Here is a 115343-nt window from a genome sequence, read left to right as displayed (position 1 = left end):
TGTCGATCGGTTTTGTACCTGTCATGCTCACGATGATGTATTCCGCGATTTTACGCAGTACTGGCCATGCCAAATGGCCGATGTATGTAAGTCTAATTGCAGTTGGCTTGAATATTATACTGAATTACGTACTTATTTACGGTCATTTCGGTGCTCCTGCGCTTGGTCTGAAGGGCGCTGCCATTGCTACTCTTATCTCTAGGGTCTTCGAATGCTTGTTGATCATTGGTGCCGTGTACCGGTATCGTTTACCGGGAGCTGTCGGGTTAAAGAACTTATTCAGCGTTCCTAAACCGCTCATTCGCAAGTTTTTTGGAACGACCTATCCGCTGCTACTGACTGAATTGATTTGGGTATTGGGTGAAACGGCATATGCGGTCATTTATAGCCGTATGGGGACGATGGAAATGACTGCAATGACCATTACCTTCCCACTTCAGGGTCTTTGCATTGGTTTATTATCGGGTCTGGCTAGTGCAGCAGGGGTAATGGTTGGCAACCGTTTGGGTGCGAATGAATCTGATATCGCACTCGATCATGCGAAAAGGTTCATTCGTCTAGGCATCATTATCTCTCTGATCGTCGGGGTTATCATTGCGGCAGGCTCGAAGCTGTATGTCTCTGCGTTCAATATCTCCGAGGACGCTAAACAAATGAGCATGTATATCGTTATCGTGTTTGCTGGATTTCTTTGGGTCAAAGTATCCAATATGATTATAGCCGGCGGTATTCTAAACAGCGGAGGAGACAGCAAGTTCGTATTCGGCATGGAGTCTACCGCAACGTGGCTGATAGGTGTCCCATCCGGGCTGTTGCTGTCATACATTTGGAAGCAACCTGTCTACCTTGTGTATCTCGTCATCTCGCTGGAGGAGGTTGTCCGCTTTGGCTTCGGCTACGCCCGGATTTACTCCCGTAAGTGGATGAGAAATTTAGTTAGTGATCTGGCTGAAAAAGCTATGTAATGTACGACCTGATTGGGTCGATGTGGAGTATTAACCCCCCTAAATTGGATATCTCTTCACTTAACAATGCAAAAGGTACTGCCTCAAGGTAGTGCCTTTTTCATTGATTTTTAAATATCCAGTTGGGTGGTTTACGATCCATATAGTATTATTTCAATTCAATCTGTCCTTGTTCGGTTCCCCAGAACCCAGTTTGGACATTTAAAAGAAAGCCAGTCATATCTTCTGGGATTTCAAATACTACATTGCCTGTTTGAGCCAATCCAGGATTGATTCCTTCATATAAAAAATAGTCTCCGGAAGTAGTAATCAACATGCCTTTGAGTAGTTTCTTGGTAAGTTTTTAATAGTATTAGTGCAGTGTTTGAATATTTCTCGGGAGCCGTAGATGAGAGGAAAATAAGCCGCACTCCATGAAAAGAGCGGCCTATTTCTTTTTACATTTACTTAGGTTGCTTACGTCTTCTGAGATAGGCCCAGATCACAAATACCGCTGCTAGAGCAATAATGGCGCTAATGGTGATAGACCTTGTTAGGTGATTATTATCGTCCGGATAATACGCGGAAGCAATGGTTTCATAAATCTAAAATAGTCTATGGACTGTTCAACAAATTTTGTGAGTGCTGCGGAGATGATTTTATAGGATCAGCTCCGCAAGACGATGAATGCCCTGCTCAATCGCTGCCTCATTTACTTTTGCAAACCCTAATACCCATCCTTTTCTTTTGCTATCCAAACAATAGGGTCCAAGAGGGTACACACGTATTCCATATTGTAGGGCTAACTTTGTCACAGCTTCCTCGTCGAATGTTTCCTCAGCTTCTAATAACATATGTAATCCAGTTTCTACTCCACTGAGCGTGAAGCGCTCCCCTAAACCGCTAGCCATAATAGCTTTTGCCATGACCTCGTGTCTTCGCCGGTACACATTTCTGACTCTTCGCATATGGCGCATAAAATGACCATTTTTAATGAAGTGGGTTAGTGTTAGCTGATCCATAATCGGAAGATGACGGTAAGTCAGCTCCTGCACCTTCGCTAGCTGAGCAATTGCCTCGACTGATCCAACAATAGCCGAAATACGAATGCCTGGTGCAATCATTTTAGAGAAACTCATGAGATACAAAGTATTATTAGATGCCTGACTAAACAGCGTTGGCAACGGCTCCCCGCGATATCGAAATTCACTATCATAATCGTCTTCAATGATCCAAAATCGTTCTTGAACGGCCTTATGCAGCAATTGTTGCCGGCGGGGCTCCGACATAACGACCCCTACTGCGCACTGGTGGGAAGGGGTGGCAAAGACCAGTTTGGATTGCGGGTGAATATGCTCAACCACTAGACCATACTCATCAACAGGAACGGGTACCACATTCATACGGCGGTATTTCATTGCCATCCAAGCAGCTGGGAACCCTGGATCTTCTACTGAGACAGTGTCCCCATCAGCTAAAAGTGACTGTGCGATTAAGTCAATACTATGCTGAGCTCCTGAGGTCAACAGAATCTGATTGGTTTGGACATGTATGCCCCGTTCAAGTGATAAATAACGCTGTATTTGCTCACGTAATGGTGTGTACCCGTAGCAGTTACCGTAAGCCCAGCTTGATAAATCCATTTCAGCGGATGCCTGGAGCAGCGATTGCCGCCAGTTTTTTTGAAATTGTTCGTCCAAATAGGGTTCATGGGGACTGAAATCAATATCTACTTCTAGCGGTTCTTTACCTCTGAACCAGTCATGTAATTGATCAACAGCTGAGTCTAGCAAGGAGAGTGAAGGAGGTGTGGGGCCCTCTGTTTCTATTTCCTTCGTTGATATAGCGACTTGCTTCCATGTACTAACTCGCGTCCCTCCCCGGCGGGAGGTAACTGTATAACCCCGACTTAACAATTCCTCATAGACGATCTGTATAGTTGAGCGGGAGACACCTACGATGTGCGCAAGTTCGCGGGTAGGAATCAGTAGTTCTCCTGGTGCCCAGACTCCGCTAGTAATATTATGGATCGCTTGATCAAGCAATTGCTGCCAGATCGGTCTCTTATCATTACGAATTACTTTCATCATCGTACATACCTCCAAATAGAAACTCCAATCATAAAAAGCTGATTATGGATTGCTCTAAACAGCAAATTATGGATATTTTAATGCAATCCATTCATTGATATACTACCGTAACAACGCAGGTATCCGCAATTTAAATAAAAGGAGAGATTCGATATGAATTCGGTTCGTTACAAGACCAGGGAATGCCTAGATCAAGAGAAGATTGAAAGGTTCCTTCACCAAACGAGATTAGGTTATCTGGGGTTGGTTGATGGGAACCTCCCTTATGTTGTGCCACTTAATTATGTATGGACTGAAGGGAAACTGTATATTCATGGGGCTGGAGATGGAAGACGTAATCAGGTCATGCGTGATAATCCGGAGGTATGTTTTACGGTATGTGAGGAATACGGAACTATTACAGATCCGGTACCAGCCAAAACGGATACAGCTTATATGAGCGTAATGATTTTTGGACAAGCAGAACCAATTTCAGATTTGGATGAAGCCACACACGTACTTCAGGAATTGATCAATAAATACGTACCGGGTTATTATAATCGCCCCTTGTCCAAGCAGCATGTGGAAAAGTATAGATCGGCTGTATTTGGCGGTCCGGTTCAAGTTTATCGGGTAATTCCGTATCATATCACGGCAAAAGAAAGTCCTATTGAAGCAGAAAAAATGTATAAAAGGGGCATGGGTACTGGACGAGATGTTTAGCCGCAAGATACCATTACAAATGGTGTTATGCTAACGAGGTCTTTGGCAGCCTTTATGTCCTAATCATATGGGGAGAGGGAGGCTTTTTAGAGGTACTATCTATCAAAGTAGGCCGCAATCCAATGAAGGAGGGCGGCCTACTTATTTTTACATTTATTTAGGTTGTTTACGTCTTCTGAGATAGGCCCAGAACACAAATACCGCTACTAGAGCAATAATGGCGCTAATGGTGATAGACCTTGTTAGATGATTATTATCGTCCGCATAATATGCGGAAGCAATGGTTCCCGACCCATCCTGCTCGTCATCGGAAGAATCGTTCTGCATCGTTTGTAACACATCAATTAAATGCCCGGGTGCTTGAGGCTCTGAAATATTGCTTAGTCCTTTTGTTTCTGCTGATGAGGCTTGTTGTGGGGCGATGATTAGTTCCTGATTGTCTTTCTTGAAGGCAGCTATATATTCGTCCCGCTCACGGATAAGTGTAGGCTCACTCACTTCACCCTCAGCTTCTAGTGAATGAATAGCATAGGCCAAAGTATTAGGATTTCCTCCAAACTCAGTAACTTGATAGGACCCGTTTGAATCCTTTTGAATGATCATTTTAGATTTGGGTATTCCGCCCGATAAAATAAGAAACTCCCAGTTGTCTTGGGGTGTGACCGTTTCAATCAGACTATCGGAAGCCGCCCTAAGCTTAGCGCCATCAATAAAATGAATCTGCATTCCTTGACCTACGGTAATTTCACTAATCTCTGCTTCATTGTTGTAACCATACCCTTCAGGATCTTTAGATAGCCCTTCTTTAATCAATGTTAATCCTTCTGTATTTGCAAAAGAAACAACATCTTCAGTTACGGTCTGAGCCCATACAGGTGAGAAAAAAGTCAGAAATAAAACGAATGAAGTTACAGTTAACAGCAGCGTTTTCTTAATGGGAAGCCCTCCTTAAATATATTTGTTGAAGCCATGAAGTCCCCATCTCCAGGTTCTATCGTAGCTGGAGCCACCTTTAACGTTGGTGTATAACATGGAGGTTTTTGTGCCCCCACTCGGGTTCATGTGTTGAATCCAATCATTTCCACTATATGTGTCGTACCCATAGATAACTACTGCGTGCCCGCCACCGGTAGCACTATTCCATTTCCAGCTTACATATATAGGACTGCCAACATTATCAATCTGGTTTTTTACATCGCTGTAAGATAGTGCTCCTGTATGATTCCAACTGGAGACACCATAATCATGAATGCCTTCTTGAACAGTTCCATAAGATTCACTCTCGTCTGTTGTACAGCCGGAGGTTCCCTTCACATGATCATAAAAAGAACATTGGCTTACAGAGATTCCGTAATATTGAAGTATGGTAACGCTAGTCGCAGCCCAGCACCAATTATTCTTAGCTTGTGTAGCTGTAGGGTAGCCAATTAAATTAGTCGCATATGCTTGGGAAACAAAAGAAAAAAGAAAGACTGAAACAAAGGTTCCAACAAGCATCAATCTCTTTTTTAAAGATAATTTCATGAATGGAATCAGCTCCTTATTATGGATTAATATTCCTTTTAATAACACTATTAAAATACCATATATTAACTTATGTGTAAAGTTTACATATTTTTCCGTTTTTATAATAGAGTCTACACATTTGATATGGAGAGGGGGATACTGATATGGATAAGAAAATATTGATGCTCGTAGGAATACGTGCTCCAATGATCCAAAGCAAGCCATTCATAACAAAAGCCACTCCGCTAAGGAATGGCTTTTCTTCATTTACTCTGCAATTACTAGTTACAACTGAGGTTCTTCCTTGCTAACTAGGTTTGCTTTCTTTTCAATCATGAGCTTGTTTTTCGTGGGCATAAATAAGGTTATAACAAATGCGGCAATGGATAAAATCATCATGAAGTAGTAGGCGTCACTTGCCCCAAGAATTGATGTAAGGGATTTAAGAATCTCAGGAGTAGTGGAGGGATTGTTGAGCATCACTGTAGTTGCATGACTTGTTGCCTGCACTGTATAAATTGTAATTACGACAGCAGTACCAATGGCCCCGGCAATTTGGCGAACGGTATTGTTCACAGCTGTACCATGAGTGCCAAGTTGTTTGGGCAACGCATTTAGTCCGGCTGTATTGAGTGGCATAGTAATGAAGCTTAATCCAATTCGCAGGCCAATGGTACGAATCATTAGATACGTATACGTAGTTGATTCAGATAAATCTGTTACCGCCCACATAGATGGAATAATAAACAATAGACCAATGATGAACAGCGGCTTCGCACCGAAACGGTCGTATAGTTTACCGGTGACGGGTGACATGAACGCATTTACGAGTGCGCCCGGCAACAATAGTAGTCCTGCATCAAATGCTGTAAACCCGCGGCCATTCTGCAGATAAATAGGCAATAAGATCATATCTGCGTACATCATCATCGTGATTAATACGTTAATAAGAGACGTCATCGTAAACACTTTATTTTTGAAGACCGACAGGTTTAGCAGCGGATCATCCGATTTGATTTGTCGAAGACAGAATACGGCTGTTACCACGACCCCAATCCCTAAGGTCAGGATCACGATTACATCATCCCAGCCTTTACTGCCTGCACTACTGAAGCCGTATAAAATTAAGCCAAATCCGACGGTTGATAAAAGAACACTTATGACATCAAGCTTCGACTTAGACGTCTCAGATACATTCACTAAATACTTGAGTGCCAACGCTATAACAATGAGGACAAGTGGAATAAGCCCGATAAATAACCAGCGCCAAGAGTGGTATTCGACAACAAATCCCGCCAGTGTTGGCCCAATAGCCGGAGCGAATATCATCGCCAGTCCAAGCAGTCCCATAGCGCTGCCACGTTTTTCAACGGGGAAGATCGCCAGCACAACACTCATCATGAGCGGCATTATAATGCCAGCACCGGCAGCTTGGATCATTCGTCCGATTAAGAGTAGACTAAAGCTCGGCGCTGCTGCACAAATTATAGAACCGATTAATAAAAATGACATGGCACTTATAAATAATTGCCGTGTTGTAAAACGTTTCATTAAATAGGCCGTAATCGGAATCAAAATCCCGTTGATCAGCATAAATCCTGTTGAAATCCATTGTACGGTTGTTGCCGTGACATCAAATACATCCATCAGACTACTTAAGGCGACATTTAAAAGCGTCTGATTGAGTGTGGATAAGAAACAACCAAAGATTAAGATGGTTAGTAAGATCCCTTTATTTATTTTCTTAATGTCTTCTTGCATGTTGCAGTCCTCTCTTCATTGCTTTTTCGACATAGTGTCAATAAAATAAATCATATCAGGATTTAAATAGTATTCCTATTTGCAATTTTATTGAAAATGTCGACTAATCGACAGAATAGGCAAATTAGTTGATGAAAGGCCATTTAAACGATAATAGAGGGATGAAATGACTGAACATAAAAGAGTTGACCCACGAGCCATTCGCTCAAAAAAGATGCTGAAAAACGCTGTTTTTTCATTATTGGCCGACAATGTGGAGATTTCGCAATTGACCGTCCAAAAAATCGCCAACCGCGCGGAACTAAATCGTGCAACGTTTTATTTGCATTATGAGGATATTAACGATTTATTGCGCCAGATCGTACATGAAATCTTCGATGACCTGTCCATGAAGGTTGAACCGCTATTACAAATGAAGAGCAACAACGAACAGGAGCAGCTGGTCACCTTTTTAAATTATTTTTTTGAATACCGGAAAGTTTTTGCTGTATTGATTGAGCATAAAGGCTTCAAAAAACACTTGACCAACCTGTTAAAAAGTACTGTCGAAAAACGAAGAAACGCGAGGAACATTGACCTTACTAAGGAGGTAGTCTCCGTTGATATTATTGCAGCCTCACTACTGGGGATTATTATGTGGTGGATTAAGGATGGCAACCAATATAGCGCTGAATACATAGCGGGGCAAATTACCTTGATGTATAAAAGAAGGTATTTATAAGGGCTTTTATGATATATTCAAGTAAAGTTTGAGTCCCTAGCCAATAATCTAAAAAGGAAGTGCGAACAATGGATTTAGAAACGGTCATGCAAGAGCTTGAAGCTCTCGGCAAGGAACGCACCAAGAAAATATATCTATCCAATGGCGCGCACGAACCGCTTTTTGGTGTGGCCACAGGCCAGATGAAGCCCATCTTCAGAAAAATAAAACATAATCAACCCTTGGCCGAGCAGCTTTATGCTACGGGAAATTACGACGCTATGTATTTTGCCGGAGTGATCGCGGAGCCTAAAGCAATGACCGAGTCGGATTTTGAGCGGTGGATTGCTGGGGCTTATTTCTATATGCTATCGGACTTTGTGGTGGCAGTAACGTTGGCGGAGACGGATATTGCGCAAGAGGTTTCTGATAAATGGATTGCAAGTGAGATAGAGCTGAAAATGTCGGCGGGCTGGAACTGTTACTGCTGGCTGCTCGGAAATCGCCCGGACAGTGAATTTTCCGCAGAAAAATTGGCCGCTATGTTGGAGCTTGCAAAAAACACTATTCATGATGCTCCTGAGCGAACGAAATACGCAATGAACAATTTCATCTACACTGTGGGCGTATCCTATCTGCCGCTTCATGATAAAGCGGTTGAGATTGCAAAGGAAGTTGGCCCGGTGGAAATCCATACCGGTAGTGCAAAAAGCAAGATTTTGAATGCTTCAATTAATATTCAAAAGGCAGTTGATAAATCGCAGCTCGGCTTCAAACGAAAACATGTAAGGTGTTAGTCAATCATGGACATCAATGACCTTATTGCTGTATGGAATCACGCGAATTGCAAAGTAGTTGATATTCGTCGGATGACCCTTAGACCTGGCGAATCTATACCTTCCTATTACGTCCCCTCAAGGCTGTTTCTTATGTCGATTCACGGTAATGCTACAGTTAACCTGGGAAGCCAAGTTCACCGTTTACAGCGCTTTACAGTGCTTCATGTAGGCAAAGGAACTGTGCTCAACATTGACGCAGGCAGCGAGGGGCTGGATTACTATAGCATTTATTATAAAGTGAGTATGCATCCCTCACTACCCTTAGAGATTGCTACGCTATACGAGGGCGCTAAATCCTTTGATCATTCGTACAGCATGACGCCTGACAATTCGGTAGCGCTGTATCGCATAGTGAGCGAGATGTTTAAGGAGTGGGAGAAGCCGCAGCCGCTTGCGCGGTTGCATGTTCGAACTTTACTCCATCAGTTTGTGTATGAGCTATTTCATCAAATGTCGGTGCAAGGGGTTAATACGACTAAGCGTGATCTGGCCGCCCGGATCGCCGACATTATCCATGAACATTATACGGATAACATTACGCTGGAATCATTATCGGAAAGCCTGAACTATAGCGTCCCCCATTTATCTTCCTACTTCAAAATCCGTACTGGACTTAGCCCGATTGATTACTTAATTAAGGTGCGCATCGAAAAAGCGGTGGCACTGCTGCTGGAAACAGATGCTACGCTGAAGGAAATTGCAGTGGGTGTCGGTTATCAAGACCCTAGTTATTTGGGCAGGCTGTTCAAAAAGTATAAGGGTGTTTCCCCGATTAGCTATAGAGAATTGCATTCCAGAAAGAACAAACTAGAAGATAGTCCTGCCACAAACATAGAATCCTCCATTGTTGCCCTTGAATCATTTGACTATACTGATTATATTGATAACGATTATCAGTATCATTTTGATCAAGAGGGAGATTCATTCATGTTTAAACATTCAAGGCCTACGCTGGCATCGGTATTGCTGTTAAGCTTCATTTTGGTACTGAGCGCATGTGGTACAAACGGTGCTACGGAGAATGCTGCCTCACAGCAGCCGAAGACCAAAATCGTTAAAACGGTTAACGGTGAGGTGGAGATCCCCCTTCATCCCAAAAGAATTGTTGCAGGTGAATATCTCGGTAGCTTAATTGCGCTTGGCATTACACCCATCGGAACCTCCGAACATCATATTAAAAATCCATATTTTCAGGAGTATTTGAAAGACGTTGAGAATATAGGGGACGGAAATGGAAATGTAGAGAAAATTCTGTCGCTTAATCCCGATTTGATTATTATGGATGATTTCTATCCTGAGCTAAATGAGCAGATGTCAAAAATCGCACCTACGGTCGTTATTCCATACGCTTCCTTAAAAACGGTACATGAGGAAGTGGCTTATTTCGGTGAGCTGCTTAGTGAAGAAGATAAGGCCAAAACCTGGCTTGCAGACTATGACAGCCGTATGGCCAATGCCAAGGAGAGCGTATTGAAGGTTGTGCCAGCAGATAGCACATTTTCCATTATTGAATGGTCTGAAAACAGCTTGATGGCCGTTGGAACAGACTTCGGCAAAGGTGGACAACCAATCTATAATGGATTGGGATTTAAGCCTCCTGCGGATATCGCCGCCGAAATGGCCGACCCGGGCTGGGCTTCATTCTCTGCTGAGGTCTTACCAAAGTATGCCGGTGACTATATTATTCTTACCTCCGACTCGAAAAAGCTGGATGAACTTAAAGCCGACCCGATCTGGGGCGCACTGCCAGCAGTCAAAAATGATCACGTATTTCTTTGGACAAGCGATCGCTCCGGCTACTGGGACCCGATAGCTATTCTGAGTCAGACAGAAGAGTTGGCGGCTTGGCTGACAAGCCACTAATAGAGTGTGTTTCAAAACATAAAGGGGCTGTCTCAGGAGTAGAATTCTACAATGAGATAGCCCTTTTTTCATATTAACCATCAGCCAATCTTGATCTGTTGGTTGCGATGTTTCCGAAGCAATGCGTGATATTCGCGTATTTCGCAGTTGAAATAAAGCGGTAATTAATGTTATTGACAAAATATTTGACAATGATTAGTATTGAAAAATATTAAAAATGAAGTTAGCGGCATAACAATTAAATAATTCGCAAGCTATGATTGCTATGGATCACACTATAGCAGGAGCAGCTTCTGGAGAGACCGTGGGGGATTCCCCCGGCGCCGAAGGGTTCACAATCTCAGGCAAAAGGACAGAAGAGTACTAGATAATTCATTTGTTATTCTGATCATCGTCAGAATAAAGGAATGTATTTTATTTATTATTCTTAGACCTAAGAGATTGGAGCGTATCCAATCTCTTTTTTGTTATCATTTTTACTTGTACATTTTTTCACATAAGGGGGAGTTTGAAATGGCAGCACAAGAATTAAAGAGAGATTTAGAGAATCGGCATGTTCAGCTCATTGCGATTGGTGGAACCATCGGTACCGGATTATTTTTAGGATCAGGTAAAGCTATACAGCTGGCAGGACCATCGATCATTTTTGCTTATTTAATCGTGGGTATCGCTATTTTTTTTGTGATGAGGGCATTAGGAGAACTTCTGTTGTCTAAAGCAGGTTATCAATCTTTTACAGACATTGCCGAAGACTATCTTGGACCGCGGGCGGCGTTTGTAACCGGATGGACCTATTGGTTTTGTTGGATCATGACGGCTATGGCCGATATTATAGCTGTTGGGGTCTATGTACAATATTGGTTTGATATCCCGCAATGGATACCCGCAGTCATTTGTTTAATTATTTTATTAGGACTCAATTTATTAACGGTAAAAAGCTTTGGCGAATTGGAATTTTGGTTTGCTTTAATTAAGGTAATCACTATTCTCGCATTGATTGCTATCGGGGTAGTCTTACTGGTGATTGGATTCAAAACAACTACCGGAACCGTTGCGCTCAGTAATATTTGGGCACATGGGGGAGTATTTCCAAACGGCATTTCAGGGTTCCTACTTTCATTTCAAATGGTTGTGTTTGCTTTTGTGGGTGTGGAATTGGTTGGCGTATCGGCAGCAGAGACCTCCAATCCAGAAAAAACTATCCCATCGGCGATTAATAAAATACCTTTACGAATTCTATTTTTCTACGTGGGTGCTATTATTGCCTTATTATGCATCAATGCTTGGACAGAACTAAACCCGGCAGAAAGTCCTTTTGTTAAAACATTTAGTTTAGTGGGGATTCCGATTGCCGCGGGGGTTATTAACTTCGTTGTATTAACTTCAGCTGCGTCCGCTTGTAATAGCGGGATGTTCTCAACAAGCCGGATTCTATACAATCTAAGCAGAAATGACCAGGCTCCAGCCAACTTTGCAAAGCTTAATAAAAATCATGTACCAAGTAATGCTTTATTCATATCCACGCTTGTCTTATCTGTAGGCGCTTTGTTGAGTAAGCTGATTCCGGAGACGGCTTTTGGCATCGTGACAACAATTAGTGCCATTTGTTTCATCTGGGTTTGGGGCGTCGTTCTAATTTGCCATTTGCGATATAAAAAGACGAAGCCGGAATTGCAGGCCAAATCAAAATTCAAAGCACCGTTTACACCCTTTGTGAATTATGTTGTTCTAGCTTTGTTTGCAATCATACTCATAATTATGCTATTTGCTGATGAAACTCGTCCGGCCTTATTGTTGACGCCTTTATGGTTTATATTATTATTTGTTTTGTATTCGATAAATAGAAGAAAGAGGGAAAGAATAACGCCTGATCCAAGAGCACGTCTCGAAGGTATTCGGACTAACACGGAGATCCGGCATGATTAGTCGATGAGGGTGCTTGCTGATATTACAGTTGGATAGGCAGACATAGAAATCCACCACCGCATACGGTGGTGGATTTTCTCATTAATGTGGTCGATGCTCTAGAGCGTCTTTCCCAATGTACGCATAAAAGCTTCTATATTGTCGGTTAGAAATCCACTATTCTTAAATCCTGCTTGGGTAATCATATCCTTGATATCTCCCACAAACCCACTCAGGCTGGCAGTGGAAGCATTTTGGAATCTGTTCTCACTGGGGATATTGCCAATTTGTTTTGTTAAATCCTCTTTGTATTCCTGTATCCAATCCTTACGAGTTGCTGCATTTTTGGCGAAGCTTAGTAAGATGCTACTCCAGTCTTTCCCGTTCGCAACAGCTTCCTGTAGCTTTTCCAGCGTTTTTGGCTCAAATTTCTTCATCATATAGTTTAAATCCATATAATCATCTGGAGCTCCAACCGGTCTTTGCGGCGGTGTATCGTATTGGATTTGTTTCGTTTCAGGATCTATCGTTCTTGTCGTGGAGATTGCTCCGATCTGACGGATCGTATTCATAAATTCTGCCGCTTTATCATCCTTCATGTGATTGTCTGCGACATACTTCGCTTGAGTCAGTCCCAATTCTAATAACGCTGATCTTTCCTCTTCTCCGGTTACGTCTGTAATGAAGTTGGATTGAATGATGCCGTAGACAGCTTCCTTCACTTCTGAGGGTTGATCTGCCAGCAGGCGAGTTAGCGAATCGTTGATTTGGGCAGTTCCGAAATAGGTAGCCGAATGATTTACAATATCCGATGCTGCCAACTGTCTGGAAGCCGAACTGATTTCCACAGTGTCGGTCTCATGCGACAGTTCGGGTATTGTGCCATTGACTAAGGACGGTTTATCCGCGAGCTTTTTCGAACTTATGTATGCATTTAAATCAAGCTGGGTTGAGCTTTGAATCTTCATCATTAACGCACCCCTATCCGGTTTATTTATTCCATTTATTCTCTTCTATCCATAATATCGGGATATTCTTCCATGTTTTTTAATCAGTCTAAAATTATCCTCTATTTAAAATCAACTTTGATTTGTGCTATCTCACTATTCGTGCCAATTCGTAATGGCGGTCCCCAAGTCCCTGCACCAGATGTAACGATGACGTGAGGGCTGTTAGAATTCTTCTGATAGTGGCCATAATCTACTGTAAACATAGCATTGGTGATCAGATTTGCAGGGAATACTTGTCCTTGATGCGTATGTCCGCTAAGTATCAAATCAACGTCATCTGTGTATTCAATCCTATTGGTTGGTTGATGATCCATTACGATAACGGGCAAATTTGTATCAATGTCACTCATCACTTCTGAAGTAATTGCTCGGGGGTTCCCTTGATTACCAATCGGTGATGAATCCCTTCTGCCAACAACAACGAATTGATTATCAATAACGACATGCTCATCATTTAGAAGTTTGATATTACTCTTATCTATAAAGTTCACGATCTCATCGTATGAGCGTCCTGCATCATGGTTACCTAAACAAGCATAAACTCCATAGGTTGACTGAATAGTACTTAATAACTCTATTCCTTTGGAAGGGTTAGAGAGCGCATAGTAGTTACCATTAAATATATCTCCTGTCATCAACACTATATCCGGCTGTAGTCCATTAATACGATCAACAACGTCTTCAATAAACTTTACATCATTTACGTAGCCTAAATGTAAGTCGCTGATCAGGACGATATTTAACTGATCTAATGAAGTGTTTTTATGTATTTGGAGCGGATAGGTGGCTTCTTTTAAATGATTTGCATTATAAATCCCATAGGACACCAATCCTATGACTAGAATTAATACTATGGACCTTGTATGAAGAATAACACGTGCTGGTATAGGAGAAGGGAGGACCTTGATCCATTTACTAATTAGTAAGATTACATCTGAAAGGATCAAAAGCAAGAACAAATAGAAGTAGATACCCATCCAATAGTCCCCGAATTGACCAATAAAATTAACAATATTTGAATCGGTCGTCATAGCTGAAGAAGACAATAGTAAATTAATAATGATTGATAACGCACATAAGCTGTAGATGACTCCATATATGATCCCGTTTATATGTGAAAATATATGTTGTAACCATTTAAAAATCTTTCTCGCAATGTAATAGTTAGTTGCCGCGTACATAGCGAATATAAATAAAAATGCAAATACCATAGGGTACACCATCCTAATGCTTTAGATATCAGAACTAAAGTGAATACAATAATTATAGCAATAATTACTAGTTTCAGAAATTAAATGGGGTATTGAGTTTACTGGTTTTTTCAGTTATTGTTTATTACTATTTCAGCTGATATAATTCTTATTTCGACAATCAATTTAAAAGTGGTGAATTCATGAGAGAGTTCTACAGTCGGGTGAATCGAAAAACCTATTACATATTAATGTTAATGATCATCGTTCTTATGATGTCTGGATTAATACTATCTACTCTAGAGTTAGATGGAATTGATTTTGGTTATATCATTCATTTTTTATGTGTGGCGTTTCTAACGGTTTGTTTATGGATTTACCCTAAGCATGAGACACATACTTTTAGAAAGATTATCATTCTATTTGGATTTGCGTATTTCTATACGCTATTCTTTTTATACCCTCAAACTTGGACTACCTATATCCTCATTTGTCTTATTCCTGCACTCTCTATTCTATTTTTTGATTTAAAATTGTTCTATTTTTCCTTCATTATAAATGGAATACTGATGGTAATTACATTTGGCTATATCCTCTTGATTGATAGAGGGGATCTATATACATATTTACATTATGATATTCTAGGGAATTTCATTAATATAATAGCGGTTCAAGTGTTATTATTTTTCATTTTTCAAATATCATTTAAACGGATGAAAAAACAGCAGCTTTATTATGAACAATTACAGCAATCTGAGCGCTTAAAGATGGTTGGACAATTAACTGCTGCCGTTGCGCATGAAATTAGAAATCCAGTGACAGTGGTTAGAGGTTTTTTGCAGTTTTTTGATGAGGATCCTTCATTTGATGATCCTATGAAAAGAAAATTTAAATTAATGATTGATGAATTGAACACAGTAGAACAGATTATCTCGCAATTTCTAACCCTTTCAAAGCCAAATGGAGAACAAAAACTTGAAAAAGTAGATGTGAAGGATGTTATTGAGAGTGTCACAGGATTGCTACATTCCTATGCAATGTTATCTGATAATCAAATTGTTACCTATGTAGAAGAAGACTGCAAGATCTCTATTAATAAAATTGAATTTAAGCAGCTGCTTATTAATATAATAAAAAATGCTTTAGAGGCTTCGGATGTTGGTAAATCTGTCTCTATTATGGCGAATAGGAACAATAATTTTATTGAGATAACAATCATCGATGAAGGAAGCGGGATGTCGGAAGCTGAGGTTAAGTCGCTAGGGACTCCTTTTTATTCATTAAAAAGTAATGGAACAGGCTTAGGATTAATGATTTGCTTTAATATCGTAGAAAAGTACGGCGGGGAAATTTATTATAGTAGTTCTGTAGGTAAAGGGACAACAGCTACTATCCGCTTTTTAGCTATAAATGACCAGTAAAACGGAACATTCTTTCCATTGAAAGAAGGGGATTACCTCAAGCCTTCGGCCGGAGAGGTAATCCCCTTTCCTAGTAAATATGTTTATATTTGCTGCGCTAAAGGTTACTTCAGAGGGATTTTAATCTCCAATTGCTTGTTGTAATTTTTAACTACATTGCCTTTGGCATCTACTTTATAAGCCCCGGTGTTGCCTTTTTCAAATACGGCTTGATACGGTCTGATAATCAGATATTCTGCCGCTGAGCTAGGTGCTTCGAACAATAAATCTTCAGAAACCGTATTTTGAGTTGCTGCAACAGAATCCCTTGCAATAAATTCTAATTCATTTCCCAGATTATCATAAATGTCATATCCTAAAGCCTGTGCTTGGGTGGCAACCCCTTTAACCGCTAAAGCGATACGCACAGAAGTCTCTCCTGCAGCAACACGGGTGGTTTTGATTTCAAATTGGTTGTCTTTCTTTATAGCAGGCAGCTGAATGTTACGCACTAATCCTGCTTGCTTGAGAGAAAATTTAAGTACATACGGTTCATCGATTCCGTTAAGCTTCACATGGATACTCAATTCAGAGGAAGCCAGGTTTGCCTTTTGTTGCTCAGTTAACCATCCGGTCTGCAATACAACAACCGCCTTGTTGGCATCACCGTCACTGATCCAGCGTGGTGTTTTTAAATCAATGCCTCCTGGTTGAGTGAGCTTAGCGTCAATTCCCACAATAGTACCTTCTGCAAGATAGGGCTCACCTTTATCATTTAAAGTTACTCCTGCGAGCATTCCTGAAAATAGCGATCCCTCACGGCTCAGGTCGATCTTAATATAGTTACCATCAAACTGCGCACTGCCCTTTAAAGTAAGCTGATCGTGTGAATCGGCCACTTTTGTTGTATTCAGGGAAGCTTCAACAGCGGGTTGAGCACTGGATGCTTGGGTTAAAGCTGGCATTCCCAACGCTCCTAGGCATACAGCAGCACTTAAAATTACAGACATCTTCTTAGTCATTTTTTTCATGATATTATCAAGCTCCTTAATTTTTATTTAACTAGCACGTTTATCTCTAGACCGTCAATATAATGCTTCACTGGGTTTCCAGAACTGTCTGTTTTAAATGCTCCATTCTTACTTTGTGGGTTCTCAAACTCATAAAGATAGCCACGGATTGTGAGCATATTAGGGTGTTTCTCAAATGGCTCAGTAAGCAAATCGACATTAAGTGACCTATTGGAAGTCGAGAGGACTTTCTGTGAAATATCTTTCAGCACCTGTCCTTGTTGATCCTTTACTTCAAAGCCCACTAAACTCAATGCTGTATGATCTTCGTCTGTATCCTGTTCCAGCATGAGCGACAGGCGTGTCGTTAATGGACTATATTCCAGCTTTTTCAGGATCAAACTCCATCCTCCAACTTGTGCGCGTATGTCAGGTGTGGAAATTTTATTAATCGTAGCCTTCCGCGCAGGAATTTGGAGAACAAACGGTTCATCCATACCGTTTAAGCCAAGGGTTACAGTCAATACAAATCGATCAGGAAAAGGTTTGTTGGAGATTCCGGAATTCGAGGAATCCACTAGTCTAAAAATAGCTGTGTTGCTTTCCGCACCTTCTATCCAGCTTAGAAACGGCATAGCTTTCCAGAGACCATCAGAAAATTGCTCCAGGGAAGCGCCGTCGATCAATACTTCTGCAGAGGTTATTGCACCTTTCGCTAAAAAAGGCTTCCCATCCGCTCCAATCGTTACTCCGGCTAGCTTACCTTCCAGTTTTTCTCCCTCACGCTTCACCGAGAATGCCAACCGGCTGCCATCAAATACAGCCTCTTCGGCAGACAAGGTGATCCCTTCATGCGTATCACTACTGTTTAGACGGGAAGTCAGTCCCAGACGCTGGGCCGCTTGTAACCCTATATCATCTGCCCGTTCAAAAATACCGCCTATCAAGGGAAGCTGCTTGAGCGCATTGGCCAACGTAGGCGGATAGATAGCCGTTAGCATAACACTTAACAATATCGCCGCAGTCACAGCAGCTGTGATTTTTGGATATATCCGCTTTTTCTTTTCCTTTTCCACAGGATCCTGGACAATGGTGGCCAGCGATGCATAAATCGAATCCTGCCGTGATCGTAGTAAAGGAGGAAGCTCCTGTATATTAGCTTTCCCTAGCTCCCTGATCTGCTTTTCTAAATTGTTATTATTCATTAGCAAGACCCTCCTCCCGCACAGGATGTATCTGTTTGGACAACAATCTCCGTGCGCGATGAAGTCGTGCCCTGACCGCTCCCTCGGAGATGTCGAGCACATCTGCAATCTGCTTAATGGATAAATCGTCATAATAAAAAAGCACGATAGCAAGCCGCAGGGATTCGTCCAACTGATTAATGAAGCTTTGCAGGTCTACGTTGCCTGAATCTTCAAAATGCACATAGGAAACGACCGGTTCCTCGGGAATTTCCGCCACAGCTATAGTTCGTTCTCGCATACGAAGTAACTGATTGCATTCATTAATCAGGATGCGTATAACCCAGGTTTTAAAAAACTTAGGCTGTTTAAGGTTGGCCAACCCTTTATACACCTTCAGTGTTGTTTCCTGAAGAGCATCCGCGCAATCTTCATCTTTTAGCAGAATGGTTTTGGCTAATCTGTACAACTGGGATTCCAGTTGCCTGAAAAGACGGGTAAACGCCTCGTGGTCGCCTTTCTGCGCTTTTTTGATATCCAGTTCGTTTTCCAGCAAATGATTTTTCCTCCTTGAGGGCCCTCTGTATGATTAGATGGAGAAGACATCCAAAAAGTTATATTTAGGATAAAATTCATTCTCCTACACAAATCACTTACCTCGGTAGTAGTATAAAATCCATGCAATTCATTGTTTTTGGCAAAGATGGAGAGGTTAATAGAAAGGGGGGGACTTCAAGTGGATAAACTGAAATAAATTCAGGAATTACCACCTTATCAGAAGAGAAGTAGTGGGGTAATCCTGAATTAAAAAGTGTATACATATACCTTGGTACGCAGTGTGTCCGTGCATGTTATGGTACGGACAGGCTGCATGCCTGGAAGGGCAAAACAAATGCTAATGACCACCGCGCCCGGCAGGAGCTCACGCTTGAACTTGTCCCCCAGCCGTTTCATCGCTCCGGGAAATAAGTAACAAAGAACAATATCCGCATGCTCGTAAGAGCTGCTATAAATATCCCCACGTACATAACGAAGCCTTCCGCGGAGCAGATTCTGGCCTTCGTCTGCTCGCAGCATACGTGTGCCGAACCTAGCAAGCAGCTGGGATGTCCACAAGGGAATACTGGAATTTTCAATGCCTGTCAGCCTTTTGCCTGGACATTGGCGAATAACATCCATGCCAAGTGTTCCCCAACCCGATCCCGCCTCCACAATGCTGCTATATCCCGAAATCCGATTCACCTCAACGGCAACAGCCGAGCGTACAGATTTTGACGTAGGCATCGGCGATATCCCGTTCCTCCAGCTCACCAGCACAATCGACACCATGGATAACAAGGCTGCGAAGGCGATGAGCCAAGCGATGACTTGAATCACGATCAATACTATCATTCCTTCTTCATCTGCTAGAAGCAGGATTCAATTCTCTTACTTTCTCCCAGCATTTCGTTTATTAACTTCATATTGATAAAGATCCTGAATTTCCTTGCTTTCAATATCTTGACCTACATAAAAAATCAGAGTGGGATCATTTGCTGGATGGGCATAAGAAAGATAAGTGCGATGTATAAAATCAAAGTCCATCTTACCCAGCTGGAAATCGATTTGATATTTATCTTCTAAATAGACTTCAAATTGCTTTTTTAAAGCCAGAGACTTCCACGGAAGTCCAAAGAATAAAAAGTAGACTCCTATAAGAAATATCAAAAAAATTAAGAGGAAAAGCGACTTTTTACTGAGAATGGTATGTTTTATAATTCATAACCCTCCCTAGCGTTTATTCTACATGAACTTTGCTGGACATATCAAAATCAACCTCTTCAAGAAATTCGATAACTTCTCCATTGGGACTGTGAATGATCGCGTTTTTAATTAGAAGAGGCGGTTCGCCCAGAGACAGAGAATCCGGTGCTATAAAAGCCTTGGCCCCATGTGCAAGGGCTTTTTGATACATCTCCTCTACATTATCTACATAGAAGGCAAGATGTAATAACGCTCCGTGCGCTATATCTTCATCAGACAAGGCTTTTTTTCCTTGAGCGGCGATGACTGCATCATTATCAAAAATCTCAATGCAGGTTCTGCGGTCAGGTGAAATCAGCATGGAGGCTTCTTTGATCTGAAAGGATGGCAGACTCCAATGATGACCTAGCTTGAATCCTAAAACGTCAATATAGAATGAAATAGTTGCTTTATAGTCTTTGGCTTGAATTGCTACATGTGCAAGGCCTTTTACACTCATTTATAATCGCTCCCAACTTTAATATATACTTATTATAGTTGTATTAAAATATGAGATATATATATAAGATAAGTGTTTTGTAGTAATATGGTTATTAAATTTAAGGTATTATAGCGAAATAAGTTTATTTTATAAAATGGGTTTAGGAGGCGCTTGCTATGGAACAACTTGTGGATGACATTGATAAAAAGATTATGCAATTACTTCAGTACAATGCCCGAATGTCCATTTCACAAATCAGTAAAGAGGTTTCGATGTCACAACCCTCTGTTAAAGAACGAATGATCAAGCTGGAGGAAAGGAATATCATTTCTGGGTATCATACAGCTTTTAATCTACGAGATCTGGATCGGGGCACAACTACGTTTATTCTATTAAAAACAGAACATTGCCAAGAGATTACGGATTTTTGCAAATATGCTATGGAAGTTACCGATTTATATCGGATTAGCGGAGAATATAATTACCTCATAAAGGTGCAAACCGCGTCGATTGAGGAGTTAGCTGAATTCCAAGACAACCTTATAAAGTTTGGACCTTCAAAATCTCATATCAGTCTGAAAAATATATTGGAAAACAGGGTGTTGCTCTAAAGCCCATTTTCCAAACACAATATCTAGTAACCGCTTTCATTCCATTGTAGAATGGATGAAAACAACGTTAGCATTAACTCGGATACAAGGGAGCATGGGTATGGAGAGGTTTTTATTCAGTAAAAAGTATATTCCGTTCACCTATAAGATGATGATACCTTACCTCATTCTAGTATTGCTGACAGATGTATTGGTGGGTTATATAGCTTATACGATGCTCGTAGAGTCCAGAACGGAAATGGCGGAAACGAATGTCCGGACAGCTTTGAAGCAGACGAGGAACAATATCGAATATCAGACAGATGAAATCAAACGAATGACTAACTCGCTGTTTCTCAATACGAATTTTCAGAATGCTCTGCAGTTTAGGGGAGATGCATTGGAAAACATGCTCAAAATGAGGGATGATATCGTTCCTTATATGAAAGCCCCTCTGCAATTGTATGGGAACAATCTGAGACTTGTGCTCTATACCGCAAATGAGACGATGCTTGAAATCCCCGGTGATGATATGTCTGTACCTATCGGTAGAAGCGATTATTATATTCTTTCTGATCAGGTTATTGAAGATAAGGAATGGTTCAAGTCGATTGTTGCTAATAACAAAGACAGCTTGTGGCTTCAGGCGGACAGCGACAGTGAACTAAGCAATATTTCGTATTTCCGCAAGCTGGTTTCTTCTAAGGGAGGCCCATCGATTATTGGTTATATTCGCGTCACGGCGAGAATTGACGAGCTTTTTGGCAATTTCGATACCTTTCCGATTGAACAGGGTATAGACCTTCGTCTAGTGGATCGGGTTAGTGGATTAACGCTTTATGAACAAGGTATTGTCGATGAACATGCGAAGCAAGACGCTTATCTGATCATTAGTGAAGATATTCCGTTGTCTGACTATGCTATCGAGGTACGGGTGCCGCATGCCTATTTGAATAAAGATGCTAGCCGAATGCAGAAGGTGATCACCACGGTTTGTTTGATCAGCTTTTTAGTCATGGCGGTGATCGGCTTCCTCGTTGCCCGCATATCAGGCAAAAAAATTAAACGGATCGTATATTTGGTCCGGTCCTTTCAGGAAGGGAATTTTTATAAAAGAATCGGGTTTGCCGGGAATGATGAATTTGTCTACATTGCTAATAGTTTTAATCAGATGGCGACTAGTATCCAGGACCTGATCCAGAACGTCTATGAGCAAGGGATTCAGAAAAAGCAAGCAGAACTGGATGTGCTTCAAGCTCAGATCAGTCCGCATTTTTTATACAATACATTGTCGACCATTGGTAGCTTAGCCAATTTGGGCGAAGTTGAGAAGGTTACACAGATGGTACAAGGTCTTTCTAAATTCTATCGCCTCACCTTGAATGAAGGACATGTCTATATCTCTCTTGAAAAAGAGCTGGAGCAGGTAAGGATGTACCTTGAAATTCAGAGGGTAAAGTATGCCGATGCGTTTGAGGTTTATTATGATATTGATCCTGATATTTTACAGGTTCCCATCATTAAGCTGATTTTGCAGCCATTTGTAGAAAATATATTCAAGCATGCTTGGTTTGGGGAGACGATTGCGATCCGGATTACCGGAAAACGGCTGGGTGAACGCATCGAGCTCAAGGTCATCGATAACGGAATTGGTATGCGGGCGGAGACACTGCGAAATATGCGTTCAAGCTCATTCCATTCGAGCAGCTATGGACTGAGAAACGTGGAGGAACGAATCAAGCTGAGATACGGCCATGATTTCGGCATTCATATCGGCAGTTACTTTGGGGCAGGAACGACCGTTCAAATTATCTTACCGGTGGATAATGCGGAAATCCGGGAAGTTATGGGGGAGTAAATAGTATGGCGATGGAAATCAACGTTCTGTTGGTGGATGATGAAGTGATCGATTTGGAATGGCTGAGACGGCGGGTGGCGGGCAGTGATCATTTGCCTTTGCATAGCGTGAGAACGGCAACGAGCGGTTTCGCCGCTTTAAAAATGATGGAGCAGCACCGCATTGATATCATTCTCTCCGATATCCGCATGCCGATTATGTCGGGCGTGGAATTTGCCCGGAAAGCGAAGGAGATTAACCCTGAGGTCCATCTGCTTTTTATTAGCGGACATCAGGATTTCAACTATGCCAAAGAGGCCATTCAATTAAATGCCTCCGGTTATTTGCTTAAACCCGTTGATGATGACGAGTTAAATAAGACACTGACTGAACTCTGCGCCAAGATTGAGAAGGAGAGGAAGCAGCATATTTCCTTGTCGGAAACACTGACGCTTGTGAATCAGGAGCTGCTGCTGCGCTGGTTTAATGAGACTGCCCCGGGGCAGGTGGAGACGCATATTCACAACGTTCTTACGTCTTACTTACAAGGCGCGTCGGCGGTCGCCATCGTCGAGATTGACGATATGGCACGGAAAATCCAAACTTGGACGGAAGAAGAGCGGAGTTTATGGAGCAGTACAGCCAATCATTTTATCCGGAAGTTCGCGCAAGATCAAAATTTAGGCATGGTCATCACAACCTATGACTATCATTTTGTGATCCTTGCTGCGGTTCAGGAACAATATTTTACCGCTTTGATGGAAGAGCTCATTCGGTCATTCTATCAGGAATTTTCCTGTTCAATTACGATTGGAAGAGGGATGTACACAACAGAACTGGGTAAGCTGCATGATTCCTATCGGCAGGCTCAGGCTGCTTTAAGTATTAAATGGATTGTTGGGAAAAATAGAATCATCCAAGATGCCTCTGAATGGAGCCCGAAGGAAAAAATCGCCTCAGATTTAGAGGTTATTGTGGACCGGATGCTTAAAGCGATGCTCGATTACGACCTTACCACCATTGATGATTGTTTGCTGCAGCTGTTTGCCGGGGACAGTCCGCTCTCCCAGAAAAACGACATCTACGATATCATTATTCGAATTACCTCCAAGCTTCATGCCGATCTGCAGCAAATGAACGAGCATCTATACGAGATTTTGAATTGGGATTCACATCATCCCTTTGTGCTGTTTCAGTTTGAAACGGTGCATGATATTCTCTCTTGGCTGAGAAGAAGATTTTTTGAGTTGTCGGAGCTGCTTTATTTGAAACGGCAAAGACAAAAGCGGAAGTTAATTGATGAAATCACGGAATATGTGAAAGAAAGATTAGATCAAAAAATAACGCTGAACGAAGTGGCCGCCCATTTCGATTTTACGCCTAACTATCTCGGTCATTTATTTAAGGTTGAAACCAACAGTTTATTCAGCGATTTTTTAAGTGAATTACGGATGAAACGGGTATGCGAGCTGCTCGAAGATCCGACTAAGAAAGTGTATGAGATTGCGGAACAAGCCGGATATAAAAATATTATTTATTTCAACAGACAGTTCAAGCAATGCATGGGCATGTCGCCCGGAGAGTACCGGAAGAAAAATAAAATCTAACAAAAAAGCGGTGAAAATGAAAACCCGGCGATGATTTTTCGGTTATTGGAGAATCGCTGCCGGGTGTTTTTGGTCTGCCGGCTAACCTTTTTTTGTCGAATCGTTGAATTAGTATTATGTTTAGTTGTTTCGCTGAATTATCTAAGCGCCTTCGCCCTTTTATAATAAGAGATATAGAGAAGAGAGGGGTGCAAAGATGAAAGGGCATACATTTTGGAGCGATTTAAAGAATTATAGGGTTCTCTTGCTGATGCTGGCTCCGGCGGTTGCTTTTTTCCTTCTGTTTGCCTATGTCCCGATGGCGGGCATTATTATTGCCTTCAAGCATTATGATTATGCGGGCGGTATTTTTGGAAGTGCCTGGAACGGGCTCGACAACTTCCGCTTTTTCTTTGAATCAGGCGATGCTTGGCGGGTAACACGAAATACAGCACTATATAACATTGCGTTTATCGTCGTCAATAACAGTTTGCAAATTTTTGCAGCGATTATGTTGTTTGAGGTCGGTGGTAAATGGTTCCGCAAAATCACACAATCGGCGTTGTTCCTGCCTTACTTTATCTCATGGGTCGTTGTCGGAGCGATTGCTTATAACCTGCTCAATTATGATATTGGCACCGTGAATGCTTTGCTCAGAGGTATCGGACTCCAGCCTGTCGATATTTATAATACACCTTCCTATTGGCCGTATATTCTGGTTATAGTTTCTGCATGGAAAAGTCTCGGATACGGAACGGTGATGTACTTGGCCGCGATTACGGGGATAGATACAGAAATGTATGAAGCAGCCGAAATCGATGGGGCTAATATTTTTCAGCGAATTATGAAAGTAACCATTCCGAATTTGTATCCAACGATTATTATTCTGGTGCTGCTGGCAGTCGGGAACATTTTCCGTGGTGATTTCGGGATGTTCTATAACATGATCGGCAACAACGGCTTGTTGTTCTCCTCGACAGACGTTATCGACACTTTCGTATTTAGGTCACTGATTACTTCGAATGATATCGGCATGTCAGCTGCAGCTGGTGTTTTCCAGTCCGTTCTTGGCTTCGCGACGATCATGTCAGTGAACTATGCTGTCCGTAAATACGACAAAGACCGCGCTCTGTTCTAATCGTATCAGGAGTTAAGTCTTTCATAATGGAGGTAACGATATGAAGCAGCTTGATCGTAAAATATTTTCAGGTATTGGTTATGTATCCCTGATTTTTCTCTCAGTTTTATGTATTTTTCCTTTTATACTTGTCGTATCTTCATCCTTTACGGAAGAATCCAAAATCCTAACGGATGGTTATCAATTTATACCGACTGCCTTCTCAACTGAGGCCTACAGCATTTTGTTTAAGTATCCCGAACAGATGATTCAAGCCTATATAGTGACAATAGGAGTTACTATACTCGGCACGGTGCTTGGCTTGTTTCTGACTTCGATGACTGCTTATGCGCTATCCCGAAAAGATTTTAAGTGGCGCAATAAATTTTCGTTCTTCTTTTTCTTTACGACTTTGTTCAGCGGCGGTTTGGTTCCGTGGTATCTGCTTATGGTCAACTACCTTCATATGAAGGATACGCTGATGGCCTTAGTGGTTCCGATGATGCTCAATGTCTTTTATATCATTGTTATGAAGTCTTTTATGGGCAGCATTCCGGAAGCTATTGTAGAATCAGCAAAAATTGACGGCGCAGGCGACTTTAAGATCTATGCTCGTCTAATCCTGCCGCTGTCCAAGCCGGCGTTAGCTACCATTGGATTGTTTCTAGCGCTGGCCTACTGGAATGACTGGTACAATGCATTGCTGTTTGTATCGAATGAAAACTTGATGCCGCTCCAATATTATTTGTATAAAATGCTAGGCAATATGGATGGCATGCGCAAAGCGATGATGGGTGCAGGGGCAGTCGTAACGACATCGATCCCAACCGAGAGCTTGAAAATGGCGATGACAGTTGTGGCCACTGGCCCGATTTTGCTGGCTTATCCATTCGTGCAGAGGTATTTTGTCCAAGGTTTGACGATTGGTGCTGTGAAAGGATGAACCCGGGGAAACTCGGTTTATCAATATAATTAAACACAAGGGGGAAGGCTTGAGATGCTGAAGAGAAATAGATTGATGATGCTAGCGCTCGTTTTAACCTTCGTAATGATTCTAAGTGCATGTGGTGGTGGCAATAACAATGCTAATACGTCTGCACAGGCTACAAATAATGCGTCAGAGGGAGGAAGCGACACTACGAACAACTCAGAACCTGCAACTACCTCAGACACCCTTGATACCTCTAAAGAAGTGAAGCTGAAAATGATTTTTGTTGGCCCTAAACCGATAGACTATGATAGCGTTTTTGCTGAGATTAATAAAAAGCTGAAAGAAAAAATTAATGCTACTGTAGAGGGCGAGTTTCTGGATTGGTCGGACTGGGCACAAAAATATCCGCTGAAGCTGGCAGCTAATGAGGATTTTGACCTCATCTATTCGGCAAACTGGGCTGGTTACAATGACCAGGCGCTGAAAGGCGGATTCCTGGAATTGACCGATGAGCTGCTTACCAAATATATGCCGCAGACTTTAGCAGCTATGTCTGATGTGAGCTGGGATCAAGCTAAGGTAAACGGCAAACTGTATATGGTTCCGCAAAACAGAGGGGAATCCGTTGAAAAACTGATTTTGTACCGCGAGGATTTGCGTAAGAAATACAATCTTCCGGAGATCAACAGCCCAGAAGCGTATGCCACTTACTTGAAAACCATAGCACAAAACGAAAAAGGAATTACACCGTTCACCCCGGAAACAGGAGACTGGAAATATCATAATTTGGACCGTGTATTGCTGAAGCAACAAAACGAATGGAATATGTTTGATCTCGACCTTCCGTTTGCTTTCAAATTGACGGATGAAAAAGGGCAAGTATTTAACGTATATGAAACGCAAGAGTTTAAAGATCTACTCGTATATTACAAAGATCTCGCTGATAACAATGCATGGTCGAAAAACGTTCTAAACAGTAAAAATGATCATCAGGCCGATTTTAAAGCAGGCAAAACAGCATCGATTACGCACAACAACGGAACACTTGGAGCACTTATGGCTTTGATGCGCCAAGAGAATTCCCCTTATGAAGTAGCATTGGCTGACATCAACCAAGGCAAGAAGAAATCAGTGGCGATTTCCACCCAAAACGGTACTTCGATCCACGCTACTTCCAGAAATGTGGAACGTTCCTTGATGTTCCTCGATCTGATGCAAAATGATAAAGAACTGCACGACCTGATGATGTACGGCCTTAGCGGTGTACATTACGAAGCGGTTGGCGATGACAAATATAAAGCCCTTGAAAAGAATCCGAACTATACTGGCTTCTCTAACTGGAACTTCAACTCGCCACTTAACCGTGACAATGAAGCATTCCCGCAAGAAGCAAACGATCTGGCTAAAGGCTGGGAAGCAAATGTCTATCACTACGCGCTTGAAACCTTCGTATTCGATAACAGCAAAGTGAAAACGGAAATTGCCAACGTTGGTAACGTAATGCTCCGTTATGCGATTCCGCTCGAATACGGCGTAATCAAAGATATCGACAAAGGTCTTGAAGATCTGAACAAGCAACTGAAATCCGCGGGCATTGATAAAATCCAAACCGAACTGCAAACTCAAATCGATGCTTTCTTGGCAAACAAATAAGCTACAGAATAAGGGAGACCTAACAGTCATCAAATGGCTGTTAGGTCTCCCTGTTTAATTGGGCTCATCCGCGGGTGAAGCCGCTATCGGACACAGTTGACCCTAATAGCAGCATTATCGCACTTTTGGAATACTAACGGACCTCATAGTCGCTATTAGCCTAAAACACGCCTAGAATGAGGCTCAGGATAAAGAATAGCTGCACTGGAGTCCGAAAGTCTGCTTTAAAGGCTGAAAATCAGTAAATAAAGTCACCTCGGTCCGTTAGGCAGACCAGAAACAAAAGGCAGCAACCCTTTTGCTAGGGAAATGGATACTTAGGGAGAACGGCTACTCTTTGCAGAAAGGAATAAAAAAGAAGAACCGGCATGAGCTGCCGGTTCTTCTTAATATATAATTTGCGCGCAATGAAATAACGTGATATTATGAGAAGACCACTGTTAATCTGCGTATTTTAGACAGATTTATTACATCTTATTTATACATTAATAATACCACGCGGATTGGCAGTTTGTCAAATTTGTATTTTTGCTTCTTGATAACAACCTTGAAAAGGAGCGTGTTAGTAAAAATGTTAAACGAAAAAGATTGGCAGGGAGAACAGAAACGGCTAGATTCGGTCACGGAAGAATTGCAATCAAAGATTGGCGAGCTGGAACCGGAAGTGACAGGATTACGTGAACAGGTGACGGACATCCGCAAGCAGTTTTGGGAGGAAGTTACGGTCAATACGAGCACACATGAGGATTTCGAGGAGACCTTTTACAGTATAAAACAGCAAGAAGCGTTGTTGTCTGAACGGGAACGTAGCCACCGCCAACGGCTGCTGCGTTATAAAAACATGAAACGGCTGCTGCCGTCACCCTATTTTGGACGAATGGACTTTCAAGAAGATGGGTTGAACTCCAGTGAGCAAATCTATATCGGGGTGGCGTCTTTCATCGATGCAGAAGGTGTAAACTTTCTGGTATATGACTGGCGGACACCTATTGCAAGTATGTATTATGACCATTCGCCAGGCCCCGCCACTTACGATACACCGGGAGGACAAATCTCAGGAACGATGATGCTGAAGCGGCAATACCAGATCCGTCAGGGTCAGCTTCAGAACGTGTTCGATACGAGTTTAACGATCGGTGATGAATTACTTCAGCAGGTGCTTGGTAAGGGTGCGGATTCACAAATGAAGAGCATCGTGGCGACTATTCAGAAGGAACAGAACGCTATTATCCGCAACGATAGTAGCCGTATGCTCATTGTGCAGGGGGCGGCGGGCAGCGGAAAAACATCCGCAGCGCTGCAACGGGTAGCCTATTTGCTATATAAACACCGCGATAGGCTCAAAGCGGATCAGATTGTTCTTTTTTCGCCTAATCCGATGTTTAACAGTTATGTATCTACGGTGCTTCCCGAGCTTGGCGAGGAGAATATGCAGCAAACAACCTTTCAGGAGTATATTGATTATTGGCTTGGATCTACGCTTAGTCTAGAGGATCCGTTCGAGCAGATTGAATATGTACTGACGTCCAAAGCTTCTCCAGAGTATGAAGCACGGCTAACTGGAATGCAGTATAAAGCTTCAGAAGCTTTTCTGCATGCTTTGCAAAACTATGCGTTGTGGTTAGGGAAGGAAGGGATGTTGTTTCATAGTATCCGTTTTCGGGATCGCGAGTTGATTACTGCGGAGCAGATGAAATCGCAATTTTATAGCTATGATAGCTCCATTCGCTTGGCTAATCGCATCGTTTTATTGCGTGAATGGCTACTGCGTCAGTTGGCTTCGCTGGAGCGTCAGGAACAGGAGGCATTCTGGGTTCAAGATGAACTCGATTACCTCGATACCGATCAGTATGCCGAAGCCTACAGTGAGATACTTAAGAAATATCGGCGGGAGGAAGCCGTCTTTGATTTTACGACTCAGTATCTTGAGAACTATGGGGATTTTCCTAATCAGGATCAAGGGGAAGAGAATGTTTTTGACTTTGGTCTGCAGGAAGAAGAACTGCTGCGCCGCATGATTGTGAAGGAGCACTTTAAACCGCTGAGACGCGATGTCAAACGGTTCAAGTTCATAGATACGATTGGGTTATACGATCAGTTATTTAGTGCCGACGCCAGTTATCGGCAAATGACGAACGAGACTGAGGTGCCTGCTCAGTGGCAGGAAATTTGTAAGCAAACAAAGGAAAAGCTGAGCCGCGATGAACTCTTTTGCGAGGATGCCACTCCATTCCTGTATTTAAAAGAACTTGTCGAGGGCACTCGTGTGAACACTGAGGTGCGGCATCTGTTTATCGATGAAGGCCAGGATTATTCGCCGTTCCAATACGCGTTTCTCAAACAGCTGTTTCCCCGCGCGCGCATGACTGTGCTCGGCGATTTCGGCCAAGCGATTTTCCCTCAAGCAACGAATTTGCACGAGGTGGATTCACCTTTGATCCGGCTTTATGGTGAAGATGAAACGAGCCTGATCCGTCTAATTCGAAGTTATCGTTCAACTCGTCAGATTGTGGAGTTTACGAAGGCGTTGCTGCCTAATGAGGAGATCGTACCTTTTGAAAGAGAGGGTAAGAAGCCGTTCCTAGTGAACGCTAGTAGCGATGTAGAGCGGGCGAAAAGAATTAAAGAAGATCTCGCGGCGTTGATGGCTGAAGGGCTCGACTCTATTGCTGTGATTACCAAGACTGCAGCTGAAAGCCGTGCGGCCTATGAAGAATTAAAGTCACAAGGATGCGAAGCTCTGCGGCTCATTACGAAGGAGACGCTCACTTTTGAGAAGGGCATTTTAGTAATTCCCGCTTATCTCGCAAAAGGGGTTGAATTCGACGCCGTACTGATTTATGATGCTTCCACACAGACGTATGATCGGGAAAGCGAACGCAAGCTTTTTTATACAGCCTGTACGCGTGCGATGCATCGGCTTCTGCTGTACACAACAGGTGATTGGTCACACTTTATTCAGCCGTTAGAGGGATCTTTATATGAGGTCGTGCAATGAGATTGGAGAGATAAATGAAAAGCATATTGTATAAGTATATGAGTAAATTTACATCTCTTAACGAAGTGGAACAGCAGGATATTGTTGAAGGTATTCCTATTGAGGAATACAAGAAGGGAACGGTACTCCTTAGACAAGGAGACGTTCCCTCAAAATGTTTTTTTGTGTTAAAGGGATGTGTGAGGCAGTCCTCGGTAGATGAATCGGGCAAAGAAGTCACATCTAATTTTTATACGGAAGAGCAAGCGGTTTCGATTTTTAATCGGCATCAGGAGAGTAGACCCTCAGCGTACACCTTAACCTGCCTAGAAGACAGCATATTGGTGGTTGGTGATCTTAATGCGGAACAGGATATGCTCCATAAACACGCTCAGCTGGAAACCATGATACGCAAAATGGTAGAGGAGAACTTGGGTGAGGTTCAGGATGAGTTGACTTCCTTTATTGCTTCCAATCCTGAAGAACGTTACAAAGCCTTGTTACAAAAAAGACCTCATTTACTTACCCGTGTCCCCCAACATCAATTAGCCAGTTATTTGGGGATTACGCCAGAGTCATTAAGTAGAATTAAGAAGCGGGTTCATTCCGGTGATGAATAACAAAATCGTTATACACTTTTGGGGATTTTTCCACCTCTAAGCAGTAGCCATATCCCAAAGCCTAGTTCTCCTACAATCATAGGAATAGTAAAAACAAAATTAAGTGTTGTAATGACCGCCTCATATTGTGGGAGAAACATTTTGCTTAGATGAATGATAATATAGCCTATTGAAGCAAGCAGCAGCAAGATGCTGATTACTTTAGGAATGACATCGGATTTTAAAGCCACATAGCCCACTATTAACAGATGCCCGCCAAAAACGACCAGCCCTATAGACCAAATGAATTGAAATGCATCCAGTAATAACATCATAAATGCTTGAGTTTGTTCGATTGTTAATGAGGAAAAGCCATTTGTGTTTCCCGTGAGCAGCAGCACAAATATCAAGGTTAATATAGAGATTGCCAATATAGCGGAATAGGTTAGACGGAGCCATGCGCCGAGTAATGAAAGATTTTGGTTGACGGGTTCTAGAAACACATAAAACGCCCAGGCGACCAGAATGTCAGTAATCATAATGATGATCCAGCCCAAGATTTCCCCTTTGAAAAGGTTGTTGGAAGATACAATGTTAATAAATGTGGCACTGGCATCGCCTTGCACAACAAGAGTCCCATGGACAAAGCCATATGAAAAAAATGAGGCGAGGGTCATGATGATCAGTGATATTCCAGCTGTTAAAGCGGACTTACGCTGGTTCGATAGGTCTTTTTCTGAGATAGCCATAAGATAGCCTCCTAAAGGACTTTTATTTCATTGTAATTAGGAGTACTATGGCGGGCATTGACTTAAATCAAGACTCTGAATTTAATCAAGCGAAGTAAGTATCACTGTTATTGCGTTATCAACAAAGGATCGCTCCGGGCGGGATTTCAAGAGTACAGTAAGCCCTATTAGCGATACGATTAGTGCCTGTGCCAAGGCCTTCGCATTTACACCACCCTTAAGCTCACCTGATTGTATACCACGTTCAATAGTTTCTTGAAATATAACCGATAGATACATTTGGTGTTCTCTTGTAAGAATCTCGAACTTCTCATCATGAGGTGCCAGCTCGACCATTGTATTGATGCAAAAACATCCTCGGTTCACACTGCCTGCATACTCCTCCGCCACCACATCTTCAAAAAAACTACGAAAGGCTTTTTTTGCGGATGGATTGCTTTGAAGTTGGGCTCGGACACGGGAAGCATGGGACATCGTGTATTTACGTAGCGCAGCTTCGAATAATTCTTTTTTGTCTCCAAAAGCTGAGTATATACTGGGGCGTTGAATGCCCATTCTGGAAGTTAAATCGCTTAATGAAGTAGCCTCATATCCCTTCTCCCAAAATAGCTCCATAGCTGATTCTAATGCTTTTTCCTCGTCAAATTCGCGGGTCCGAGCCATTTTTAACACCCCTCGTTATATTTGATTTCAATAATTTATTACCGAACAGTATTTTATAATACTAGAACTAGTCGTCTATATTGTCAAATCAAAGTCGGTAGCATCAAATATTTATGTTGACACACACCATTTTGTAAGATAAATTTACTGAGCATAATAACATACTGATCAGTATGAAATATGTTTGCGATTTAAATTTAACAGAGAAAGGGTGTGTCCAAAATGCAGGGGACTAAAGAGAAGCTTTCGTCACAAGAGACGCATACGCCATCTGATTCTATTCATGCTTCCTCGATGCCTCGGTATATGACACTTTTGTTTGCCGTTGTCTGCGGGATGTCGGTTGCAAACATCTACTTTGCACAACCGTTGCTTGATCATTTGTCGAAAGAATTTGGTATTGATTATTCAACCATTGGTATTCTTATTACTATCACGCAGATTTTTTATGCAGTGGGGCTGTTACTACTCGTGCCACTAGGAGATTTACTGAATCAGCGCCGCCTGATTATCGGCCAGATGTTATTATCTGTGGTGGCTTTGATTATCGTGGGTACTGCCTCTTCCAGCACGGTACTATTCGTAGGTATGGCCTCAGTGGGACTACTCGCTGTTGTAACGCAGACGCTTGTTGCGTTCGCGGCGACAATGGCTGCCCCTGCCGAACGCGGGCGAGTCGTAGGCATGGTCACAAGTGGAATTGTGATTGGAATACTTCTTGCGCGATCCATTTCAGGAATACTTACAGATCTTGCAGGTTGGCGTTCCGTATACCTTTTTTCTGCTGCTTTAATGCTTTGTATGGTGTGTACATTATTTAGGGTGTTGCCAAATGTGAAACGTGAGGTAAAAACACTGTCATACGCTCAGCTGCTTAGCTCAGTGTTTATGTTGTTTGTACAAGAGAGAGTATTGCGTATCCGCGCTATTCTGGCTTTGCTGATTTTTACTGCTTTCAGTATTCTGTGGACTTCTGTGGTCTTGCCTCTTAGTGCTCCGCCGTTATCACTTTCACATACTGCAATTGGGGCATTTGGTCTGGCGGGAATTGTGGGAGCATTAGCTGCTGCGCGGGCGGGAAAGCTAGCTGATCAGGGTCATGGACAGAGAACGACAGGCATAGCTTTACTTCTATTGTTGATTTCATGGTGGTTTATCAGTTTTACCGAGCAGTCGCTGTTGGCATTGGTCATTGGTATTGTTCTGCTTGATTTGGCTGTGCAGGCGGTGCATGTCACCAATCAAAGTATAATACTTACCTTGCGCATGGAGGCACGTAGTCGGCTCACCGCAGGGTATATGGTTTTTTACTCCATTGGAAGTGCTACCGGATCGATTGCTTCCACTCAAATCTATTCTCACTATGGCTGGAACGGGGTATGTTGGCTTGGGGCTTCTGTTAGTGCTGTGGCTTTTTTATTTTGGGCTTTAACCTTGCGTGCTACGAATGCCGCGTTGCAACGGCGCCCTGCTTGGAAATAATCGGGGCAAGTCAATAAGGGTGGAGGTTCCGCTTTCCGGGCATGTTATTTAAAACAGGTTTGGGAGGGGATAAGGATGTCTAGAAGGAACAGGAAATATGCAGTGCCGGGAGCCAGCCGCGGAATGCAAATTTTTAAAGCGGAAGTGATGCGGCGCGAGGGGTATGATGTAGATCCAGAGCGGCCTGATGATGTGAAATACGAAGTTGCAAAAGAACTGGGTGTCCCTTTGGAGCGCGGTCAAAATGGTCATTTGAGCACAGAATCGGTGGGCCAGATCGGCGGTAAAATTGGTGGATCGATGGTCCGCGAAATGATTCGTCTCGCACAGCAGCAATTGGTGGATCAGGAAAGGCAGTAGCATTTTTCTCATATATGTTGCAGAGATCGCGGGAGGCGGTTTTCGTCCTATATTGTATGGGACTGAGACCGTTCTTTCGGTGTTTGCGTTATTTTATATTTGTATAGTAAAAAAATTCCTGGAATTCCCTAAAACAACCTGATTCATGGTAGAATTTTACCGATGTTCCACGGTATAGTGGAGAAGGATATATCATCATTCAAGTCTGTAGTGGGAGAGGAATTATCAGATGAATCAGAGATATCGCAAACGCAACACGGCTGCTTTTACGGGGGCATCGTATTTTGCATTGGGGGCAGGACTTTTTCTATTCTGTTTGGGAGTGTACAACGACACTTGGGAGCTAAACGTAAAAGGGTATTATTTGCTCTGTATGGTGTTAATTGCGATTTCCTGTATCGTTGTGCAAAAGGTGGTCAGGGACAATACAGAGGATAAAGAATTTCGTTTGGATAACCCTAAACACAGGATGAGAAATACAGGGGCCTTCACAATTATGGCTTTTGTGGGTTTGATTATCGGGTATGCGATGTTTTTTATAGGCCTTTACAATGCTCCATTTGAATTAAATGTAAAGGGGTATTACATAGCTGTTATTCTCTTGATTTCTTATAGCGCTATTGGCGTTCAGAAAGTGACACGGGATAACGCGGAAGATAACGAGATTCTTGCCGAGCAAGAGGCGAGACGGGACATCCAAGGATAAAGAGGGATATATCCAGCTTTCTCGCTGGCAACAGCAGGCTGCTTCAACTTTACTTACCATCATAAATTGTAAACAGGAGCTTCGTGAATTCACGGAGCTTCTTTTTATTTTTTGAAATAGCAGCAATAATCTCGCCGATCTGAACATTATGAGGACTATTTGTTAGAACAACATCCTTAGTTTGGATTGTTTTTTACTATACGGTTCTCTATACTCTTCATAATACTTGAAGTAGGAGTGGATAATGGATGATCCGTCTGAAGGATATAGGGAAGTTCGAGGAACTGCCGCAAATGGCCATGCATATTTACAAAGGAAATATTCCGGAATTAGAGGCTGCCATTAGAGCAGGCTGGGATATTGAAGAGGGCATCGTACTTAGCAAATATACCACGTTAACCCCGTTAGATTTGGCGCTTATATCAGAGAGAATGGATGTCATAAAGCTGCTGGTACAACACGGGGTAAATCTGAATGTGAAGAATAATCCGGCTTTTTTGCTCGCGATTCGCTATTGCAAAGAAGATATCGTCCGCTATATTGCAGCACAAGGGGCCAAACTGGACAAGCTTAATCAGGTCAAGTCAGGTGCATATTCGCAGGCCTACTATGGCAACAAAAACAATATCCCGCTCATACATGAGCTAGGATTAGATATTAAGCAGCATGGTGGGGCTGTATTACGCAAAGCGGTGTCAGATCACGACCTTAAGACCGTTGCTTATTTACTGGATCATGGGGTGGACATTAATTACAACAATTCTGATATGGTCTATCCTTATCAAGCCACTCCGTTAACAGTTGCCACAAGAATGGGTAATCAAGCGATGGTACAATATTTGATTGAACGTGGCGCAGACGTTACCCTGGCGGAAAAAGATGGCGATCGCCCTTACACCATTGCTGTGAGCAATAAGAATACAGCTTTGGCTGACTTTTTGAAATCGTTAGAGCCGGCTGAATTTCATGATATCGAGAATAAGAAGTTTGAGCTGAGAAAATATAAATTGTCTGATGAATTGGTTAGCTTTCTTACTGGAACAAAACTGCGTCTTGAGCTAACACAAAATGAATATGAAATTAGATATATCGACTTTTTCACATTAACTGATACCATTGAAATAAAAATCGGCCGGCAAAAGCTGCTCCGTCTGTCAGCCGATATAGATAATTACTCTGATCTGCTGCTTATGTGGAATCCGAAGAAAAAAGGCCTGATAGGCTGTTACGACGTGGAACATCAGACGTACGCGGATTTATGTAGTTTTGCAGATTTTCTCACGCAACCGGAGATATACCTCATTAATTTTCTTGAAGGAACATAGTTGTTAATATCTCATGATCTGTCTATTTCTTTTGCAGGAATCATTCTATTCGTCGTTGAATATATCCCGGTAACCGTATTACGTATTCAAAATACGTAGCCACAGGAGGAGAACAACATTGAAATCGATTACCGTTCAAAGCCTTACGGAAACGTTTAAGCTGGAAGTGCTTGCGGGTGCTAGCTGCATGGACCGCGAGATCACTCGCTCTAAGACACATAGACCTGGCCTGGAGTTCGTGGGTTACTTCGACTTTTTCCCCATGAAGCGAGTACAAGTGTTGGGTCGTAAAGAAATCAATTATCTGCTAAAGCTAAGCGTTGAGCAACGCAAGTTACATATTGGCAATATCGTTAAGTATCATCCCCCATGCTTTATTGTGACGACGGGTCAGCAGGAGATTCCCTATTTGACCTTATTCTGCGACCAAGAAGGTATACCACTACTTCGGACGGAAGAGACGACGTCAGAGTTCATCGCAAAGATTGATACTTATCTGGTGAAGGCGCTGGCGCCAGAACTTTCAATTCATGGAGTGTGTGTGAACGTGTCTGGCATAGGTGTCCTATTGAGAGGCAAGTCCGGGATCGGAAAAAGCGAAACCGCTCACACGCTCATTAGAAGAGGCCATCGGTTTGTGGCCGATGATGTAGTTGTGCTTAAGAAGCTGGGACCGGCGACGCTTCTCGGCACGCATAATGAAACGACCCGTGAATTCCTAGCACTGCGCAGTATTGGTCTGATCAATGTTGTACGGCAGTACGGGCGTAGAGCTTTTCAGGAAGAGACACGAATTGTACTCGACATCGAGTTGTCACCATGGCGGGAGAATTCCTTGAATAATGAGCTCGAAATCGAACCCCAGTTCACAGACTATCTTGGCGTGCAAATTCCGCATATTGAAGTTCAGCTTCAGCCTGGCCGCGACGTGGCTGGCCTGATCGAAGCGGCTGCGAACAATTGGTACCTTAAGCAGCTTGGCTATAGTGCCGCTGAAGAGTTCCTGCAGAGGATCGAAAACGGGATGCAGTCGTAAAGGCAGGATAGAAAGCAGCAATTATAGTTACCATAATTAAAATGGTTTTCTGTATACGAAAAACAGACCGCAGATAAATGCTGCGGTCTGTTTTTCACAGCAAAAAGGGAAGTTGCTTTTTGATTGATAGGGCTAGGACATGTGTTATTGGCTGGGCATAGGTTAGAAATGGTATAATTTCTAATAGGTATTTTGAGTGATCGTTAATAGGAGGTATTAATGATGAGTGATGAGTTATTGGCAAAATTGGATGAATGGCATGAGGAAGATGAATTTCAAGAAATCGTGGATGCAATCACGGAAATTCCTGAAGAGGAAAGAGATTATGTTCTAACTAGTCATTTGGGCAGGGCGCTTAATAATCTCGGGCAATATGAAGAGGCTTTAGAGCAGTATTTGAGCATTGAAGATGAGGGTGAAGGTGACCCGCTCTGGCATTACCGTATCGGGGTTTCTTATTATTATCTGAAAAGATATGACGAAGCTTTAAAAGCGTTTACGATTGCCGATCAGCTGGAACCTGATGATGAAGACACATTGGAGTTTCTGGGCTGGATCAAACGTAAATTGGCTAAAAAAGCTGCGAAAAAGCCTGTAAACAAACCTGCTAAGAAGCCTGTAATAGCGTTGGATACCACTAATTTCTGGGATGACAGCGAGTATGCGTTCTCAGAATATATTTCTGACCCGCCTTCAGATGCATTGATTACTTCTGTACAAGAAGAGCTGGTCTTCAAGCTGCCTGCTTCCTATGTGGATATGATGAAGTTACATAATGGGGGAATTCCTCATAACAATCGTTATCCGATTCCGGGAACAGGAGAATTTATTACGATTTCTGGTATCCTCGGAATTGGACGAGATAAGAATAAGTCGCTGTGTGGGGCTTCAGGCAGCCGGACTGTGATTGAAAATGGACGTTATCCTGAAGTTGGTGTGGTGATTTGTGATTGTCCTTCTGAGAATGAAGTGGTGATGCTGGATTACCGTGAATTCGGGAATGATGGCGAACCTGAGGTTATTCATGTAGATCGGGATAACAAATACAAAATCACACGTTTGGCTGACAATTTTGAGACCTTTATCAGCGGACTGGTGAAATAGTCTATTTCGCTGGCTAAGAATACTTATAATCCAATCAAGGCATTCCTTAAGAGGAGTGCCTATTTCTATTAGGTGATTATTAGGGAAGCGTCTTTCGGACTCAGCTGACCTTAAATGCAGCTTTTTCGCATATTTGGAATGCCAACGGACCGCATAGCAGCTATTGGCATAAAAAACACCCAATATGAACCCGATTCATAGGAATAGCGTCGCTGGAGTCCGAAACTACGCACAAAAGGCTAAAAACATGCCAATAACGTCATCTGGGTCCGAAAGCCTCAGTGGACGAATACGATTCGGCGATTTAGCTGAAGGTGAGGCTGATTCGATTTCGTTAGGTTTTAACTAGCCAATAATCGGTCTTGAGTCAGCTAACCAACGACCCAAAACACAGAGCAGCGGTGCTCCCATTAATGGGGGAACCGCTGCTGCTCTGCTGTCTTTTTCTCGGATCATTGCTGGGTATTAAACACCTTAGATTGCAGGATATCGAGGGCATGGTTAATCTCGGCTAATTCCTCTGGGGGAACCTCTTTAATCCGGTTCAGAAAACGTTCACCGATCCGTTCAAAAGCCTCGTTCATCATCGCTTGTCCAGCATCAGACAACCGAATCATTTGCTTACGCCGGTCCTCGGCGACATCAAGCTTCTCACACAGGTTTTTTTCTGTTAATTTCTTGAGCTCACGGCTGGTATTCGGCATAGAGATATTCTTACAATCGCTGATTTGGCTGAGGGTAACAGGCTGGCTAACCGCAATATATTCCAGAATACTATATTGAACGGGCGTAATGCCTTCCGGTCTAACATCTTTGGTAAAGTCAAATGTTACTTCATGGACTGCTGTCGTAAAGGTAACAATTTTCTGAAAAAACGCTTGTTTGTCCATAAGGATCACCTCTTATTGTAAACCTTAACAAAATAATTATCATAATACAATTATCATTTGACAACTAAATAACGGTTGTGATACCATTTTGTTATCAAATGATAATTAAAGAGGTGGAGCAATGAACGTTTTAGTCATCTATACACATCCGAATCATAAAAGTTTAAGTTATGCTTTTTTCAATAAAGTCATTCAGGGAAGTAATGAGAATCAAAAGATCACGAAGATAGAGGTCCTTGATCTTTACGAAGAGCAATTTGATCCTGTGCTGGTATTTAATGAAAATAAACGTAGAAGAGACATGCATATCGATCCCAAGCTCGAGAAGTATCGGGAGCAGATTCGTCAGGCCGATAAAATTGTGTTTGTGTATCCAATCTGGTGGGGACGTCCTCCCGCGATGTTGCTCGGTTATATTGACCAAATGTTTGCTTCTAATTTCGCTTACAGAGAAAAGGGTGGTCTCATCCCCGAAGGACTGCTGAAAGGAAAGTCTGTGGTTTGCATTTCCAGCATGAAGGGGCCGACACTTTATCCTTTATATTGGCTGAATAATTCCCATAAAGTGCTGATGAGAAAAGCACTATTTCAATATTGTGGCATCAAGAAAGTGAAGTTTTTCGAATTTGGGAATATGGAGAGTCCAAAAGGGAAACATGATAAGAAGTTAAATCAGGTGTACCAATATTTTAAAGCTGTGGCTAATTAATACCTCGAAAATATCTGCTCTATGATTATTCGAGATAACCCCGGAAATGGATGTCTCAAGCGATCCCATAGTTGGATGGTCCAAAACAACGGTGGGATCCTTATCTTTTTGACTAGCCAGAACGATTTTATTTTTGCTGGCTAGCTCATGATAGAGGACAGCCATTTCTTCAATATCTTTTGCGGCTAATAAGGGCACTAGTTGTGCTGCTGATGTTATAGCTTCGTTCCTCGTTCGTCCTGAAATCAAATCAAACCAAATGTTCTCCACGATATAAATACGCGCATACATTGTAGTCATACATTTCTTCCACCGGATGCTTTTTCATTTTTTTATAATACCTAGATTATTCTAAAGCAGCTTGTGAGCTCAGATGAAGATGGGGAAATAGCTCTCACACCGGTGTAAGGTATGGTGTTGCTGGCTAATTTTTTTTGTTGGCTTTTGAAATAAGGGCTGTTATATTTGAAAATACTATGTAACTTAAGGTTCAGCAACTGGGTATCGACACAATGGAGAGGCGGATTTACATGCAACAAATGTTAGACAGTATGATTAGTACAACAAATGACTTTCTTTGGTCGAAAATTTTGGTGGTTCTGCTTATTGTTTGTGGAATTTATTTCACCATTCGATCGAAGTTTGTTCAGTTTGGCATGTTTAAAGAAATGTTTAGGGTCCTTAAAGAGTCCAATGAAAGGTCAAAAGATTCCATTTCGTCGTTTCAGGCTTTCTGTATCAGTATGGCAGCAAGGGTTGGGACAGGGAATATTACAGGGATCGCAATTGCTATCGCAATAGGTGGACCAGGGGCTGTTTTTTGGATGTGGGTCATAGCTATTATTGGATCAGCGTCCGGATTTATTGAAAGTACTCTGGCACAGGTGTATAAAGTGAAGGACAAGACTGGATTTCGTGGGGGTCCCGCCTATTATATGGAGCAAGGCCTGAAAAAACGCTGGATGGGCGCGGTATTTGCGGTTTTGATCACGTTATCCTTTGGTCTTGTATTTAATGCAGTTCAATCCAATACGATTACAGTGGCCTTTGAGAATTCATTTGGCACTAATCGGGTGATTCTTGGACTTCTAGTCGCTGCTGCTTTTGCGGCTGTTATCTTTGGTGGGGTTAAACGTATTGCTAGAATGTCCGAGTATATTGTAGTGGTTATGGCAGGGATCTATATTGGGGCTGCTGTTATTATTATGTTAATTAATATTACGGAAATACCAGCGATTCTGGCGCTTATTGTGAAAAGTGCTTTCGGATTTGAACAAATCGCGGGGGGATCTTTTGGGGCAGTTATTCTGCAAGGGGTGAAACGGGGACTATTCTCCAATGAAGCGGGAATGGGTAGTGCTCCGAATGCTGCGGCAACTGCAACAACTAGTCATCCGGTGAAACAAGGGCTGATGCAAGCGCTGGGTGTACTTACAGACACGTTACTTATTTGTTCGAGTACTGCTTTTATTATCTTGTTATCCGATGCGTATAAACAGCCAGGGCTGGATGGAATTAAGCTGACACAAGCGGCATTAAGCGAACATATTGGTTCGTGGGCTTCTGGATCCCTAGCGATCATGATTTTGTTGTTTGCTTTCAGTACGTTAATCGGAAATTATTATTATGGTGAGACCAATATAGAATTTTTGAACTCCAATAAAAAAGTATTACTATTCTATAGATACAGCGTCTTGGCGATGATTATTTTTGGCTCCGTAGCTAAGGTTCAATTGGTATGGGACTTGGCTGATTTATTTATGGGCTTCATGGTCATCGTGAATTTGATCGCTATCCTTTTGTTATCTAAAGTGGCCTTTGCCGCCCTGCAGGATTATAAGCGCCAGAAGCGCGCAGGGAAGGACCCTGTCTTTTATAAAGATAGCATAGAAGGTCTGGAAAACGTGGAGTGTTGGGACAATTCTTCAGACATAAAAACATAGTAGGGTAAGTATTTACGGGCTCAGGAAACTGAGCCCTTTTTGCTGTTATAGAGGGGGGTTAGAAAAACGAGCCTTTAGAATTTCTTCTTAGGCTCGTTTGGTGTACAGAATATTAAATTAGTCCCTCTTGATTTAGGGTTTAACCAGCAGCCCATACATCTAGCTCAATTTTTAATTCAGGTAACCCTAATCCTTTAATATAAGCAATTGTCATTGAAGGAGGTGTCATACCGAATACTTTATTCCAAATTTCATAGAAATGGTTCCAATCGATTTCTTCCGTAGCCCAAATGTTGATTTTGATTACATTATCAGGTGTTAGCCTTTGAGAAGCCAGGACTTCAACAATATTACTCATCGTATTTGTTACCTGTTGGTTAAAATCTGTAGGGATATGATTGTTTTGATCGATTCCAATTTGGCCAGAAAATACATACATCTCAGCATTTCTACTTATTTTTGTTACATGACTATAGTTACCAACCGGTTTAGAAATATTTTCTGGATTATATCTTGTAATAACATTATTATTTAAGTTCATTTTGTGAATTCTCCTTTAAATAGAAGATACATAACGATATCTAAGTTATATATCTCCGCTGTTTTTTAGTTTCTTTTAATTTTTGACAGACCTATCCTATCAATAATTAATTCTAGAAAAAAACAGCAGTAGAATACCCAATACCAAAAGATAAATATTTTAGCGATCTCTTTTTCACCGGGTATTCCTCCTTCATATTTAAAGTAAGATAAGTTTCCTCAGAATGATATCATTAATCCAAGTGATACTGCAACAATTCCACTTTCTACACAATTTTCTAAGTTTTTTTTGCTGTTATAAATGAAAATAATGAAATATTTTTTGAAAAAAAGCAAAAAAGACTTACATTAATGATTTTTATATTGTTATAATAACAAACAGACCGGTTGGTATGTTAGGGGGAGTACGTTATTGTGGATACAAAATCGCTAATGATTGAGACGGCGACACTTCTTTTTCAGCAAAAAGGATATAAAAATGTAGGCGTGAATGAAATTTTAAAAGCCTGTAATGTGACCAAAGGAGCGCTTTATCATCATTTTCCAAATGGAAAAGAAGAACTATTAATTGCTTGTTTAAAGGGCTTAAATGAAGCAATTACGATAGATATTGAGGATATTTTTAAAAAGCATCCATCGACGTTAGAAGCTATACAATCCATGATCGACAAGTTGATTCACAACTTAGAAACCGAGGGCACGATTACCGGATATACCTTTAGCAGTATTGTCAGTGAAATGGCTACGGTGAGTGAACCTGTTCGCCAGGCATGTAGCTTGCTCTATGAGAACATGGAACGAATTTACTGCGATAAGCTTGTAACTGAAGGTTATTCGCAGGAATCAGCCTCCGAGATGGCATTGTGGATGACGGCTTCGATCGAAGGCGCGATGATGTTGTGCCTAACGCAAAAATCCACAACTCCCTTAAAAACTATCGCCAAACTATTACCGACAATTTTGAAAGGAAGTACATCATGAATCAAGAAGCAAGATTACCAAGAAACGGCAAGGAGGGGGCATTATATGGTGCAATCATTTGTACACTGACGGTACTGTTTATGTCCTCAATAAATATCATTTTAGGGGTTGGAGAATTTAATGGTGAGGTTGCCTTAACGATTCTTAAGGTGTTTCCGATCATTTGGGTAATTGTCATGATTATTGAGCCTGTTGTTATTGGCCGTATTGCCGAAAAGCTGACAGCTACATTCACACAACCTACAGATAGCTTCAACGCCAAAATCCTATTCCGTATCTTATTCACCGTACTAGGAATGTCATTTTGTATGACGTTTATTGGAGACATTATCGGAAACGGGTTGAGTTCTCAAACGTTTAATCACTTCTTAGCCAATTGGCCAAGAAATTTCCTGATTGCACTGTTCGCTGAAAGTATATTGATACAGCCGTTTGCAAGATTTGTGATGGTAAAGCTACATGCTTCTCAGGACAAAAAGAAATCCAGCGCTGTTGGCGTAACTATACATGGATTATCAGAACAAAATTCCTAACCTAAATAAGCTCTCAGGCGAAGCGATTCGTTTGAGAGCTTTTCTATTACCGTGTATAATGATGTTTTGGCTGAATAATTGAAACTCAAATCTTTGCCCGATATCTTTCGGGTAAGCCCTCCTATAAAACCATGAAAGCATAATAATGAAAGGTGATTTTCTAACATGATGATCTATAGTCGTCTTGCCATAATGATGCCCCCATTTCCCTAGCTAGGCTCATATTCTTGTAGTTGTTCGAGGATATAAGCTTGTAGGAGGGCGAAAATAAGATGAAAAAATATGCAGCACCATCGTTACTTTTAATGATTGTTCTTGTGGCTTTTCCGCAAATTAGTGAGACGATTTACACTCCATCGTTACCGGATATCGCAGTAGCACTTGGAGCCACCAATAGTTCTGTACAGTTAACGTTAAGTATATATTTTATTGGATTTGCTTTAGGTGTTTTTAGCTGGGGTTGGTTGTCTGACTTCATCGGGCGGAGATCTTCCATGCTGGCTGGACTTCTTGTATACGGTATGGGAAGCTTGATGTGTTTTTACTCAGAATCCATTCATTTGCTGTTAGTCAGCCGGTTTATACAAGCGTTTGGAGCAGCAACAGGTTCGATTATTACCCAAACCATTCTTCGTGAGAGTGTCTCCGGGAATAAACGGCATGTTATGTTTGCCCAAATCTCGGCGGTCATTGCTTTTACTCCCGCAGTAGGTCCGTTAATTGGCGGATGGGTGGATCAAGCTTTTGGTTTTCGAGCGGTTTTCTTTACATTAGTAATGATGAGTGTGTTGTTATTTATGTATGCTTTTTGGAAGCTGCCAGAAACCACTGATGTTTCCATGAGAAAAAAGGTGGCTATTCTGCCTATAGTCAAAAAAATGCTCGCATTGCCACGTGTATTGGTGTTTGGATTACTAATTGGAGGCATTAACGGAATCTTGTTCAGCTATTATGCTGAAGCTCCTTTTATATTTATTGAACACTTTCAGATTTCGCCAGGAGTCTATGGTTTTCTCGGCATTATTGTGGCTTTGGCGTCGATTGTAGGCGCAATGATCTCCAAAAGATTATTAACCCTCTATGCCCCAGAAAAAATAATCCATATCGGCTGCCTTGTAATGGCGAGCGGAGCCTTGCTATTAACAATCGCAAGCAGTCTTGTCTTGTTGCCGGATATGATAGTGATCGTATGTATTCTAATAACGCTGTTTGTCCTATTAATGGGTGCAGGGATTGCTTTACCTAATTGTCTAAGTCTTGCTCTTGTTCAATTTCAGGATGTTGTAGGAACAGCAGGTGCGATATTCAGCTTGGGCTATTATTTGCTTGTTAGCTTGGCGACGTGGGGAATGAGCGCTCTCCATAATGGTTCATTACTGACGATGCCTATTTATTTCTTAGGGATTAGCGGCGGAATGTGGTTATTAGGCAAAAAATTTATTGTAGTGGAATAGAAATAACTTCTTAGTCATTTGATTAGTAAGATATGGATCGGGGCGTCCATAAATTAAGGGCAGTCTGGAACTTTTTGAGTTCCGGACTGCTTTTTGTTTGTTAGTCCACTTCTGGCACAATGACTTGGATATGACGAGGGAGAACACTTAGCGTAATAGGCAAAGTTGGACCTTCTTCGCCATCTACATTGGTTCTTACGGTTTCTGGAGAGCTTACACTTACATTGTGGGCTGTGAAATAGACAACGTCTTTATGATCCTTAAGGGTACCCAGCAGTAAAGATATACTGGCTGTAATGGTATTGAATATACTGAGGTCCAAAATAATAAAACAATGAAGCAGACCGTCGTCAACCGCAGCATCCGGTATTAGATTCTCGAACCCGCCGACTGAGTTGGTTAATACGGCGAGAAAGAGTAAGGAGTCTCCTTGCCATATTTGTTCATCATGGTGAATGACAAGGGGGTGGGCTGTAGGGCTTGTAAGTTGTTTAAGACCTTCTTTCAAGTATGCCAATGAGCCGAGTTTGGTTTTATCTTCGGAGGATACAGAGGATAATGCTCCGGCAATTGAACCTACAGCAACCACGTTGCCGAATAGGCGGTCATTTAAGCGACCGATATCTACTGTTTTTAAATTTGAGGAGGCAAGGGTTTGAATGGCTATTTCGGGATTCAGTGGAATTTGTAATGCACGGGCGAAATCATTAGCCGTTCCTAAAGGAACCACACCTAACTTTGGGTGGTGTTCCTGATCGATAAGACCATTAATGGTCTCGTGAAGCGTGCCATCCCCGCCGATGGAGATCACCAGATCATAACCTTCCTCACAAGCAGCGATGGAATAACGAGTGGCGTCTAGTTCTTTTGCCGTCTCCTTGATCGTAACGGAGTAGTCTTTATCACTTAGAACTCTTGTTGCATATCTGACATATTGGCTGGCTTCCTCTTTGCCGGATGAGGGGTTAATAATAATCATAGCTTGCCGCATAAGGATAATCCTCTCTATTGTGATCTAGTAGAAGTTTATTCTTACCATTACCCCAAAGTAGGCCAGTGGAACTCGTTCCCATAAAAAAAGGTGAGCAAGATTGACCTAAGTCATCCTGCCCACCTGTGTATTCAATTAATAGACTTTATCTCCATTAAAAATGGAGTTCTTAACGATAACGTAATCCACATTACGGATAGCCTCTAATTTATTGCCACCTGCATAAGAGATGGAGGATTGAAGATCCTGCTCCATTTCTCTTAGGGTTTCTGCTAAAGCCCCTTTATGCTCAACCGCAATTTTTTTACCTTCGACGTTCTTCTTTTCACCTTTTTGGTATTCTGAAGCGGAGCCAAAGTATTCTTTATAGAGCTTCCCAGCGATTTCAATGGTTTCACCCGGAGATTCTTCATGACCGGCAAATAGTGAACCAATCATGACCATAGAAGCGCCAAATCGTACGGATTTAGCAATATCACCGTGTGTGCGAATGCCACCATCGGCAATAATTGGCTTGCTTGCAGCCTTGGCACACAAGCGTAGTGCAGCTAACTGCCAGCCGCCTGTACCGAATCCAGTTTTGATCTTAGTGATACATACTTTCCCTGGTCCAATCCCAACTTTAGTAGCATCAGCTCCAGCGTTTTCTAATTCTCTAACGCCTTCAGGTGTTCCTACATTTCCTGCAATAACAAAACTAGCAGGCAGGTATTGTTTAATATGTTTGATCATCCGAATAACTGCTTCGGAATGGCCGTGTGCAATATCAATTGTAATGAATTCCGGAACCAGCTGTTCTTTGGATAATTGTTCGACGAAATCATACTCTTCTTCTTTAACTCCGACGCTGATGGATGCGATTAATTCACGGGAGTGCATGTCTTTGATGAAAGACGTACGTTTCTCCGGTTCAAAACGATGCATAATGTAGAAATAGCCATTTTGCGCCAAGGAGATAGCGATCTTCTCATCAATGATGGTTTGCATGTTGGCAGGTACCACCGGCAATCTAAATTTATGCCCACCGAGGGTGACTGATGTATCACACTCCGAACGGCTGTTTACGATACATTTTGCAGGAATTAATTGAATATCTTCATAATCGAATACTTCTTTCATAATTTACACCTCTAAATGCGAACATTATAGTATTTTGGTTTGTTAATTGTTCGTCCAAATTGTAATGTACCTCATTCTGCGCCGTAAGTCAAAATTCTAGTACATTATGGTGTAAATTGGACATAATTATACGGCAAATTGGTGTACAGCATTCTTTTTCCTCCACTTAAAAAAGCTTGAAGGCAATATAAGCAGCAACGATCCAAATAATGATCGCGGAGATCTTATTAATAATCCGCATGATTTTGCCACTTGAGTCGATTTGTCCTACGGTTTTTCCGGCTACAGCCAGCCCAAAGAACCAAATCCATGACACTAGGATAGTCGCGCCAGCAAATACAACTTTGTCTACGCCTGTGTAACTAAGCGAGCTAGTGCCAATAACGCCGATAGTATCCAAGATCGCATGAGGATTTAATAAAGAAACGGACAGCGCGAACAGGATTTGTTTTTTAGAGGATAGAGGGGTTGCGTCTTGCGCTGACGATGTAGGTGTACTTTTCCAGATAGACCATCCCATATACAAAAGAAATAAAAGTCCTACAGCAAATAAAGCGGTCTGCAGAACGGGGATGGCAAACACAAGGACTGAAACACCTAATACGGCTAATAGAATAAGCAGGGTATCGCATAAAGCGGCTGTAACAATAACGGGAATGGCTTTTTTAAAATGTGGCTGCGAGGCCCCTTGGTTAAATACAAAGACATTTTGTGCGCCAAGTGGAAGAATTAATCCAAAGGCCAGTGCAATGCCATGAAGTAGTGCGGCTAACATAGTTTATTATTCCTCCGATAGTGTTCATACTTTATAGAATTGGCTGTCCTATTGGTTCAATTGGTTTACTACAATTTTATGGACAAATAATATGTACTATCATACAGTCTGTGTCTTGATTTAAAAAGCTGCTTAATATAATCTTGTTGTCCCTTAGAAAAGGTAGTAAAGTAACAGAATACATACTATATATGGAAAGAAAGGTTGATATTTTTGAAAAAAGGAATATTTACAGGGTTGGTTGCTCTCTTGTTGATGACTACAAGTACGGTGACCTCTGGCACTGTAGAAGCTGCAGCAGCAGTAACCAAATTACCGAATGCCCAATGGAGTCAGCTGAATGTTGTGGGAGAGCTGGAGAGTGTGGAAGGCAATCCTATGGAGGTTACTAAATTAAACACAGTGTATCTACACACCAAAGAAGAGCATGCTACTCAAACTAAGATATGGTTAGTGGATACGCTGAAATCATATGACACACAGACTGGAAAGCTGAAGTGGTCGGTTAATTTTGCAGACCCTGGTACATCGATGTTTCGTGAATCCAAAGAATATTTAGTGTCACCAGATGGAACGGTATACATAACTTTTACAGATAATCTTTCTCCTGACGCAACTCAAATCTACGCGGTGGGAGCTGACGGGAAACGGAGATGGAAGGTGAATTTATCTCAAGCAGAGGGATACTTGTATAGACTTGATAACGGCAATTTAGTCTTTGCATCCCGAGGACAGTTTGATGGTTCCGGTAATTATTCTGGGTCCCTAACCTTAATTAATAAAAATGGAACTAAAATAAAAAACGTAACTTACAAAGGGACGGTAGCAGGGAAAGGGAATCGTATCCTCATTCAAACAAATTACGGAAGTGGGAAAGGCTCGCGAATCCAGGCTCTTGATTCTTCGCTAAATTCAGTATTTACATACCAGTTGCCTGCGGATTCGTATACAGAAGTCGATTACAACGAGGTGCTCACCGATGGAACCGTACTAATTCGGGCTAATCTTCCCAAAACAGGGAACCGACTATTTGGTTTTGACTCTAAAGGTAAATTGCTGTGGGGTAGAGATGTCGCAGGTAATGCTGTCATATCATCCCTGGGAGAGGTATATGGGATTTATGCCAATGGGAAGCTGTCCTTATATAATGTAAAAGGATTGGTTAAGTCAGTAGCCCTACAAGATGAGACGGAATTTTTTGTTTCGTTGTATCAATTACAGGATGGTAATATTGAGCTTAGCTTTCCTGGTTCTGCAACATATATTTTAAATCCTAAAACGCTCGCAGTAGATTATACTTTCAGGCTGAAGGATGATTTTAATTTCAATTATGTGGGGAATAGCGTGGGATATGTAAAGACAGACAAAGGATTTTCAAGAATTAAGTTTTAAGTCTTGGTATTAAAGAATATGATTGATCAAGGATGCCTCCCTAAATGGGTTGGCATCTTTTTTACGTTAATGCTAAGTATACAAGGGTACCTATTCACTAATTACACCATTAGTAAAAATGTCATCTCAACTCATGACTTTTTGTAACTAGTGAGCCCTTAAGGGGTTACACTATAATAAAGATTAAGTCAGCAGAGTATATAGGGGGAAATGCCTTGTTTAATCTGGTCAAACAGTGGTTCTGGTACGATTGGCTCGTCCTCCTGTTTCGGATTTGTTTTTCTACTTCTTTTTTGGTCACCATGTGTTATCTTTCGGAGGATTTTACGATTCCTTTCTGGATCGCGTTTGTTTGGGGCGTGGTCTCTTTTTCTGTGCCTTGGTTTTGTTTGCAGCTGCATTACAAGTATTATCTGATAGCGGAGATCCTTTTTTCGGGTGGGCTTTGTTTATATTTGGCTGCTTTGTTTCCTGAATCGTACGTAACTTTTCTGCCTATCGCTTTTATGATCGCCAGCAATAGTGCACAGAAGTCCTATCGTTGGACAGCTCTGATCACGGTCATTTTGATTCCAATTATGTTATCTAGATTGTCACAACAAATGGATGCTGTATCGATGATTGTTAACATGGGTTTGGTGTATACGCTTGGGTTCGCTTTTCATTTACTGGTGGTGAATCACAAGCAGGGCAGAATTATTAAGGAGCAAAATGCTGTTTTAGAGCAGTACATCTCGCAAGTTGAACGTATGACACTTCTGGAAGAACGAGATCGTTTATCCAAAGATCTGCATGATACGGTGGGGCATTCTTATACTTCAATTATTATGGGGCTAGAGACTTTACGTTCGGAGGTGAATACTTCTGAAGGGGAGCACAAAATAGATGCCTTGTTAAAGTTAACCCGCAATGGCTTGGATGATGTTCGGCGATATTTGCACCATGTGGGCGCTTCGGAGGATTCATTGACGCTAATGCAGTCCCTGCAGAAATTAGTGGATGATTTCCAGACCTTCTCCAAGGTTAAGATTCGCTTAAGAACATTCGGAGAGCCGTATACAGTATCTAAGCAGGCCCAAATGACATTATACAGATGTTTGCAGGAGTCGATAACCAACGCTGTACGTCATGGTCAAGCCAGTGAAATTGTCATCAGCTTACATTATGAAGAGAAGCTGATTCGGCTGGATGTGCAGGATAATGGATTAGGCACTGAAGATTTAAAAGCAGGATTTGGTGTGAATGCGATGAAGGAGCGTGCCTCCAACTTGCAAGGACAAGTGTATTTCTACTCTAAGCCAGGGGAAGGGACCTTAGTGACCTGCAGTTTACCAAGGCTTGAAGAGATACAGGAGGAAACGATTCGTTTATTGCTGGTAGATGATCAACCCTATATCCGGGATAGTCTGCGAATTATTCTAGAGCAGGAGCCGGATTTTGTGATCAATGGGTTAGCTGAGAATGGTGAACAAGCGATAAGCTTCTGCGAGCAGGAACAACCTCACGTGGTGCTGATGGACTTAAATATGCCGGGCATGGACGGTGCGGAAGCGACCAAGCTTATTAAGCAAAAGTGGCCAGGGGTACGAGTGTTGATCCTGACTACTTTTCAAGAAGCAGATATGGCAGTCGAAGCACTGCAAAACGGGGCAGATGGCTACTTGTTAAAGTCTACCGAGCCGCAGGAGCTGTTCGAAGGAATACGTCTCGTACATCGGGGCGTAAAGATGATTACACCCGATATTACGAATGTATTAATTGATCACTATGAGATGCATCCAGCTTCAGAGGCGCCACCGACAGAGAAGAGTAATGAATATGGACTGACTCCGCGTGAGCTGGAGATTCTAGAATGCCTCTCGAAGGGAATGCGTTATAAAACTATTGCCGCTAAACTATATCTGTCCGATGGAACGGTGAGGAATTACGCGTCCACCATCTATGCCAAGCTCGGGGTACGAAACCGTGAGGAGGCAGTCGAGAAGGCTTTTGGCATTTCGGATTAATCCTGACCGAAGTATTTGAAATTGATGAGCACCTTATTGTTTGCTTTCCCTTGTGGGAGTAGGCAGTAGGGTGTTTTTTTTGTCATATGACATTATGGCACTGGTCGATTTTACACCAAAAGCACTAGCATAGGAGTTACTTAGAAATGAACAATTTTTATTGCAGAGAGGGAGAGAAAAACATGAATCAAATAATCCGAAAACATGTGAGGAATTTTTGTTTCTTATTAATTACTTTTGCCACAGGGCTATTTTACTTTTGTTTTTATTTGGTGGGCATTACCTTTGGAGTTTCGATGTCCTTCACCTTAGTGGGGATCCCGATCCTTTATTATGTTTTGCGTTCTACCGAGACTTTTTTACAGCATGAGCGAATTCGAACTAAAGTCTATACGGATATCTCGGTTCGCACGCTTCCAACCCGATCTCAAGAAGAAGGCAGCTTGTGGGAAAGGGTTAAGGCAGAGTTTCTGGATGAACATAACTGGAGAGCGATTTTAGGGTTGATGTTGCAGTTTGGAATCGGCATGGTCAGTCTCATTTGTGCCACTCTTTTTTACTTGACCCCTATTATTCTCTTGTTGTCACCTGTCCTGTATTTATTAGATGTGTCCTCTATATCGCTATTTGGGATTGAAAATAAAACATTCAACATCTCACTTTTCTTCATGTTGTTAGGTGCAGTGTCTCTATGGATAGGTGCTTATCTCGGGAACAGTCTGGTAAAGATGATCGGCAGGTATACGCGGCGTTTAGTGAAGGATTTTGCTAGAAGATAAATTTAAACAGGAAAGAAGGAAAAATGATGGTAACCTCAGTTCCATTTATAAAATTATTCTCACAATCCCTTTGGATGATGTGGGAGAACATATTTGCTGTCATCACCAAATTTCGTAGTCAGTCCGTGCGTAGATATGGGATATGTAAGTTGGTAGTGTTGAAATATCACGGAGAAAGTTTGGTCTGCCAAGATGGGCAACGGATACTTCCGGGAGATTGGGTGGGTGAGCTTCATTTGGACAATCGCCAGATTGTGCAGCTGACACGTACGCTTGGCGCAGATCGGGCCGGAATTCGTACGGCACGCATGCTTCGCGAGGCTATGAAGGAGATCAGTCGTGATCTAGACAGCAATCCGGAACTAAGCAAAGTAAACGCGCTAACCGGGATTACACTGCTTCACCGGGGGATTATTCATGGAATAGGGTTTGAGCAGCGTCCTATCAAGTCCAAATGGCAGCGGCACTGGTTCGGGATATACCTTCGTTTTTTACTTCGCATGCTGCATCCGGAAGGGAAACATCGTGTAGAGGACAGCACAGAGAAGTTATCTCCCATGATGCTTGTGCTTAGCAAGCAGTCCTTGAAAGCGCGGTTTGCCCCGCGTAAGACAGAGGCGGCTTCCTAATGTGGGCCTTCATAATTTTAGCAGTGGATGTGATTGTTCTTTATATGATCGTTCCTTTTGCGCTTACCCGAATATTGGGATGGGGGGTTCACTCGGAGGTAGGTGCAGAGAAAGAAATTGCGTTTACGTTCGATGACGGTCCGGATCCTTGTTATACACCTGAACTTCTAGATCTATTAAAAGAGCATGGCATAAAGGCGACCTTCTTCGTATTGGGCAAAAAAGCGCAGAAATATCCGGAACTGATCGAGCGTATGCACAGAGAAGGGCACCAAATCGGCATTCATAATTATACTCATACACCCAACTGGATCCAGTTCCCCTGGACCAATAGACGGAAGCAAGTAGATCGCACAGCAGACATTGTTGAGCGAATTACAGGAGAGCGGCCTATCTTTTACCGCCCACCTTGGGGGCTTCTCAATCTAGGGGATTTCTTTTTGCTAAGAGAATCTTATCGAATCGTATTGTGGTCTGTTATGGTCGGAGATTGGAAAGCGTCACTGAGTGCAGAACAATTAAAGGATGCCTTAATAAAAAAAATAAAACCAGGCTCAATCATTGTTCTACACGACAGCGGAGATACACCGTGGGCAGATGAAGAAGCGCCCTTGAATATGATCACTGGATTAGAAGAAGTCTTAAAAGAAATGGATAAAAAGGGTCTGAAGTGTCTGCGGATGGATGAACTGCTGAACAAGGAAGTTAGTTATAGTAGAGAAGCTAGATCCAGAGTCAAACATAGGGGTCAGATTGATCTGTAGCTATTGAAATTTCTCAATCATTTTTTATATGGCAAGGGCTATGGTAACATTTAGAGTAAAGCGGTCCGTACCTATATAAATTGTTGAGAAAAGGATGGGGTAGCATGTTGAATGCTTCTTATTGGTTAACCAATATAAGATTAGAACAAGGTTATGTTATTAAGGATGGGCAAGTAGCGGGTACGAATACGAAGGTTTGTCATCTCCGCATTGACGGGGATAAGATTTCAGAAGTTGTTGGAGCAGACATCGAGCTTCAGAGCCAGCTCCCGAAATACGACTGTAAAGAGTTGTTGATGCTGCCTTCTTTCGAAGAAGCACATATCCATTTAGATAAAACATATTTCGATGGACCTTGGAGAGCGGTAAAGCCTGCGTCCAGTGTTTTCGAACGGATTGAGGAAGAGAAGGTATTATTGCCTAAGCTGCTGCCCATGGCGAGACAACAAGCAGAGAGCATCCTGACGCTTATTCAGGGGTTTGGTGCCACACATGTGCGCAGCCATTGCAATATTGAGCCTGTCAGCGGCTTGCAACGATTAGAAGCGACTGTACAAGCATTAAATGCATTCGCGGGTAAAATTTCATCTGAAATTGTGGCGTTTCCGCAACATGGCCTGCTGCGCTCGGATTCTGTACAGCTGGTAAAACAGTCTCTCGCAGAGGGAGCAACCTTTGTAGGCGGAGTAGATCCTTATACGGTGGATGGAGATATCGAGAAGTCACTTCAGACGATGGTGGAATTAGCAGTGATGAGTAATGCCGGCATTGATATTCATTTACATGATGGAAAAGAAGCGGGAAAGAAAACACTGACGCGGTTAGCTGATCTGACGGAAGAAGCTGGCTTGCAAGGAAAGGTCACGGTCAGTCATGCGTTCTGGTTCGCAGGAGCTCAGCAGCAAGAGGCAGAAGAGGTAGCTAAACGGATGGCATCACTGGGTATGACTATTGCATCCACAGTGCCTATTGGAAGAATGATGATGCCACTTCCGATGCTGCACAGCCAAGGGGTAAAAGTGAAGCTGGCAACAGATAGCCTTACCGATCACTGGTCCCCTTTTGGAAATGGAGATCAACTGGAGAAGGCAGGGCGTTACGCGGAGTTGTACGGCTGCAATGATGAATTGGCATTATCTCAATCTCTCAGATTTATAACAGGAGGATTAACACCCCTTGATCCAAAAGGCGAGCAGGTATGGCCAAAGGTTGGCGACACTGCTAGCTTTGTGCTGCTGCATGCCAGCTGTTCGGCTGAAGCAGTAGCCCGAAGAGCGCAGCGCCAAGCCGTCTGGTACGAAGGCCGACTGGTGAGTGGTTCGATAACAAATAGAGACCTGTGAGGCAGATGATATGCTCCTCTCTACCTATCTGCAACAGTATAAATCGGCGATCCTCTCACTCCCGAAGGGTACAGTGCTAACTAAACAGGATCTGCAGGTGGATAAGCTTCTAATGGAGCGTAATGGCAAGGTGGAAATGTATTATGCCCCCCATAATGAGTACATTAATCCTTCTGCTAAGGTGATCATTATAGGGTTAACGCCCGGGTTCACACAAATGGGCATAGCGATACAAGAAGCGATCATAGGTCTGGAGGCTGGTTTGTCAGATGAAGAGGTATGTAGGACAGCGAAGGAAGCGGCGAGATTCGCAGGCTCCATGCGGAACACGTTAATTCATATGTTAGATACACTTAAACTGCATCAACACTTGAACCTAACCTCTTGTGAAGAACTATTTCAGCAGCAGCAGACGATCCTGCACACCAGCTCTTTATTACATTTTCCCGTGTTCGTGGATAAGAAAAATTATAGTGGGGCCCAGCCCAAGCTACTTTCAAATTCATTCCTCAGGGCGCAGGCATTATCTTCCTTGCGTGAGGAGCTGAACATACTGAGCCGGGCCTTAATTATTCCCTTAGGAAAAACAGTGGAAAGTATACTTCAACTCCTTGTGTCCGCAGGTGAGCTTGATAAACAACGCTGCTTATGGGGATTTCCCCACCCCTCGGGCGCCAACGGACATCGATATAAGCAGTTCGCCAGCCAGCAAGAACAAATGGTGAAGATACTGCATAATCATTCATGGAGGGGCTGATTCAAGCTTCCCATCAGATGATCTACATGAAGTCGAAAAAATAACGAATGACATGAAAAAAGACCGGTGAAGTGTAGGTCAAGCTATCGATCCGGCTTAAATGGCTTTGCTTCAATGCCACGAATTTATCGCCATCGCCGATTAGCAGATCCCGCTTTAACACGGAAACCGTTAAACTGCCAAAGAAGCCGCTCAAGCTGATCAACATGCCTGACAGTAACCCGAAGATTGGGTTGAGCGGCGTCAGGTAGGGATAGATTAGATAGGAAACTCCTGTTGTGATGACAAATGCGAAAGCGAAACCCTCCCAAGTCAAATACGGATTGGCGGTGGGAACTATTTTCCGCTTCCCTACATAAAGTGATGCGAGATAGTGGACCACATCATTGAGCTGCGTTAGCACTACTAGAAAAAGCACAAGCCCCGCTCCATACTCCGGTGTAGCAAATTGAAAGTAGGCCAAGTGGCTAAGTCCGAATACCATCAGCATAAGCCCCCATTGGGTGGAGCTGACACTACGCATAAAACCAACCGTGCCCTTATTAATCATTCTGGGCAGCGGTAGGAGCAAGAATACATAAACCGGGATGAAGACAATAAACATTCCGTACCACTCGATATAAATCCAGTAGAACTGCAACGGGATGGATAAGTAAGCCCACAGAAATAGCCTGCGGTCCGATTTTCGTGATTTCATCATAGAGAAATACTCTTTCAGTGCAAAGAAGCAGAGCACCATGAGAGACAGCAGAGAGACGACGGGATTAAATAGGGTAGCTAGGCAAAAGATAAAAAGCATTCCCCACCACGTCTTGATACGAAAGCCAATGCCCGTATAATCCTTATTTGGCTGTAGCTTCCCTATAACTACATACATCAAGTGAATGGCCGATAAGGCCGCAAAGATAAGAATTATAGTTAATAAAGAGCGGTCGATAATTGATCACCAACTTGTCCTAGAGTAGATTCCATTAATGGGTTCATATGTTATTATGAAGGAAACGCTCAAACTTGATAAGGGGAAAATTGTAAATGGCAGCAGATCCATCGGTCTTTATATTACTGACGAATACCGGGACGCTTTTTACGAAGCTCATTCAAGGCTATACAAAAGCACCCTATAATCATGCCTCGATCTCCTTTAATCGGGAGCTTTCCGAGCTGTATAGCTTTGGCAGAAAGCATCCGAGCAACCCCCTGAATGGAGGGTTTGTGAAGGAGGATATTAAGACAGGTACGTTTAGCAAATATCCAAATACAACATGTGTCCTATATGAACTTCAAGTTACAGCCCGCGAAGTGGAGAAAATGGAGCGGGTCTTGCAAGTCTTTATCCGAAGCCGTCAAAAGTATCTCTATAATATTCTCGGCGTAATTGGCATTGCCCTGAAGGAGCCTGTCGAATTCAGCAACTCTTATTTTTGTTCGCAATTTGTAGCGGAAATTCTAGAGCGGTCGGGCATTAAGTTATGGAATAAGCTGCCCGCACTCGTTACTCCGGATGATTTTCGCCAAAGTGATCGGCTGCGATTGGTTTACCAAGGTAAATTAAGTGAATATGAACCTGAGCGCCTAGGAGGAGACGAAGGATGAATAGCAAAGAAATATTTTCTAATCGGGTGGATTCGTATGTAAAATATCGGCCGAGCTATCCTGGAGAAGCCATTGATTATTTGTACAATACTATTGGGCTCCAACCCAATTGTGATATTGCTGATATTGGTGCAGGAACAGGAATCTTCTCAGCATTACTTCTGGAGCGCGGGAGTCGTGTGACTGCCGTTGAACCCAATCCGGAAATGCGTAGAGCTGCGGAAGAGAATTTCGCAAAGGATAACCATTTCTCTGTATCGCCGGGGTCTGCTGAACATACAGAATTATCCGACCAGTCCATGAACTTTATCGTATGCGCCCAAGCGTTTCACTGGTTTGATAGGGACGCAACGCAATTGGAATTCAAGCGGATTCTAAAACCGGGTGGAAAAGTTATTCTGATATGGAATTCCCGGCTTACTTACGGTACCCCATTTCTGGAGGAATATGAGCAGCTGCTGCAGACCTTCGGGACGAACTACACTCAAGTTAATCATAAGAACATTACCCCTGAGATTCTTAGTTCCTTTTTCAAGAAAGGACAGATGCAAGTAGCGCATTTTAGCAATCAGCAGGTATTTGATTTGGAGGGCTTAAGCGGTCGTCTTCGATCGTCTTCCTACACTCCGGTCCCCGGAGATCTAAGCTATGAGAATATGATGGCTGAGCTGCGGAATATTTTCGAACGAAATAACCAGGGTGGGCAAGTATTTTTTGATTATAAGACCGAAATTTATTGGGGCGAAGTGTAAAGTAAATAAAAAGACTCAAACCTTAGAGATAACAGGGTTTGAGTCTTTTTTACTTGTAGTTATGAAAGATGTACGTAAAACGTGGTGGACTCGCCGACAAAACTTTTGGCATAAATTTTTCCCTTATGCTGTTCAATAATCGATTTGGCAATCGCCAGCCCTAGGCCATATCCCCCTTGTTTACGCGCCCGGGAAGCATTTGTACGGTAGAATCGGTCAAAGATGCTCGCTAAGTGCTCCGGCGCAATGCCCTCCCCCGTATTGGTGACCGCTAACACCATGTCATTATGTTGTTTTTTAAGGGATAAGGTGACTGAACCTTTAGGGTTCGAATATTTTACAGCATTGTCCAAGAGGATCATAATCACTTGTTTGATCTGTTCACTATTGCCTAGCACTGTCAGATCAGGCTCGATGTCATATTCAAGGAAGATATGCTTCTCAAAGATTACAGCTTCCATCGTTAAAATGATATTTTCAACCACGTCGCTCAGATTGAATTTCGAATAAATCATTCTCGATCTGGAATCGTCCATCTCGGTCAGGTACAGCAGATCATTGGTCAGGCTGGTCATTCTTTCTGTTTCCGACTTGATATAGTGCAGCCACTTGGACTGATTGTGAATGGTGTCATCACTGTTGGACAGGAGAACATCCGCATTGGTGTTAATAATGGTCAACGGCGTCTTTAACTCATGGGAAGCATCCGCAATAAATTGTTTCTGTTTCTCAAAAGCCTCCTTTACCGGCGCAATTGAACGATTAGCAAAAAAGCGGCTAGCGAAGTACAAGATAATCAGCATCACTGAGCCAACTACAGAGAAGGTATAGATTAGATTGGTGAGGATTTTTTGCTCTGCAGTGATGTCCAGAAATACAAGCATCGCCCCATCATTCGTATGCTGGATGTTGAAGATCCATTTGCTGCTATCCAAGGTGAACCTTCCGGTATCTTTACCGGCGCTTAGTGCTTCTTGCAGAGCCGTATTATAAAATTCATCGTCCATAGTAAATTTAGAATCTTTCCCCGTAAGGTTCGACGCTGTATCTATTTTTAGCATAAATGAGATTGAGCGTTCTGGAGGAGGTGTTCCGTTATCCGTACGTTTATTATCCACACGTGGTAACGTGGCTCCCCCTTTGGTATTGCCTAATCGTCCTGTGTCACCACCGGGAGACTTGTAGTTTTCCATGATTCTGTGAAGATCCATCTGAATATCGTTTTGGACATCTCGGTACGTAATTACATATATGGAGATGAAGGCCACAAGCATGATCACCGAGATGGTGACTAAGTTAACAATAAGAAACCGATTTCTGAGCTTTGTGAACATCAGGTCGTCACCTCTAATACATACCCTACGTTTCTGATCGTACTAATGCGTACGGTCGAATTTAAGAAGGTCAGTTTTTTTCTCAAAAAAGAAATATACACCTCTACATTATTGTGCTCAGCATCTGAATCAAAGCCCCACAGCTTCTCAATAATTTGTTCTTTGGAGGTTACAGCTTGTTTCCTCAAGATCAGAAGCTCCAATAGCTCGCATTCCTTTAGATTGAGCTTGATCTCTTTGCCACCCACGGTAAGTTTCAGATTGGATGTATTCAGTTCAATATCCCCGAACTTTAAAGCATCATCTGGTATCACCTCGCCTTTACGTCTTAGTACAGCCCTTATTCTTGCCAATAAGATCTCCGAGGAAAAAGGTTTGGCGATATAATCGTCAGCTCCATAGTCCAGCCCAGTGACCATATCTGTAATTTCACCCTTTGCGGTAAGCAGGATAACGGGAGTGGGTATCCCCTTTTTCCGCAGCGTCTTGAGGACGCTGACCCCATCCATCTCAGGCAGCATGATGTCGAGCAGCAGCAAATCATAGATTCCACTCAGTGCGTAATCCAGACCCGACCTGCCGTCATGGACTGCATCCACCGAATAATTATGTTTTTTTAATATTTGAGTTAAGGCTTCAGCGAGATGAAGCTCGTCTTCTACTATTAATATTCTCATGGTTTTGCCATCCCCTACATAGAACCAGTATTTGTTATTGAGGTCATTATATCAGGATTACCTTTATTGAACCTTAATGAAGGTTGAGATAGAAGTGACTGCGAACAGCAGTTTGAAATCAAGAAATCTGCAGACAACAGCGGCCGGAAGTCCAACATCACCGCAGTTACGATGTACACCTGTTAAAGTCGTCAGCGGTCTTCTCCAACTATTAAGGGAATGTAAAAGATAATCAATAATTTGTAAAACCATTTAAGATTCATTAAAGGTTTGGGATCTAAGATACATTCATAAGCACACGAGACAACGATAAACAGAAAGGATTGATCACATATGGCGATTGAGGTATTCAACCGTTATGAGAACAAATATTTGTTGGACAACGAAGCCTACTATAAATTTTATAACCAATTGCTTGAATACATGGAACTAGACGATTTCAACAAGCAACATGAGTTTTACTCCATAACCAACTTATATTATGACACGGAGCACAACACCCTGATTCGTAACAGTCTTGCGAAGCCCAAGTACAAAGAGAAGCTTCGTTTAAGAGCTTACGGTGTTCCAAATCAAGATACGAAGGTGTATCTGGAAATCAAGAAGAAGGTATTTGGTCTTGTTAATAAAAGAAGAACGTCGCTCAAATTAAACGAGGCTTATGATTTTGTGGCCACCGGTATGGAACCGGAATTCAAGGATTACATGAATAAACAGGTGATTGAAGAGATCAAATATTTTCTGACACGCTATGATTTGCAGCCCAAGGTGTATCTGTCTTATGACCGAAAAGCGTTGTTCTGTAAAAACAATCGCGATCTAAGAATAACATTCGATACAAATATTCGCAGCCGCCGGTACGATCTGAAGATGGAGCACGGTGTTCATGGCGAACCCTTGCTGGAGCCGGGGCAGTGGCTTATGGAAGTAAAGGCTGAGAACACGATTCCGGTCTGGCTGGCCAAAATGCTTTCAGAGCATCAAATGTACCGTACAAGCTTCTCCAAGTACGGCAACGAATATAAAAAAATGCTGAAGAACAGTAAAACAGAACGGGAGAGTGCCCTCTATGCTTGATTCATTATTTACCGTAGCAACTAGTACAGAGTTAACGTTTACCAACGCACTGCTAACTATTTTTATAGCTATTGCTCTTGGCGGGATCATTAGCTACACCTATATGAAGACCAATGCAAGCGGCTATTCGCAAAGCTTCACACTAACTATGGTACTGCTGCCCGTAATTGTGGCCATCATCATTTTGCTTATCGGAAGTAATGTTGCCAGAGCTTTCAGTCTTGCCGGGGCGTTCTCCATCATTCGCTTTAGAAGTGCGCCGGGCGATCCGAAGGATATCACATTTGTTCTGTTCACCATGGCTTCTGGACTTGCCTGTGGAGTGGGTTCCTTTGGATATGCAGTCTTGTTCACCCTTATCCTATGCGCCCTTATGTTTATCCTTAACCGGACTAACTTTGGTGTAAGAACAACGTCGCAAAAAACATTAAAGGTAACCATCCCGGAGAGTCTGGGATATGAGGAAGCCTTCGCTGAAGTATTCAATAAATATAACGTTGGGTATGAGCTTAAAAAGATTAGAACGACTGAGCTTGGCAGTTTATATGAACTGGTCTACGCTGTAACGCTGGGTGAGGCTGTGAACCAGAAGGAATTTTTGGATGCGATTCGTACCCGGAACGGTAATTTAGACCTGTCTCTGACCATGACTCCAACTGCTAATGACTATTAAGATAACGAAAGGATGGATGAAAAATGGATAAATATATAACCGGAAGTAAAGTAGGAATCTTGCTATTGTGTGCATTACTTATGTCGGCTTGCAGTACCAATGCCACAACAACACAGTCTGAAGCGGCGGCGGGTACAGTAGCAGCCTCGGGAACAACGATAACTCAGAACGGGGCTGCCACGGGAGTACAACTGGCAAGCGCCAAATTGTCCGATCTGGTGACGTTCGATGAAGAGGATTCTAATACAACTTGGACGGCTGACCAATCGACGGAAATTGCTTTGGCTGGAACAAGTGCGCTTGTTGACGGCACCGGGGCTGAGTCCAAGGATGGCTCAGTGACAATTACTGCAGCAGGAACTTATGTGCTGTCTGGTAAGTTGAGTGATGGACAGATTGTAGTTAATAATCAGGATGAAGGTACTGTGCACTTGGTACTGAACGGTGTGAACATCACGAACAGCGATAGTGCAGCAATTGATATTAAAGAAGCGGGGAAAGTGATCATTACCTTGGAAGACGGGACGGAGAACTCCGTATCTGATGGAGCAACTTACGTGTATGCCGATGAAACTACAGATGAACCGAGTGCGGCTATCTTCAGTAAAGCGGATTTAACGATTAATGGGACCGGGAAGCTGTCTGTTTCCGCTAACTATAATGACGGAATTACGAGCAAGGACGATCTGAAAATTATGGGTGGCACTATTGAAATTAAGGCTGCCGATGACGGGATTGTAGGTAAAGATCTTGTCGGTGTACAAGACGGAAATATCAGCATAACAGCAGAAGGCGATGGAATGAAATCAACCAACGATACTGAGACGGACAAAGGCTTCATAGCAATAGCAGCAGGAACATTTGATATTACGGCTGGTAATGATGGAATTCAAGCTGAGACTTCACTTGTAATAGATGGCGGAACATACACCTTAGTTACGGGTGGGGGCAACGAGAAGGGTGAAGTGAAAACAGGTGATCAAGGGCAAGGTATGGGCATGAGAGGTGGCCGAGGTCAGGGAACAGGGGATCAAGCACCAGGAACCACAGGAACAACAGGAACCTCAACATCTGAAACCAAACCAGAGACGATGCCAGAAACAAAACCGGAGATACCAACAACGGAAGCATCAACAACGACAACAACGGCAACAGCTACAGAATCGGAAACACCAAGTACTAAAGGCTTGAAGGCTGGAGGAGATATTAGCGTAAACAACGGAACCTTTACCATCGATTCTGCTGATGATGCAGTGCACAGCAACAGTAACATTGCTATAGCTGATGGAGAATTCAACATCAAAACTGGCGACGATGGAATTCATGCGGATGCCTTGGTGGCGATATCCGGTGGCAAAATTGATATTACGAAGAGCTACGAAGGGATTGAAGGAGCAAACATCGAGATTTCCGGTGGCGAAGCTCATGTGGTTGCTTCTGATGATGGAGTGAATGTAGCAGGAGGTAACGATGAGGCGACTGTAGGCGGCGGCCCTCAGGAGCAGGATCAATTCAGCGATTCTGCTAGCAATATGCTAACGATAAGTGGAGGAACACTAACGGTTGATGCTTCAGGTGACGGGCTGGATTCGAACGGCTCCATCACAATGTCGGGTGGCACGGTTATTGTTAATGGACCTACCAATAGCGGTAACGGTGCACTTGATTTCGACGGTAGCTTTGAACAGAGTGGAGGAACTTTGGTGGCTGCGGGAAGTTCGGGCATGGCACAAGCACCGTCTGACACCTCTAGCCAACATGCAGTCAGCATGACTTTCCCTCAGACCCAGGAGGCTGGAACATTGGTTCATCTAGAGGACAGCGAAGGTAACTCGATCCTGACCTTTGCTCCTTCGAAGAGCTATCAAACGGTGGTGATTAGTTCACCGGATCTGAAGGACGGCGGTTCTTACACCCTCTACTCGGGAGGTACCTCGACCGGTAGTGAAGCGAACGGACTGTATACGGATGGTGAATACACAGGAGGAACAAAAGTAGTAGCGTTCGAAATTACAAGCAGCGTAACTTGGCTAAATGAATCCGGAGTAACAACCGCAAACACTAATCAAGGTCCAGGTGGCGGTGGTGGTGGAAACAGAAGACCTTAGGTTATAAATTGCATTCAAAAGCCACTCCAGCATTTTGGAGTGGCTTTTTTTAGTTTGAGATAAATTAGTCGCCGTTAACAGGGATGGAATTCTGTTTAATCGGTTGATTTGAAGTGTTGATGATCACATTATGTGAATTAAAAGACAGAATTTCAATCAGCTGCTCTGCCATATGGTTAGCTGTATATTTAAATCCGCCTTTTACCCACTCTATGATTAATCCAAATAGAGCATAGGCGGTGTAACTGGAAAACAATTCGATATTTACATTGGTATTAGTGTTATTAACTGCGACTAAGTCCCGCTTGGTGAGCTCCTTTAAGAGGTCGCAAATTCTATTTTGGAACCCTGGCAGAACATTGGAATTTATAATGATGGTATAAAAATTAGAGTAAGAGACCACATGTTCAAAAATCTTGATGCTCGAGGTGGTCAGCTCACTAACTATAAATTTATCGGTATGAAGATAGGGTTCTTTATAAGCCTTAATTAAATCCTCCAACACATCATCAATTAGCTCATTTAGAAGTTCTTCTTTGGTTTGGTAATGTTTATAGAAGGTTCCGCGGTTTAAATCGGCAAGGGTAACGATATCGGTTATCGTAATGGTGCGGAAATTCTTTTTTTCCATGAGTAATATCAATGCGTTTTTAAGCTCTTTACGCGATTTGCTAGTTCTCCGATTATTTTTAAGCAACAGAAGACCACCTAACTGTCTATTTTCTAATCCTATTTGAACAGAATCCCACGTTATATATATTTATGAACATTTGGTGTCTCATTTGTATATTGATAGTTAAATTTTAGAGGATTAAACTTGAGTAGTATAAATTTTAAGCGTTAAAGAGATTTTATATATTGATATTTACATTATAGATAAACGTAAAGGAGACTTCCAACATGAAACTTCAAGACAGAGTTGCAGTGGTTACTGGGGCGGCATCGGGTATGGGGAAATCTATCGCAGAGTTGTACGCTAAAGAAGGGGCAAAAGTGATTGTAGCCGATCTGAACCTAGAAGGTGCTGAACAAGTAGCCGCAGGGATCAATAGTAACGGTGGAGTAGCTAAGGCACTGAAAGTAAATGTTGCCCTGGTTGGAGATATTGATAGCATGATTGATACCGCTGTAAAAGAATATGGCACGCTAGATATTTTAGTGAATAACGCAGGGATTATGGATGGCTTTGAGCCAGTTGGTGATATTACAGATGAACGATGGGATCTTATCTTTGATATCAATACCAAAAGTGTAATGCGGTCCACTCGTAAAGCACTGCCTATTTTTCTGGAAAAAGGAAAAGGGGTTATCGTTAATACCGCTTCTACAGGTGGCGTAAGTGGTGCCCATGCGGGAGCAACTTATACTGCCTCTAAACATGCTGTAGTAGGCTTGACGAAAAACACAGCTTTTATGTATGCCAACAAAGGGATTCGTTGTAATGCTATCGCACCAGGAGCTACTGCCACAAACATCAGTGCTTCAATGAAAAATATAAATGAATTCGGCGTGAGCCGTACGCAATTAACACAGGCTGTGATCCCTCGTGTAGGTACACCTGAAGAAATCGCACAAGTTGCGTTATTCCTGGCTTCGGATGATTCCAGTTTTGTAAACGGAGCTATCATCGCTGCTGATGCGGGTTGGACTTCTGCATTCTAAATGTTGGTTGTCTACCTCTGCCTCAACAGTTTATCCACGGAGTCTTACGGACCCAGATGATGTTATTCGCAAATTTTCAGCCTTTTGAGAAGGAATTCGGACTCCAGAGACGCTATTTCATATAAATCGGCCCATATTTTGTGCTTTCGCGCCAATAGCTGCAGTGGAGTCCGATAGCAATTCAAATGTGGAATAATGGCGCATTTAAGGTCTGCTCGGTCCGCTAACCAATTTTTTCGGACAAAATGTGATCGGATTAAACGCAGAGGTACGCCAGCACGCTACCATTTTGCCAAATGATGACCCAAACGGGAGGCTACATAAAACTCCGCTAGAGATTAATCTAGCGGAGTTTTTTCTACGCTTGATATTTCCAGGGGAACCCTGCAAAATAGAGAGAATGCTAACTATAGAGGAGTTATATGAAATGAACGATGTTATGGTGCGGAATCATGTAAAAGTCATTGGAGCAGGAGAAAAAACTATCCTTTTTGCGCATGGATTTGGGTGTGATCAAAGCATGTGGCAGTTTATCACGCCATCATTTGAGAAAAAGTATCGAATCGTTCTATTTGATTATGTAGGCTCAGGCCATTCAGATTTAAGCGCATATACATCGGATAAATATCATACTCTCCATGGTTATGTACAGGATGTACTAGATGTTATCGAAACATTTGAACTCAAGGATCTTATTTTTATAGGCCATTCTATTAGCTCTATGATCGGTTTGCTTGCTTCAATCGAGCGGCCGGATTATTTTAATAAAATGATTATGATCGGACCTTCCCCACGTTATTTAAATGAGGGAGATGCTTATTTCGGGGGCTTCGAAAAAAGTGATATTACTGAGCTTCTGGATATGATGGAGATGAATTTCGCGGGCTGGGCTAGCTTTATGGCTCCACTTGCGATGAATAATCCTGACCCAATGTTGACTAAACAGCTGGAACGAAGCTTTATTTCGGCCGACCCTATTATCGCTAGAGAATTTGCGGAAGTTACATTTTTTTCGGATCATCGAGAAGATCTGCCTAAAGCGACAGTGCCTACACTCATATTGCAATGCTCGGATGATAGTATCGTTCCTATAGAAGTAGGAGAATATTTACATAGACACATGAATAATAGTACGTTCCGGTTAATGGAGGCCAAGGGCCATTATCCACATATTAGCCATCCGCAGGAGACCATTACTTTGATTAATGAGTATCTTGGGTGAGATGGAGAAGATTATGGTGTTGAAAGGATATTTAGACAATGGATGACCGGCTAAAATATGCGCCATGCGGATATGTTTCCATTACCCATGAAGGAATGATCCTCGATGTGAATCAAACCTTTTTGGAGGGGATGGGATATCAACAGGTTGATTTGGTGAATAAACATTTTGAATCTATCATGTCTACGGCCAACAAGCTTATTTTTCATTCATACTTCTATCCTTTTATCAATCTGAATGGACATGTAGAAGAGCTATTTATCAATTTGAAGGACAGCAAGGGGCAAGCCGTGCCTTACTTGTTAAATGGCAGACGCCTTGAGTGTGAAGGTGTAGAGGTCATTGATTGTATTCTCGTACAGATGGGCAAACGTATTGATTATGAGCTAGAGTTACGATCTGCGAAGAAGCAAATAGAAGAGGCATATTGGGAAAAAGATCAGGCGCTGGCAAAGCTCAAACAAATCCACCTGGAAATCGAGCAAAAGCAAGCTGAATTACTGGAGATGAATGCCGTTTTAGTAGAGCTATCTACTACAGACAAGCTTACTGGATTAAAGAATAGAAGGTTCCTGCAAGAAAAGCTGGAAGAACAGATTGCAGCGTATCACCGTGATCAGGCGCCTTTTTCGTTATGTATTCTAGATATTGATCACTTTAAAAATGTGAATGACACCTACGGTCATCAGATGGGTGATTATGTCCTGGAGAAATTGGCGAGTATCCTGAAGTCCCAATCTCGTAAAGAAGATATCGTAGCTAGGTATGGTGGTGAGGAGTTTATCCTTCTGCTGCCTAATACAGATTCATCGGATGCCACGGCTATAGCTGAGAGTCTACGACAATTCATAGCCAGCTCCACTTGGGAGATTGGCAGCATTACGGTAAGCATTGGCATAGCTACCTTTGAAGCAACCGATACAGACATCACTCTTCTGGAAAAAGCTGATCAAGCGCTTTACGTTTCTAAAGAACAGGGGAGAAATCGCGTTACGCATATTATGGATTTGAGTGAAAAGCTTCTTTAATTGGAGGCTTTTTTTGTTATTTATAAACGATACATCCTCTTTGCTCTAATTGCTCTAAAATGTCTGTTCCCTTCAAGCTGTGATTCCATCTGAGATCCAGTTTCTCTAATCGTTCAAGCTGTAAAAGGGAATTCGGAATTTCATGAATGGATCTCCTTTGTAATTCGTATTGGCATCAAGCCTATGTGACAACGTTACGATAGAATATAACAGGATGATGATTTATTATCAGTATGTTGGCATACAAAACTATGGAATGTGGATCATACCTACATTATCTATTCGGGGATTATGGCGATCTGGAAGTGATCCATCCCTCCAATATAAGAGTGCTGTCTGCGGTGGCTATGAATGATACTGTATTATTTGAGATTAAACATGAGCCTTTTAAGCAGATGGTTGCCGATTACCCGTTGATTAAGGATCAATTGATGCTGCTGCAAATGGAGCGTTTATTTTTATCGAATCGGTTATTATATGAAATGAAATTTCATGATGCGAGAGCGCGTGATATGATCGGAACGTTAAGGGAGACGGCTACCCTTGTGCTTAAAGATCTGCAAGAACAAAAGATTATTGAGATTCAACATCAGCAGATCACCGTGTTAGACCCGGCGTATTTACTGGAGTATACGGATTTCGATTGAGAAGAGCCGTTCCAGGATCTTTTTCAGAGAATCGATTATTAAAGGGGTTATGAATGTGGCTTGTAATCATTGTGTAGTAAGAGAGCTGAATTTTCAAATCAAGGCTCATGGTGAGCTTAATCTTAGGGTTTTACCTGAGGTTATTCATCACTTGAGTAGAAGTAATACGATACATAAGGTGGAAGAAAATGTGATTACAATTAAGGAGGCTGGGGTGCGGGATTTTCTGGATTTCTGTAATGACCATATGGAGTCGGAGCAGGTTGAATTCCGTATAGATGACCAAACATGGAGACCTCTATCCGAATTACCCACTGTACTTGATATGGAGTGGATTGATGAGGTTATCACTAAGGGTCTTGTTACTTGCTACTTCCAACCGATTGTGAACGTAAGGGAAGAGATTTTTGCATACGAGCTCCTATCCAGATTTAAAAAAGAAGACGGATCTCTTATCTATCCTAATGAGATTTTTGCGGCGGCACGGAATCGTGGGCGTTTATATGCTTTAGACCGGTTATGTAGAATGACGGCTGTAAAATATGCTGCACCCTTAAATAAAAAAACGTTTATTAATTTTATCCCAACGTCGATCTACGCTCCAGAGTTCTGCTTAAGATCAACCGTTGAACTGGCCAATCAATTAGGCGTCGATCCTTCTCTTTTTGTCTTTGAAGTTGTTGAGACGGAGAAAGTGGATGATCTCGCTCATTTGAAAGCTATTTTGACATATTACAAGGATCGGGGATTTGAATACGCTTTAGATGATGTTGGTGAGGGCTTCAGCACGATCGAGATGTTATTGGAGCTTAAACCCCATTACATGAAGCTGGATATGAAATATGTTCAGGGTGTGTCCAGCGATCTGAACAAACAGAAAATAGCAAAGCAATTTTTAGAAAAAGCTTTAGAAATCCAATCCGTTCCTTTAGCAGAAGGTGTGGAGTTTAGAGAGGACTTTGAATGGCTTAAGCAGAGTGGTTATCAGTTGTTTCAGGGCTATTTATTTGGAAAGCCTGATCCTATTCCCAAACAGTAATCCTAATGAGTATATATCCGTCCAGAGGATGAGATGAATTTCAGGTCAGAGTCTGAGTACAGCCAACCCCCGGGGTTGTATAATTTAGGTAATTTGAAAAGGGGGACGGGATAGATATGAAATGGCATCAATTTGTAACGCGCTGGGCGGATTCTAGGGGCTTTGATGGACGAGAGATTGATTATCAATGGCCTTCTCCCTCATTTCCGGTCATCAGTATTCGCAGTAATCTAGGGCGATACTCAGGTCAAGCGTATGGCCGTGGAGGTAAACCCCGTGTGAAGACAGCCGTTGGATTAATCGCTATTGGAGATGTAGCTGTTGGCTTGATTTCCATAGGTGCGATAAGCGTGGGCGTATTATCCTTAGGAGCAATATCACTGGGAATGTGGTTAGCGATCGGAGCAATAGCACTTAGCTGGCTTGGCTTCGCAGTGGGAGCGATTGCGATTGCAGGCGTGGCTGTAGGAGCGATCGCAATCGCGGAAAAAGCGTTGGGGGCCATCGCCATAGGGGATACGGCGTTTGGTGCGATAGCGATAGGCAGGATCGCTGGGGGTGCCATAGCTATCGGACAATGGGCATATGGTGTAATCGTAGTTGGCGAACATGGTTTCGGATTAATTCCCGTCACGGGCGATGTGTGGAATTGGTTCCGGGGTTTGTTTGGATCGGAGAGTTAAGTAGACCTACAGTCCTAAAGGATGTCCTTCTCTTCCGGGATAGTCGATAAATAATATCTATCACATAAGAAAAACTAATTGCAATTACCTATACTCATTTCATACCAATTAATCATGCGATCAGATCTAGGCTTATGTTACTCTTTGAATGTATTCGAAACTTCATAGGCAAACCTATGGAAATGTAGGGACGCAAAGCTATAGGGACTAAGGTTATCATAACTATTGTCAGCCAGCTGCCAAAGAGTGCGTAACGCTTTTTGTTAAAATATAAGAAAGTATAAGTTATAAAACTATACTTAATATCTTATATTTCTCGCTTAAACGCTTACCGTCCTTATAAGGACGCCGAAGGCGTTTATGCTTGTTAAGGTTTAATAAAAATTAAGTCTTAATTTTTAGGCGACTTTATACGCAATCAAGCTACTCTTTTGGGGTAGTTTTTTTTGTGCCCATTTTTGGGCACTGGAGAGATTCATATGACATCTGGGGGTAAGAAGAGATGAAGAAAATGATTGCGATCGCTACATCGGCGGCCATGTTGGCCAGTTTTTCGAGTGAGGCAGGTTATGCTTTAGCAAGTGAGGCAAGCAAGGTAAATGTAACAAAAACAGTGGCGCAAAGTAAGGTTAACTTATTAAGCAACGCCTCGGTTATTCCGTTTGAGCTGTACGGCAAGGATGCTCTAAATGCCTATAATGAGGTTTTTAGAATGAATCCAGCAAATATTAAATCCATCACAAATAACGGTGGCAACTACTCAGGCTCGCCTATAGCTAAGGCTATGGATGGGGATATGAGCACGCATTGGGAGACTGGCAAACCGAATAGTTCAACGTTTACGAATGAGGTTGTGTTTGTTTTCAATGAGTCCACTGAATTAAATAGAATGGTATACGCGGCTAGGCAATCCGGTGCGAAAGGTAAAGGTTTTGCTCAAGAATTTGAGATCTATGGTTCCACTACCGATGGGGGTGATTTTACGCTCGTGTCTTCTGGAGAATATACAGGCTCAACCGGTGATGTAGTGGAGATTCAGTTTGCACCTACGGCTTTTAAGAGACTTAAATTTGTCTTCAAAAAAGCGAATCAAGATTGGGCGAGTGCGGCTGAGTTTTCTTTTTATAAAGAGGATAGTGTCTCTGCTAAAATGAAAAATTTATTTACAGATGATACCTTGAGCCAAGTTAGTGCTGCCTTTAATACGACAGAGAAATTAACAGCTTTAGAGAATGAAGTGCAGGCACATCCACTGTATGCGCAGTTTAAAGAAGAGATAGAGAATGCAAAGATCCTTTTGAAGAACCATCAGGTAGAGGCAACGGCAGCCAAGGTTTCGAAGCTAAAAGGGTATGGAACAGCCTATGAAAATGCCTATAGCCAAGCTTATAGAATGCCGAATGCAAACGTATCAAAAGTAACGGTGAACGGTGGAAGCTACCCAGGTACGAAGCCTGAATATATGCTGGATGACCAGCCCACTACGCATTGGGAAACGAACAAAAACAATGATGCAAGCTTCACGAATGAAGTCGTGTTTGAACTAGCGCAAGCGGAAGTGCTGGACAGAGTGGCTTTTTTGGCTAGAGATAACCGCAAAGGATTCCCAGAGGCTTTTGAAATCTATGCATCAGAGACGAGTAAAGGAGAGACCTTCCAACTTGTATCTAGCGGAACCGCGATTAGTACCAATGACTTTCTGGAATTTAAATTCGAACCGACGAAGTTTAAAAGATTAAAATTTAAGTTCACAAAAGCTAATATCAACAGACCTTTTGCGGCTGAATTTAGATTTTATACAGAAGATAAAGTAAGCGAAGCTGTAAATGGTATTTTCACAGATGGAACGATGAGTGCGGTTGTGCCTGCTTATAATAGCGTCGAAGCAATCAACGAATTAGAAGAAGCGGCAAAAGTACATCCGCTCTATCCAATCCTGAAAGATTCTTTGGATTTAGCTAAGAAGCTAGTGAATGGTGAAGTTCAAACCGAAGGCACCATCATTGAGGCGGAACAACGTGGAGATATGAAAAAGCATGCGCAGGAAAACCTGAGAATTGGTTTTGGTACGAACAACCAGCCTACAGGTCTCGTTGCAATGCCTGGAGATACGATCAACGTTTATGTGGACGCAGCTTCTAACGATAAGCTACCTTCTTTAGTCTTTTCTCAACAAGAGGCCGCTTGGAATGTTTGGGCTAGAGGTGTGCAATTGCGTCCAGGTAAGAACATTATAACCGTTCCTGAATTTGCTATGAATAGTTATTATGCACATGAAGTGACTAAGGGCGGCACCGTTTATATCGTAAATCCCTATACAGCAGAGGAACAAGGGAAAGCGCCATTGATCCGCTTCGAAGGTTTAGAAAAGATTCCTTTTATGACCAAGACCACGGATCCAGAACAATTCAAAACCTTCTTAATCACATACAAACAAAGACTAGACGAAGATAAAGCGGCTCATCCAAATGTTCAAGATCGTAAACTCATAGATGTGGTAGAACTGGCCAGCGATCATGTTATTTTCACAGGAACGGCGACGGAGGCGTACAACAAATATATTACGCAAGGAAATAACCCGCTGGACACCGTAACTGGGTATGACACCTGGATGAAGAGTATTTTTGCCTTCTATGGCCTGGATGGCAGTAGCGAGATTGATGATGCCAAGCTAATTCGTGAGAATATTCGCTTGATGCAGCCTTATGGTGCGATGTATGCAGCGGGAGATCATACAGGTATCCAACTTGGAACAGTAGGAACCATGTTAGGTGATTTTAACAAAGCTTATCCGGGCTGGGGACTGAATCACGAAATCGGGCATCGCTTGGCTATGGGTGAACGGGAATATGGCGAAGTAACTAATAATATGGTGTCTATGTTTATGTCTGTCGCGGCGAATTCGATAGATAATCGTATACCGTATGAATCAGATATCTATAAATATGTCCTCGAAGAAAACAAAGTGGTTATGAATCAGCAGGGCTTATTTGCACAACTCGGAGCCTATTGGCAGCTGGAGCTGGCACATCCGGGATACTGGACAGAGCTGACCAAGCTATATCGGGAGCGGAAGGTCATCCTTACCAACGGTGACAATTCTAAGCAGCAGTATTTGGTGGAGTTCTCCTCCGAAGTACTGGGATTAGATTTAAGCAGCTATTTTGCCAGACATGGCTTCACTGTGAATCCTGAGACAAAAGCGAAAGTAGCCAAGTATCCGGCACCGCAAAAGTTATGGTATTTAAATAACTCGGTGATTAATTATGAGGGAACTGGAATAGCGGATAAAAATCTGGCCATTAAGGTTAATATCACACCTAACACCACGGCTAGAACGAACACGTTAAGTTTCAGTATAGATAAAGAGCTTAAGCAAGACTTTTTAGGATATGAAGTGTATAGAAATGATGTGTTAGTTGGTTTTACAGGAACTGAGCAATTTGTGGATCAGAATGTAGATGCGAGTATCAACTATACGTACAAGATCGTCGGTTATGATAAAAAGCTGAACCCACTGAAGCCCGTACAGGTTAAAGCCTTTAAGCCAGCCTTGTCTGTTGAAGATCAGCTCACTTTAAAGCTTAATCAAACCTTTGATCCGATGAGCTATGTAAAAGCGGCTAACTATCTAGGAAACGATATTACTGCAGATGTCTCTCTGAAAGCCAATAACGTTGATGTAACGCAAAAAGGCAACTACGAAATTGTATATGAAGTGAAAAGCGAAGGGGTTACGGAAACGAAAACCACACAGGTTACGGTAACGAGCGACTACGCCTATATTTCCGATCTCAATGCCAAGTCAGTCGTTGTAGGCTGGGGTGAATTAAAGAAAGATAAAGCCGTTTCCGGGGGAATCATAACCCTTGTTCGCCAAGGATTGGCTGCGACGTACGCGAAAGGGATTGGTGTTCATGCCAACTCTGAGGTAGTTTACGATATTGAAGGTAAGGGTTACGACTTCTTTGAAAGCTACATTGGGATTGATCAAGCCATGAAAGGGAAACCTTCCTCGGCTACTTTTGCAGTGTATGTGGATGGAGAACAGAAATTTGAGAGTGATGTTTTCCGGGCAGGAACAGAACATCAATTTGTGAAAATCCCTGTGACTGGTGCAAGAGAGGTGAAGCTGGTTACAACAGATGCTAAGGATGGCAATGCTTCAGACCATACGGTATGGTCGGATGCGAAGTTCTCGAATAATTCAAGCAAACCTACCATTACAGTACCGGAAGAGACAACCTTCGTTAAGCTGAACAGCGAATTTGATGTGTTGAGCGATGTAACAGCTTTTGATACGGAAGATGGTAACTTAATTGGAGCCGTTGAAGTACATTCGAATGGATTCACATCAAGCAAAACAGGGACTTACAACGTCGAGTTTTCTGTTACAGACTCAGATGGGAACTCCGCTGTGCAAGCCAGAAAGATTGTTGTATACAGCGCTAGTAAATACCTGAGTGATATAGATTGGCAATCGGCAAAAACGGATTATAATGTGGTTCGAAAAGATAAGGCTAGCTCTAACAATCCGATTAAGCTGCTGGTAAATGGCGAGGTCAAAGAGTTCGCTAAGGGCTTAGGAACCCATGCCAGCTCTGAAATCATGTATAATCTGGCGGGTGCAAACTATGAATATTTTGAAACGTATGTAGGGGTTGATAGAAATATCCCTGAGCAAAGCAACTCCAGTGTAATTTTCAAAATCTTTGCCGATGGGGCAGAGGTTTATAACAGCGGACTGATGAAATTTGGTACAGAGGCCAAGCTTGCGCGGATACCTGTTAAGGATGTAAGTGAATTGAAGCTGGTGTTAGATAATGCAGGTAACGGAAATGCTTCAGATCACGGCGATTTTGCTGATGCGAAGTTTATGATCTTGAACAATACACCAGAGCTTACCATACCTAAATCTGTCTCAACCAAAGTGGGCCAAGCGATTGATATCAGTGAAAGCTATACGGCAATGGATTCGGAAGACGGTGACTTGACGGCTCAAGTGAAGGTCACAGGCCAAGAGCAAGTTAAATTCAACCGGGCCGGAAAGTATCCAATCACTTACACAGTAACAGATAGTGATGGAAATACGACCACGAAGATTAGAACTATAGCCGTAGTAGACATGACGGACTTTACGTATCTGACGGATTACGACTGGAATTCTACTCAGAACAGCTATACTGCACCTTTGAAGGATAAATCTATTAGTGCAAATACGCTGAGATTAACAGATGAGAACAATCAGGTAGTGTCCTATGAAAGAGGAATTGGAGCGCACTCTAACTCGACGATTGTATACAATCTAAGCGACAAAAACGCGGACTATTTCACTTCCTATGTAGGTGTAGATAGACAAATGTACGGTTCTGTTGGTTCGGTGAGCTTTGAGGTGTTTGTCGATGGAGAGAAGAAATTCGATAGTGGGGTCATGGGTTCGAGAGATCCGCAGAAATTCATCGAATTGGATATTAATGAAGCAAAAGAACTGAAATTAGTCGTCACAGACGGGGGAAATGGTAACGGATCTGACCATGCTACATGGGGTGGAGCTAAACTACATTTCGCGAATGGAGATCACTTATTCACTAGAGATCTCGAACAGGCGATTGCAGCGGCTAAAGCAATTTCTCTAGAAGGCTTCACACCTGAGAGCATCGCGGCATTTACGTCCAGCCTCTCGATAGCAGAGACAGTGTTGGCTAACTCTTCTGTTACGCAAAGTGAAGTAGACGAAGCTGTAGCAGCGTTGCAACAAGCAACCGAAGGTTTGGTCCAAATAGATCTTACGCAACTGATTACTGTGGCGGACCCGTATTTAAGTGCTTCGATCAAGACTACATTGGGCGTAACTGGAGAATTAACATTAGGTGATATGTATAACCTTACAACGTTAACTAGCGAAACCAGAAGAGCCAGATCCTTGGAAGGTTTGCAGTACGCGAAGAACCTAGAGACACTTGATATTACTGGAAATGAAATTACAGATTTCTCCCCATTACAAGGATTAACTAAACTAACGAGCTTATTGGCCGACCCACAAATGGTAGAGGTAGGAGAATTTAAGGGACCTGTAGTTGAAGTGGCTAATCTGGTGAAAGGGCTCGATGGCAGCAAAGTGATCCCTAATTCGGCTGGGGTAAGAAACACTAGAACATCTAAAGAAATTGTGTTTGATATGAAGGAATGGGCTGCTAATCCGGATGTGTTCACTATTGACCTATCAAACGAGGAGAAAGGAACTTACATGCTGGGGTTAACTTACCAAGTCGCAGGTAATCTCGTGCAAATCATTTCTTTTATTGATAATAATTAAATTCCCAAGAAAGCAGGCGGATTGTGGTCTCTATAACCATGGTTCGCCAGTTTTTAAATGAAGGCGTTTTATGTAAAAATATCCATTTTGTCATATGACAAAAGAAATGACAACGCTCACTATAAGCGGTGTAGTCTTTTAACTATACTTAATCAGAAATGCGCCAAATTTAAATGAATACTCCAATTGAAGCTTTTTATACAAAGAAGTAAATAATGTATGCGGTTTAGAGGGAGCTGTTTCTGTGAAAATCATCATTGTAGATGATCATCCTTTAGTTAGAAGAGGGCTGGCATCTGTCATTGCAATGCAATCGGATATGCAATTTGCCGGTGAAGCTACGAATGGTCCGGAAGCACTTGATGTGATTGAAGAGACAAAGCCAGACATTGTCCTCATTGATCTTAAACTTGCTGATGAATCAGGACTGGATGTCATTAAGATAGCACGTACCCGCGGCATTGTTAGTAAATTCATACTGTTGACTTCCTCTGCGAGCAGAGAGGATTTTTTGAGGGCTGAAGAAGTACTGGTAGACGGATATGTTCTGAAAGAGGCACTGCCGGAGGAATTACTGTTTGCTATCCAGTTGGTGTACAAAGGGAGAAAATACTATGATCCTGGTCTAATGGAAGAAAAGATGCGAATGAGCGCCAGCAGTCCAACAGATGAATTGACACCAAAAGAGAAGGAAGTCCTGATTCAGCTTGGACAAGGTGCTTGCAATAGAGTGATTGCCACACGTCTTTTTATCAGTGAATTTACGGTGAAGAAGCATGTCAGTCAGATTTTAGCGAAGCTGCAGGTTACTGACCGGACACAGGCGGCATTGTGCGCGAACGCGATAGGATTAACGAAATATGAAATGTCTTATGAGTAGAACGGCAAGATCAGATGTTATAATGGCTTTAACTACTTTGCGAGATTGAGTATTCTGTCTAATTGTAATTAGGGAGTGCTGTTGATGTTTGAATTGCCAGGATACCAAACCTTAGATCTGATAGATAATACCGCAGATATCAGGTTATACAGACTCCTACGTCAAGAGGACGGCCTAAGAGTTATCGCTAAGACAACAATAGGAGAATATCCGGGAGCTGCCATGGTCGATGCTTTTCGTCATGAGTATGACATGCTTAAGCGACTTTGCGGTCGTGGTGCAATAGAGCCGTACAGTTTGGAAATTATGGCGGACCGACCAGTCCTTCTCTTAAAAGATATAGAGGGGAGTACCCTTGGGCAGATCCTGCGTGTGCCTGTTAATTCACTGGGTCTTCCAGCGCTAATTCGAATCGCTACAGCTATTGCTGATTGTCTTATGCAAATTCATCGTGAAAAAATAACACTAAATGAACTAACCCCCGCTCATCTAATCGTCAATCCCATTACTTTTGAAGTGAAATTTATTGATATAAGAATCTGTTCTACCGAAAACACCACGAGTCCTTTGTCACCGTTAGGCGGCCGGCCCGATGTTCTGCTTCCTTATATAGCTCCAGAACAAACGGGACGAACCGGAGTCAAACCGGATTACCGTTCTGACTTTTATTCGCTGGGGATCATCCTGTATGAATGTCTCTCGGGCAGCCGCCCCTTTGAGCTGCATGATGTTGTTGATATTGTATATCGTCATCTTGCAGATACACCTGAGCCTCTGCACCGCAGGTTCCCCACTATCCCTCTATCGGTCTCTGATATTGTTGGTAAATGCATGGAGAAAATGCCTGAAGCGAGGTATGCCAGCGCGTTTGGCATTAAATCGGATCTTGAGGAATGTCTATCCCGTCTAGAAGAATCCGGACATATTGAGCCTTTTCCACTAGGAAGCTGGGATATCCCAGAGCGCTGGATGGTATCAGGACGCTTCTATGGAAGACATCTTGAGCAACAAAGCTTAAGAGAAGCACTGCAACGAGCATCACAAGGTGCCGTAGAGACGGTTTGGATTAGCGGGGAGAGTGGTATCGGCAAAACAACCTTTCTGAAGGAGACCCTTACAAATACAGTCTCTTTGGATGGTTTCTTCGCCAGAGGCAAATTCGAATCCCGACATACCTCACTCCCTTATGGCATCTGGCATCAAGTCATAGAAGAGTTGGTTAGTCAGCTGCTGATGGAAACAAAGTTGCAGGTGGAGGTTTGGAGGCTGCGTATTCTACAAGCAGTGGACAATTACGGTCAGTTGCTGATCGATTTTGTTCCTAAGCTTGAACTCTTGATTGGCCCTCAACCCTCCGTGCCTCCACTGCCACCGCTGGAAGCTCAGCATCGCTTTCAATTAATCATGAGCCGATTTATTCAACTCTTTCCTCATGAGGATCATCCTTTGATCTTGGTATTGGATAATTTGCAATGGGCTGATGATACGTCGCTGCAATATCTCACTTCGCTTATAGAGGATACAGCAACGACTCATCTGCTAATCGTGCTTTCCTATCGCAATCGGGAGATTACAAGGCTGCACCCGCTCAGTAGGCTGGAAAAACATCTGATTGACCGCAACGTAGCGATGAGCAGAATTTCTTTACAAGCGCTTGAACTCACCGATTTAAAACAACTGCTACTTGATGTTATGCGTTACGAGGCAGCTGACTTGGACGAGCTGGCGCGCGTGCTGCTTCATAAGACAGATGGAAACCCGTTATTTATTAAGCAATTCCTTCAAGATTTGATAGATGATCAGCGAGTGGAATTTGATGAGAATATTCGAAGCTGGAAATGGGATCTCCACCGTATTACTGAATTGAATGTACCCGATAACGTAGCTTCATACCTTTCAAGTAAATTGCAGCAATTTCCTGAACAGACGGTATATGCACTTAGCAGAGCCGCATTTATAGGCAGCCTATTTGATTTACGTACACTTGCTGATATTACGGAGACACCGATAGAGACATTGAATGATGCGTTGGCGGTTGCTGTACATGGGCGCTTGTTGCAGCCCGTTAACGGGGAGGAATATCCGCATTATAAGTTCCAGCACAACCGCATTCATCAGGCAGCATATACTTTTATTTCCGAAGAGGAGCGTTCCGAGCTGCATTGGAGGATTGGTCTTTTATTGCTAGGCCGCAGCCCGCTAAGTGAAGGAACGACCCTATTTGAAGCTGTCCATCATTTGAATCAGGCACTTACATGGTTAGACCGCCCTGAAGAGAGGCTTCAACTAGTAGAGCTGAACTTACAGGCAGGGATAAAAGCGAAGCAAACAACCGCACATGAGACAGCCTTGCAATATATGCTTCAGGCAACGTCATTATTAGAGGAGCAGAGCTGGGAGGCGCATTATGGGCTGACCTTCCGGGTATTCCGTGAGAGGGCGGAGCTCGAATATTTATGTTCCCATTTTGATACGGCTAATGAATTATTTCATCTGTTGATTGATAAAGCTACGACAAATATGGATAAGGCTTACGTCTACGTAATGAAGGTGCAGTTGGAAGCAAGTAATGATAACCATGAAGAGGTGATCTCCTTAGGCCAGCATACCTTATCGTTACTGAAAGTGAAGCATCAATTTGATCCTGGTTATGCTCAATTGACGCTTCAATGGTTACGATTGCGGCATAGACTCAAGAAGGTCTCACTCGAATCGCTTACTCTTTTACCTCCAATGACTGATGAAGCACGTAGAATCGCAATGTCTACTTTAGATCATTCAAGCAATGCTTGCTTCTACGTCAATCGAGAAGGGTGGCTTGCTTCTTCCTTCACCATGATTGAATTAACGCTTGATTATGGGATGACTCCGGAGGCTTCCATTGGATTCATAGGTTATGCAATGTTTCAATACTATTACTTCCGTAATGATGAAGAGACATTCAAATGGGCCATGCTGGCGTTCAGCTTATCCGAACCCTATCCGAAACAGCACATGACAACCTTAGCCGCGTTCGCCATGTGCTACGATAGCTGGCGGCATTATGATCCCGCTATGCTCCATACGTTTACCGAGAAAGCTGGTAAAGTAGGACTGGAATCAGGTGACTTATGGAAGGGCAACCAGAATGTGTTGATCAACTGTGCCTCCCTTTTGCAATTTGGTCATCCTCTCGGCGATATCTATGAGCGATTAATTACTCATTCCGGTGATTTGCTGCGCCATAACAACAGTCTTCATTGTAAGCAGGCTATTGTAGCAGCGGCCATTCTTGTTCGCTTGACAGGTTATCGCTCTATAGATGATCCCTTTCCCATTGTGGAGATTAGCGAGCCTGCTTTTGCACAGTCGGTTCATGGGGACACCTTTGATTTTATACAAGAAATGGTCTGGATCTATCAATATTTGACGGGCTATGTATTTGGGGAATACCGAGAAGCCAGTGAGGCATTAGCCAAATCAGCGGCCATTATAAAATCACGCGAAGATGGCCTAGACAGTCCCATGCAGATCATGTATGAATGTTTAGTCTGGGCTCAGTTGTATGAGGAATATAACGCTGAAGAGCAACGTACATATCGGGCAAAAATGCGTAAATGCTTGAAGAAAATGAAAAAGCTTGCCAGGCGTTGTCCGGGGAATTATCAGCATAAATATCTGTTAATGAAGGCTGAGTTAACTCGTCTATCGCGAGATCCCCGCCAAGCTGAAGCATTGTATGAGCAATCCATTGAGAACGCTCGGATCCACGGTCATATTCACGATTTAGCGATGGCAGCGGAATGTTATGGTAAATACGGGCTTCGTCATGGCAAAATGCATCTGGCAAGAATCTATATGACTGAGGCCTATGAGGCTTATCTGCAATGGGGCGCAAAGGCTAAAGCGGCTGACCTGGAGCAGCAGCATCGCCATTTGCTGCATATTAAACGAGAGCCCGGGCTCGATCGTGTGGATTCCCTTTCTGTGGTAATGTCTGCCCAAGCATTATCCGGCGAGATGGAGATGAGCCGATTATTGGCCACGCTGATGCGAATCATGCTCCACAATGCTGGGGCAGAATATGGGGCTGTTATTTTTGATCATGACGGCAAATGGATGGTGGAAGCTTATGGGACCTCAGAAGCCCAGCATATCGAATCTGTTCCACTTGGGGAAGAATCGGGGTTGGTCCCGGCAGCGATTATAGCTTACGCGGCAAGAACACAAGAACAGGTTGTATTACATGATGCACTCAGTGAAGGAATATTTACACGTAATACTTACGTTAGGAATAATAGACTGAAATCGGTTCTATGTCTCCCCATCATGAATCAGAATAAATTGGTTTGCCTGCTCTATTTGGAGAATAATCTATCACCGGGTGTATTTACTCCAAGCAGACTCGATGTGCTCAAGCTGCTTGGTTCACAATGTGCAATCTCAATCGCTAATGCCAAGCTATATTCGGGGATCCAATATCTCAAAAAAAATCTGGAGGATCAAGTGGTAGAAAGAACTCGCAGCCTGGAGCGTTCGATGCGGGAAACATCTGCAGCTTTGGCCGAAGCTACTGTTTTTGAGGAACGCAATCGTATTGCCCAAGAGATTCATGATATTGTCGGGCATACCCTTACATCGACGATTCTGCAGATTGAAGCTGGCAAGCGGCTGCTTCAGAAGAAGGAGATAGACAGCGGCTTTCAGCGTCTGGCAGAAGCCCAGGATCTTGTGCGGCATAGCTTGAATGAAATCCGCGGCTCTGTCCATATGCTGAAAGAGGACAGGTATTCTGATCTAACCGTGATGCTGAGGCAGTTGATTCGAGATACAGAACGCAATGCAGGCGTTGTTGTTCATGCAGTTATTTATGATCTGCCGGAAGCCATGTCAACAGCCTATAAAAAGGCAATCTATCATGCTTTGCAGGAGGGCTTAACTAATGGGATCAGACATGGGAAGAGTGCGGAGTTCCATTTTAGTCTGGAGTCTGTTGGAGCGAACTTGCAGTTTAGACTCAAGGATTGTGGGCTAGGGATGAGTCCAATCGTGATGGGATTTGGACTTAGGACGATGAAGGAACGGGTTGAGCAACTGGGAGGCAGCTTATCCATCGATGCAGAAATCGATGAAGGCTGTTTACTGGAAATTGATCTGCCTATGCGAAGGGTTGTGGATAGAACATGAGTAAAATAAAAATTGTAATTGCCGATGATCAATTGTTGACGCGGGAAGGACTTCGCACCATTTTGGATCTGGAAGATGATATGGAAGTGGTTGGTGCTGCCAAGAATGGAGAAGAAGCTTGCGAGATGGTTGAGGCACTCCAGCCTGATCTGGTGCTGCTTGATATTCAAATGCCAGTTATGGATGGCCTTAGCGCCTTGAAAAGAATAAAGCAGATTCGGCCGAACATCTTCATTCTGATCCTGACTACTTTTATAGAGACTGATTATATTGTAGAGGGGATGGCCTACGGGGCAAGCGGTTATATGCTGAAGGACATGGACGCAGATAAAATGATCGCTTCGATTCATGATACGTTATCCGGGCAATTTATTCTGCCAGCTCCGGTAGCAGCCAAACTGGCATCGAGGATGAACAGGTTAACAGAGGACTATGAACATTGGCAAAGATCGGGTCTGGATCGCATCAGTCTGACAGAACGGGAAGAGGAGCTGGCACAGCTCATTATCCGGGGACTGAATAACCGTGAAATCGCCGATACATTACATATTGCCGAAGGTACGGCGCGTAATTATATTAGCAATCTTTACAGCAAATTAGAAGTGGTTGATCGGGCCCAAGCGATTGTGCGACTGCAAGCTATTTTGTAATAGTTGTTGCTGTTAACGAATTACTGTCGGGGCCAAATATTCAAACAGCGGGAGATTCCTCAGTATTCCAAATGTAACGGTCAGAATCAACATTATAGCCATAATTGCCTGGCTAAGAGGCCGGATTTGCTTCTTATTATTAATCCAATACAACATATACAGAGGTGCTAAAACAAACAGCAACGGGTTAAATCTAAACGCTTGAATAACGTCGAACTTCAGCAAGGAAAGAATAACTCTTGTGACTCCACATCCGGGGCAATACAATCCAGTCCATTCATGAAATGGACAAGGGATACTAATATTGGTTAAGGGTATCCATGCTTTGAGATATACTACGCCGACGAGACTTAAGGACACACCCCAAAATAGTTTAGGATGTGTCCTTTTATAAATCGTAAACTTATACCAGTTTATTAACATCGGATTGTACCAAGGCATACGTGACAATACCCAGACCAAAGAGTGTCAGGATCACATAAAGCACTGAATTATCTGACGGGTATTGGCCGCGCTGTCTTTGAGCTTCAGCAATATGTTTACCTACCTGATAGGCCCAAATGAAGCTCCAGATCCCACACGTAACCAACGTTAAAAGAAAATGTTTTCCTCCTGTAAATGTATAGTCTCCACTCAGTTCGCCTACCTCATTGGTTAGAACAATAAACCAATATATTGTATAGAGCCCACATGTAATTAATGACAAAATAATGGCGAATGCAACACTTCTGCGACTTATCATTACTCACTCTCCTATGTATTTACATAAAAATTCGACATTTCCATCTTATTGAATTAGGGAAAAATATACAAGACAATATTTGAGAATTACTGTCCGCTGTCGAAATCTAGACAAACTTACTGCTGATATCTAGTGGAAACCTTACCAAATATGAAATATACTTTTGAGGCTATGCACTGGAACCACAACTAGATTTACATTAACGAATGGAGGACACTTTGATGTCAACTTTGCCAAATTGCCCGAAATGTAATTCAGAATACACTTATGAAGATGGTAGTTTGCTCGTCTGCCCGGAATGTGCGCATGAGTGGAGCCTCGACACAGAGGCTGAAAGCAGTGAAGAGAACAAGGTTGTCAGAGATGCCAACGGAAATATTTTAAATGATGGAGATGCTATAACTATTATTAAAGACCTTAAAGTAAAAGGAAGCTCATCCGTTCTGAAGATAGGAACAAAGGTGAAAAACATCCGTTTAGTGGACGGAGATCATGATATTGATTGCAAAATCGATGGTTTTGGAGCTATGAAATTAAAGTCCGAGTTTGTTAAAAAGATCTAAAAAATAAGAATCAGCTTAACTTCAACAGAAGTAGGCTGATTCTTTATTTTAAACGTTATCTATTAATCTCAACAATCTGATTTCGTCCGGCATTTTTTGCTTGATATAAGGCTTTGTCCACTGATTCGAATAAATCATTTAGTTGATTGGTCAGGCTTTCTGTATATTGTGCTGCAAAATTACTAATGGACAGCAGTCCCATACTAACAGTAATCGAGAGGGAATGAGCAACATCCTCTACATGTACTTTATTAGCTTCTATTATAGATTTGATATGTTTTGCTAAGTGGTTTGCTTGTGTTTGATCTGTATTTGGTAAGTAAATGATAAATTCTTCTCCGCCATAACGCGCCAGAACATCCGTCTCCCTCAACGTTTTCTTAATTACCTCTACCGTGCTGCAAATGACGACATCACCGATTAAATGGCCGTAATTATCATTCACTGTTTTGAAAAAGTCGATATCCAGAAGGATGATAGCAAAAGGCTGCTTGAGTTTCATATTTTCTATGATCTCATGCTCTAAGTGCAACGTTAAGTAATGACGATTATAACAACCGGTTAGGCTATCCGTTATGGCCATCTGCTTAAGTTTTTGGTTAGTCTGCGATAATTCATCCTGGATTTCAGTTAATGTAGCATTACGCTCTTGCAGGGTCTCGTTCTGGTGATTGGTCTCGGCTATGAGGCGATGCAGCTCGCTTCTGTCCTGAAAAGTGAGAATGCGTCCAACCCTGATTCCACCTACCACAATCGGCGCCGCAGTAATGTTAATGTATGCATCGAGTGAGGTGTAGAATAGTTCAACCTCAGTCCTCTCCATGGGCTGGTTCAAGTATGTATGAAGGAATAAATCGAAAGCTCCGGAAGTTTGCTCTATGGGTGCGATGGTCGACACGTCAAAGTGAGCACCGATTTGCAGATGGATTTTTGGAAAAAGCGAGCGATTGATTTCTACTACAGTCTCACTATCATCCAGTACAAGAATTCCTTCTGTAATGGTGTCAATGATATCCTGATGGGCGATGGTTACGAGATCAAATATTTTATCCCGATGGATAGCAATTACGAAAAAGATTGCCGAGATTAAGATCCCCAGAGAGGTCAGCCCTGGAATAACTGGATCAGATTTAAGCAATACCACATTAAGAAAAACATCCAATAAAATAAATACCGTTAGCACCAGCACCCCTTTGAGCACATGAGCAACCTGTTTTTTGATCCGCTGTGTAGTGTTTGAGACTAGCGCTGAATAGATGATATACAGAGAAATTATTACGCTGGTGGTTAAGAAGATAATAAGCAGCCAAAAAATCGGACCATAATATCTTTCGATATATCCGCCGTTCATAGGGAGAACAAAACTTCCGTTTGGATTGGCGATCACCCCTACTAAGATCAAAGCTGCGAGAATGTATAGGATCAATGTGTTCTTTTTTCGAAGAAGATGTGAATTCCCGGTGAGTAGTACCGTGAACAGAAGCCAGCCAATCGTTAACAGAACCGAGTCGATAAAAGCGAGCTTTACATAAAACAATTGAAACTTGGGATCGTCGGTCGTTTTGATAGCGAATTGGCAGAAGGGCCATAACATCATAGTAAAATGAAAAACTAAGTATGCTTTATGTAGGTTAGTGATAGTTACAGACGCAAATATGTAGATGAACAAAGCGAACAAAACAAAAAATAATAACAAATCAATCCATGTCATGATATTCATTTCAGTGACACCTTCTCCCACCCGGTTAACAGTTCTTTCATGTTACCTTGAATTTTATTCGTTGCCATATGATTATTTGTTCTACGACAACCGCTATTTGTTTAAGAGTCTTTCAACATATTCCTTCAAAATCCTCTATTTGTAAGCGTGGTTTTGCAAATTTTAAGGATGAGTTTCCCGGGAAACTAGGGTTGGACAGAATGACTAGCTTTTTTAACCTTAACTTGTGTTATAATCAAACAAACAATTTAAAGAGGAAATTATAGTTAAGGGGGATTTGTAAGTGGAAATAGGAATAAGCACGTTCGTAGAAACAACACCGGATGTTCAGACGGGTGAAGTGATAAGTCATGCGCAGCGATTGCGCGAGGTTGTAGAGGAGATTGTGCTTGCAGATCAGGTGGGTTTAGATATATTTGGCGTGGGCGAACATCATCGCAAAGATTATGCGGCGTCTTCTCCAGCAGTTTTACTGGCTGCGGCGGCCTCACAGACGACACGGATTCGGCTAACCAGTGCGGTTACAGTACTTTCCTCTGATGACCCCGTACGTGTGTTTCAGGATTTCGCTACCCTGGATGGAATCTCGAATGGACGCGCAGAGATCATGGCAGGCCGGGGTTCTTTTATTGAATCGTTCCCGCTGTTTGGGTATGATTTGAATCATTATGATGAGCTGTTCGATGAGAAGCTGGACTTGCTGCTCAAAATACGGGAATCCGAAAAAATAACCTGGAGCGGCGTGCACCGTCCTGCCATTAATAATCTGGGGATTTATCCGCGTCCCGTGCAGAATCCATTGCCAGTATGGATTGGTAGCGGAGGAAATACAGAATCCGTAATTCGTGCAGGTCTACTAGGATTACCGCTTGTGCTGGCTATCATTGGCGGCAGTCCGCTACAGTTTGCTCCGCTCGTGAAGCTCTATAAGAAGGCTGCAGCGCAAGCGGGACATGATGTATCGAAGCTGCCCGTTGCTTCGCACTCGCACGGCTTCATTGCAGAGGACAATCAGCAGGCTGCCGATATGTTCTTCCCTTCTACACAAGCTAGTATGAATGTTATTGGCCGGGAACGCGGATGGGGTCAATACACCCGTGCAAGCTATGATGCGGCACGTAGATTTGAAGGTGCCTTGTATGTAGGTGACCCAGAGACCGTTGCTGAGAAAATCATTCACCTGCGCAAGCAAGTAGGCATCACACGATTTATGCTGCATGTGCCGCTTGGCACAATGCCTCATAAGGATGTAATGAGAGCCATTGAGCTATTGGGTACCCAAGTAGCACCCATTGTTCGCGCTGAGATATCGAGATGGGAAGCAGAGGTTGAAGCTAAGTAGTAACTATGATCTTACTTAATTATTGAAGCTGTTGATAATGGAGGGGGAGATGGATATGACAGAGCACACTATAGCGAGCAGACTCGAAGCATTAGGAGTTGTTCTGCCTGAGGCTAGTGAACCGGCGGCAAAATACGCTAACTACGTAATTGTTAATGGTTTATGTTTTGTGTCGGGAAAAGGACCAGCGGGCCATCCCAAAGGGAAGCTGGGACAAGATTACACTACCAAGGAAGGCTACCATTTTGCACGTTTAACGGGTATAGAAATCCTTGCCGTCCTGAAGACAGCTTTAGGTTCTTTGGACAAAGTGAAAAGAGTAGTCAAAATTCAAGGCTTCGTTAATGCAGATCCCCTTTTTGAAGAACATCATAAAGTGCTTAATGGTTGTTCAGATTTAATGCTTGAGGTGTTCGGAGACAAGGGTGTTCATGCTCGTTCTGTATTGGGTGCTGTTTCTGTAAGGGATAATCTTCCGATCATTATTGATTCCATTTTTGAAGTTGAGGAACCTGTCTAGCCGGCTCCATGAGGCATATTTAAAAAGAGGACTATGATACCGAAAGGTGATCGTAGTCCTCTTTTTTTAGGTGCTTATGCCGTAGGTAGATGCTTACCCCAAAATTTGTAACAAAACTAATCACCCTTTTTTTAGTAACAATAGGTGTACATATCAATCAACGAGGTGATGACATCATGAAATTTCAAAAGAAAGCTATGTTACTTTTACTACTTACATCTATGCTCTATACTGCTCCGGCCTATGCGGCGACAACGCCTCAGACTCCGGTTACAGCCGTTTATCTGGATGATCAACAGCTACAATTGGGGGCTCAGCCCTTGTTAGTAAACGATACAGTACTAGTTCCTATGCGTAAGTTATTTGAAGCTCAGGGGGCAAAGATTACTTGGAATAATGATACCAAGACCGTTAAGGCAACCAAGGGCGACCTGGTGCTGACCTATCATATTGGTGATCAGGCAGCGAATAAAAATGGCCAGTCCTTAAGTGTAACGGTTCCCGGCCAGATTACCGGCGGTTATACGATGATGCCACTGCGTTTTGTCAGCGAAGCTTTGGGCAGCACTGTGAAGTGGGATACCACTACTCGTGCCGTTCGTATCTACTCGGCAGTGGATTACGATACGACAATTCTGTATGGGGTTAACCTGCGAACTTTGCCAGACTCGTCAGCCCAATCAACGGTGCAGCAAATGTTGTCAGCAGGAGATAAGGTACATGTGGTTAGAGAAGTAGATGCTTTATGGTTAGAAGTGCGAACACAGGATAACAAGAGTGGCTATATATCTGCTAAACCCAAATATAGCAATTATACTAGTACGGCTCTTGTAGAGCGGCAGGGAAGCGAGCTGCTTGCTTACGGAGAAAAATATCTGGGAACACCTTATGAATTTGGTGCTGCTACTGACCAGACGTCTACCTTTGACTGTTCTTCCTTTGTAGGACATGTATTTAAGGATGTGTTGGCAATTGACCTGCCACGTGTCTCTTACAATCAGGCCAAAGAGGGCAAAGAGGTTGGAATTAACGAGCTGCGCAAAGGGGATCTGTTATTCTTCAGTGCACGTGGACTTGATATTGGGCATGTGGCGATTTACGCGGGAAATAATCAGATCCTACATACGTACTCCAAGGAGCTTGGCGTTCATTATGAAGCCTTAAGTGACAAGTGGAAGAAACGTTTGGTCACGGCTCGCAGATTGTTTTAGCTAGGTAATAATTAGGCTATAATTATCACGGTGTAGAAAAGTTGAAATCCCCTCTCCATTAAAATTTATTTGCAGGCATAAAGACGGTTTTTGAGTCTCTTTTCCGTCTATGTTATGAGCTTGATGTTAAGGAGGAAAATAGTGACTTGTACGGACGCAGAACTGGTAGATAAGGTGTGTAAAGGTGACATGGATGCATTCAGTGTACTTATCGGCAAATATTCCAATGCAGTATACGGGGTTGCTTATGGTAAATTGGGTGATTTTCATACCGCACAAGACATTGCCCAAGAGGTTTTTGTTAAAACCTATCGCAAATTACCTAACTTAAAGGAGCCTGAGAAACTCGCCAGTTGGTTATATGCGGTTACTGCACGGGAATGCATGGATTGGTTTAGGTCAAATAAAAAGAAAACTGCTTACGAATTCATGCAAAAAATGGAGGTTCCGCAGCCAGAATCTACCGAAGATCAGCTGCTCAGAAAAGAACTCCAGCAAGATGTGTGGAAAGCCTTAAACACCCTATCAGAAGCTAATCGTATAGTCACAATTCTCTACTATATCGACAATTACAAGGTTAGGGAAATCGCCGATTTCCTTGATTTATCCAGCGAAGCTGTTGAGAGTAGACTCCGCAGATCAAGAGCGATCTTAAAAAGGGAGATGTTGAGTACAGTGAATAATAATCTTAGTGAAAACAAATTACAGGACGAATTTAAGAAGAGAGTCTTTCAGGATGAAAGAATGACTGAAACGAATTTTCGTCGTGTGGCTATGGGCCAGAGTGAATTTGATGATATTGATATGCATAAAACAAACTTCTCCAATGTAAATATGGAGGGCACCGGATTCGATAATATTAATATGAGCAGTACTACCTTTAATGACATCAATATGCATTCTGTTAAGTTTAATGAAGTGGGGCTGTGGGAAATAGAGGTTAGTAATAGTGAACTAGGGGAGGCTTATTTCCACGATATTCATTTGTACGGTAAAGGCAATAAGTTTGAGCGATGCCAGCTGAACGGGACATCCTTTGTAGATTGTGATCTTTCGAATGTGGATATAAGAGACTGCAATCTTTCAGGCGTCACAGTAAATGGGATTTCATTAGAGCTATTGTTAGACAGCTATAATAAAAGGAAATAAACTATATAAATCATAGATTTAATCGGAAACCACTTCTTTCTAGGAGTGGTTTTTGAGTTTAGGGTATAATGGATGAAGAGTGTACAGCACAACCTATAGGAGTGAAAAATAGATGAAGCGCATCACCATTTTAATTGCGGATGATGAGGCGGAAATTGCCGACTTGGTGGCCTTGCATTTGCAAAAAGAGGGGTATCATATCCTCAAAGTGTCCGATGGAAGGGCAGCGGTACAAGCCATTGAGTCGCAAACGATAGATTTGGCGATTCTGGATATAATGATGCCGGGGCTGGATGGTTACGAGGTCACCCGCCATATTCGGGAGCATCATCATCTGCCGATTATTTTTCTGAGTGCTAAAACTTCCGATCTTGATAAAATCACCGGACTGGTTATGGGTGCAGATGATTATATGACCAAACCGTTTAACCCAATGGAGCTGGTCGCCCGGGTCAATTCCCAGTTGCGGCGCTCCATACAATTCAGTCAGCCCGCAGCCATACCTAAATCGGTGCTAGAGGTTCGGGGATTGATGATTTCACCGGATGAGCATACGGTTACTCTTTATGGTGAGGTTATTGAGCTAACTCCAAAAGAGTTTGATATTTTGCACTTATTGGTCAGCCATCCTAAGCAGGTGTTTAGTGCGGAGAACATTTTTCAACAGGTGTGGGGCGATGCTTATTATGAGAGTGGGAACACGGTCATGGTGCATATCCGTACCTTGCGCAAAAAGCTCGGTGAAGACATCAATAAGAATAAATTCATTAAGACGATCTGGGGCGTTGGATATACTTTTAATGGGTAAAGCCCGTGAAATTTATTTATTTTAAGAAAAACTTTATATTTGTCCCGCCTTTTCTTTAAAGTGTCTTCGTTATTCTATTCCTATCAAGGAAATGGGAGGACATTGCTGATGAAGAAGTGGGGCTTTTTGGCGTTGGTTGTGTTGTTGCTTGGGTATGCAGCGGCTCGTTATTTACCGAATACGGGTAATTTAGGATACGATGATAAGATTCGCAAAGAATCTATTAGAAATAACAATAGCTTAGAGGTAGTAACACAAGATCAAGTGTATCAAGGGGATTTGTTGCTGGTGAACAAACAATACCCGGTACATGAGGATAGTGTGAAGTCTGATATCGTGACCTTATATGAGCAGGCGGATCTGGTGCAGGGTTATGGGCTGCTGGATACCTCGATTCGTTTGTCTGAAAGTGTAGCGCATAAATTCAATAAGATGGTCAAAGCTGCCGAAAAAGAGGGTGTGAATCATTTTTTAATTAGCAGCGGGTACAGGGACTTTGAAGAGCAAGAGAAATTATATCAGGAAAAAGGTTCGGACTATGCTTTACCGGCGCAATATAGTGAACATAATTTAGGATTATCTCTGGATATCGGGTCGTCCCAATCAGAAATGAGTAAAGCGCCTGAAGGAAAATGGCTGCAAAAAAATGCCTGGAAATACGGCTTTATTCTCCGCTATCCGAAAGACAAAACCGAGATTACGGGGATAAAATATGAACCCTGGCATTTCCGTTATGTAGGGTTGCCGCACAGCGCCATTATTCATGAGAAAGGGCTTGTGCTAGAACAATATTTGGATTTCTTGAAAGAGAACAAAGAGATTTCAACAACAGTAGACGGCAAAGCTTATACAGTAAGTTATTTTCCGGTATCCAAATACACTACGATCAAAATTCCACAGGAAGGGCAATATATGACGTCAGGCGATAACATGGATGGCATAATTGTTACTACATATTAATGACTAAAGAGCCGAAAAAAAAGTCTGCTATAAACCTTTTGCTGGCAGCGATATTTATCGTCTATATGTATTTTTTAATCCGAATTATTTTATTTAAAGGTGCACCGGTGAACTTATTATCGCTTTGGGAGCAAGCGGGACGTATGTTTGAACATCCAGACCGGATTTTTAATCGGCGAGGCAACTATATCCCTTTTAAGGAGATCTCCCGGGGGATGGACGATCTGTCGCTTTCAGATCCTTTTTCATCGATTAATTTAGTAGGGAATTTGTTGGCCTTTATTCCGTTTGGGATCTTGGTGCCCATGCTGTTATCGCAAAAAGTAAGGCTGTTTCGAAGAGTTTTCTTCCTCTCGCTGGCGCTGAGCTTCTGTTTTGAATTCACACAATTAGTATTGTATATCGGCACCTTTGATGTGGATGATCTTATTTTGAACACTGGCGGCGGGGTGGCTGGTTACTGTATCTATAGACTGTTGACTTCTTTCGGATGGATTGCATCTATATCAAAGCGGTGTTAGTATTTGTGGATATAGATCTAGGGTAGAAGGGGCATGGTATGAAAAAGCGTATTTCGGATATTGTTTCCATCATTGTAGGAGCTTTGTTATTCTCCTTGGCCGTTAATTTGTTTGTGATTCCGAACGAGTTCGGTGAAGGCGGGGTCACGGGACTGACTATGATTACTTACTATTTGTATCAGTGGTCACCCGGTATTGTTAGTTTGATTCTTAACGCTTTATTATTAATTGTGGGGTACAAATTTCTAGACAAAACTACGACGGTATACACGATTATTGCGGTGTTTTTCAATTCGTTATTCCTGATTCTTACGAAAAATTGGAATATTGGCAGCGATGAGTTGATAATTAATGCAATATTCGGGGGTATCTTCTCAGGTGTGGGTATCGGGCTAATTATACGAGTGGGTGGAACGACTGCAGGGTCAACCATCATCGCCAGAATCCTACATAAATATTTGGACTGGAATGTTAGTTACGCGCTACTGCTCGTCGATTTAATTGTGGTGTTCGCTTCGTATTTCATCATTGGAGTACAAAGTCTGATGTTTACGATCGTGATGCTCTATGTAGCCACTAAGATAATGGACTTTATTATTGAGGGAGTGAACCCTAAGAAGGCTGTTACGATTGTATCCCAAGAGCAGGACAAAATTGCTGAACAGGTTAATGGAATTATGGATAGAGGCGTCACAGTAATATATGGCCGTGGGTACTATACCAAGACACCTAAAGAGCTGCTGTATATTGTGATTAGCAAGCAGGAAGTGACTATGCTTAAGAAAATCGTCAAATCCATTGATAAAGAGGCGTTTATTACCATCCACGATGTAAGAGATGTATTCGGAGAAGGTTTTGTGGAGCTGTCAAAATAATAAGATAAAAAGCTATCCCGGAAGCTATAATGGCTGCTTGGATAGTTTTTTTGATTTCGGGTACGTTATTGTGATGGATATCATTGCAATTATTGAATCGTTCACATTTTTTCAATTTCCCGTGTGATTGAACGCACACTATGGGATGTTCAGCTTCTATATGCTTTTTATAGAGGAATTAATTTATTGCAGGAAAGAGGGTATTTAGATGTTAGATCAACAAACCATTGAAATCATAAAATCAACGGTGCCCGTATTGCAGGTTCATGGGAAGACCATCACAACTACTTTCTATGGCATGTTATTTGAAAATCATCCGGAGTTACTAAATATATTTAATCATGCCAACCAACGGGAAGGTAAACAGCAGACTGCACTTGCTAACGCCGTACTCGCGGCGGCAATGAATATTGATCAGCTGGGAAATATTTTGCCTGTGGTAAAACAGATTGCGGAGAAACATCGGGCATTGGGAGTATTACCTGAACATTATCCCATCGTAGGTGAGACTTTGTTAGCTGCTATTGGGCAAGTACTTGGCGATGCGGCGACGCCGGAAATTATTGATGCTTGGGCAAAGGCGTATGGCGTGATTGCAGATGCCTTTATTGGTGTCGAAGCAGAGAAGTATCGTGAAGCTGCCGAAATTCCCGGGGGTTGGAGTGGATTTAGAAACTTTGTGGTTACTAAGAAGGTTAAAGAAAGTGAACTTATTACTTCCTTCTACCTTTCTCCTGAGGATGGAGGGGCTATAGCTTCTTACTTGCCGGGTCAATACATCACGGTTCGTGTTCAGCCTGAGGGAGAGGAATACACCCATGTTCGCCACTATAGTTTGTCCAGTGCGCCGGGACAGTCGTATTACCGCATCACAGTTAAACGGGAAGGTGAAGGGCCGGATAAACCGGCTGGAGTCGTATCTACTTTCCTTCATGATGTCGTACAAGTGGGAGCTATATTGGAAGTAAGCTCGCCAGCAGGTGATTTCGTACTAAATAAAGATAGTGATCGTCCAGTGGTTCTTATCAGTGGTGGGGTTGGACTAACCCCTATGGTAAGTATGCTGGAGACATTAATTGCTACGCAGCCAGAACGAGAGGTAACGTACATTCATGCAGCCATCAATGGAAGCTTGCATGCTATGAAAGAAATGGTGGCGGATTTGGAGCAGTCCCATCCTACCCTACGATCCTATGTATGTTATGAAACTCCAAGTGAAGGAGATACGTTCCATAAAACAGGTTATATTGATCTAGCTTGGCTGCAAGAAGTAACAGACGTAAACTCTGAATTCTATTTCTGCGGACCGACTCCTTTTATGAAGGCGATATATAAGGCTCTTAAGGAATGGAAGGTGGCTGAAGACAGAATTCATTATGAATTCTTCGGCCCGGCGGGAAGTTTGGAAGCCTAAGCTGTAAAACCAAAAGAGCGTCCCAGTCCTAATGACTGGGACGCTCTTTTTTACAATAGAAGTTTATTTGAAGGCAGCGAATGGGTTAGTTCCCTTTGGTAATATTGAACTGAAATTAAAGGTGTACGTAGGAATTCCAGCCGCATAAGGGGCAATTTCATACTGTTGGTAGAAGATTGCAAGGCCACTCTCGGAAACGTAGAAGTTTGGTTTTTCTGTTAGTCCGCCAGGTGTATCTGGAAAAGCTAGCTCCTTGGTGCTTTCCTTCAACATTTTATCTAATTTTTGTTTGTAGTTTGGCTCTGCCTTCAGCAGGTCCTTAAGTTCAATTGGTTTGCCGTCTTTCAGCGAGAAGGTAAATCCTTCACGAAGGGCTCCACCATGAGCTCCACCAGTATAGCCATATTGATCAGTCACGATGCTCAGAACCCCTTCACGGTTAAAGGAGACGACAAAAGTTTGAGAGAAGTCATATTTATTCTCTATAGTACCATCTCTACGGCTAGCCTGTTCTTCACTCTCTGCGACGAATTGTTCAGCTTGTTTTTTGAAGATTGCATTAATCTTAGTCTGCACTTCATCCGTTAAGCCACTGATTTTGGGATATTGCACTTTGATACTGGCATTTTTATTGCTCTTATCTAAGGTTTCAGAGGTAATTTTGATGTTATTCATTACTTTTTTACTTAGATCAAGTGATTTCAATGAAGGATTATAAACGCCTTGCACTCCTAAATAGTCAGACAACAGTTTGAACGGAACATAAATCCGGTCGTTGATGACCTTCACATCATGACTGCCGGTCATGCTATAAATGTAATAGCCATTCAGGGTTGTAATAACACCGTAATCTGAGACCTCCATGTCCAGCTTCATGGAATCGCTGCCTACACTATAAGTTTTGGTGCTTGCATTATAGTTAATGGAGAGGCCAAAAGCATCCCGTAGTACAGTTAAAGGGATCATGGTGTTGCCGTTTACTATTTTCGCTTGCTGCGATAAGGTCTGGCCTTTATATTTAAGCACTACAGAGGGTTGCTGTGCGGCTTGTTTTACCGTATTTCCTCCGGTAGTTGCGGCTTGAACTGAAGTTCCTCCTACTAGTCCCGACCCTCCAAGCAATACTCCAGCAGCCAAGATGGCTGAGGTCCATTTCATACTTTTATTCATAACTTAATCTCTCCTTCCCAAGGATGGGCTTATGTAGTTGCAATATGATATTTTTTCCTCTATCACTCCTACAATTATACCTAGGTCCCAAATAGATTTGATTACAAAGGCGGTTACAGTGTTGTTGCATAGATATGCAAAAGGTATATACTTTTTAACCATTTTGTACGATTAAGACACTAGCATTAAGAATGTAAAGTAATTACGGTGAGCTCGGGACGACAATTAAAACGAACAGGCATACGAGTTACTCCTATCCCGCGAGTGGTATAGACCTGAAGTTGGCTGTTGGGCAGTTGATATAACCCACTTGAATATTTACTTCCGTGAGGCGGGGTATATAAAGCTCCGACAAATGGAAACCGCACTTGGCCTCCGTGGCTATGGCCAGACAATTGCAGATCTATAGGCAGCTTACAAAAGTCATCGGCGAAATCAGGTTCATGGGCCAGGAGAATTGTGCAAGCCTCTTCCGGGATATGAAGCAGCGCTTGGGCGATGTCTGCTTTTCCGACCCAAGGATCATCTATTCCGGCAATATAGAGCTTGTCCGTACCTTGGGTTAGGACGATATGTTCATTATGGAGCACGTGGAAGCCCGATTGTGTTAGCCCTTTCGTTACAACCTTTCTGGTCCCAAAAGCATCATGATTGCCTAATACTGCAAATTGTCCAAAAGGAGCCCGCAACTGAGAGCACAAGGCTACGGCTTCTGCAATATAATCGGCTGAATGATCTAATAAATCGCCGGTGAAGCAGATCAGATCTGGCTTTACATGTTGAATTTGCTGCGCTAGCTCCGTTAAAGCTTGCGGCTTGGAATATACCCCCTGATGTAAATCACTAAAATGAACGATACGAAATTTATCGAAGGCTGGAGAAAGTCTAGGGAGTGTAATATCTACGTATTTGATTTCCAGCCAGTAGGGTTCGATCCAATGTGAATAGATACCGGATGCACCAGCTGTTCCAAGAAGGCCTAGAGTTACTTGAGCGCTTTTCTGTAGAAATTGTCGTCTGCTAATAGTATTCATAAACAAATCATACGCGGGGATTGTTACTCTACTATGACAATATTCATTTAATAACCCATTGTGACGATAAAACTACATATACATTTTTTTTATATGGGAGATGAAGAGATGAGTATTATCGATGCCTTAGTCCTCGCAGCACCTTATTTCAAAAAGATTCACTCGCAGGATATTATGATTGGAATCACGGACAGGGAGATCTTCCATTATTACGCACCAAGTAAAGTTATTGATCTCGGATTGGTTAAGGGTAACCCTATCCCTCCTGAAGATCTGTCGCTTTCAAATGGACTGAAAGGTATAGCAAGCTCTAACCGAATCCCAGCAGAAATTTATGGAGCTCCTGTAATCTCAACATGTGTACCTATCTACGGAACGGATGATGATGTAATCGGGGTTTTTGCCATTGCCTATACACTAGAGAACGAGAATAAGCTTGAAGGATTCACAGATGAGATTAATGAGATAAGCAGTCATCTAATGGAGATGGTGCAGAGCGTAGCTGCCCAATCTCAGGAATTATCAGCAACCTCGCAGCAAATATTAGATAATACGCGTAGAGCAGTAACAGAATCACAAGAAGTGAATAAGGTTGCCGGCTTCATTCGTGAGATTTCTGAGCAGACGAACCTGCTTGGGCTGAATGCGGCAATCGAAGCCGCGCGTGTAGGAGAGCAAGGGGCAGGTTTTGGGGTGGTTGCTACGGAAGTACGCAAACTGTCCGTTAACACTAAAGAAGCAACCCATAATATTGAAAAATCACTGAGTGATGTTCAAAAGTCCATTAAGCAAATGGAGCAAGAAATTGAAGCGATCTCTGCTTCTTCACACTCACAAGCAGAATTGGTCACTGAATTCAGCGGTGTCATTGAGCGCCTGAATAAAGCGAGTAATGAAATGACGTCCTTTATGCAATCCATTATCCAGTAGATAGTGAATGCATAAGAAGACTTCACCCAAACCATGCTAGAAGAGAACAGGCGCATTTCAGAAGGGAGCGTATTTCATTTATGAAACAACCCGATTCCAGTCTGCAAGCGAATGACAATGTAACTCAAGCCAAAAATTCTTTGGGCAAGCTTCATTTCTCTGTCTCTCAGGCACTTAGTCATCCAACAGAACAGACTTTGGCACAGGCTGAGAACCGCCTGGCACATACTGAGCAGGCGATTCAGCAAGCTCAGGACTGGCTAGGTCCTCAAGGTGTGGAGTTGGCTGAAGAACTGTTGACCGAGGATAAGAGCAGACTTGCCTCATTGAATAAGCAAGGGAAACGTTCAGAGCGCTAAATGTTCCTGCCACAACCTGTGAAGCTCCAAGCTTCACGGGTTGTTCTTATGCGCTTTTCCCTGAAAGATGTGGCATAGGAAGAGGGATGTTATACTGGATTGAGAGTTTAAGCAAGGGTTTAGATGGGGGATAAGGGATATGAATGGCAAGCACATCGAAGAATTAACCCGGCAGGCGGAAGCTTTCATTCGACAATGTTACGCTGAACTAGATAAGTCTGAAGCCGAGACGGATCATCGCATTCTAGCCGTACATGAGGAAATTAACCAATCAGGCAGTTACACACATACAACGGAAGAATTAGCGCATGGTGCAAGAATGGCCTGGCGCCATAATAGCCGCTGCATTGGGCGTCTTTTTTGGCAATCCATTGAGCTAATCGATGAACGCCAAGCAGAGACTGAGGAACAAGTTGCTGAAGCGTTGCTGCGACATCTGGAAAAGGCGAACAACGGAGGACGTATTCGTTCACTCATCACGGTCTTCCGCAGCGGAGAAGATCCGAATCAGCGGATTCGGATCTGGAACCACCAATTGATTCGTTATGCCGGTTATCCTGGCGATGAAGAACACGGACGTGCAGGCGATCCGGCATCGGATGAATTCACAAAAATGTGCCAGCAACTAGGTTGGCAAGGAACGGGTGGCGATTATGATGTGTTGCCGTTAGTGATAAGTATTGGCAACGGGCATCCCTACGTTTTCCCTATTCCTGATCACTTCATTCAGGAGGTACCGTTAACACATCCTGAAATTGAACGTTTTGCTGAGCTTCAGCTTCGTTGGTATTCTGTACCCATCATCGCGGACATGCAGTTGGAAATTGGCGGTATTCTGTACACGGCTGCTCCTTTTAACGGTTGGTACATGGAGACTGAAATCGGCTCGCGTAACTTGGGGGATACCGGACGATACAACACTTTGCCAGCTATAGCTGATGTGATGGGACTGGATCGCTCCAGCAACACAACGCTTTGGAAGGATAGGGCGCTTCTTGAGCTGAATCGCGCAGTGCTGCATTCCTTCAAGCAAGCAGGTGTCAGCATCGTGGATCACCATACAGCAGCAGATCAATTTGTTCGATTCCAGCAACAGGAGAACGAGCAGGGGCGCCAAGTCTCAGGGCGCTGGTCCTGGTTGATTCCGCCTATGTCACCCTCGTCTACACCGATTTGGCATGATCGTACGTTAAAAGAATATGATTTCAGCCCTCGTTTTCTTTATCAACAATCACCCGTCGCAACCTGCCCGTTTCACTAGCTAACGAAGGCAGTATATAGGTCGCAACTTGAATCTGGATAGAGGCATTTTCCTCGGAAATGTCTCTTTTTGTTTGACTATAGAAAAAGCGCCAAGTTCCCCTTCTAAGGAAACTGGCGCTTTTTAGGCTTTTAAATGATCCAGAAAAATTTGTTTAAGCAGCTCAAGCTGATCGTCGGAGTCTAGATCCGATTCCAGCAGGAGAATGTTTTTTTTCATCGTTAGTTTTCTGGAAAAGAGGGCAAAGCTATTCATGAGCGTAATTAAGGTCTCTTTTACGGGGAGACCCGCACGAATAGAGCCGTCTTCTACCCCATTTTGAATGATCCTGGAGTATTCATGCCAAATTTTGCGATTGAGTGCATTGAAACTTAGAACATCCTCAACAGGTTCACTTGAGTGTGAGGCGTAGCTTTCGAAATTGACCATAAAAATAATACTTAGATGATTTTGATCCTGAATAAAAAAATCAAATAATTTCTCGATTTGTTCAAGACAAGTAAGGGGCAAGTCCGCTACGTATTTAAAATGATCGAGCATAGGCTCCAGCATTCGGGTGGCTACAGCCACTACGAGTTTTTCTTTTCTGGGAAAATAGCGAAATAACGTCGCAATCCCGATATTGGCTTCGCTTGCGACATCTTGCATCGTCGACTTTTCGATTCCTTTTTGTGATAATACTCGTTCTGCGGATTCGAGGATCGTAATTAATCGTTGCTGTTTACCATCGGATCTTTCTTTTTCGTATCGTGTTTTAGGATTCATGAGGGCTAGACCCTTCCATTTTTTGATTGGGATTTTCAATTATTAGTATTATATCCACCGTTTATTGGATTAAGCAAGGAGTGGTTGTAGTTCTTTTGCAAAAATGATATGATGTATATCACAGTGATAGTGTGACTATCATCACTCAAATATTATATCACAATACGATTATAGAGGAGACCTAATTATGAATCGTCTAACTAATAAAGTAGCAATTATTACAGGTGCAGGCAGCGGTATGGGCCGTGAAGAAGCCCTTTTATTGTCCAAAGAGGGTGCTACAGTTGTAGCCACTGATATTAACGAGGCTGCCGTACAAGCAGTTGTGAAGGAAATTGAAGCAAATGGTGGACAAGCAGCAGCTTATGCACATAATGTGGCTTCCGAAGAAGACTGGATCAAGGTTGTAGAAGATGTGATTAGCAAGTTCGGGAAAATCGACATTTTGGTAAACAATGCAGGGATCTCATTCCCGGTTCAATTGCTCGAATCCACTGTTGATCAATGGAACAAAGTAATGAACATCAACGTGAGCAGCGTATTCCTTGGCATGAAGCATGTTGTTCCTCAAATGAAGAACAATAAAGGTGGTTCCATCGTTAATATTTCATCCATCGCAGGTTTGACTGGCAGCAGCGGTGCTGGTGCTTATACAGCTTCTAAAGGTGCAGTTCGTATGCTAAGTAAAGCAGCAGCTGTAGACTTTGGTAAAGATAACATTCGTGTGAACTCTGTTCACCCAGGATTTATCGAAACCCCAATGAGTGCTGAATTTGTAAATAACGAAAAAATGCATAGCTTCTTTATGTCTCAGACTGCGCTGCCACGTGTTGGACGTGCTTCTGAAGTAGCTGAAGCTGTATTGTTCTTGGCTTCTGATGAAGCTTCTTACATTACAGGTGTTGAGCTGCCGGTTGATGGCGGAGTTGTAGCTAAATAATAATCTCTAATTAAGAAACATTAAGAAGCCGTCCCATACGTAGATTTTCTCTACGCACGGGACGGCTTCTTTTGCTGTTTTAGGCCCATTTCTACTGAACATTAGCCTACACCCCTGCATACCATATAGCACTCGGATAGTAGGAGAAGGGTGTGGTGCAGAGATGGGCATCCAGTTAACAGCGCTCCATTATGTATATCTGGCATTTATCGTATTTATAATGGCACTTCTGATCAAGAGACGGGACACAACGATGATCTGTATTGCGGGCATCTTTGTACTTGGGTGGTTAGCCACGGAAACCGTCAGTGGTTCAGTCACAGGTGTATTCAACTCTTTTGTATATGCAACCAAGGAGCTAATGGGTACAATCATGATTATTTCGATCATAGTAGCCATGAGCCGGGTATTAACACGCACGGGGATTAACGAGATCATGGTTGCTCCACTTACCCGCTTTTTGCGCACACCGTTCATAGCCTTTTGGGGAATCGGTCTGATTATGATGGTCACCTCATGGTTCTTCTGGCCTTCACCCGCAGTGGCCTTGATCGGGGTTGTGCTGCTGCCGGTTGCCATTCGAGTGGGACTGCCGGCTCTTGGAGCGGCGATGGCAATGAATTTATTTGGCCACGGGATTGCGCTCTCAGGTGATTACATTATCCAAGGTGCACCTAAACTAACAGCAGATGCGGCCGGACTTCCAGTGACCAGTGTCATGGAGGCGAGTGTTCCGCTTGTAATTGTTATGGGCGTGGTGACTACGATAACGGCATACTGGATGATGCGCAGAGATCAGAAGAAGGGAACTTGGCGAGACGGGCTTATTGCCGGGAAAAGTGCCGTGAGTGCGTTATCTGCAGAGAATGATACGGCAGAAGATCCAGCGGTGATTCATCCAGCATTGAAAAAATTGCTGGCAATCGCCATTCCCATCCTGTTTTTAGCCGATGTAGCAGGCATGTTCCTGCTCGATTTGCAGGGTGGAGACGCAACTGCCTTAGTTGGTGGTACTGCGGTATTCATTCTGGTTGTAGTAACCTTGTTGGCACATCGTAATAAAGGATTGGAGCAAGTAACCTCTTATCTGATTGATGGACTTACGTTTGGCTTCAAAGTATTTGGTCCTGTGATACCGATTGCCGCTTTTTTTTATCTGGGGGATTCGGCGTTTGCCGAATTATTCGGCAAAGTGCTGCCTGCCGCATCTCAGGGGATTGTAAATGATCTAGGGGTCGCTCTAGCTCATAACGTTCCTCTGAACGGCGCAGTGGGTGCTGTGACCGCAACTATAACCGGAGCCATTACAGGCCTAGATGGTTCAGGGTTCTCGGGCATTTCACTTGCCGGGTCTATTGGGAAATTGTTTGCGGTGGCCACACATTCCGATGCGGCGACTTTAACTGCGCTGGGTCAGGTAGCTGCAATTTGGGTAGGTGGAGGCACGCTGATTCCGTGGGCATTGATTCCGGCGGCCGCTATTTGCGGAGTAAGCCCCTTTGAGCTGGCGAGACGGAATGTTAAGCCTGTACTCATTGGGCTGGTAGTCACGACGATTGTCGCCATGTTTCTGGTGTAGAGGCTGGATAACTATAGGAAACCAAAAAAGGCTGCCGAGAAGATCTCGGGCAGCCTTTGGATGTGTTTAATGTATCCCTTTCATGAAATTCTGAATTTTGGAAGAGAATAGGAAGAGGATAAGCGCAAGGATAAGGGCCACTCCACCAATTACTCCAAAGTACATCATTTCGGTATCCGGGGTATAGAACTTCACAATCTGAGCATTAATTGCTTGGGCAGCGGCATTCGATAAGAACCACATACTCATCATTTGAGCGGTAAAAGCCGCCGGTGCCAGTTTGGTCGTTGCTGATAAGCCCACAGGGGACAAGCATAACTCCCCGATTACAATGATAAAATAGCTGAGTACCAGCCATAATGGATTCACAAGTGAATTAGCTCCACCGAAATAAGCAGGTACTAGAATCACCAGGAAGGATAAACCGGCAAACAATAAACCAAGCGAGAACTTTTGCGGAATCGAGGGTTGACGGTTACCGAGCTTTAACCACAACCAGGCAAATATAGGTGCGAGGGTGATAATAAACAGCGGGTTAAGCGATTGGAACCAAGCAGGAGAAATGTGTAAACCTGCAAAATCCAATTGGGTCCGTTTATCAGCAAAACTAGCTAGAACTGTGGAAGTCTGCTCTTGAATCGCCCAGAACATAATCGATGCGATAAATAAAGGAATGTATGCGAGAATTCTTGACCGTTCAACGGCTGTTGTTTTGGGACTGCGGTACATCATAATGAAATACATCGTAGGAATAAGTAAGCCTAATACCCCTACTATTTTTATTAATGTTTCAAAGGTAAGCACTCCGGTAAGAATGCCGATCGTAATCAAAATCGCAAGTACAACTAATCCTACACCAATCCAAGTAAAGATCTTTTTCTTCTGATCTGCAGGAATAGGGTTGTGTACAATCGTACCGGCCAAACCCAGATTTTTTGTGCGAGTCATAATATAAACGACTAGTCCAACAAACATTCCGACTGCGGCAATCGAGAAACCTAGATGGAAATTATTCATGCCTACTGCGCCAACAATTAGTGGGGAGAGAAATCCTCCCAGGTTAATGCCCATATAAAAAATGCTGAAGGCAGCGTCACGGCGGTTATCCTGCTCGCTATAAATTTCGCCGACAATACTTGAAACATTGGGTTTCAGTAGACCCGTTCCGAGTACGATTAAAACCATCGAAGCAAAAAACAATGTGGTATTGCCTGGAATAGCCAGTAGTATATGCCCGAACATGATTAAAACACCACCGTAGAAAACAGCCCTCGAAGTCCCGAGAAGCCGATCCGCAAGCCAGCCTCCAATGATCCCTGACATATATACAAGCGATCCATAGATAGACATAATAGAAAGTGCCATATCTTCAGGTAATCCGAGACCGCCTTGGCTCACTTCATAATACATGTAGTAGACAAGGATAGCTCGCATGCCATAATAAGAGAAACGCTCCCAAAATTCTGTGAAGAAAAGGGTGAAAAGTCCCTTAGGATGTCCGAAGAAACCCTTTTGCGGGACGCTATCTACTATTTTTTGCCGGTCTGTTACTGCCATGAATCAAATCCTCCTAGATGACAAATATCTATATATCATGATGCAAACGCCTCTATTTTATTTATAATCCTCTACTGTCTAAGACCGCAACCCTTGGGCAGGAAGGTTTTGAATAATGCCATAATTTTTAGTGATATTTCCATTAGATCAATCGAACTTGCTTTTATTGTATTTATTTGACTGCGCCAGATTGAATGGTCTTACTTAGCGATTTATGATACTATTTACTCCTATATAGAAAGAGGACGTGAGCTAATGATCAACATAACGATTCCAAAAGCGGATGTTAGTATTACTAAACAAATTAACCCGCAGTTAAGCAATATTTACGGATTTACGGACTTTCACCTGATTCCGAGAGATTACGGCGGTATCTTTATGTTCTACAATGATCAGGATGAGTTGTTGTTTGTAGGTAAAGCGAGAAAGCTAAGACCAAGAATTAAAAAACATTTTGAAGACACCGTATCTGACATCAAGCAACATCGGGACGAGGTCACCAGAATTGATGTGTGTTTGATCGAAAGTCCAGTTCATAGAGAGATCTATGAAACCTATATCATTAATGAACTGAAATCTAAATACAACGTAGATAAAGTGATGTTTAGATAAAAGTAAGACCCAGGCACCGTCCACGTGATGGTGCTTTTTTGTGTTCTGAGAATAGTTGCGAATGAAATGGAAGTAAAGGTGCACAATATACAAGATATTCAAATCCATCACTGTTCACAAGGAGATAGGTCATATTGAAAAATAAGTATTTGATGTTGAAGCTAACCTTATTGTGTATGTTTCTGGTTGTAAGTGTTACACCTACAATTGCCGATGCTGCAGCAGCTAAAGAGAAAAAGAGCTCCCACAAGCAATGCTTAACCCCCTCCGTAATTGAGCTTAAGGATAATCTTAGGAAGTTATGGATCGATCATGTGGTATGGACAAAGAACTACATTGTTAGCGCCTTTGCAGATTCTGAGGACAAGGATAAGGTACTGGCAAGGCTGTTACAGAATCAGCAGGACATAGGGGATGTCTTTAAACCGTATTACGGTGAGGCAGTTGGAGATAAGCTGGCTCAATTATTGCGGGAGCATATTCTTATTGCCGGAAAAGTTCTAGGTGCTGTAAAGGCTGGAAATCAGGCGATGTGGAAAAATACAATAAAGAGTGGTATGCCAACGCTGATGACATTGCCAAGTTTCTTAGTAGCCAGAACCCCAAATATTCTTATGAACAATTAAAGGAAATGCTTCATGAACATCTGGAATTGATTACTGATGACGTGACAGCTAGAGTTAAAAAGGATTGGGATGCCGAAATTGCCGCATTTGATAAAGGGCTGGAGCATATGATCATGTTCGCAGATATCTTAACCGAGGGATTGATCAAACAATTTCCCGATAAATTCAATTGAAATCAAAGCACCCGAAGGGGTGCTTTTTTTATTTTGCAGAAGAGAATAGGTCTTTAGGTGCATTTCAGAAAGTTAGATATAAAGGCTCACTTACATACAAGATAAGTAAACTATAATAGACTCGTGGGCACTCGACATTTTTTGACATTTTTTTATAATTGAGGTGATAAAATCGATGATTTCCCCCTTTTTTAAAAAGAAAGATTCAGTAGATAAGCAATCCAAGTCGGATATGGTTCAAAAGGTACAATTATTAGATGAACAGGTCGAAGAAATAGAAGAAAAGACCTCAGACGAGACTATAGCTGGATTGGTTACTACAGGCAAAGCTCAGCTTGATAAAAAATCACTCGATTTGATCTTCTCCGTGGAGCAGATTATTCAGGCCAGACAACATGCGGAGACCAATATTAATGAGCTTCAGGATCGGTTAACCCATTCCAGCAGTCATGTGGAGCGCTTAAACCGGGATATGAAGAACCTCAATAAGGTTATTGAGGAAAGAGAAAAGAATGTCCGCGAGCTTGAGCATAAGTTGATTGAGAGAAATTTGAAGGTCGATCAAGTGCTGGAGGATTACCGGGAGCTTCAAACTACGCTCACAGCTGAGATTGAGGAATTGAAGAGTACCATTGAGCTGGAGCAGCAAAAATATGTAAATCTGATTCAAAAACATAACGAAGCCCATGCAGAGAAACTCAAAAAGATGAATGATCTGGAAGAGAAAATCGGACGGGTTGAGATTGAGAATGCACATCTAAAACAAAAGTACGATACGATTCGCCAAGAAAAGGCGTATCTCTCGGGTATGATCAGCGATTTCACCAATCGGATGACGGTTCCTTTTGGGAGTGGCAGTAGTCTGACGGATCGAAACGATGGAAACGGAGATACATAGGATTCATGGCATCTAAGGAACCGGACACCATTCTAATGATTGAGTTACTGTCGCTTGAGCATGAACAGGCCGGTTATCAGATTGAGGTAGGTCTAACCCGTAATGTTGGGTACGCAAGAAGCAAGCTCACCATAGATGAATTTACATACGAACAATTGAAGGCGCTAGGTCCCTTTTCCGGAGGGAGAATGAGATTGTCGCTGTATCCGAAGTGGGATCCGTTTCGGAATAGTTACTACAGCACGCTGATTATAATGAACAGAGCTTACAGCGAAACATTGTATTTTGCCTGTTCTGAAAATTATGTAACCCAACTTCTTCAATTAAAGCAGCAGGACTATCCTCAAGTAGAAGAGGAGAGGGTAGTTCAGACCATGCTTCCCTCTACAGAACCAGGGCATAGGATAAGCAGAAAGAAGACCAAACGAATTGGACTGGTTGCACTGCTGTGTCTCATGTTCGCTTGTTTGATATTTGTGTTACCTCTGCGAATGGATGGACAACTCGTAGATAGTGCTGAAGCGCTGGAGGAACCCGTATTAGGGGCCGACTCTGAGCCATTACTTTCGGTACCGTTCGTTACCCTAGCGCAGACGATATCGGTTCATAACCAGCAAGCTGAGCCTACACCAGAACCTTCAGTCCCTCCTCAAGAACAGACATTACCGTACGAAAAGTATGAATTACCCGAGAATGAATTTTTGTATAGTTTGCCGAAGGGTTATGTTGCCTTGTCATTTGATGATGGACCGTCAAAGTATACGAAAGAGATCGTAGATATTCTAGTAGAACATAAGGTGGCTGCCACCTTTTTATTCATTGGGAATAAGGTAGCTCATAATGCGGAAGCCGTTAGGTATGCTAATGAGCATAAGATGTCGGTTGGGAGTCATTCGTGGGATCATAGCAAAATGACTGCTAATGGCGTTGAGGAGAACCGGATTAACTTGGCGAAGACTAATCAGGCGCTGGAGGAAATTACACAATCACCGATTACTATTTTTCGGCCGCCATATGGGGCGATCAATGACAAGTTAACCGCCAAGGTGACGGAACAGCAGATGAAGGTATTATTGTGGAATCGTGATCCCGAGGATTGGAACGTCAAGAACCCAGAGGATATTCTTCAATATGTTCATCATGCCGATCCGTCCGGCGGAGTCTATCTATTTCACGAAAAGAAGATTACTGTAGAAGCTTTGCCCGCTATCATTAAGTATTTCCAAGAGAAAAACCTAAAATTTGTTGTTTTTAAATAGAATCAGAGAATCCATGTTATTGCAGAATAAAAGTGGCTGTTACAGGGTTGTGATCACTGTGTTCGAAGGATAACTCATGACCCTGTACGCCGCTTATGCTGACGTTTGGTGAGACTAGAAAGCCATCAATCACTGCGCGGAAATTCACACCTTCTGTATAGGCAACATCGAGCGTCCGGACGGAGGGTACCTTGGCATCTACAGCCCACTGAAAGCCCTGTTGAAAATGTTCAGGGAATTCTTGCAGCCATTGCGGCCAATCCTGCGTTGTCTCGAAAGCATCAGGAGCTGTACCCGGAAGGGAATGGTTCCAATCTCCCCCTAAGATGAGGTAGTTCCCTTTGTCATTCTCCTTCTTGATATAAGCCGATAAATACTCCAATTGCTGTTTGCGAATCGTTCCGCCTTGGTCAAAGGCTGATAAATGAAGATTGACTAGAATCAGTTCTTTTCCATTATCAACGGGGAATCTGCTCTCCACAAAAGCACGGTCGAGATCAAACTGTTGGCGAGGCCAGGTTTCTTTGCCCGGGAGATCATATCTAATATTACTTGTGCTGTTAAAACGGGATAAAGTTAATAAACCGCTGTTCACCGAGCCCATCGGATCAAGAACAGGAAGCGGTACCCAAGGTACCTTGTAGTTGGTCGCGAAAACATTGCTGTAATCAGCGAACTTATTCGACAAGTAAGAGACTTCATCTATACCGTTGCTACGGGAAGAATCGATGTCGACCTCCTGCAGCATGAACAGGTCCGAGTCTGTAACTGTCATAAGGGACGCTACGGCCTCAAGGTTTATCTTCGTTTGTTCCCTACTGCTTGAGCGTGACTTTGTTCCGCCATCCATAAAGAAATCTTGGCCTTTATCCAACCCGGCGTAGCCAATATTAAAGGTAGTTACAGAAAAGGACTCTCCCTGCCTCATTACTTGCTGCGGATTATTGTTTACAGTAAGTGTAGTAATCTCCTGTGGTTTATAGTCAGTGAGAGTAATATACACTAAAAAACCGCCAAGGATTAGAACGGCAGCTAGAAGGGTGAGGCTGATTGCTTTTATTCTTGTTGAACCCATATGATTCCATCGCTCCTTAGATACATGTTCATAGAACAGACTTTAATGGTGTAAACTTCGACACAACCCAATAACTCCCCTTGTTTTAATAAAAAAAATTTGAGACAATGAGTAGTGATGGTCTGAACTTTAACGTTTTGAAAAGAGGATAACGAATGAATATAGAATCCATTTATGGATTAACTTTTGATCAACTGGCGGCATGGCTGTTAGAACGTGGACATAAAAAGTTTCGGGCTACGCAGGTCTGGGATTGGCTTTATCGGAAGCGGATTACAGACTTTTCGGAAATGCTCGATGTAAATAAAGATTGTGTAGAATTATTAGAGCGGAATTTTGTCATTCATACCTTGGAAGAACATGTGAAGCAGGAATCTGCGGATGGAACGATTAAGTTCCTGTTCCGCCTAAAGGATGGCAACCTGATCGAGACAGTGCTTATGAGACAGAAATACGGCTTGTCTGTATGTGTAACCACGCAAGTGGGCTGCAATATCGGCTGTAGCTTCTGTGCAAGTGGGCTATTGGCGAAGAGCCGGGATCTCTCCAGCGGAGAGATTGTGGAGCAGATTATGAAGGTCCAGCAGCATCTGGATGCGGCGAACCTGGATCAAAAGGTCAGTCACGTCGTAGTGATGGGCATTGGCGAGCCATTCGATAACTTCAAGAACCTGCTCGATTTCCTGGCGATTGTCAAAGATCACAAGGGACTAGCAATTGCAGGTAGAGGGATTACCGTATCAACGAGCGGATTGGCTAACAAAATCGTTGAATTTGCGGATGCGAATACGCAGGTGAACCTGGCGGTTTCTTTGCATGCCCCTAATAATGAACTGCGGACGCAGATCATGAAGATTAACAAGGCCATTCCAATAGAGAAGCTAATGGAGTCTATAGATTATTATTTGGAGAAAACCAAGCGGAGAATTACGCTGGAATACATTCTGATGAAGGATGTAAACGACGGCAGAGAGCATGCGCTTGAACTGGCCGAGCTGATTGGCGATCGACGCCCACTCGTCAATGTGAATTTGATTCCTTATAACCCGGTGGATGAACACAGCCAATATCAAAGAAGCGAGCGGGAGACGGTGCGGGCCTTTTTTGATACCTTGAAGAAGCAGGGTGTCAGCGTAAGCACTCGTCTGGAGCATGGTGTGGATATTGATGCTGCCTGCGGACAGCTGCGAAGCAAACAAATCAAGAAATCCAAAGCCATGGCTTGACGGACTACCTCGACAACAATATGTTACTTTTTGTGATACAATGACGTGGCAGGTATTAGGAAAAGAGGTTGATTGAGTTATGTTGACATTTACGGGCTACAATGTGGAGAATGTAAAAGATCCTTTCGGTATACTAACCGGTAAACGGTATGAATTTGTCGTTCAACTGGACGTTCCAGAGGATGATGAGCTGTATGTAGAGAACGGAGTATCCGCTAGAGCGATTATTAAGGTGGATGAAGATCAAGTCAGCATCGTAAGTTATGATCTACAGGAGACAACTTCAGGTCAACTGCTCGATTTCGATATGGAAGAGGACGAGGAAGAAGCGTTACTCCTTTTTTGTAAAGAGCATTTGCCAGAATAATTAAGCAGCATTGACCTCCTTGCCCAATGTTCAATTGTGGCAGGGATTTTTTTAAAATATAAGCATTTATATGTTTTGTACTTTAAAGTATCTTTATATTTCTATGAGAAACGGTTGTCGTCCTTTAAGGACGACAATGTTGTTTCTTCTTGTAAGATCTTTCGCAAGTTTGGGATATATCGGTTAAAATATTATAAAGCATCCAAAATAGGAGTTGTATACATGTCTAATGAAGAAGTGTTCTTGACCAAAGAAGGGTTGGCTCAATTAGAGGAAGAGCTGAAGGAATTGAAAGGCGCAGGGCGTAAGGAATTGGCCGCACGGCTTAAATTGGCGATCAGCTATGGAGACTTGAAGGAAAATAGTGAGTACCATTCGGCCAAGGACGATCAATCGTTCATGGAGACTCGTATTATGATTCTGGAGAAAATGTTGACCAAAGCCAAGATCGTGGATGAGAGCCAAATGGATCTGTCAAAGGTTAGTATGGGTTGTATTGTTATTCTGAATGACATCGAATATTCGGAGAAGATCGAATATAGAATTGTTGGAGCTGCTGAGGCAGATGTTCTTAATAACAAGATTTCCTATGAAAGCCCGCTAGGCAAGGAATTGCTGGGTAAAAAGGTCGGCGATATTGTTAGTGTAAATGCACCGATGGGCATCATTAAATATGAGTTGCTTGAGATCAAAATGATGTAACAATATACCGAAAAGCTCCCAACCCTTTGTAAGGGTTGGGAGCTTTTTTGCTGGTATGATAGGTTTTGGCTATGAGGTATATTGATTTCATATCTTAGACGTTCTGTGCTGTTGCGTTTATAGTTTGAAGTAACCTACAGCAGAGGAGTTCTATTCATGATCCAAAGTGTGTTATCGACGTTATACCAAGTCATCGTGCCTTTGTCCATTCCTGTGATCGTGGGTGCGCTACTTGGGCGGTTTAAGAATCTGGATACGAAGCCGTTATTGACGCTTTATCTATACTTTTTAACGCCGGCAATTATTTTAAATACATTGGCTACTGCCGAGATATCCATGAATGATATTTATAAGACGCTCGCCTTTTCGCTTCTAAATCTAATCTTCTTATGGGCGATTGCGAATATAGTCGGCAAATTATTGAAGCTAGATCCATCCGAAGTATCCGGTCTGACCTTGATTTCAACGTTTACGAATAGCGTGAATTATGGACTTCCGCTGGTGTTGCTAGCTTTCGGACAGCTTGGTCTCGATAAGGCCTCTGTATATGTGATCGGACAGATGATTATCGTGAATACGATAGGTGTTTATTTTGCAGCAAGATCTCAGTTCTCGGTAAAAAATGCAGTAAAATCGGTCTTTTCACTTCCTGCCATTTACGCAGCTCTGTTGGCCCTTTTTCTCCGTATCTTTGGCCTGCATTTGCCGGCAGAGGTGGCTACAGGGGTTGCCTTGGTAGCTGGAGGATATTCACCGGTGGTACTGGCGATCCTTGGCGCACAGATGGTTAAAGTGAGAAACATGCCATCCGCACGCAAGGGTCAGTCTACTTTTTGGACTGGGCTGTCGATTCGATTAATCTTAGCGCCGCTAGTGGCTTACCTCGGATTATCGATCCTGCAAATTACCGGAACCTTGTTCTCTGTGCTGCTGATTTTGGCTTCTATGCCAGTTGCCGTCAACGCCGTCGTGCTAGCCGAGCGTTTTAATGCCTCACCGGAGCTGGTATCCAAATGTATTTTGTGGACGACGCTTGCTTCGTTTCTCGTGTTGCCGGTGCTTATAGTGTTAGTGCAAGGTGCGTAATCCCTTAGAAATCAAAATGATCTGGGTCTGGACCTACCCGCTGATCTTGGTTGAGAGAGTTAATTAGAGTCATATCCTCGTCAGATAATTTGAAATCAAACACGTCTACATTTTCGATGATCCGGTGTTCTTTAGTAGACTTAGGAATGGTGATAATCCCACGTTGCAGGTCCCAACGGACAATAACCTGAGCGACGGATTTGTCATGTTTGACGGCAATTTGTTTCAGTACAGGCTGATCGAACAATTGACCTTGCATTAACGGAGACCAAGCTTCTAATTGGACTCCTTGCTCTTTGCAGAAGTCGAGCAGCTCTTGCTGATTCAAATAAGGATGTAATTCAACTTGATTGACCATCGGCTTAATCTCAGCATCCTTCAGTACATCTTCAAGATGGTGAATCTGGAAGTTGCTGACCCCAATGGCTTTTACCCGGCCCTCTTTATACAACGTTTCAAGCGCTCTCCAAGACTCTTTATATTTTCCTTTTACAGGCCAGTGAATAAGGTACAGATCCAGGTATTCAAGTCCGAGTTTAGCTAAGCTAGTCTCGTAGGCGGCAATGGTTTCTTCGTAGCCCATATCTGCGGTCCAGACCTTTGAGGTTACGAAAAGCTCTTCTCTGGACAAGCTGTTCTCTTGCAGAGCCTCTTGGATGGCTTGTCCCACGCCTGTTTCATTCTCATAAATTGCGGCAGTGTCAATGCTGCGGTAACCGTGTCTAATAGCGGATTTGATCGCTTGTATCAGTTCTGCGCCTTCTTCCACTTTAAATACGCCAAGCCCTAGCCAAGGCATATTTACACCGTTGTGTAATGTAGTTGTATCCTGTAGATGTTGAGCCATAATAAAGTAACCTCCTAAGATATTTAAAAGTTTGTTTGGGTTGTTAATGGACTGCTCTTTAAGCAGCTTTAGTCTGGAGAGGAGCCTCATCTTTCTTCTCCAGAGCACGGCTCCATGCCGTTAGTAATACAGCGGACAGAACCATGATGGCACCTACCCAAGTGGTATGAATCAGTCCCATATGATCTGTGACGATGCCGCCAAGGTACGCACCAATGGCAATACCAGCGTTAAAAGCAGCAATATTTAATGCAGAAGCTACATCTCGTGCACTTGGCGCATATCGATCTGCAAGCGTAACGACATGTACTTGCAAGCCGGGCACGTTCATGAAAGCTAACAGTCCCATAAAGAAGATCGTAATCAGTGCGGCAACCTTGTAAGGTGCGGTAAAAGCTAAGACAAATAAGACGACAGCTTGGACTGCAAACATATAGAATAGAGCATTCATCGGTTTGCGGTTGGCGGCTTTACCTCCAATCACGTTCCCGATGGCAATCGCAATGCCGTATACAAGCAAGATTACGGCGACTGTATTCTCTTTGAAGCCGCTGATCTCATGCAGAAGGGGTGATAAATAAGTAAAGACTACAAATGTGCCCCCATAGCCCAAAGCCGTAATTGCGAAGGCAAGCAGTAAACGCCCATTGGTGACCAGCTTAACTTGCTCACGAAGGGGTGTATGGGTGCCTTTGCGCAGCCCGGATGAAGGAACAAGGATCAGATTGCCGATGAGTGCTATAAGCCCGATAGCAATAATAGCAACAAATGCAGCACGCCAGCCGAGTTGTTGGCCAAGGAACGTACCTAGTGGAACGCCCGTAACAGTAGCTACTGTAAGTCCAGTGAACATGATGGCAATGGCACTGGCCTTACGATCCTCAGGCACGAGATCGG

At 42.8% G+C, this 115343-nt stretch carries 103 protein-coding genes, 2 pseudogenes and 2 riboswitches (2 of these 107 cut by a window edge); of the genes and pseudogenes, 72 read left to right on the top strand and 33 right to left on the bottom strand.

Annotated features, from left to right (window positions below; translation table 11 throughout):
• Positions 1–965: the 3' portion of an MATE family efflux transporter gene (locus NSQ55_RS29800; protein ID WP_076124257.1), read on the top strand. It extends 400 nt beyond the left edge of the window; 965 of the gene's 1365 nt are visible here — the last part of the coding sequence; its start codon lies beyond the left edge, outside the window; its stop codon occupies positions 963–965.
• Between the two features lie 638 nt (positions 966–1603).
• On the opposite strand, the gene NSQ55_RS29795 is transcribed toward NSQ55_RS29800, so the two are convergent.
• A complete protein-coding gene (locus tag NSQ55_RS29795; RefSeq protein ID WP_076181780.1) occupies positions 1604–3034 on the bottom strand; it encodes a PLP-dependent aminotransferase family protein in 1431 nt (476 codons plus the stop codon).
• A 153-nt stretch (positions 3035–3187) separates the two neighbouring features.
• Between NSQ55_RS29795 and NSQ55_RS29790 the strand changes: the two genes are divergently transcribed.
• Complete coding sequence (locus NSQ55_RS29790) at positions 3188–3736, top strand: pyridoxamine 5'-phosphate oxidase family protein (protein WP_036682364.1); 549 nt, start codon at positions 3188–3190, stop codon at positions 3734–3736.
• A gap of 153 nt (positions 3737–3889) precedes the next feature.
• On the opposite strand, the gene NSQ55_RS29785 is transcribed toward NSQ55_RS29790, so the two are convergent.
• The 3 genes from NSQ55_RS29785 to NSQ55_RS29775 form a co-directional block, all read right to left on the bottom strand.
• A complete protein-coding gene (locus NSQ55_RS29785; RefSeq protein ID WP_076124251.1) occupies positions 3890–4549 on the bottom strand; it encodes a hypothetical protein in 660 nt (219 codons plus the stop codon).
• Between the two features lie 135 nt (positions 4550–4684).
• Positions 4685–5260, bottom strand: a complete 576-nt coding sequence (locus tag NSQ55_RS29780; RefSeq protein WP_076124249.1) for a C39 family peptidase — start codon at positions 5258–5260, stop codon at positions 4685–4687.
• Between the two features lie 267 nt (positions 5261–5527).
• The gene (locus NSQ55_RS29775) at positions 5528–7003 is read right to left on the bottom strand and encodes a DHA2 family efflux MFS transporter permease subunit (RefSeq protein WP_076276312.1); all 1476 of its coding nucleotides are present in this window, start codon (positions 7001–7003) and stop codon (positions 5528–5530) included.
• Positions 7004–7169: 166 nt separating this feature from the next.
• Between NSQ55_RS29775 and NSQ55_RS29770 the strand changes: the two genes are divergently transcribed.
• From NSQ55_RS29770 to NSQ55_RS29755, 4 genes are all read left to right on the top strand, one after another.
• Positions 7170–7724, top strand: coding sequence for a TetR-like C-terminal domain-containing protein (locus NSQ55_RS29770; protein WP_076124245.1), 555 nt, complete (start codon positions 7170–7172; stop codon positions 7722–7724).
• A 68-nt stretch (positions 7725–7792) separates the two neighbouring features.
• Positions 7793–8500 (top strand): DNA alkylation repair protein, encoded by a 708-nt coding sequence (locus tag NSQ55_RS29765; RefSeq protein WP_076181784.1) that lies wholly within the window; start codon positions 7793–7795, stop codon positions 8498–8500.
• A gap of 6 nt (positions 8501–8506) precedes the next feature.
• Positions 8507–10405, top strand: a complete 1899-nt coding sequence (locus tag NSQ55_RS29760; protein WP_076303519.1) for an ABC transporter substrate-binding protein — start codon at positions 8507–8509, stop codon at positions 10403–10405.
• 283 nt (positions 10406–10688) lie between these two features.
• Positions 10689–10771, top strand: a riboswitch (glycine riboswitch).
• A gap of 147 nt (positions 10772–10918) precedes the next feature.
• Positions 10919–12331 carry an amino acid permease gene (locus NSQ55_RS29755; RefSeq protein ID WP_076191542.1) on the top strand — a complete coding sequence of 471 codons (1413 nt, stop codon included), beginning with the start codon at positions 10919–10921 and terminating at the stop codon, positions 12329–12331.
• Positions 12332–12429: 98 nt separating this feature from the next.
• On the opposite strand, the gene NSQ55_RS29750 is transcribed toward NSQ55_RS29755, so the two are convergent.
• Together NSQ55_RS29750 and NSQ55_RS29745 are read right to left on the bottom strand one after the other, a co-directional pair.
• Positions 12430–13281, bottom strand: coding sequence for a hypothetical protein (locus NSQ55_RS29750; protein WP_339170541.1), 852 nt, complete (start codon positions 13279–13281; stop codon positions 12430–12432).
• A 98-nt stretch (positions 13282–13379) separates the two neighbouring features.
• The gene (locus NSQ55_RS29745) at positions 13380–14531 is read right to left on the bottom strand and encodes a metallophosphoesterase (RefSeq protein WP_339170539.1); all 1152 of its coding nucleotides are present in this window, start codon (positions 14529–14531) and stop codon (positions 13380–13382) included.
• Positions 14532–14713: 182 nt separating this feature from the next.
• On the opposite strand from NSQ55_RS29745, the gene NSQ55_RS29740 reads away from it, so the two are divergent.
• A complete protein-coding gene (locus NSQ55_RS29740) occupies positions 14714–15931 on the top strand; it encodes a HAMP domain-containing sensor histidine kinase (protein WP_076181793.1) in 1218 nt (405 codons plus the stop codon).
• A gap of 104 nt (positions 15932–16035) precedes the next feature.
• On the opposite strand, the gene NSQ55_RS29735 is transcribed toward NSQ55_RS29740, so the two are convergent.
• The 5 genes from NSQ55_RS29735 to NSQ55_RS29715 form a co-directional block, all read right to left on the bottom strand.
• Positions 16036–16941, bottom strand: coding sequence for a DUF5643 domain-containing protein (locus tag NSQ55_RS29735; RefSeq protein ID WP_076124237.1), 906 nt, complete (start codon positions 16939–16941; stop codon positions 16036–16038).
• A gap of 23 nt (positions 16942–16964) precedes the next feature.
• The gene (locus NSQ55_RS29730; protein ID WP_076124235.1) at positions 16965–18125 is read right to left on the bottom strand and encodes a DUF4179 domain-containing protein; all 1161 of its coding nucleotides are present in this window, start codon (positions 18123–18125) and stop codon (positions 16965–16967) included.
• The gene (locus NSQ55_RS29725) at positions 18118–18660 is read right to left on the bottom strand and encodes a sigma-70 family RNA polymerase sigma factor (protein ID WP_232061486.1); all 543 of its coding nucleotides are present in this window, start codon (positions 18658–18660) and stop codon (positions 18118–18120) included. The genes NSQ55_RS29730 and NSQ55_RS29725 overlap by 8 nt, the downstream gene beginning before the upstream one ends.
• A 248-nt stretch (positions 18661–18908) precedes the next feature.
• Positions 18909–19496, bottom strand: a complete 588-nt coding sequence (locus NSQ55_RS29720) for a class I SAM-dependent methyltransferase (RefSeq protein ID WP_339170533.1) — start codon at positions 19494–19496, stop codon at positions 18909–18911.
• A 385-nt stretch (positions 19497–19881) separates the two neighbouring features.
• Complete coding sequence (locus NSQ55_RS29715) at positions 19882–20346, bottom strand: VOC family protein (protein WP_036682343.1); 465 nt, start codon at positions 20344–20346, stop codon at positions 19882–19884.
• Positions 20347–20504: 158 nt separating this feature from the next.
• On the opposite strand from NSQ55_RS29715, the gene NSQ55_RS29710 reads away from it, so the two are divergent.
• The 8 genes from NSQ55_RS29710 to NSQ55_RS29675 all read left to right on the top strand — a co-directional run bounded on the left by NSQ55_RS29710 (position 20505) and on the right by NSQ55_RS29675 (position 31639).
• Positions 20505–20939: an Lrp/AsnC family transcriptional regulator gene (locus NSQ55_RS29710; protein WP_076191556.1), complete on the top strand. Its 435-nt coding sequence runs from the start codon at positions 20505–20507 to the stop codon at positions 20937–20939.
• 100 nt (positions 20940–21039) lie between these two features.
• Positions 21040–22776 carry a histidine kinase gene (locus NSQ55_RS29705; RefSeq protein ID WP_076191558.1) on the top strand — a complete coding sequence of 579 codons (1737 nt, stop codon included), beginning with the start codon at positions 21040–21042 and terminating at the stop codon, positions 22774–22776.
• A gap of 5 nt (positions 22777–22781) precedes the next feature.
• Positions 22782–24362 carry a response regulator gene (locus tag NSQ55_RS29700; protein WP_305953952.1) on the top strand — a complete coding sequence of 527 codons (1581 nt, stop codon included), beginning with the start codon at positions 22782–22784 and terminating at the stop codon, positions 24360–24362.
• Between the two features lie 196 nt (positions 24363–24558).
• The gene (locus tag NSQ55_RS29695) at positions 24559–25479 is read left to right on the top strand and encodes an ABC transporter permease subunit (RefSeq protein ID WP_036682339.1); all 921 of its coding nucleotides are present in this window, start codon (positions 24559–24561) and stop codon (positions 25477–25479) included.
• A 40-nt stretch (positions 25480–25519) separates the two neighbouring features.
• The gene (locus tag NSQ55_RS29690; protein ID WP_076124225.1) at positions 25520–26401 is read left to right on the top strand and encodes a carbohydrate ABC transporter permease; all 882 of its coding nucleotides are present in this window, start codon (positions 25520–25522) and stop codon (positions 26399–26401) included.
• Positions 26402–26455: 54 nt separating this feature from the next.
• Positions 26456–28042, top strand: a complete 1587-nt coding sequence (locus NSQ55_RS29685) for an ABC transporter substrate-binding protein (RefSeq protein WP_076124223.1) — start codon at positions 26456–26458, stop codon at positions 28040–28042.
• A 571-nt stretch (positions 28043–28613) separates the two neighbouring features.
• Complete coding sequence (gene helD / locus NSQ55_RS29680) at positions 28614–31040, top strand: RNA polymerase recycling motor HelD (RefSeq protein WP_339170529.1); 2427 nt, start codon at positions 28614–28616, stop codon at positions 31038–31040.
• Between the two features lie 14 nt (positions 31041–31054).
• Entirely contained in the window at positions 31055–31639 is a 585-nt protein-coding gene (locus NSQ55_RS29675) for a Crp/Fnr family transcriptional regulator (protein WP_076301525.1), read from the top strand.
• Between the two features lie 8 nt (positions 31640–31647).
• On the opposite strand, the gene NSQ55_RS29670 is transcribed toward NSQ55_RS29675, so the two are convergent.
• The gene (locus NSQ55_RS29670) at positions 31648–32367 is read right to left on the bottom strand and encodes a DUF4386 domain-containing protein (protein ID WP_339170526.1); all 720 of its coding nucleotides are present in this window, start codon (positions 32365–32367) and stop codon (positions 31648–31650) included.
• An 81-nt stretch (positions 32368–32448) separates the two neighbouring features.
• Complete coding sequence (locus NSQ55_RS29665; protein WP_076124215.1) at positions 32449–33030, bottom strand: TetR/AcrR family transcriptional regulator; 582 nt, start codon at positions 33028–33030, stop codon at positions 32449–32451.
• A gap of 294 nt (positions 33031–33324) precedes the next feature.
• On the opposite strand from NSQ55_RS29665, the gene NSQ55_RS29660 reads away from it, so the two are divergent.
• From NSQ55_RS29660 to NSQ55_RS29630, 7 genes and pseudogenes are all read left to right on the top strand, one after another.
• On the top strand, positions 33325–34512 hold the full coding sequence (locus NSQ55_RS29660; protein ID WP_076124378.1) for an MFS transporter: 1188 nt from the start codon (positions 33325–33327) through the stop codon (positions 34510–34512).
• Positions 34513–34587: 75 nt separating this feature from the next.
• The gene (locus NSQ55_RS29655) at positions 34588–34872 is read left to right on the top strand and encodes an alpha/beta-type small acid-soluble spore protein (RefSeq protein ID WP_076179251.1); all 285 of its coding nucleotides are present in this window, start codon (positions 34588–34590) and stop codon (positions 34870–34872) included.
• Positions 34873–35101: 229 nt separating this feature from the next.
• Positions 35102–35314 (top strand): annotated as a pseudogene (locus NSQ55_RS29650) (YiaA/YiaB family inner membrane protein); the annotation flags it as partial.
• Between the two features lie 27 nt (positions 35315–35341).
• Positions 35342–35578, top strand: a complete 237-nt coding sequence (locus NSQ55_RS29645; RefSeq protein ID WP_305953524.1) for a YiaA/YiaB family inner membrane protein — start codon at positions 35342–35344, stop codon at positions 35576–35578.
• A gap of 248 nt (positions 35579–35826) precedes the next feature.
• Positions 35827–36903 (top strand): ankyrin repeat domain-containing protein, encoded by a 1077-nt coding sequence (locus NSQ55_RS29640; protein ID WP_076179249.1) that lies wholly within the window; start codon positions 35827–35829, stop codon positions 36901–36903.
• A gap of 118 nt (positions 36904–37021) precedes the next feature.
• Complete coding sequence (gene hprK, locus NSQ55_RS29635; RefSeq protein ID WP_036682323.1) at positions 37022–37939, top strand: HPr(Ser) kinase/phosphatase; 918 nt, start codon at positions 37022–37024, stop codon at positions 37937–37939.
• Positions 37940–38161: 222 nt separating this feature from the next.
• Positions 38162–39043 (top strand): SMI1/KNR4 family protein, encoded by an 882-nt coding sequence (locus NSQ55_RS29630; protein ID WP_076124209.1) that lies wholly within the window; start codon positions 38162–38164, stop codon positions 39041–39043.
• 452 nt (positions 39044–39495) lie between these two features.
• Here NSQ55_RS29630 and NSQ55_RS29625 read toward each other — a convergent pair whose 3' ends face one another.
• A complete protein-coding gene (locus NSQ55_RS29625; protein WP_076124207.1) occupies positions 39496–39933 on the bottom strand; it encodes a MarR family transcriptional regulator in 438 nt (145 codons plus the stop codon).
• Positions 39934–40054: 121 nt separating this feature from the next.
• Here NSQ55_RS29625 and NSQ55_RS29620 point away from each other — a divergent pair, with 121 nt between their 5' ends.
• Positions 40055–40642: an NAD(P)H-dependent oxidoreductase gene (locus tag NSQ55_RS29620; protein ID WP_036682318.1), complete on the top strand. Its 588-nt coding sequence runs from the start codon at positions 40055–40057 to the stop codon at positions 40640–40642.
• Here NSQ55_RS29620 and NSQ55_RS29615 read toward each other — a convergent pair.
• Positions 40601–40942 carry a hypothetical protein gene (locus tag NSQ55_RS29615; protein ID WP_339170520.1) on the bottom strand — a complete coding sequence of 114 codons (342 nt, stop codon included), beginning with the start codon at positions 40940–40942 and terminating at the stop codon, positions 40601–40603. The two genes, NSQ55_RS29620 and NSQ55_RS29615, sit on opposite strands and share 42 nt — an antisense overlap.
• 230 nt (positions 40943–41172) lie before the next feature.
• On the opposite strand from NSQ55_RS29615, the gene NSQ55_RS29610 reads away from it, so the two are divergent.
• The gene (locus NSQ55_RS29610; RefSeq protein WP_248548903.1) at positions 41173–42585 is read left to right on the top strand and encodes an alanine/glycine:cation symporter family protein; all 1413 of its coding nucleotides are present in this window, start codon (positions 41173–41175) and stop codon (positions 42583–42585) included.
• Between the two features lie 139 nt (positions 42586–42724).
• Here the strand turns inward: NSQ55_RS29610 and NSQ55_RS29605 are convergent, their stop codons facing one another.
• Entirely contained in the window at positions 42725–43126 is a 402-nt protein-coding gene (locus tag NSQ55_RS29605) for a RidA family protein (protein ID WP_339170517.1), read from the bottom strand.
• A gap of 413 nt (positions 43127–43539) precedes the next feature.
• Here NSQ55_RS29605 and NSQ55_RS29600 point away from each other — a divergent pair, with 413 nt between their 5' ends.
• From NSQ55_RS29600 to NSQ55_RS29590, 3 genes are all read left to right on the top strand, one after another.
• Positions 43540–44106, top strand: a complete 567-nt coding sequence (locus tag NSQ55_RS29600; protein WP_076301519.1) for a TetR/AcrR family transcriptional regulator — start codon at positions 43540–43542, stop codon at positions 44104–44106.
• The gene (locus NSQ55_RS29595; protein ID WP_036682312.1) at positions 44103–44639 is read left to right on the top strand and encodes a DUF2798 domain-containing protein; all 537 of its coding nucleotides are present in this window, start codon (positions 44103–44105) and stop codon (positions 44637–44639) included. Before NSQ55_RS29600 ends, NSQ55_RS29595 begins: the two co-directional genes overlap by 4 nt.
• 272 nt (positions 44640–44911) lie before the next feature.
• On the top strand, positions 44912–46093 hold the full coding sequence (locus NSQ55_RS29590; RefSeq protein ID WP_076220231.1) for a multidrug effflux MFS transporter: 1182 nt from the start codon (positions 44912–44914) through the stop codon (positions 46091–46093).
• A 100-nt stretch (positions 46094–46193) separates the two neighbouring features.
• On the opposite strand, the gene NSQ55_RS29585 is transcribed toward NSQ55_RS29590, so the two are convergent.
• The 3 genes from NSQ55_RS29585 to NSQ55_RS29575 all read right to left on the bottom strand — a co-directional run bounded on the left by NSQ55_RS29585 (position 46194) and on the right by NSQ55_RS29575 (position 48978).
• A complete protein-coding gene (locus NSQ55_RS29585) occupies positions 46194–47084 on the bottom strand; it encodes a diacylglycerol kinase family protein (RefSeq protein ID WP_076278239.1) in 891 nt (296 codons plus the stop codon).
• A gap of 135 nt (positions 47085–47219) precedes the next feature.
• Positions 47220–48203 carry a GMP reductase gene (guaC, locus tag NSQ55_RS29580; protein ID WP_036682307.1) on the bottom strand — a complete coding sequence of 328 codons (984 nt, stop codon included), beginning with the start codon at positions 48201–48203 and terminating at the stop codon, positions 47220–47222.
• A 166-nt stretch (positions 48204–48369) separates the two neighbouring features.
• Positions 48370–48978 carry a LysE/ArgO family amino acid transporter gene (locus NSQ55_RS29575; protein WP_076124191.1) on the bottom strand — a complete coding sequence of 203 codons (609 nt, stop codon included), beginning with the start codon at positions 48976–48978 and terminating at the stop codon, positions 48370–48372.
• 213 nt (positions 48979–49191) lie between these two features.
• Here NSQ55_RS29575 and NSQ55_RS29570 point away from each other — a divergent pair, with 213 nt between their 5' ends.
• The 7 genes from NSQ55_RS29570 to NSQ55_RS29540 all read left to right on the top strand — a co-directional run bounded on the left by NSQ55_RS29570 (position 49192) and on the right by NSQ55_RS29540 (position 56648).
• A complete protein-coding gene (locus NSQ55_RS29570) occupies positions 49192–50370 on the top strand; it encodes a hypothetical protein (protein WP_339170511.1) in 1179 nt (392 codons plus the stop codon).
• Between the two features lie 215 nt (positions 50371–50585).
• Positions 50586–52376: a hybrid sensor histidine kinase/response regulator transcription factor gene (locus NSQ55_RS29565; RefSeq protein WP_339170509.1), complete on the top strand. Its 1791-nt coding sequence runs from the start codon at positions 50586–50588 to the stop codon at positions 52374–52376.
• A gap of 182 nt (positions 52377–52558) precedes the next feature.
• Positions 52559–53155 carry a sensor domain-containing protein gene (locus NSQ55_RS29560; protein ID WP_076124185.1) on the top strand — a complete coding sequence of 199 codons (597 nt, stop codon included), beginning with the start codon at positions 52559–52561 and terminating at the stop codon, positions 53153–53155.
• Between the two features lie 23 nt (positions 53156–53178).
• On the top strand, positions 53179–53784 hold the full coding sequence (locus NSQ55_RS29555; protein ID WP_254847726.1) for a polysaccharide deacetylase: 606 nt from the start codon (positions 53179–53181) through the stop codon (positions 53782–53784).
• Positions 53784–54548 carry a polysaccharide deacetylase family protein gene (locus tag NSQ55_RS29550; protein ID WP_076132805.1) on the top strand — a complete coding sequence of 255 codons (765 nt, stop codon included), beginning with the start codon at positions 53784–53786 and terminating at the stop codon, positions 54546–54548. Before NSQ55_RS29555 ends, NSQ55_RS29550 begins: the two co-directional genes overlap by 1 nt.
• A gap of 104 nt (positions 54549–54652) precedes the next feature.
• Positions 54653–55891, top strand: coding sequence for an amidohydrolase (locus NSQ55_RS29545; protein WP_339170505.1), 1239 nt, complete (start codon positions 54653–54655; stop codon positions 55889–55891).
• A 73-nt stretch (positions 55892–55964) separates the two neighbouring features.
• Positions 55965–56648 (top strand): uracil-DNA glycosylase family protein, encoded by a 684-nt coding sequence (locus NSQ55_RS29540; protein WP_248548908.1) that lies wholly within the window; start codon positions 55965–55967, stop codon positions 56646–56648.
• A gap of 22 nt (positions 56649–56670) precedes the next feature.
• Here the strand turns inward: NSQ55_RS29540 and NSQ55_RS29535 are convergent, their stop codons facing one another.
• Positions 56671–57585, bottom strand: a complete 915-nt coding sequence (locus NSQ55_RS29535; protein WP_076132799.1) for a phosphatidate cytidylyltransferase — start codon at positions 57583–57585, stop codon at positions 56671–56673.
• Positions 57586–57680: 95 nt separating this feature from the next.
• Between NSQ55_RS29535 and NSQ55_RS29530 the strand changes: the two genes are divergently transcribed.
• Together NSQ55_RS29530 and NSQ55_RS29525 are read left to right on the top strand one after the other, a co-directional pair.
• Positions 57681–58241: a hypothetical protein gene (locus NSQ55_RS29530; RefSeq protein ID WP_036682293.1), complete on the top strand. Its 561-nt coding sequence runs from the start codon at positions 57681–57683 to the stop codon at positions 58239–58241.
• Positions 58238–58993 (top strand): class I SAM-dependent methyltransferase, encoded by a 756-nt coding sequence (locus NSQ55_RS29525; RefSeq protein ID WP_339170500.1) that lies wholly within the window; start codon positions 58238–58240, stop codon positions 58991–58993. Before NSQ55_RS29530 ends, NSQ55_RS29525 begins: the two co-directional genes overlap by 4 nt.
• A 59-nt stretch (positions 58994–59052) precedes the next feature.
• Here NSQ55_RS29525 and NSQ55_RS29520 read toward each other — a convergent pair whose 3' ends face one another.
• Positions 59053–60327, bottom strand: a complete 1275-nt coding sequence (locus tag NSQ55_RS29520; protein WP_339170499.1) for a HAMP domain-containing sensor histidine kinase — start codon at positions 60325–60327, stop codon at positions 59053–59055.
• Complete coding sequence (locus NSQ55_RS29515; protein WP_076099753.1) at positions 60327–61004, bottom strand: response regulator transcription factor; 678 nt, start codon at positions 61002–61004, stop codon at positions 60327–60329. Before NSQ55_RS29515 ends, NSQ55_RS29520 begins: the two co-directional genes overlap by 1 nt.
• A gap of 333 nt (positions 61005–61337) precedes the next feature.
• Here NSQ55_RS29515 and NSQ55_RS29510 point away from each other — a divergent pair, with 333 nt between their 5' ends.
• The 3 genes from NSQ55_RS29510 to NSQ55_RS29500 are packed head-to-tail and all read left to right on the top strand — an operon-like array spanning position 61338 to position 64862.
• Positions 61338–62081 (top strand): polyphosphate polymerase domain-containing protein, encoded by a 744-nt coding sequence (locus NSQ55_RS29510; protein WP_076105108.1) that lies wholly within the window; start codon positions 61338–61340, stop codon positions 62079–62081.
• Positions 62074–62754, top strand: coding sequence for a DUF4956 domain-containing protein (locus NSQ55_RS29505; RefSeq protein WP_076132792.1), 681 nt, complete (start codon positions 62074–62076; stop codon positions 62752–62754). Before NSQ55_RS29510 ends, NSQ55_RS29505 begins: the two co-directional genes overlap by 8 nt.
• Before the next feature lie 23 nt (positions 62755–62777).
• Positions 62778–64862, top strand: a complete 2085-nt coding sequence (locus tag NSQ55_RS29500) for a carbohydrate-binding domain-containing protein (protein WP_076181838.1) — start codon at positions 62778–62780, stop codon at positions 64860–64862.
• Between the two features lie 64 nt (positions 64863–64926).
• Here the strand turns inward: NSQ55_RS29500 and NSQ55_RS29495 are convergent, their stop codons facing one another.
• A complete protein-coding gene (locus NSQ55_RS29495) occupies positions 64927–65559 on the bottom strand; it encodes a TetR/AcrR family transcriptional regulator (RefSeq protein ID WP_254847725.1) in 633 nt (210 codons plus the stop codon).
• A 203-nt stretch (positions 65560–65762) separates the two neighbouring features.
• On the opposite strand from NSQ55_RS29495, the gene NSQ55_RS29490 reads away from it, so the two are divergent.
• From NSQ55_RS29490 to NSQ55_RS29445, 10 genes are all read left to right on the top strand, one after another.
• On the top strand, positions 65763–66524 hold the full coding sequence (locus NSQ55_RS29490) for an SDR family oxidoreductase (RefSeq protein WP_076124164.1): 762 nt from the start codon (positions 65763–65765) through the stop codon (positions 66522–66524).
• A 427-nt stretch (positions 66525–66951) separates the two neighbouring features.
• Positions 66952–67746 carry an alpha/beta hydrolase gene (locus NSQ55_RS29485; protein ID WP_076181841.1) on the top strand — a complete coding sequence of 265 codons (795 nt, stop codon included), beginning with the start codon at positions 66952–66954 and terminating at the stop codon, positions 67744–67746.
• A 38-nt stretch (positions 67747–67784) separates the two neighbouring features.
• Positions 67785–68774 carry a sensor domain-containing diguanylate cyclase gene (locus NSQ55_RS29480; protein ID WP_339170494.1) on the top strand — a complete coding sequence of 330 codons (990 nt, stop codon included), beginning with the start codon at positions 67785–67787 and terminating at the stop codon, positions 68772–68774.
• 251 nt (positions 68775–69025) lie between these two features.
• Positions 69026–69421: a helix-turn-helix domain-containing protein gene (locus tag NSQ55_RS29475; protein WP_179089366.1), complete on the top strand. Its 396-nt coding sequence runs from the start codon at positions 69026–69028 to the stop codon at positions 69419–69421.
• Positions 69422–69611: 190 nt separating this feature from the next.
• On the top strand, positions 69612–70460 hold the full coding sequence (locus NSQ55_RS29470; protein WP_305953541.1) for an EAL domain-containing protein: 849 nt from the start codon (positions 69612–69614) through the stop codon (positions 70458–70460).
• A 116-nt stretch (positions 70461–70576) separates the two neighbouring features.
• A complete protein-coding gene (locus NSQ55_RS29465) occupies positions 70577–71143 on the top strand; it encodes a hypothetical protein (RefSeq protein ID WP_076191584.1) in 567 nt (188 codons plus the stop codon).
• A gap of 157 nt (positions 71144–71300) precedes the next feature.
• Positions 71301–71387: riboswitch (cyclic di-GMP riboswitch) on the top strand.
• 258 nt (positions 71388–71645) lie between these two features.
• On the top strand, positions 71646–77459 hold the full coding sequence (locus NSQ55_RS29460; protein WP_339170491.1) for an NPCBM/NEW2 domain-containing protein: 5814 nt from the start codon (positions 71646–71648) through the stop codon (positions 77457–77459).
• 244 nt (positions 77460–77703) lie between these two features.
• Entirely contained in the window at positions 77704–78339 is a 636-nt protein-coding gene (locus NSQ55_RS29455; protein WP_076124152.1) for a response regulator transcription factor, read from the top strand.
• 84 nt (positions 78340–78423) lie between these two features.
• Positions 78424–83505 carry an AAA family ATPase gene (locus tag NSQ55_RS29450; protein ID WP_339170489.1) on the top strand — a complete coding sequence of 1694 codons (5082 nt, stop codon included), beginning with the start codon at positions 78424–78426 and terminating at the stop codon, positions 83503–83505.
• The gene (locus tag NSQ55_RS29445; protein ID WP_036682266.1) at positions 83502–84155 is read left to right on the top strand and encodes a response regulator transcription factor; all 654 of its coding nucleotides are present in this window, start codon (positions 83502–83504) and stop codon (positions 84153–84155) included. Before NSQ55_RS29450 ends, NSQ55_RS29445 begins: the two co-directional genes overlap by 4 nt.
• A gap of 12 nt (positions 84156–84167) precedes the next feature.
• Here the strand turns inward: NSQ55_RS29445 and NSQ55_RS29440 are convergent, their stop codons facing one another.
• Entirely contained in the window at positions 84168–84578 is a 411-nt protein-coding gene (locus NSQ55_RS29440) for a DUF2752 domain-containing protein (RefSeq protein WP_339174642.1), read from the bottom strand.
• A complete protein-coding gene (locus tag NSQ55_RS29435; protein WP_051491231.1) occupies positions 84559–84897 on the bottom strand; it encodes a DUF4234 domain-containing protein in 339 nt (112 codons plus the stop codon). The genes NSQ55_RS29440 and NSQ55_RS29435 overlap by 20 nt, the downstream gene beginning before the upstream one ends.
• Before the next feature lie 221 nt (positions 84898–85118).
• On the opposite strand from NSQ55_RS29435, the gene NSQ55_RS29430 reads away from it, so the two are divergent.
• Positions 85119–85460: a zinc ribbon domain-containing protein YjdM gene (locus NSQ55_RS29430; protein WP_036682263.1), complete on the top strand. Its 342-nt coding sequence runs from the start codon at positions 85119–85121 to the stop codon at positions 85458–85460.
• Between the two features lie 55 nt (positions 85461–85515).
• Here NSQ55_RS29430 and NSQ55_RS29425 read toward each other — a convergent pair whose 3' ends face one another.
• On the bottom strand, positions 85516–87180 hold the full coding sequence (locus NSQ55_RS29425; protein WP_339170484.1) for a diguanylate cyclase: 1665 nt from the start codon (positions 87178–87180) through the stop codon (positions 85516–85518).
• Positions 87181–87463: 283 nt separating this feature from the next.
• On the opposite strand from NSQ55_RS29425, the gene NSQ55_RS29420 reads away from it, so the two are divergent.
• The 9 genes from NSQ55_RS29420 to hmpA all read left to right on the top strand — a co-directional run bounded on the left by NSQ55_RS29420 (position 87464) and on the right by hmpA (position 95980).
• Entirely contained in the window at positions 87464–88522 is a 1059-nt protein-coding gene (locus tag NSQ55_RS29420) for an LLM class flavin-dependent oxidoreductase (protein ID WP_076124143.1), read from the top strand.
• 55 nt (positions 88523–88577) lie between these two features.
• Entirely contained in the window at positions 88578–89042 is a 465-nt protein-coding gene (locus tag NSQ55_RS29415; RefSeq protein WP_076191597.1) for a RidA family protein, read from the top strand.
• Positions 89043–89218: 176 nt separating this feature from the next.
• Positions 89219–90253 carry a stalk domain-containing protein gene (locus NSQ55_RS29410; protein WP_076191599.1) on the top strand — a complete coding sequence of 345 codons (1035 nt, stop codon included), beginning with the start codon at positions 89219–89221 and terminating at the stop codon, positions 90251–90253.
• A 141-nt stretch (positions 90254–90394) separates the two neighbouring features.
• Positions 90395–91402: a sigma-70 family RNA polymerase sigma factor gene (locus NSQ55_RS29405; protein WP_076124138.1), complete on the top strand. Its 1008-nt coding sequence runs from the start codon at positions 90395–90397 to the stop codon at positions 91400–91402.
• 112 nt (positions 91403–91514) lie between these two features.
• Positions 91515–92210 carry a response regulator transcription factor gene (locus NSQ55_RS29400; RefSeq protein ID WP_076124136.1) on the top strand — a complete coding sequence of 232 codons (696 nt, stop codon included), beginning with the start codon at positions 91515–91517 and terminating at the stop codon, positions 92208–92210.
• Between the two features lie 108 nt (positions 92211–92318).
• Positions 92319–93170: a M15 family metallopeptidase gene (locus tag NSQ55_RS29395; protein WP_076124134.1), complete on the top strand. Its 852-nt coding sequence runs from the start codon at positions 92319–92321 to the stop codon at positions 93168–93170.
• The gene (locus NSQ55_RS29390; protein ID WP_076124132.1) at positions 93170–93691 is read left to right on the top strand and encodes a VanZ family protein; all 522 of its coding nucleotides are present in this window, start codon (positions 93170–93172) and stop codon (positions 93689–93691) included. The genes NSQ55_RS29395 and NSQ55_RS29390 overlap by 1 nt, the downstream gene beginning before the upstream one ends.
• A 38-nt stretch (positions 93692–93729) precedes the next feature.
• Positions 93730–94566 (top strand): YitT family protein, encoded by an 837-nt coding sequence (locus NSQ55_RS29385; RefSeq protein ID WP_036682251.1) that lies wholly within the window; start codon positions 93730–93732, stop codon positions 94564–94566.
• A 208-nt stretch (positions 94567–94774) separates the two neighbouring features.
• Positions 94775–95980: an NO-inducible flavohemoprotein gene (gene hmpA / locus NSQ55_RS29380; protein WP_076181862.1), complete on the top strand. Its 1206-nt coding sequence runs from the start codon at positions 94775–94777 to the stop codon at positions 95978–95980.
• 63 nt (positions 95981–96043) lie between these two features.
• Here the strand turns inward: hmpA and NSQ55_RS29375 are convergent, their stop codons facing one another.
• Together NSQ55_RS29375 and NSQ55_RS29370 are read right to left on the bottom strand one after the other, a co-directional pair.
• Positions 96044–97150, bottom strand: a complete 1107-nt coding sequence (locus NSQ55_RS29375) for a DUF4163 domain-containing protein (RefSeq protein ID WP_076181864.1) — start codon at positions 97148–97150, stop codon at positions 96044–96046.
• A 185-nt stretch (positions 97151–97335) separates the two neighbouring features.
• Positions 97336–98184, bottom strand: a complete 849-nt coding sequence (locus NSQ55_RS29370; RefSeq protein ID WP_076301503.1) for a metallophosphoesterase — start codon at positions 98182–98184, stop codon at positions 97336–97338.
• A gap of 108 nt (positions 98185–98292) precedes the next feature.
• Between NSQ55_RS29370 and NSQ55_RS29365 the strand changes: the two genes are divergently transcribed.
• From NSQ55_RS29365 to NSQ55_RS29355, 3 genes are all read left to right on the top strand, one after another.
• The gene (locus NSQ55_RS29365; protein ID WP_036682244.1) at positions 98293–99114 is read left to right on the top strand and encodes a methyl-accepting chemotaxis protein; all 822 of its coding nucleotides are present in this window, start codon (positions 98293–98295) and stop codon (positions 99112–99114) included.
• Positions 99115–99194: 80 nt separating this feature from the next.
• Positions 99195–99473, top strand: coding sequence for a hypothetical protein (locus tag NSQ55_RS29360; protein ID WP_038573810.1), 279 nt, complete (start codon positions 99195–99197; stop codon positions 99471–99473).
• 139 nt (positions 99474–99612) lie between these two features.
• Complete coding sequence (locus NSQ55_RS29355) at positions 99613–100734, top strand: nitric oxide synthase oxygenase (RefSeq protein WP_076307563.1); 1122 nt, start codon at positions 99613–99615, stop codon at positions 100732–100734.
• Positions 100735–100857: 123 nt separating this feature from the next.
• Here NSQ55_RS29355 and NSQ55_RS29350 read toward each other — a convergent pair whose 3' ends face one another.
• Positions 100858–101499: a helix-turn-helix domain-containing protein gene (locus tag NSQ55_RS29350; protein ID WP_076105092.1), complete on the bottom strand. Its 642-nt coding sequence runs from the start codon at positions 101497–101499 to the stop codon at positions 100858–100860.
• A gap of 187 nt (positions 101500–101686) precedes the next feature.
• Here NSQ55_RS29350 and NSQ55_RS29345 point away from each other — a divergent pair, with 187 nt between their 5' ends.
• A complete protein-coding gene (locus NSQ55_RS29345) occupies positions 101687–102439 on the top strand; it encodes an SDR family NAD(P)-dependent oxidoreductase (RefSeq protein ID WP_038573803.1) in 753 nt (250 codons plus the stop codon).
• Between the two features lie 163 nt (positions 102440–102602).
• A complete protein-coding gene (locus NSQ55_RS29340) occupies positions 102603–104018 on the top strand; it encodes a hypothetical protein (RefSeq protein ID WP_248548920.1) in 1416 nt (471 codons plus the stop codon).
• 66 nt (positions 104019–104084) lie between these two features.
• On the opposite strand, the gene NSQ55_RS29335 is transcribed toward NSQ55_RS29340, so the two are convergent.
• Positions 104085–105575, bottom strand: a complete 1491-nt coding sequence (locus tag NSQ55_RS29335; protein ID WP_076124120.1) for a peptide MFS transporter — start codon at positions 105573–105575, stop codon at positions 104085–104087.
• Positions 105576–105830: 255 nt separating this feature from the next.
• On the opposite strand from NSQ55_RS29335, the gene NSQ55_RS29330 reads away from it, so the two are divergent.
• The 4 genes and pseudogenes from NSQ55_RS29330 (at position 105831) to NSQ55_RS29315 (ending at position 109143) form a co-directional block, all read left to right on the top strand.
• Positions 105831–106187 carry a nucleotide excision repair endonuclease gene (locus tag NSQ55_RS29330; RefSeq protein WP_036682230.1) on the top strand — a complete coding sequence of 119 codons (357 nt, stop codon included), beginning with the start codon at positions 105831–105833 and terminating at the stop codon, positions 106185–106187.
• 134 nt (positions 106188–106321) lie between these two features.
• A pseudogene (locus tag NSQ55_RS29325) lies at positions 106322–106986 on the top strand (glycosyltransferase).
• A 175-nt stretch (positions 106987–107161) separates the two neighbouring features.
• Positions 107162–107884 carry a hypothetical protein gene (locus tag NSQ55_RS29320; protein ID WP_076181874.1) on the top strand — a complete coding sequence of 241 codons (723 nt, stop codon included), beginning with the start codon at positions 107162–107164 and terminating at the stop codon, positions 107882–107884.
• 5 nt (positions 107885–107889) lie between these two features.
• On the top strand, positions 107890–109143 hold the full coding sequence (locus NSQ55_RS29315) for a polysaccharide deacetylase family protein (protein ID WP_339170466.1): 1254 nt from the start codon (positions 107890–107892) through the stop codon (positions 109141–109143).
• A 16-nt stretch (positions 109144–109159) separates the two neighbouring features.
• Here NSQ55_RS29315 and NSQ55_RS29310 read toward each other — a convergent pair whose 3' ends face one another.
• Positions 109160–110218, bottom strand: coding sequence for an endonuclease/exonuclease/phosphatase family protein (locus tag NSQ55_RS29310; protein ID WP_339170463.1), 1059 nt, complete (start codon positions 110216–110218; stop codon positions 109160–109162).
• Positions 110219–110373: 155 nt separating this feature from the next.
• On the opposite strand from NSQ55_RS29310, the gene rlmN reads away from it, so the two are divergent.
• The 4 genes from rlmN (at position 110374) to NSQ55_RS29290 (ending at position 113599) form a co-directional block, all read left to right on the top strand.
• The gene (gene rlmN, locus NSQ55_RS29305) at positions 110374–111444 is read left to right on the top strand and encodes a 23S rRNA (adenine(2503)-C(2))-methyltransferase RlmN (protein WP_339170461.1); all 1071 of its coding nucleotides are present in this window, start codon (positions 110374–110376) and stop codon (positions 111442–111444) included.
• A 79-nt stretch (positions 111445–111523) separates the two neighbouring features.
• Positions 111524–111811, top strand: a complete 288-nt coding sequence (locus NSQ55_RS29300; RefSeq protein ID WP_036682221.1) for a DUF6509 family protein — start codon at positions 111524–111526, stop codon at positions 111809–111811.
• Positions 111812–112033: 222 nt separating this feature from the next.
• On the top strand, positions 112034–112513 hold the full coding sequence (greA, locus tag NSQ55_RS29295) for a transcription elongation factor GreA (RefSeq protein WP_036682220.1): 480 nt from the start codon (positions 112034–112036) through the stop codon (positions 112511–112513).
• A gap of 156 nt (positions 112514–112669) precedes the next feature.
• A complete protein-coding gene (locus NSQ55_RS29290) occupies positions 112670–113599 on the top strand; it encodes an AEC family transporter (RefSeq protein WP_248548924.1) in 930 nt (309 codons plus the stop codon).
• Positions 113600–113603: 4 nt separating this feature from the next.
• Here NSQ55_RS29290 and NSQ55_RS29285 read toward each other — a convergent pair whose 3' ends face one another.
• Together NSQ55_RS29285 and NSQ55_RS29280 are read right to left on the bottom strand one after the other, a co-directional pair.
• Positions 113604–114446 carry an aldo/keto reductase gene (locus NSQ55_RS29285; RefSeq protein ID WP_339170455.1) on the bottom strand — a complete coding sequence of 281 codons (843 nt, stop codon included), beginning with the start codon at positions 114444–114446 and terminating at the stop codon, positions 113604–113606.
• 58 nt (positions 114447–114504) lie between these two features.
• Positions 114505–115343 carry the 3' portion of an MFS transporter gene (locus NSQ55_RS29280; RefSeq protein ID WP_076105088.1) on the bottom strand. 370 nt of this gene lie beyond the right edge of the window, so the window shows 839 of its 1209 coding nt (coding positions 371–1209); the start codon falls outside the window, past its right edge; the stop codon is at positions 114505–114507.

Source organism: Paenibacillus sp. FSL H7-0943, assembly GCF_037963265.1.
Classification (GTDB): Bacteria; Bacillota; Bacilli; order Paenibacillales; family Paenibacillaceae; genus Paenibacillus_AQ; species Paenibacillus_AQ odorifer.
This window is presented reverse-complemented; position numbering and strand designations above follow the sequence as displayed.

Bases quoted from the DNA above. Each gene is read 5' to 3' on its own strand.
- NSQ55_RS29795 (WP_076181780.1), bottom strand. From the start codon at position 3,034: ATGATGAAAGTAATTCGTAATGATAAGAGACCGATCTGGCAGCAATTG.
- NSQ55_RS29790 (WP_036682364.1), top strand. From the start codon at position 3,188: ATGAATTCGGTTCGTTACAAGACCAGGGAATGCCTAGATCAAGAGAAG.
- NSQ55_RS29780 (WP_076124249.1), bottom strand. From the start codon at position 5,260: ATGAAATTATCTTTAAAAAAGAGATTGATGCTTGTTGGAACCTTTGTT.
- NSQ55_RS29775 (WP_076276312.1), bottom strand. From the start codon at position 7,003: ATGCAAGAAGACATTAAGAAAATAAATAAAGGGATCTTACTAACCATC.
- NSQ55_RS29770 (WP_076124245.1), top strand. From the start codon at position 7,170: ATGACTGAACATAAAAGAGTTGACCCACGAGCCATTCGCTCAAAAAAG.
- NSQ55_RS29765 (WP_076181784.1), top strand. From the start codon at position 7,793: ATGGATTTAGAAACGGTCATGCAAGAGCTTGAAGCTCTCGGCAAGGAA.
- NSQ55_RS29760 (WP_076303519.1), top strand. From the start codon at position 8,507: ATGGACATCAATGACCTTATTGCTGTATGGAATCACGCGAATTGCAAA.
- NSQ55_RS29755 (WP_076191542.1), top strand. From the start codon at position 10,919: ATGGCAGCACAAGAATTAAAGAGAGATTTAGAGAATCGGCATGTTCAG.
- NSQ55_RS29750 (WP_339170541.1), bottom strand. From the start codon at position 13,281: ATGATGAAGATTCAAAGCTCAACCCAGCTTGATTTAAATGCATACATA.
- NSQ55_RS29745 (WP_339170539.1), bottom strand. From the start codon at position 14,531: ATGGTATTTGCATTTTTATTTATATTCGCTATGTACGCGGCAACTAAC.
- NSQ55_RS29740 (WP_076181793.1), top strand. From the start codon at position 14,714: ATGAGAGAGTTCTACAGTCGGGTGAATCGAAAAACCTATTACATATTA.
- NSQ55_RS29735 (WP_076124237.1), bottom strand. From the start codon at position 16,941: ATGAAAAAAATGACTAAGAAGATGTCTGTAATTTTAAGTGCTGCTGTA.
- NSQ55_RS29730 (WP_076124235.1), bottom strand. From the start codon at position 18,125: ATGAATAATAACAATTTAGAAAAGCAGATCAGGGAGCTAGGGAAAGCT.
- NSQ55_RS29720 (WP_339170533.1), bottom strand. From the start codon at position 19,496: ATGATAGTATTGATCGTGATTCAAGTCATCGCTTGGCTCATCGCCTTC.
- NSQ55_RS29715 (WP_036682343.1), bottom strand. From the start codon at position 20,346: ATGAGTGTAAAAGGCCTTGCACATGTAGCAATTCAAGCCAAAGACTAT.
- NSQ55_RS29710 (WP_076191556.1), top strand. From the start codon at position 20,505: ATGGAACAACTTGTGGATGACATTGATAAAAAGATTATGCAATTACTT.
- NSQ55_RS29705 (WP_076191558.1), top strand. From the start codon at position 21,040: ATGGAGAGGTTTTTATTCAGTAAAAAGTATATTCCGTTCACCTATAAG.
- NSQ55_RS29700 (WP_305953952.1), top strand. From the start codon at position 22,782: ATGGCGATGGAAATCAACGTTCTGTTGGTGGATGATGAAGTGATCGAT.
- NSQ55_RS29695 (WP_036682339.1), top strand. From the start codon at position 24,559: ATGAAAGGGCATACATTTTGGAGCGATTTAAAGAATTATAGGGTTCTC.
- NSQ55_RS29690 (WP_076124225.1), top strand. From the start codon at position 25,520: ATGAAGCAGCTTGATCGTAAAATATTTTCAGGTATTGGTTATGTATCC.
- NSQ55_RS29685 (WP_076124223.1), top strand. From the start codon at position 26,456: ATGCTGAAGAGAAATAGATTGATGATGCTAGCGCTCGTTTTAACCTTC.
- helD (WP_339170529.1), top strand. From the start codon at position 28,614: ATGTTAAACGAAAAAGATTGGCAGGGAGAACAGAAACGGCTAGATTCG.
- NSQ55_RS29675 (WP_076301525.1), top strand. From the start codon at position 31,055: ATGAAAAGCATATTGTATAAGTATATGAGTAAATTTACATCTCTTAAC.
- NSQ55_RS29670 (WP_339170526.1), bottom strand. From the start codon at position 32,367: ATGGCTATCTCAGAAAAAGACCTATCGAACCAGCGTAAGTCCGCTTTA.
- NSQ55_RS29665 (WP_076124215.1), bottom strand. From the start codon at position 33,030: ATGGCTCGGACCCGCGAATTTGACGAGGAAAAAGCATTAGAATCAGCT.
- NSQ55_RS29660 (WP_076124378.1), top strand. From the start codon at position 33,325: ATGCCTCGGTATATGACACTTTTGTTTGCCGTTGTCTGCGGGATGTCG.
- NSQ55_RS29655 (WP_076179251.1), top strand. From the start codon at position 34,588: ATGTCTAGAAGGAACAGGAAATATGCAGTGCCGGGAGCCAGCCGCGGA.
- NSQ55_RS29645 (WP_305953524.1), top strand. From the start codon at position 35,342: ATGAGAAATACAGGGGCCTTCACAATTATGGCTTTTGTGGGTTTGATT.
- NSQ55_RS29640 (WP_076179249.1), top strand. From the start codon at position 35,827: ATGATCCGTCTGAAGGATATAGGGAAGTTCGAGGAACTGCCGCAAATG.
- NSQ55_RS29630 (WP_076124209.1), top strand. From the start codon at position 38,162: ATGAGTGATGAGTTATTGGCAAAATTGGATGAATGGCATGAGGAAGAT.
- NSQ55_RS29625 (WP_076124207.1), bottom strand. From the start codon at position 39,933: ATGGACAAACAAGCGTTTTTTCAGAAAATTGTTACCTTTACGACAGCA.
- NSQ55_RS29620 (WP_036682318.1), top strand. From the start codon at position 40,055: ATGAACGTTTTAGTCATCTATACACATCCGAATCATAAAAGTTTAAGT.
- NSQ55_RS29615 (WP_339170520.1), bottom strand. From the start codon at position 40,942: ATGACTACAATGTATGCGCGTATTTATATCGTGGAGAACATTTGGTTT.
- NSQ55_RS29610 (WP_248548903.1), top strand. From the start codon at position 41,173: ATGCAACAAATGTTAGACAGTATGATTAGTACAACAAATGACTTTCTT.
- NSQ55_RS29605 (WP_339170517.1), bottom strand. From the start codon at position 43,126: ATGAACTTAAATAATAATGTTATTACAAGATATAATCCAGAAAATATT.
- NSQ55_RS29595 (WP_036682312.1), top strand. From the start codon at position 44,103: ATGAATCAAGAAGCAAGATTACCAAGAAACGGCAAGGAGGGGGCATTA.
- NSQ55_RS29590 (WP_076220231.1), top strand. From the start codon at position 44,912: ATGAAAAAATATGCAGCACCATCGTTACTTTTAATGATTGTTCTTGTG.
- NSQ55_RS29585 (WP_076278239.1), bottom strand. From the start codon at position 47,084: ATGCGGCAAGCTATGATTATTATTAACCCCTCATCCGGCAAAGAGGAA.
- guaC (WP_036682307.1), bottom strand. From the start codon at position 48,203: ATGAAAGAAGTATTCGATTATGAAGATATTCAATTAATTCCTGCAAAA.
- NSQ55_RS29575 (WP_076124191.1), bottom strand. From the start codon at position 48,978: ATGTTAGCCGCACTACTTCATGGCATTGCACTGGCCTTTGGATTAATT.
- NSQ55_RS29560 (WP_076124185.1), top strand. From the start codon at position 52,559: ATGAATCAAATAATCCGAAAACATGTGAGGAATTTTTGTTTCTTATTA.
- NSQ55_RS29555 (WP_254847726.1), top strand. From the start codon at position 53,179: ATGATGGTAACCTCAGTTCCATTTATAAAATTATTCTCACAATCCCTT.
- NSQ55_RS29550 (WP_076132805.1), top strand. From the start codon at position 53,784: ATGTGGGCCTTCATAATTTTAGCAGTGGATGTGATTGTTCTTTATATG.
- NSQ55_RS29545 (WP_339170505.1), top strand. From the start codon at position 54,653: ATGTTGAATGCTTCTTATTGGTTAACCAATATAAGATTAGAACAAGGT.
- NSQ55_RS29530 (WP_036682293.1), top strand. From the start codon at position 57,681: ATGGCAGCAGATCCATCGGTCTTTATATTACTGACGAATACCGGGACG.
- NSQ55_RS29525 (WP_339170500.1), top strand. From the start codon at position 58,238: ATGAATAGCAAAGAAATATTTTCTAATCGGGTGGATTCGTATGTAAAA.
- NSQ55_RS29520 (WP_339170499.1), bottom strand. From the start codon at position 60,327: ATGTTCACAAAGCTCAGAAATCGGTTTCTTATTGTTAACTTAGTCACC.
- NSQ55_RS29515 (WP_076099753.1), bottom strand. From the start codon at position 61,004: ATGAGAATATTAATAGTAGAAGACGAGCTTCATCTCGCTGAAGCCTTA.
- NSQ55_RS29510 (WP_076105108.1), top strand. From the start codon at position 61,338: ATGGCGATTGAGGTATTCAACCGTTATGAGAACAAATATTTGTTGGAC.
- NSQ55_RS29505 (WP_076132792.1), top strand. From the start codon at position 62,074: ATGCTTGATTCATTATTTACCGTAGCAACTAGTACAGAGTTAACGTTT.
- NSQ55_RS29500 (WP_076181838.1), top strand. From the start codon at position 62,778: ATGGATAAATATATAACCGGAAGTAAAGTAGGAATCTTGCTATTGTGT.
- NSQ55_RS29490 (WP_076124164.1), top strand. From the start codon at position 65,763: ATGAAACTTCAAGACAGAGTTGCAGTGGTTACTGGGGCGGCATCGGGT.
- NSQ55_RS29485 (WP_076181841.1), top strand. From the start codon at position 66,952: ATGAACGATGTTATGGTGCGGAATCATGTAAAAGTCATTGGAGCAGGA.
- NSQ55_RS29480 (WP_339170494.1), top strand. From the start codon at position 67,785: ATGGATGACCGGCTAAAATATGCGCCATGCGGATATGTTTCCATTACC.
- NSQ55_RS29475 (WP_179089366.1), top strand. From the start codon at position 69,026: ATGGAATGTGGATCATACCTACATTATCTATTCGGGGATTATGGCGAT.
- NSQ55_RS29465 (WP_076191584.1), top strand. From the start codon at position 70,577: ATGAAATGGCATCAATTTGTAACGCGCTGGGCGGATTCTAGGGGCTTT.
- NSQ55_RS29460 (WP_339170491.1), top strand. From the start codon at position 71,646: ATGAAGAAAATGATTGCGATCGCTACATCGGCGGCCATGTTGGCCAGT.
- NSQ55_RS29450 (WP_339170489.1), top strand. From the start codon at position 78,424: ATGTTTGAATTGCCAGGATACCAAACCTTAGATCTGATAGATAATACC.
- NSQ55_RS29445 (WP_036682266.1), top strand. From the start codon at position 83,502: ATGAGTAAAATAAAAATTGTAATTGCCGATGATCAATTGTTGACGCGG.
- NSQ55_RS29440 (WP_339174642.1), bottom strand. From the start codon at position 84,578: ATGTTAATAAACTGGTATAAGTTTACGATTTATAAAAGGACACATCCT.
- NSQ55_RS29435 (WP_051491231.1), bottom strand. From the start codon at position 84,897: ATGATAAGTCGCAGAAGTGTTGCATTCGCCATTATTTTGTCATTAATT.
- NSQ55_RS29430 (WP_036682263.1), top strand. From the start codon at position 85,119: ATGTCAACTTTGCCAAATTGCCCGAAATGTAATTCAGAATACACTTAT.
- NSQ55_RS29425 (WP_339170484.1), bottom strand. From the start codon at position 87,180: ATGAATATCATGACATGGATTGATTTGTTATTATTTTTTGTTTTGTTC.
- NSQ55_RS29415 (WP_076191597.1), top strand. From the start codon at position 88,578: ATGACAGAGCACACTATAGCGAGCAGACTCGAAGCATTAGGAGTTGTT.
- NSQ55_RS29410 (WP_076191599.1), top strand. From the start codon at position 89,219: ATGAAATTTCAAAAGAAAGCTATGTTACTTTTACTACTTACATCTATG.
- NSQ55_RS29400 (WP_076124136.1), top strand. From the start codon at position 91,515: ATGAAGCGCATCACCATTTTAATTGCGGATGATGAGGCGGAAATTGCC.
- NSQ55_RS29395 (WP_076124134.1), top strand. From the start codon at position 92,319: ATGAAGAAGTGGGGCTTTTTGGCGTTGGTTGTGTTGTTGCTTGGGTAT.
- NSQ55_RS29390 (WP_076124132.1), top strand. From the start codon at position 93,170: ATGACTAAAGAGCCGAAAAAAAAGTCTGCTATAAACCTTTTGCTGGCA.
- NSQ55_RS29385 (WP_036682251.1), top strand. From the start codon at position 93,730: ATGAAAAAGCGTATTTCGGATATTGTTTCCATCATTGTAGGAGCTTTG.
- hmpA (WP_076181862.1), top strand. From the start codon at position 94,775: ATGTTAGATCAACAAACCATTGAAATCATAAAATCAACGGTGCCCGTA.
- NSQ55_RS29375 (WP_076181864.1), bottom strand. From the start codon at position 97,150: ATGAATAAAAGTATGAAATGGACCTCAGCCATCTTGGCTGCTGGAGTA.
- NSQ55_RS29370 (WP_076301503.1), bottom strand. From the start codon at position 98,184: ATGAATACTATTAGCAGACGACAATTTCTACAGAAAAGCGCTCAAGTA.
- NSQ55_RS29365 (WP_036682244.1), top strand. From the start codon at position 98,293: ATGAGTATTATCGATGCCTTAGTCCTCGCAGCACCTTATTTCAAAAAG.
- NSQ55_RS29360 (WP_038573810.1), top strand. From the start codon at position 99,195: ATGAAACAACCCGATTCCAGTCTGCAAGCGAATGACAATGTAACTCAA.
- NSQ55_RS29355 (WP_076307563.1), top strand. From the start codon at position 99,613: ATGAATGGCAAGCACATCGAAGAATTAACCCGGCAGGCGGAAGCTTTC.
- NSQ55_RS29350 (WP_076105092.1), bottom strand. From the start codon at position 101,499: ATGAATCCTAAAACACGATACGAAAAAGAAAGATCCGATGGTAAACAG.
- NSQ55_RS29345 (WP_038573803.1), top strand. From the start codon at position 101,687: ATGAATCGTCTAACTAATAAAGTAGCAATTATTACAGGTGCAGGCAGC.
- NSQ55_RS29340 (WP_248548920.1), top strand. From the start codon at position 102,603: ATGGGCATCCAGTTAACAGCGCTCCATTATGTATATCTGGCATTTATC.
- NSQ55_RS29335 (WP_076124120.1), bottom strand. From the start codon at position 105,575: ATGGCAGTAACAGACCGGCAAAAAATAGTAGATAGCGTCCCGCAAAAG.
- NSQ55_RS29330 (WP_036682230.1), top strand. From the start codon at position 105,831: ATGATCAACATAACGATTCCAAAAGCGGATGTTAGTATTACTAAACAA.
- NSQ55_RS29320 (WP_076181874.1), top strand. From the start codon at position 107,162: ATGATTTCCCCCTTTTTTAAAAAGAAAGATTCAGTAGATAAGCAATCC.
- NSQ55_RS29315 (WP_339170466.1), top strand. From the start codon at position 107,890: ATGGCATCTAAGGAACCGGACACCATTCTAATGATTGAGTTACTGTCG.
- NSQ55_RS29310 (WP_339170463.1), bottom strand. From the start codon at position 110,218: ATGGGTTCAACAAGAATAAAAGCAATCAGCCTCACCCTTCTAGCTGCC.
- rlmN (WP_339170461.1), top strand. From the start codon at position 110,374: ATGAATATAGAATCCATTTATGGATTAACTTTTGATCAACTGGCGGCA.
- NSQ55_RS29300 (WP_036682221.1), top strand. From the start codon at position 111,524: ATGTTGACATTTACGGGCTACAATGTGGAGAATGTAAAAGATCCTTTC.
- greA (WP_036682220.1), top strand. From the start codon at position 112,034: ATGTCTAATGAAGAAGTGTTCTTGACCAAAGAAGGGTTGGCTCAATTA.
- NSQ55_RS29290 (WP_248548924.1), top strand. From the start codon at position 112,670: ATGATCCAAAGTGTGTTATCGACGTTATACCAAGTCATCGTGCCTTTG.
- NSQ55_RS29285 (WP_339170455.1), bottom strand. From the start codon at position 114,446: ATGGCTCAACATCTACAGGATACAACTACATTACACAACGGTGTAAAT.